Here is a 111679-nt window from a genome sequence, read left to right on the forward strand (position 1 = left end):
ACAGCAGACTCCGGAGAATCCGCCGCCGCATTCCGCATCAAGCGCCCACACTTATCGACTGTTAGTTTTTAAAGATCGGTCCGCCAAACCCGCCGCGCCTGAACCACCTGAACCACCTGAACCACCACTACCCGGCACCGCTTCGTTTGCGTCGCTGCGTCTGCAGCAGAGAAACGAGATTATGGAGAGCTTCCGTCGGATCGTCAACAGGTTTTTATCACTCGCTTAACCTGCCCACGCCGCTGAAGCCCACGCCATCAAAGGCTTCCCGCTTCTCCGCACCCCGGCGTCCGGAGCGCGAAAGAGCGGAATTCTAGTCGCCGACATCGGGACTTGCAAGCGATATTTTGACAAGCGTATTAACGGTGCTTGAAAACCGGTTTGCGCTTCTCCACGAACGCGGCCATGCCCTCTTTCTGGTCTTCGGTGGCGAAGAGCGAATGGAACAGGCGGCGCTCGAAATGCACGCCCTCCGCGAGCGTCGTTTCAAAGGCTCGGTTGACTGACTCCTTGACCATCAGCACCGCCGGCAGCGGGAATTCCGCAATGGTGGCGGCCGCGCCGACCGCTTCGTCAAGCAGCGATGCCGCCGGGATCACGCGCGAAACCAGTCCGGCGCGCTCCGCTTCGGCGGCATCCATGAAACGGGCGGTCAAACAGAGGTCCATCGCCTTCGCTTTTGACACCGCCCGCGGCAAGCGCTGCGTGCCGCCCGCGCCCGGCATGATCCCGAGCTTGATTTCCGGTTGACCGAACTTCGCCGTGTCGGCGGCGAAAATGATGTCGCACATCATCGCCAGTTCGCAGCCGCCGCCGAGCGCGAAGCCCGCCACCGCGGCAATGATCGGCTTACGGATCGAGCGAACCGTTTCCCAATTGCGCGTGATGTAGTCGCCCTTGTAGACATCCATATAGGAGTACGACGCCATCATCCCGATGTCCGCACCGGCCGCGAACGCTTTCTCGCTGCCCGTCACGACGATTGCGCCAATCGACTCGTCGCCGTCGAACTCGCGCAACGCTGCGCCTAGTTCGTCCATCAGCGCGTCGTTCAGTGCATTCAGAGCCTTCGGACGGTTGAGCGTAATCAGTCCGACCCGTCCCCGCGTCTCAACCAGAATGTTTTCGTAAGCCATGCCGCCTCCATAAGGGTTAATCGCACGCGAAAAACGCTTCGCGCATCGTCTGTGGTGATGCTACCATTCCCCAACCAACCGGTCGGTCAATTATTCGACAGGTATTTCCCCAACGTACAGCCGAGCCTCTTTGCCATGACACATCCGCTATTCACCAAGCACGAAGACACGCTGCACAAAGCGCTCGCCGCGCTCGAAACGCGGGGCTACTGGAGCCCGTTCGTCGAGATGCCCAGTCCGAAAGTGTACGGGGAAACAGCCAACGCGGACGGCGAAGCCGCGTTCAAGGCGCTTCTAGACAAAACGTTCGACCTGGACCAACCGTCGACGGGAGAGACCGTCGGCGCAGAGGTTTCGCCGTTCGGCTTCCAGCTCGGCGTGCGTTACCCGAAAGCCGACCCGAGCGCGCTCATCGCCGCATCTGCCGCGGCGCAACGCGATTGGCGCGCCGCCGGCTCGCAGGCATGGATCGGCGTGAGCCTCGAAATCCTCGCGCGCCTGAATCGCGCCAGCTTCGAGCTCGGCTACAGCGTGATGCACACGACCGGTCAGGCGTTCATGATGGCCTTCCAGGCAGGGGGCCCACACGCGCAGGATCGCGCGCTCGAAGCGGTCGCGTATGCCTGGGATCAGCTGCGCCGTATTCCCGCCGACGCGCACTGGGAAAAGCCGCAAGGCAAAAACCCGCCGCTCGCGATGCACAAGCGCTACACCGTCGTGCCGCGCGGCATCGGCCTCGTGCTCGGCTGCTGCACATTCCCGACGTGGAACGGCTATCCGGGCCTGTTCGCCGATCTGGCCACCGGCAACACGGTGATCGTCAAGCCGCATCCGGGCGCGATCCTGCCGCTCGCGCTGACCGTGCGCATCGCGCGTGACGTGTTGCGCGAAGCGGGCTTCGATCCGAACGTCGTCACGCTGCTGGCCACCGCCCCGAACGACGGCGCCCTCGTCCAGCAACTGGCCCAGCGCCCCGAGATCAAACTGATCGACTTCACGGGCAGCACCCAGAACGGCACCTGGCTCGAGCGCAACGCGCACCACGCGCAGGTCTACACCGAAAAAGCTGGCGTCAATCAGATCGTCATTGACTCGGTCGACGACATCAAGGCGGCCGCGCGCAACATCGCGTTCTCGCTGGCGCTCTACTCAGGCCAGATGTGCACCGCGCCGCAAAATATCTACGTACCGCGAGACGGCATTCGCACCGCGGAAGGCACGCTCAGCTTTGACGATGTCTCCCAGGCGCTTGCCGGCGCGGTGCAAAAGCTCGTCGCCGATCCGGCCCGCGCCGTCGAACTGCTCGGCGCGATCCAGAACGAAGGCGTCGTGCAGCGCATCGACGAAGCCGCCGGGCTCGGCCGCGTTCTCGTCGCGAGCCAGACGCTCGACCATCCGTCCTTTCCGGGCGCTCGCGTGCGCACACCGCTCGTATTGCAACTCGACGCCTCGACCGACCGCGCCCAGTTCACGAGAGAATGGTTCGGGCCGATCTCGTTCGTCATCGCGACGGACTCGACCGCGCAGTCACTCGACCTCGCTGGCGACATTGCTGCCGAGCACGGCGCGCTAACGCTGGCGGTCTACAGCACGGACGACGCCGTGCTCGACGCCGCGCACGAAGCGTCGATCCGCGGCGGCGTCGCACTGTCGATCAACCTGACCGGTGGCGTGTTCGTCAACCAGTCCGCGGCTTTTTCGGACTTTCACGGCACCGGCGCCAACCCGGCCGCGAATGCCGCGCTTGCCGATGCCGCTTTCGTCGCCAACCGCTTCCGTGTCGTTCAAAGCCGCGTTCATGTTGAACCGAAAGCGGCGCCCGCGGTAGCTGGCTGAACGGCATAAGAAGGCTTCAGCACAACGCACGACTTCGTCCTATGCCGTTCGGCGGATGGACCGAGTCGTGCGCTCTGACTAACATCAGACATCGGATCGGCATCACGCGCCGACGCTAGTCGAGCGACCGTGCCCATCGGCCAAAGAGAGTTTGAGGAGACACCCCATGTCATATGAAGCGATCCGGCTGGACATCGACTCATCGAGCCACGTCGCCATCATCACGCTGAACCGCCCGGACAAGCTCAACAGCTTCACGCGCGCGATGCATCAGGAACTCGGCGCGGCACTCGACCAGGTCGAAAAGTCCGGCGCCCGTGCGCTCGTGCTCACCGGCGCGGGACGCGGCTTCTGCGCCGGCCAGGATCTCGCCGACCTCGATTTCACGCCCGGCGCGATGACCGACCTCGGCGCCGTGATCGATGAATACTTCAATCCGTTGATCCGCCGTCTGCAAGCGCTACCGTTTCCGGTGATCGCCGCGGTCAACGGCACGGCCGCCGGCGCGGGCGCCAATCTCGCGTTGGCCTGCGACCTGGTGCTCGCAGCTCGCTCCGCGAGTTTCATCCAAGCGTTCGTGAAGATCGGCCTCGTGCCGGATTCGGGCGGGACGTGGTTCCTGCCGCAACGCGTTGGCATGGCACGCGCGCTCGGCCTCGCGATCACCGGCGACAAGCTCAGCGCCGACACAGCCGAAAGCTGGGGCTTGATCTGGCAAGCGCTCGACGACGCCGAACTGGCTCCGGCCGCGGCAAAACTCGCTGCCCAGCTTGCCCAGCAACCGACGCGCGCGATCGCCGCGATCAAGCAGGCGATGCGTGCCGGCACGACGCAAACGCTCGACCAGCAGCTCGATCTCGAGCGTGATCTGCAGCGCCAACTAGGCGCCTCGCACGATTACGCAGAAGGCGTGCAGGCATTTATCGAAAAGCGCGCGCCGCGCTTCGAGGGGCGTTGAGATGTCCACGCAAACCACCCGCCCCGACCAGATGACTGCCGACGAACTCGCCCGCGCGACAGCTGCCGCGATGTACGAAAGCGACGCCTGCAGTCGCGCGCTCGGGCTCGAGATTCTCGAAGTGCGCCCCGGCTATGCGCGGCTGCGCATGGCGGTGCGCGACGACTTCCTGAACGGCCATCAGATCTGCCACGGCGGCCTGATCTTCACGCTCGCCGATTCGACCTTCGCGTTCGCCTGCAACACCTACAACATCAATACGGTTGCCGCCGGCTGCTCGATCGAATACCTCCGGCCGGTCTACGGCGGCGACGTGCTGAGCGCCGAAGCGGTCGAGCAGACATCGAGCGGGCGCACTGGCATCTACGATATTCGCGTCACGAATCGCGCCGGCGAGACCGTCGCGATGTTTCGCGGCAAGTCGGCGCAAATCAAGGGCAACCTGATTCCCGCCGGCGACTAACATTGAGCGGCGGCAAGCCAGAGCCGCCCTCGCGGACAACTGTCTGCGCGGCTCTCTGACGCCAACGCGTTACATATCAGACTCAGATACTGAGGCAGCAAGGAGACATTCGATGAGCACCGCTCTTCCGCTCGATCCGATCGAGACCGCCAGCCGCGACGAGCTCGCCGCGCTCCAACTCGAACGGCTCAAATGGTCACTCACCCATGCGTATGAAAATTCGCCGGTGTACCGGCGCAAGTTCGACGAAGCCGGTGTTCATCCGGGCGATGTCAAGTCGCTCGCGGACCTCGCGCGCTTTCCGTTCACGACGAAGAAGGATTTGCGCGACAACTATCCGTTCGGCATGTTCGCGGTGCCGCAGGAGCAGATTTCGCGAATCCATGCATCGTCTGGGACGACCGGCAAGCCGACCGTCGTCGGCTATACGGCGCGCGACATCGACACGTGGGCGAATCTCGTCGCCCGTTCGATACGCGCCGCCGGCGCGAAGCGCGGCGACAAGGTGCACGTGAGCTACGGCTACGGCCTCTTCACGGGCGGCCTCGGCGCGCATTACGGCGCCGAACGCGCGGGGCTCACCGTGATTCCGTTCGGCGGTGGTCAGACCGAAAAGCAGGTGCAGCTGATCCAGGACTTCCGGCCGGACATCATCATGGTGACACCGAGCTACATGCTGTCGATCGCCGACGAACTCGAGCGCCAGGGTATCGACCCGGTTAGCTGCTCATTGCGCATCGGCATCTTCGGCGCTGAGCCGTGGACCAACGAAATGCGCGAGGCGATCGAAAAACGCATGGGCATCGACGCGGTCGACATCTACGGTCTCTCCGAAGTGATGGGGCCGGGCGTCGCCTCGGAGTGCGTCGAGACCAAAGACGGCCCGACGATCTGGGAAGACCATTTCTATCCCGAGATCATCGACCCCGAAACGGGCGAGGTGCTGCCCGATGGCGAACTCGGCGAACTCGTGTTCACGTCGCTGACGAAAGAAGCGCTGCCGATCATCCGCTACCGCACGCGCGATCTCACGCGCCTGCTGCCGGGCAGCGCCCGCACGATGCGGCGTATGGAAAAAATCACGGGCCGCTCGGACGACATGATGATCGTCCGTGGCGTCAATGTGTTTCCGACGCAGATCGAAGAGTTGCTGCTCAAGCAGCACGCGCTCGCGCCGCACTATCAGATCGTACTGACGAAGGAAGGGCCGCTCGACGTGTTGACGCTGAACGTCGAACCGTGCCCCGAAAGCGCGCCGGATACTTCCGCGCTAACCACCGCGAAAAACGCGCTGGCGTACGACATCAAGGCGCTGATTGGCGTAAGCGCAGTGGTTAACGTGCTGGCCGTGAATGGAATCGAACGCTCGGTGGGCAAGGCACGGCGGGTGGTCGACAAGCGCAGATCGGGGCTCTAAGTCAGGCAACCGGCAACGACGCGCAGCGTAAGAGCCCAACAAAAAACGGCGTCACGCACGGATCCTGATCCGAACGTGACGCCGATTTCCACGACTTCTATTGACGGCTTCGCGGCAGCCTCCAACCCGCCTCCCGAAAACCGCCGTAACTCAAACGGCAGTCACGCTTCCGCCTGCGCCCCACCGCCTCACGAATTCGGCAGCAGCAACCACATCCGGCCACCCTGCTTCATCTTGCCAGCCAGATCACCGGCATCGTCGCCGAGGCCCCAGAAGTAGTCGGCGCGCACGCCGCCTTTGATCGCGGTGCCCGTGTCCTGCGCGAACACGAGGCGGTTCATCGGCGAGTTCGTCAGCGGCCGTGTGGTCTGCAGGAACACCGGCGTGCCGAGCGGAATCGCGCTCGGGTCGACCGCAATCGAGCGCTCCGGCGTCAGCGGCACGCCGAGCGCGCCGATCGGGCCGTCCGCGCCGCCGCTCGGCATACTTTCGGCCGACGGCATCTCGCGAAAAAACACGAAGCGCGGATTGGTGTCGAGCAATCCATCGACGCGCGTCGGATTCGCGCGTGCCCATGCCTTGATGCCCTGCATCGTCGCCTGCGCGGGTGTGATCTCGCCATGATCGAGCAGCCAGCGCCCGATCGACTTGTACGGCTGATCGTTGGTACCGCCAAAGCCGACGCGCATCACACTGCCGTCTTCCATCACGATGCGCCCGGAGCCCTGCACCTGCAAAAAGAATGCTTCGATCGGGTCGTCGACCCACACGAGTTCGTTGCCGCTGAGCGCGCCCGAGCGTTCGAGCTGGGCGCGCGCCGGCAACGGCGCCCCCGCGCGATAGCCGGCGGGCCAGCGGTACAGCGCGGTCTGATATACCCCATGCCGCGTGCGCGAGCCCCGCAGCAGGGGCTCGTAGTAACCGGTGACCAGACCGTCGAGCGTGCCGTCGCTATTCGCGAGCTGGAACGGCGTGAAGTAGGCTTCGAAGAAGGCGCGCGCACCGGTGACGTCGAGATCGTCGATTTGCGCGGCGGCCGCGCATGCACGCGACCAGTTCGGCTGACGCGCGAGCCTCGTGCAGTTTTGCCGCAACGCGGCCGTCGCGCCGATCAGCGAGTCGTCCTGCCAGCCCGGCACCTGCTGCCACGCAACCGCGGTCAAGCGCGACGACGCGATCTGGCCGGGGATGATCGCCGCGCCGCTCGGCGGCGAAGGCCGGAGCGCGCCGCCGCCGCCGCAGGAGGCAAGCAACACCGCAACCGACAATGCACCGACCCACGCGCCGGCTCGGCGGACAAAACGCATACAATGTTCGTTCTTGATGGAAACCGCCATGTCTGATTTGTTCGACGAATACCCGATGCTCATCTTCGCGCTGGAATCGCTGCTCGCGCTGTTCCTGCTCGTCTTTATCGTTGTGTGGACGTCGTCTGGCAAGAAAAAAGCGCGACGTGCCAAGCCGGCGGAACGGTCCCAACAGCAAAAGCCGCAGTGACCCCGGCCGGCGGGTTGCATACAGAACCGCGCAACCCCTCGTGCATCAAGCGCTCGTCTGAGCGCTCATCCAACCACCCACTCAACTGCCCGCTGCGCCGCGCGCCGATACGAACTCATTAAAGACCGCGCAACACCGCGCCGGTTCAATGCAACGTTCGCGGCATGCGCAACACGAACTCCGGCACCGGCGCCTCGAAGCGCTCACCATCCTCCGCCACGCAGAAGTAATCGCCGCGCATCGTGCCGACCGGCGTCGCGATCACTGCCCAACTCGTGTATTCGAAATGCTCGCCCGGCTTGAGCAGCGGCTGATGACCGACCACGCCCAGGCCTTTGACTTCCTGGACGGTGTTTTCGCTGTCGGTGATGATCCAGTGACGCGCGATCAACTGTGCGGGCACCTGGCCGGTGTTACGGATGGTCAGCGTGTAGGCAAAGGCGTACTGGCGACGCTCCGGGTCCGATTCTTCGGGCAGGTAGTGCACCTGCGCCGAGACGCTGAATTCGTACTGGCTCATCCTGATTCCGATCTGATCAAACGGGCTGTGAAAAATCGTGGAAGGCCCGAACGCCAATGGTCTGCGGGTGCAGCGGCGATGCGGCGCTCATGGAATGGCATTCTGCTTGATGCGCGGCATGGCCGCAACCGGATACGCCTTTCGGCCAGCTGTGTCTAAGACGTTGGGACACGGCTGCTTTGCCGCGCCCAGTCTCCATGTCGTTTTTGCGCCGGCACTTTGCGAAGTTTCATCGCGCGATTCCGCCACGCCAACCGCGGCCAGCGCCCCGGTCTGCACGCGCAAAACCGGTAAAATGGCGCTTTCCCGCTTGCATCGGCCCCCTGTCATGACGCAATTTCGCATCGCCCCCAGCATTCTCTCCGCCGACTTCGCCCGCCTGGGCGAAGAAGTCCGCAACGTCGCCGCCGCCGGCGCCGACTGGATCCACTTCGACGTGATGGACAACCACTACGTGCCGAACCTGACCATCGGCCCGCTCGTATGCGAAGCGATCCGCCCGCACGTGGACGTGCCAATCGACGTGCACCTGATGGTGCGCCCCGTCGACCGCATCGTGCCGGACTTCGCGAAAGCCGGCGCGAACCTGATCAGCTTTCACCCGGAAGCGTCGGATCACATCGACCGCACGCTGTCGCTGATCCGCGACCACGGCTGCAAGGCCGGCCTCGTGTTCAATCCGGCGACGTCGCTGAACTATCTCGATCATGTGATGGACAAGGTCGACCTCGTGCTGATCATGTCGGTGAACCCGGGCTTCGGCGGCCAGTCGTTCATCCCCGAGGCGCTCAACAAGCTGCGCGAAGCGCGCAAACGCATCGACGCGTACACCGAGCGCACCGGCCGCGACATCCACCTCGAAGTGGACGGCGGCGTGAAGGTCGACAACATCGCGGAAATCGCGGCGGCCGGCGCGGACACGTTCGTGGCCGGCTCGGCGATCTTTGGCCAGCCCGATCACAAGGTCGTGATCGACAAGATGCGCGCCGCCCTCGCGACCGTCCAGCGTTAAAAACCAGCGCCTCATGACCACTCCGTATCCCGCCCCGACGTTTACCGGCCCGCGCCTCGAAGCCGCGATCATCGACCTCGACGGCACGATGATCGACACGGCCGACGACTTCACCGCCGGCCTGAACGGTATGCTCGCTCAGCTCGACGCGGAGGAAACGACGCGCGAGGAAGTGGTCGGCTACGTCGGCAAGGGTTCGGAGCATCTGATCCGCAGCGTGCTTGCGCCGCGCTTCGAAGCCGAGCACGCGCAAGAGCGCTTCGACGAAGCGCTCGCGATCTACCAGGCCGAGTACGCGAAGATCAACGGCGTGCACACGCGGCTTTATCCAGACGTCGAGGCCGGTCTGCGCGCGCTGCGCGACGCGGGCCTGAAGCTCGCCTGCGTGACCAACAAGCCGCACCGCTTCGCGCTCGAATTGCTGCAGCAGTACCGGCTTGCACCGTATTTCAGCGTCGTGCTCGGCGGCGACAGTCTCGCGAAAAAGAAACCAGACCCGCTTCCGATGCTGACCGCCGCCGCGCAGCTCGGCGTCGAGCCGAGCGCCACGGTGGCGATCGGCGACTCGGAAAACGACGCGCTGGCGGGCCGCGCGGCCGGCATGGCGACGCTGACCGTGCCCTACGGGTACAACCACGGCCAAGCTATACAAACGATAAAATCCGATGGTATAGTTGCCTCGCTGCTCGACGCCGCCAGGGCGATCGCAGCGCATCAATCCACGACTTAACAGTCCTTCATCCTCATGTTTCTGAATAAAAAACGGAGTCTGATTAGCATCGACCGGGGAGCCTGGCCCTGGCGTCGCTGGTCGCGCTAACCTCGCCTGAGGTACGCTGAAGCTCGACTTCGGCAACCGTTTTTTACTTCGCTGCGCTCACGCGCTTTTTCCATCGATCTGTTTTTGCGCAGCTGCATCGGCTGATTGAGCCTGCGCGTACCCGCAAGGTACCGTTGCTCACCCGCACCGCTCGCACGCGCCGATGGAAGACCCGCGCCGGTCGGTATCATTGTGTCGAGAACGTCGACCCACGCCCCGACCGAAGGCGCTTAGCCCCGCTTTGCCCGACGCTTGCTGCCGCCGGACCACCGTACAGGATCGGAACATGACCGAACTCGAATTCCAGTCCCTCGCCAACGAGGGTTTCAACCGCATCCCGCTGATCGCCGAAGCGCTCGCCGACCTCGAGACGCCGCTGTCGCTGTACCTGAAGCTCGCGCAGACCGAGCGCAACGGCGCGAACTCGTTCCTGCTGGAGTCGGTGGTCGGCGGCGAACGCTTCGGACGTTATTCGTTCATCGGCCTGCCGGCGCGGACTCTCATGCGCACGCGCAACGGCGTGTCGGAAGTGGTCCGCGACGGCAAGGTCGTCGAGACGCACGACGGCGATCCGCTCGCGTTCATCCAGCAATTCCAGGCGCGCTTCAAGGTCGCGCAACGCCCGGGGCTGCCGCGCTTCACGGGCGGTCTCGCCGGCTATTTCGGCTATGACGCCGTGCGCTATATCGAGAAGAAGCTCGCGCACAGCGCGCCGAAAGACGACCTCAATCTGCCCGACATCCAGCTGCTGCTGACCGAGGAAGTCGCCGTCATCGACAACCTCGCCGGCAAGCTCTATCTGGTGGTCTACGCCGACCCGACCCAGGCTGAGGCCTACACGAAAGCGAAGCACCGTCTGCGCGAACTGCGCCAGCGGCTGCGCGTCACCGTCGAGCCGCCCGTCGTGTCGGCCAGCGTACGCACCGAGATCTACCGCGAGTTCGCGAAAGACGATTACCTGGCGGCCGTGCGCAAGGCGAAGGAATACGTCGCCGCCGGCGAACTGATGCAGGTGCAGGTCGGCCAGCGCCTGATCAAGCCGTACCGCGACAACCCGCTGTCGCTGTATCGCGCGCTGCGCTCGCTGAATCCGTCGCCGTACATGTACTACTACAACTTCGGCGACTTCCACGTGGTCGGCGCGTCGCCGGAGATTCTGGTGCGCCAGGAAAAGCGCGGCGAGGACCGTATCGTCACGATCCGCCCGCTGGCCGGCACCCGTCCGCGCGGCAACACGCCCGAGCGCGATGCCGCGCTCGCTACCGAGCTGCTGAACGATCCGAAGGAAATCGCCGAGCATGTGATGCTGATCGACCTCGCGCGCAACGACGTCGGCCGCATTGCGCAGATCGGCTCGGTGGTCGTGACCGACAAGATGGCGATCGAGAAGTACTCGCACGTGCAGCACATCGTCAGCTCGGTCGAAGGCAAGCTCAAGAACGACATGACCAATTTCGACGTGCTGCGCGCCACCTTCCCGGCCGGCACGCTGTCGGGCGCGCCGAAGGTCCGCGCGATGGAACTGATCGACGAGCTCGAGCCAGTCAAGCGCGGCCTGTACGGCGGGGCGGTCGGCTATCTGTCGTTCACCGGCGAGATGGATCTGGCCATCACGATCCGCACCGGCGTGATCGCCAACGGCAATCTATATGTGCAGGCGGCCGCGGGCGTGGTCGCCGATTCGGTGCCCGAATCCGAATGGCAGGAGACCGAGAACAAGGCACGCGCGGTAATGCGCGCCGCCGAGCAGGTCCAGGACGGCCTCGATAGCGACTTCTGACCGGAGACACACCATGCTGCTCATGATCGACAACTACGACTCGTTCACCTACAACCTGGTGCAGTACTTCGGCGAACTCGGCGAAGACGTGCGCACCTACCGCAACGACGAAATCACGCTCGATGAAATCGCCAGGCTGAACCCCGAGCGCATCTGCCTGTCGCCGGGCCCGAGCAATCCGCAACACGCGGGCATCACGCTCGACGTGCTGCGCGAATTCGCCGGCAAGACGCCGATTCTCGGCGTGTGCCTCGGCCATCAGGCGATCGGCGAGGCGTTCGGCGGCCGCGTCGTGCGCGCGCAGACCATCATGCACGGCAAGGTCAGCACGATCGAAACCGACTGCAAGGGCGTATTCGAAGACCTGCCGAAGCACTTTACGGTAACGCGCTACCACTCGCTCGCGATCGAACGCGAATCGCTGCCCGACTGCCTCGAAGTATCGGCATGGACTGAAGACGGCGAAATCATGGGCGTGCGCCACAAGGAACTGGCCGTGGAAGGCGTGCAGTTCCACCCGGAATCGATCCTGTCCGAACACGGCCACGCGCTGCTCGAAAACTTCGTCAAGCAGTCGAAGCTCGCCGTCGCCGGCAAGGCCTCGCATCACGCGGCGCCGCGCAATGCCTGACACAAGGAGAGACGAGATCATGTCCATTACGCCCCAGGAAGCCTTGCAGCGGACCATCGAGCACCGCGAGATTTTTCACGACGAAATGCTGCACCTGATGCGCCTCATCATGCGCGGCGAACTCTCGCCCGTGATGTCGGCGGCGATCATCACCGGCCTGCGCGTCAAAAAAGAGACCATCGGCGAAATCACCGCGGCCGCCACGGTGATGCGTGAATTTGCGCGGCACGTCGACGTGCAGGACAACTCGAACTTCGTCGATATCGTCGGTACCGGCGGCGACGGCGCGCACACGTTCAACATTTCCACCGCGACGATGTTCGTGTCGGCCGCGGCGGGCGCGAAGGTCGCAAAGCACGGCAATCGCGGCGTATCGAGCAAGTCGGGCAGCGCGGACGTGCTCGAAGCGCTCGGCGTCAACATCGATCTGCAGCCGGAGCAGGTCGCGGCATCGATTGCGGAAACGGGCATGGGCTTCATGTTCGCGCCGAACCATCATCCGGCGATGAAAAACGTCGCGCCGGTACGCCGGGAACTCGGCATCCGCACGATCTTCAATATCCTCGGGCCGCTCACCAATCCGGCCGGCGCGCCGAATCAGCTGATGGGCGTGTTTCACCCCGACCTCGTCGGCATTCAGGTGCGCGTGATGCAGCGCCTCGGCGCCAAACACGTGCTCGTCGTGTACGGGATGGACGGCATGGACGAAGTGTCGCTCGGCGGCGCCACGCTGGTCGGCGAGTTGCGCGACGGCGAGATCCGCGAGTACGAGATCCATCCGGAAGACTTCGGCATGCAGATGGTGTCGAACCGCACGCTCAAAGTCGCCGACGCGGGCGAGTCGAAGGTCATGCTGCTCGACGCGCTCAGCAACAAGCCCGGCGTCGCGCGGGAAATCGTCACGCTGAACGCCGGCGCGGCACTCTATTCGGCGAACGTCGCGGCCACGATCGCGGACGGCATCGAGCTCGCGCGCGAAGCGATCGCGAGCGGCAAGGCACGCGCGAAGGTCGACGAACTGGTGCGCTTCACCCAGCAATTCAAGCAGTAATCACGTAGCGAGACATTTATGAGCGACATCCTCGACCGCATTATCGCGGTCAAACGCGAAGAAGTCCGGGCGGCCGAGCAAAGCGTGCCGCTCGAAGAACTGCGGCTCGAAGCGTCGTCGCGCGATCTCCGCGACTTCGTCGGCGCATTGCGCGCCAAGCACACGGCGGGTCTCGCCGCGGTGATCTCCGAAGTGAAGAAGGCGAGCCCGTCGAAGGGCGTGCTGCGCGAGCACTTCGTGCCGGGCGACATCGCGCGTTCGTACGAGAAGCACGGCGCGGCGTGTCTGTCCGTGCTGACCGACGTGCAGTTCTTCCAGGGCAGCGTCGCCTATCTGCAGCAAGCGCGCGCCGCGTGCCAGTTGCCGGTGATACGCAAGGACTTCATCGTCGATCCGTATCAGGTGGTCGAAGCACGCGCGATGGGGGCCGACGCGATCCTGCTGATCGCCGCCGCGCTCGAAACCGCCGAGATGCAGGACCTCGAAGCGCTCGCGCATTCGCTGGGGCTCGCGGTGCTCGTCGAAGTGCACGACAGCGATGAACTCAAGGAAGCGCTGACGCTGAAGACGCCACTGATCGGCATCAACAACCGCAATCTGCGCACCTTCGAAACCTCGCTCGACACGACGCTCGGCATGCTCGACGCGATTCCCGACGATCGCATCGTCGTGACCGAATCGGGCATCCTGTCGCGCGACGACGTCGAGCGCATGCGCGCGCGGAACGTGCATACCTTCCTCGTCGGCGAAGCGTTCATGCGCGCGGACGAGCCGGGCGTGGAACTCGCGCGGATGTTTTTCTGAGCGTCGTATCGACGTATCGGCGTATCGGGCGCAGAGAAATCCACGCAACAAGGACACCCAGCATGGGCATGGAACGCGAAATCAAGCTGGCGCTGCCGGCTTCGCAGGTGCAGGCGGCGACGCAGTGGTTCGCCGCGCGCGCCGGCAAGAACGGACGCGCGATCAAGCTCGTGAACATTTACTTCGATACGCCGCAGTTGACGCTGGCGTCGTCAAAGAGCGCGCTGCGTCTACGGCAGACCCCGGACGGCTGGCTGCAGACCTTCAAGACGGTCGGCACGGCGACGAACGGCTTGCATAGCCGGCACGAATGGGAATTGCCGGTCGCGGGCGCGAAGCTCGAAATCGAATCGTTGCTGAGCGCTTGCGACGAACCCGCCGCCGCGGATGCACTGAAACAGGCCGCGCCTGCGCTGATCGAGCTGTTCCACACCAATTTCACGCGCACGCTATGGCTGCTCGACTCCGACGGCGCTCAGATCGAGGCGGCGATCGATCAGGGCGACGTGCTTGCCGAAGTCGACGATGAAGCGCGCCGCGCGCCGATCTCGGAGATCGAGCTCGAACTGAAATCGGGCGACGAAGCGGCGCTTCACACGCTCGCCGCCGAACTCGGCAAACGGATTGCCGGCCTCGCGCCGGATGACATCAGCAAGGCGCAGCGCGGGTATCGGTTGCGCGCCAGGTGAGCGCGTTGCCCGAAACCCGCGGCACCTCATGCGCTCGCTTGCCGCAACTTGAGCTAGTCCGCGTTTGCTGCGACACTTCCCCGCCATGACCTCCGCTTCCCGCACCCGCTCCAGTTTGCCGCAGGCATCGCTGTTCGACGATGTCGCCCCCGCCGCAGCCTCCGCCGACCCCAGCGCCGCCCCGCCCACGCTTGAAGCACAATTCGCCGCGCTACCCGCGGCCTGGCGCACGCATCTGAAGCCCTTCATCGACAGCGACACCTACGCGCCGCTGTGCCGCTTCGTCGACGGTGAGCGTGCCGCCGGCAAAACGATCTATCCGGCCGACGTGTTCCGCGCGCTCCGCCTGACGAGCCCCGACGAAGTGAAAGTCGTAATCCTCGGCCAGGATCCGTACCACGGCGAAGACCGCGGCACGCCGCAGGCGCACGGTCTCGCGTTTTCGGTCGCGCCGCACGTGCGGCCGCCACCGTCGCTGCGCAACATCTTCAAGGAAATCGCCGCGAGTCTCGGTCACCAGACGCCGCAGCACGGTTGCCTCGACAGCTGGGCCAAACAGGGCGTGCTGCTGCTGAACACGGTGCTGACCGTCGAGCGCGACAGCGCCGCGAGCCACGCGAAACGCGGCTGGGAGAAATGTACCGACACGCTGATCCACGAACTCGCGACGCGGCATCAGAACCTCGTCTTCATGCTGTGGGGCGCGCATGCGCAGGCGAAGCGCGCGCTACTCGGCGGCAAGTCGCACTATGTGCTGGAGGCGCCGCATCCGTCGCCGCTGTCCGCGCATCGCGGCTTTCTCGGTTGCGGGCATTTCGCGAAGGCGAACGAGTATCTGTTGCAGCACGGCCGGGAGCCGATCGACTGGCGTCTACCGGACGACGCGCAAATGCTTGCGTGAGAGCGTCGTCGTCAGAAGATTGCGATACACAACGAAAACGCCACGGAGGATGAACCCATCCGTGGCGTTATTCTTTTCACCGCTCGCGCCGCATCGAAGCTGCGCAATGCGGCAGGACAAACCCGCTTAGACCGCGGCGATCGCTTCGCGTGCCGAGCTCAGCGCGGCGTTCGCGGCGTCCGGGCCCAGGTTCAGGCCTTCGGCGTAGATGAAGTTCACGTCGGTCATGCCGAGGAAGCCGAGGAAGCTCTTCAGATACGGCGTCTGGCTATCGTTCGGCGTGCCGAGATACTTGCCGCCGCGCGCCGACACGACGTGGACCTTCTTGCCCGTCACGAGGCCTTCCGGGCCGTTCGCGGTGTAACGGAACGTGATGCCCGCACGTGCGATGAAGTCGAAGTACGTCTTCAGTTGCGACGAGATGCCGAAGTTGTACATCGGCGCACCGATCACGATGACGTCGGCGGCTTGCAGTTCGGCGATCAGCGCTTCGCTGCGTGCGGCGATCGCGGCCTGTTCCGGGGTGCGCTGGTCGGCCGGCGTGAAGAACGCGCCGAGCACGGCGTCGTCGAGGTGCGGCAGCGGTTCGGCTTGCAGGTTACGGACGACGACTTGCGCGCCCGGATTCGACTGTTGCAGCTTTTCCGTCAGCTCGTTGACGAGAAGCGTCGAGTTCGCGCCTTGCGAACGGGCTGCCGAGTTGATTTGCAGGATCGTGGTCATGGTTGACTCCAGTAGGGGCGCGCAGTGTTGCGCGAGTGAAGTCATTGTGTTTTTTTACCGGCCGGCGAAAAAGCCGTCCGGCGGCGAAGGATTGTTGCATGGATAGAACAATCAACCGTCCTCCTCCACCGATTGACGACGGGACAGGCGACGATCGGTGGACCGCCCGGTGCGGCCCACCACCACGCCGATCACTTCGTCAGCCAGCGCTCAAGGGCTTTGCGCGCGGCGGGACGGTGATCGCTGACCGTGAGCTTGTAGCGGGCCACTTCGGGGCCGTCGAGCTTCACCTGCGTGACGCGCAGCTCGTCGCGACGGAACGCGTGCACCTCGACCTTCGCACCCGGCTGATAGCGCGTCAGCAGAGCATCGATATTCCCGCCGGTCACGCGCAGACCATCGATCGCGATCAGCACGTCGCCAGCGGAGAGGCCCGCCTTCTGCGCGGCGCTGCCCTCGTGCACGGTCGCGAGCGCGCAATCCGCGCCGCCGCGTAGCCGCACGCCGAGCGACGGCTTGCCGTTTTTGTCGACGTCCGGCGCGAGCGCCACGCCGAAAGGCGCGAGCAGCGCGTCGAGCGGCAGATCGCGCGTGCCGCGCACGCCCTCGGCGAACAGTTCGGCCAGTTGCGCGCCGCTCGCTTCCGCGAAAATCGCCTCGATCTCGCTTTCGTCGACACCGACCGGCTTGCCTCGATAAAAGTCACGGCCGAAGCGCGTCCACAGCAGACGCATCACGTCGTCGAGCGATTTCTGGTTGCCGGTCTGCGCGCGGATCGTCAGGTCGAAGGCGAGCGCGATCAGCGAGCCCTTCGTGTAATAGCTGACGATCGCGTTCGGCGCGTTCTCGTCCTGCCGGTAGTACTTGACCCACGCATCGAACGAGCTTTCGGCGACGCTCTGCTTGAGGCGCCCGCTGCCGCGCTGCACCCCGCCGATCACCTTGCCGAGCAGGCCGAAATAGTCGTCCTGCAAGATCACCCCGCTGCGTACGAGAATCAGGTCGTCGTAATACGACGTGAAGCCCTCGAACAGCCACAGCATCGACGTGTAGTTTTCGACGCCGAGGTCATACGGCGCGAACACGGCCGGCTTGATCCGCTTCACATTCCACGTGTGGAAATACTCGTGGCTACACAGACCGAGATAGGTCCGGTAGCCCTCGCTCATCGGCTCGCGGCCCTGCACCGGCAGATCGGTGCGATTGCAGATCAGCGCGGTCGACGCGCGATGCTCGAGCCCGCCGTAACCGTCGGTGACAGCCTGCGTCATGAACACGTAGCGCTCGACCGGCGCCTTCTTCGACTTCGGTTCGAACATCGCGATCTGCGCTTCGCAGATGCGCTTCAGGTCCTTGCACAGACGCTCCATGTCGAGCCCGATCACGCGACCGCCGATCACGACGTCGTGCGGCACGCCGTGCGCCTTGAACGTCGCGAGCGCGAATTCCCCGAGCGTCACAGGATGGTCGATCAGTTCGTCGTAGTTCTGCGCGCGGTATTCGCCGAAGCCGTAGCGCTTCGTGCCGCGCGCTTCCGGCAGCGCGGTCGCGACGCGCCAGCCGCGATACGCGGCGCCCTGCGGCTTCTGGATATCGACCACGCACTGCGCGTCCTCATGGCCGAGCGGCGACAGGAACACGCTGGTGCCGTTGAAAAAGCCGATCGTGTCGTCCAGATGCGCGGCGCGCACCGACAGGTCCCATGCGTACACCTCGTAGCGCAGCGTCAAGGCTCCCTTGACCGGCGCGGCCTGCCACGTGTGCTTGTCGATCTTCTCGACGCGCACCTTGCGGCCCGCGTCGTTCACCGCGCGCAGCGTGACGATGTTGCGCGCGAACTCGCGCACCATGTAGCTGCCCGGAATCCACACCGGCAGCATGAAACGCTGGCCGGCCGGATCGGGATCGGCGACGGTCACGGTGACTTCGAACAGGTGGGCGGCGGGGTTACCCGGAACGATGGTGTAGCGGATCGGCTTCATCGGCGGCGCTTGGGAGTGTCAGGAGAGTGAGGCGGGAAGTTCGGGGCTCGATGCGAAAGGAGGCGCTGCGTGCGCCTCCTTTCGTTTGAACTTTGCATCTGTTGCGCCCGCGGCGGGCGTGGCGCTGCGCGCTGTTCAGTGCACGGCCGACAGTTCCTTGTCGAGCCGATCTGCCGGCACCGCGCCGGGCAGGCGGCGACCGTCGGCGAGAAACACCGTCGGCGTGCCTTCGACGTTCATCGAACGGCCGAGCGCGAGGTTCTTGTCGATCGCGGCGGTGTCGCAGGTGGCGGCGGCGGTCGGCGCCTGACGGTCCTGCATCCACGATTCCCACGCCTTCGCGCGATCGGCCGAGCACCAGATCGACTTCGACTTGGCCGTCGAATCGGGCGACAGCACCGGGTACAGGAACGTGTAGACCGTCACGTTGTCGATCGACAGCAGCGTTTTTTCGAGCTGCTTGCAGTACGGGCAGTTCGGATCGGAGAACACCGCGATCTTGCGCGCGCCGTTGCCGCGCACGACCTTCACCGCGTTGCCGAACGGCAGGCTCGCGAAGTCGATGCGGTTGGTTTCCGACAGGCGTGCCTCGGTCAGATTCTTGCGCGTCTTCGAGTCGACCATATCGCCGAGCATCAGGTAGTCGCCGCTCGCATCGCTGTAGACGATCTGCGTGCCGAGATTCACTTCGTACAGGCCCGCGATCGGCGTCTTCGACACGCTTTTGATCGTCACGTCGGAAAGACGGGTTTGCAAGGTGGCCTTGAGCTTGTCGGTGGTCTGGTCGGCCTGCGCCGAGCAGCCGAGCATAGCGGCACCGATCGCGAGCGCGGCGGCGGCGATGCGGAAGGTCTTTTTCATGCTGGAGTCCTGGAGTCAGTCGCGCACCTGCGCGTTTTTTACGTTCCGGCCGCGAGTTTCGGCCGCCTATCTGTTCAATCAGGCTCGATCAGGTTCGATCGGGGGTCGATAAGGGGCGGATCGCAGCGCTTCGATCCGGTCATGATACCTGTCCCGGGCGCCGGTGACCGGCCATCGGCTATCCGCCCGACGCCTCGTTGCGGTTTACCCCAGCGCGGCCGACACGAGCCAGCGCTTGATGAATGGCTGCGCGCCGACGAACGCCATGCCGGTATTGCGCACGGCGCGCGCGAGCGGACCGGGCACCGAGAACAGTTTCTGCAGACCGTCGGTGGCGATCATCAGCGCGCGAATGTCTTCGCGGCGCGCGCGTTCGTAGCGACGCAGCAGCACCATGTCGCCGAGATCGCGGAACGACTCCTTGCCGCCGATCGTGCTCGCGAGCGCGGCGACGTCGCGCAAGCCGAGGTTCATGCCCTGTCCTGCCAACGGATGGATCAGATGTGCGGCATCGCCGACCAGCGCGACCCGCGGGGCGACGAGCCGGTCCACGGTCTGCAACGCGAGCGGGAAGCCCTGCGCGGGCGTCACGCAGTCGAGCGCACCGAACTGTTCACCGCTCAGGTGCTCGACTTCGGCGGCGAGCCGCTCGGGATCGAGCGCGAGCAACTGCTCGGCGTGTTCGGTGCGCGCCGACCAGACCAGCGACACGTGGCCGTCCGGCATCGGCAGCAACGCGATGATCTCGCCGTCGCGGAACCACTGATACGCGGTTTCGCCGTGCGGCTTCGCAGCCTTGAAATTGGCGACCACACCGATCTGTCTGTAGTCGCGGCGCACCATCTTGGAGCCGATCTGCGCGCGCACCCACGAGTGCGCGCCGTCCGCGCCGACTACGAGATCCGCTTCGAGCACGCTGCCGTTCGCGAGGCCGACGCTCGCGTTGTCGACGGAGAAATCGAGCGCCTGCGCGCGCGCGTCGAACCACGTGAGATTCGGCTGGAAGCGCAGCGCGGCATCGAGCGCGCGCTCGATCACCGACGACTCGACGATCCACGCAAGCTGCGGTACCGATGCCTGAAACGCCGAGAAATGCAGCTCGGCGTGCGCGTCGCCGTAGACGCGCATATCGTAGACGGGACCGAGCCGTGTGTGATCGAGCGCCTGCCAGACCCGCAGCCGCTCGAGCAAGGCCTGCGAACTCGACGACAACGCATAGACGCGCGAGTCGAAGACAGCACCGGCGGGCAGCGCCGCGCAAGGCTGCGCGAGCAGTGCGACGCGCAGTCCGGCTTGCGTGAGCGCGAGCGCCGCGGTCTTGCCGACGAGCCCGCCGCCGATCACGGCGGCATCAAAGGTCTGGTGGTGTGCGTTCATGCGCGCATTATAGCCGCGGGGGTTGCGGGGGACGGATCGACGGGCGCGGCCGTTGGGCGCTGTGCGCGGGGCCTCGCGGGCTCGTGCCGGACATGGTGTCTGGGGTCAGAGCCTGAGGTTGTCGGCGGGACTGTGCGAGTCTGATGCCGACCGCTCGCGCAACCCGCACTTCATGCGTTGGCGGCCACGCGCATTTGAGTCCCGGGCCGGTGGCCGCGCGGCCTCGATGCGTCGTGTTAATGCGTCGCGGCGCTTGCCGCGAGCGCCGCGTTCGCCTCGCGCATGCGCAAGAAGTCGCGATTGGACGAGAGGTTGCGCCACGCGGCCGCTTCGAGCTCCGCCTTGCGATCGCGCTGATCGCTGCGTACCGCGCAGTCGGGGAACACGCGGTCGAACACGCGCCATAGCGAGTCGTAGTCGTTCTTATCGGCGAACCGCGCGATGTCGGCGTGATCTTCGTGCGACAGGTGGGTCGTCAAACAATCGATGGTCTGCCGGTCCGTGGTGGCCTGCGCTTCGTCGAAATTCGGCGCGACCCATGTCGCGACCGAGCCCACCACGACCGCGGCGACCACGCCGATCCCAACCCATCTGATGATTCCCACGCTGCTCCCCCGGAAATTGAGCTCTGCGGGCTCTGAACTGACGATTCTACAGTGGCTTCGCGCCAATGCGCCGGCGGGTCCGCGCGGGCGAACGGGTTACAATTGCGCTTTCCGTGAAAACTCGCACTCAATCGTCGAGCCAACGCCCCGATTCGGTGTCTTGTCCGCTCCGCTGAGCCTGCCGCGCCCCACCTTGCGCGAAGGCTTTCCGAATCCGCGCGCAGCGTCGAGCGCATCACGCAACCTACTGATTCACTGAAGGATTTCCATGAGCCTCAAATGCGGCATCGTCGGCCTGCCCAACGTCGGCAAGTCCACCCTGTTCAACGCGCTGACCAAGGCGGGAATCGCCGCCGAAAACTATCCGTTCTGCACGATCGAGCCGAACGTCGGCATCGTCGAGGTGCCGGACGCGCGGCTGAAGGCGCTCGCCGAAATCGTCAAGCCGGAGCGCATCCTGCCGGCCGTGGTCGAGTTCGTCGACATCGCCGGTCTGGTGGCCGGCGCGAGCAAGGGCGAAGGCCTCGGCAACCAGTTCCTCGCGAACATCCGCGAAACCGACGCGATCACGCACGTCGTACGCTGCTTCGAAGACGACAACGTGATTCACGTCGCGAACAAGATCGATCCGTTGTCGGACATCGAGGTGATCAACACCGAGCTCGCGCTTGCCGACCTCGCCACCGTCGAGAAGGCGCTCGCGCGCTATTCCAAGGCGGCCAAGTCGGGTAACGACAAGGAAGCCGCGAAGAACGCGGCGGTGCTGGAGAAGGTCCGCGCGCAGCTCGACCAGGCGAAGCCGGTCCGCGCGCTCGATCTGACCGATGAAGAAAAGGCTACCCTCAAGCCGTTCTGCCTGATCACCGCCAAGCCCACGATGTACGTCGCCAACGTGAAGGAAAACGGCTTCGAGAACAACCCGCACCTCGACGCGATCACGAAGTTCGCGGCTGCTGAAGGCGCGCCGGTCGTGGCCGTGTGCGCGGCGGTCGAAGCGGAAATCGCCGACCTCGACGAAGCCGACATGGAAGTCTTCCTCGCCGACATGGGCATGCATGAGCCGGGCTTGAACCGCGTGATCCGCGCGGGCTTCAAGCTGCTCGGCCTGCAGACCTACTTCACGGCCGGCGTGAAGGAAGTGCGCGCGTGGACGATCCACGTCGGCGACACGGCGCCGAAGGCGGCCGGCGCGATCCACACCGACTTCGAGCGCGGCTTCATTCGCGCGCAGACGATCAGCTTCGACGACTACATCACCTACAAGGGTGAACAAGGCGCGAAGGAAGCCGGCAAGATGCGCGCGGAAGGCAAGGAGTACGTCGTGCATGATGGCGACGTGATGAACTTTTTGTTCAACGTCTAAAGCCGACTACTGCTTCCAACAGAGCACGAGTGCGTTGAATGGAAGGCCAACTACCCGGATTTCAAATAGGTAGCCTTCTGAATGAGATTCGCCGCGGCTTTCTATTGTTCGCGCAGTCCTAGCAATGCAGAGGGAAGCCTCGAGGTAATCAATCACCTGAGGGGTAAGGTAATAATGGTGTCAAAAGTACAGTAACCCATTCAGACCGGTTGGCTCGTTGAAGCGATTGTCCGGACAGTGAGGCTTTCATGTCGCATACCGTTTTTATCCAGCGCGTAGTGCTGCGCAACTACAAGAGCATCGGTCACTGTGACGTCCGCTTGCAGCCCCTGACATATCTTGTCGGGCAGAACGGTGCTGGCAAAAGCAATTTTTTAGATGCCTTGCACTTCGTTCGCGATGCTTTGGCAGGTTCCTTGGACAACGCGATTAATGAACGAGGTGGGTTGAATGAAGTGCGGCGACGTTCGAGTGGACATCCAACGCATTTCGGCATCCGGATCGAGTTTCGACTCAAGGATGGTCGCTACGGATGGTATGCCTTCGACATCGGTGCCATGGCCAGCGGAGGCTATGAAGTACAACACGAAAAATGTGTGATCGATGGCATCGGCAAGGGACCTTTCTTCCGCATAGAGAAAGGCCGCTTACTCGACAGTAGCGAAACTGCCTTTCCTGCCATTACCGCTGACCGGTTGGCTCTCGTGGCGGCATCAGGCTTCACGGCATTCAGGCCCGTGTTCGATGCATTAACTGCGATGGGGTTTTATAACCTAAACCCCAAATTGATGCGTGAGCTTCAAAAGCCGCAGGATGGCCGTTTGCTTAAGCCCGTGGGCGAAAATATCGCTAGCGTCATCGGTCATCTCGAGCGCGTGGCACCGGATCGCGTGGAGGCCATCAAAGAATACCTCCAGTCAGTCGTGCCCATGGTGCATGGCGTGGAGCGCAAGGCCATCGGTCCAATGGAGACGCTCGAGTTTCGACAGGATATGGCAGGAGCCAAGTATCCGTGGAAATTTCTGGCTCAGAACATGTCCGACGGCACCTTGCGTGCGCTCGGTGTGTTGACAGCGCTACTCCAAACCAATGTTGATTACGCGCCCACTTTGATCGGCATTGAAGAGCCGGAAACGGCGCTGCACCCGGCAGCGAGCGCGGCCTTAAGAGAGGTTTTAGTTCAGTCGGCCAAGCACACACAAGTGCTTGTGACTAGCCATAGCCCTGATCTGCTAGATGACCGTGGTATCGACGTAGACGCCATCCTAGCCGTCGTCTCTGAGGGAGGGGAAACACAGATTGCTCCGTTGGACCAAGCTTCCCGTCAAGTGTTGCGTGATCATCTGTTTTCCGCCGGAGAACTATTACGAATGAACCAGTTGGCGCCTGACCGCCAAATCATCAAGCAGCAAAGCGAAGTCCAGTTCGATTTGTTCAGCGAGGTGCGGTCGTGATTCCCATCGCGTCGATTGTGGAGGGTGATGGGGAAGTCTCGGCATTGCCGATACTCTTGCGAAGGATGGCTGCCCAATGGTCTCCTGACACGGTGATAAACCCTCTACAGCCTATTCGGGTACGGCGAGACAAGTTTTTGAACAAAGAAGAGGAATTCCGCAGGCAATTGCTCCTGGCGGCTGCCAAGACTGGCGAGGATGGATGGATCTTGATCGTACTAGATGCGGATGACGATTGCCCGGCAAGACTCGGACAGAAGATATTCGAGCGTGCACGACAATACGTGCCACATCGGCGGTTATCGGTTGTCCTGGCGAATCGAGAGTTCGAGGCTTGGTTCATTGCGGCGGCGCCGTCCCTTGACGGAGCGCGTGGCTTTTCTATTGCACCCTCTGAATTACTAGATGCAGAGACTCCGCGTAATGCCAAAGGATGGATGAGAGAGCATATGCAAAGTGGCACGTACAGCGAAATACTCGATCAACCTGCATTCACCGCAAGGATGGATCTGCAACAAGCATTGGACAACAGCCGCTCGTTTCGCAAGTTGCACAGGGAATGGCAGACCCATGTCTCTCAGCGTCCTTGAACCGAAAATTCAAACCGAAACACACCTTGGCTTGGCGCTCAATATCGTCCCCTTGAGCCTCCAACGCTGTCCGGTCACCTCGAATTTTCGCCTCCCGTTTATTTCTTTCCCCTGACAGCCAATGCTAAATTTCGGCTTCCGGCGCGCCGCCACCCTTGGTCCGCGCCGCCCGGCATCCGCCGCCGGAATGTCATCGAACACAACTAGAATCGCGCGATTCGCGTCCGCGCCCCTTCCGAACCGGAGACAAATCGATGAATTACAAGCCGCTGTTCCGTTCACTTTCCGTCGCCGCTGTATTGAGCATCGGCGTCAGCCAGGCGGCTCACGCCGCGACCGAAATTCAGTTCTGGCACGCCATGGAAGCCGCACTGGGTGAACGTCTGAACGACATCGCGAACGACTTCAACAAATCGCAAAACGACTACAAGATCGTGCCCGTGTTCAAGGGCACCTACGACCAGACCCTCGCCGCCGGCATCGCCGCCTATCGCAGCGGCAATGCGCCGGCCATCCTGCAGGTCTACGAGGTCGGCACCGCGACGATGATGCAGGCGAAGAAAGCCATCGTCCCGGTCACGCAGGTATTCAAGGACGCGGGCCTGCCGCTCGATCAGAAAGCCTTCGTGCCGACCATCGCGAGCTATTACAGCGACTCGAAAACCGGCGAACTGATCTCGATGCCGTTCAACAGCTCGACGCCGGTGCTGTACTACAACAAGGATGCGTTCAAGAAGGCTGGCCTCGATCCCAACCAGCCGCCGAAGACCTGGGCCGAGTTGCACGCCGATGCGCAGAAGCTGAAGGCCTCAGGCATGTCGTGCGGCTACTCGTCGGGCTGGCAAAGCTGGATTCAGCTCGAGAACTACAGCGCGTGGCATGCGGCGCCGTTCGCGTCGCGTAACAACGGCTTCGACGGCATGGACGCGCAGCTCGAATTCAACAAGCCGCTGCAGGTCGCGCACATCCAGTTCCTGCAGAACATGGCGAAGGACGGCACGTTCACTTACGTCGGCCGCAAGGACGAACCGGTGTCGAAGTTCTATAGCGGCGACTGCGGCATCGTCACGAACTCGTCAGGCTCGCTCGCGACGATCAAGAAATACGCGAAGTTCAACTTCGGCACCGGCATGATGCCGTACGACGACAGCGTGAAGGGCGCGCCGCAGAACGCGATCATCGGCGGGGCGAGCCTGTGGGTGCTGTCGGGCAAGGACCCGGCCGTCTACAAGGGCGTCGCGAAGTTCCTCGCCTATCTGGCCACGGCGCCAGTCGCCGCGAAGTGGCATCAGGACACCGGCTATCTGCCGATCACGACCGCCGCGTATGACCTGACGCGCCAGCAGGGCTTCTACGACAAGAACCCCGGCAGCGACACCGCGATCCGCCAGATGCTGAACAAGCCGCCGCTGCCGTTCACGAAGGGCCTGCGTCTGGGCAACATGCCGCAGATCCGCACCGTGATCGACGAAGAACTCGAGCAGGTGTGGGCGGACAGGAAGACGCCGCAACAGGCGCTCGACTCGTCCGTCGCGCGCGGCGACGACCTGCTGCGCCGCTTCGAAAAGGCCGGTAACTAAGCATCGCCTGCAGGCAGGGTTCCGGCGCTCCCGCGCGGGAACCCGTCGTTGCAGCACACTCTGGACATCCCGATGGAAAAGCGCTCCTACTTCGGCACCAGCGCGCTGCCCTACCTGCTCGTCGCGCCGCAGCTGCTCATCACGCTCGTGTTCTTCCTCTGGCCGGCGGGCGTCGCGCTCTGGCAATCGACGCAAACCCAAGACGCGTTCGGTACGTCGAGCGAGTTCGTCGGACTCGCGAACTTCAAACAGCTGTTCGCCGACCCGCTGTATCTGGCGTCGTTCAACACGACGATCGTGTTCTGCACGCTCGTCACCGTGTCGGGCCTCGTGGTCTCGCTGCTGCTCGCGGTCTGCGCGGACCGCGTGACGCGCGGCGCGAAGGCCTATCAAACGCTGCTGATCTGGCCGTACGCGGTCGCGCCCGCGATCGCCGCGGTGCTGTGGTCGTTCCTGTTCAACCCGAGCATCGGCCTCGTCACGTATGCGCTCGCGAAACACGGCATCGTGTGGAATCACGCGCTGAACCCCGGTCAGGCGATGTTCCTCGTCGTGCTCGCGTCAGTCTGGCAGCAGATCAGCTATAACTTCCTGTTCTTCTATGCGGGCCTGCAGGCGATTCCGCGCTCGCTGATCGAAGCGGCCGCGATCGACGGCGCCGGTCCGGTGCGCCGCTTCTTCGGCATCGCCCTGCCGCTGCTGTCGCCGACCACGTTCTTTCTGCTGGTGATCAACATCACCTACGCGTTCTTCGACACCTTTCCCGTGATCGACGCGGCGACCGGCGGCGGCCCAGGCCAGGCCACCCGCACGCTGATCTACAAGATTTTCGCCGAAGGCTTCCAGGGGCTCGACATCGGCAGTTCGGGCGCGCAGTCGGTCGTCCTGATGATCATCGTCGTGGCACTGACCGTCGTGCAATTCCGCTTCATCGAACGCAGGGTTCAATACTCATGATCGAGAACCGACGCGGTTTCGACCTGTTCTGTCACGCGGTGCTGATCATCGGCGTCGCGCTGGTGGTGTTTCCGGTGTACGTCGCGTTCTGCGCGGCGACGATGAGCGAGCACGAGGTGTTCACGGTGCCGCTGTCGCTCGTGCCGAGCACGCATCTGTTCGAGAACATCGTCACGATCTGGACGCAGGGCACCGGCAACGCCGCGGCGCCGTTCAATCGCATGCTGTTCAACAGCCTCGTGATGGCGCTCGTCATCGCGATCGGCAAGATCGCCGTGTCGATGATCTCCGCGTACGCGATCGTCTACTTCCGCTTTCCGTTTCGCACGCTTGCGTTCTGGCTGATCTTCATCACGCTGATGCTGCCGGTCGAAGTGCGGATTTTCCCGACCGTGCAGGTGGTGTCGTCGATGCATCTGAGCAATACGTACACCGGTTTGACGCTGCCTCTGATCGCGTCGGCGACCGCGACGTTCCTGTTCCGCCAGTTCTTCAAGACGCTGCCGGACGAGCTGATGGAAGCCGCGCGCATCGACGGCGCGGGCGCGCTGCGCTTCTTCTGGGACGTCGTGCTGCCGCTGTCGCGGACCACGATGGCGGCGCTCTTCGTGATCACGTTCATCTACGGCTGGAACCAGTATCTGTGGCCGATCCTGATCACCAGCCAGCAGTCGCTGATCACCGCGGTGATCGGCATCAAGGGAATGATCGCCTCGGGCGATACCGCGACCGAATGGCATCTGGTGATGACGGCCACGCTGCTCGCGATGCTGCCGCCGCTCGCCGTCGTGCTGACGATGCAGCGCTGGTTCGTGCGCGGCCTCGTGGATTCGGAAAAATGATCCGGTATGGCGGACAGCGACAAGCACTCAAAAACAAAAGGCTAGAACGGCATGGCTGCACTGACTCTGCAAAGCGTTAAGAAAACCTACGACGGCAAACAGTTCGTGTTGCACGGCATCGACGTCGACGTCGCCGACGGCGAATTCGTCGTCATGGTCGGCCCGTCCGGCTGCGGCAAATCGACCTTGCTGCGGATGGTCGCCGGGCTCGAGCGCATCTCCGACGGCAGCATTTCGATCGCCGGCAAGGTCGTCAACGAGCTGGAGCCGAAGGATCGCAACATCGCGATGGTGTTCCAGAACTACGCGCTCTATCCGCATATGAGCGTGGCCGAGAACATGGGTTACGCGCTGAAGATCGCGGGCGTCGATCGTGCGCAGATCGCGAAACGCGTCGAAGCCGCCGCGCAGATTCTCGAGCTCGGCGCGCTGCTGCAGCGCAAGCCGCGCGAGTTGTCGGGCGGACAGCGGCAGCGCGTCGCGATGGGCCGCGCGATCGTGCGCGAGCCGGCGGTGTTTCTGTTCGACGAGCCGCTGTCGAATCTCGACGCGCGTCTGCGCGTGCAAATGCGCCTCGAAATCCAGCGTCTGCATGCGCGCCTCAAGACCACGAGCCTGTACGTCACGCACGATCAGATCGAAGCGATGACCCTGGCGCAGCGCGTGATCGTGATGAACCAGGGCCACGCCGAGCAGATCGGCGCGCCGACCGAAGTCTACGAGCGGCCGGCCACGCTGTTCGTCGCGAGTTTCATCGGCTCGCCGGGGATGAACCTGCTCGAAGGCCGTGTCGCGGACGACGGCTCGACCTTCGACGTCGCCGGCAACGGCCCGAAGCTGCCGCTCGCGGGCGTGCCGTCGATCGGCCGCGAAGTCGCGACAGGCCGCGAGTGGACGCTCGGCATTCGCCCCGAGCATCTGAGCCCGGGCACGGCCAACGCACCGTTCGCGACACTGAGCGTCGATTCTTGCGAAATTCTCGGCGCGGACAATCTCGCGCACGGCCGCTGGGGCAAGCACGATGTGACCGCGCGGCTGCCTCACGCGCATCGTCCCGCGGCCGGCGAGGCGCTGCAGGTCGTGCTGCCCGCGCAGCATCTGCACTTCTTCGATCCGGCGACTGGACGGCGCGCGAACTGAGACGCCCGCGGAGCGCCGCGACGGCGGCCCGCCGCCGGAGCCCCCCTGCCGCCCGGCCCTCGCCGCGAAGTACAATGCCACCTGAACCACATGCCGCGCGCGGCAGCGTCGTCGAATCCGACGCCGCGCCGGCCGGCGCCGGGTGTTCCGCCCGGCCCTCACACCGATTACCCATTCACCCCCGACTGCCCGCCCGCACGCGGCCGGCGTCGTCAACGTCCACTGCAAGCAAATGGCCCAATACGTTTTCACCATGAACCGGGTCGGCAAAATCGTGCCGCCCAAGCGCCAGATCCTGAAAGACATTTCGCTATCGTTCTTCCCCGGTGCGAAGATCGGCCTGCTCGGCCTGAACGGCTCGGGCAAGTCGACCCTGATCCGCATCATGGCCGGTGTGGACACGGAGATCGAAGGCGAAGCGACACCGATGCCGAACCTGAACATCGGCTATCTGCCGCAGGAGCCGCAACTCGATCCGCAGAAAACCGTGCGTGAAGCGGTCGAGGAAGGACTCGGCGACGTGTTCAACGCGCAGAAGAAGCTCGACGAAGTCTACGCGGCCTACGCGGAGCCGGACGCCGACTTCGACGCACTGGCCGCCGAGCAGGCGAAGTACGAAGCGATCCTCGCAACGACCGACGGCAGCGCCGAGCAGCAGATCGAAATCGCCGCCGACGCACTGCGCCTGCCGGCATGGGACGCGAAGATCGAGCATCTGTCGGGGGGCGAAAAGCGCCGCGTCGCGCTGTGCAAGCTGCTGCTGCAAAAGCCCGACATGCTGCTGCTCGACGAGCCGACCAACCACCTCGACGCGGAATCGGTCGAATGGCTCGAGCAGTTCCTGACGCGCTTCCCGGGCACCGTGGTCGCCGTCACGCACGATCGCTACTTCCTCGACAACGCCGCCGAGTGGATTCTCGAACTCGACCGCGGTCACGGCATTCCGTGGAAGGGCAACTACAGCAGCTGGCTCGATCAGAAGGAAGAGCGTCTGAAGCAGGAAGAAGCGTCGGAGTCCGCGCGCCAGAAGGCGATCAAGAAGGAACTCGAGTGGGTGCGCCAGAACCCGAAGGGCCGCCAGGCGAAGTCGAAGGCGCGTATCGCGCGCTTCGAGGAACTGAACAGCCAGGACTACCAGAAGCGCAACGAAACGCAGGAAATCTTCATTCCGGTCGGCGACCGCCTCGGCAATGAAGTGATCGAGTTCAAGAACGTCAGCAAGTCGTACGGCGACCGGCTGCTGCTCGATAACGTCAGCTTCAAGATCCCGGCCGGCGCGATCGTCGGCATCATCGGTCCGAACGGCGCCGGCAAATCGACGCTGTTCCGTATGCTGACCGGCCGCGAGCAACCCGATTCGGGCGAAATCGTGCAGGGTCCGACCGTCAAGCTCGCGTACGTGGACCAGAGCCGCGAAGCGCTCGCAGGCACCAAGACCGTGTTCGAGGAAATCTCCGGCGGCGCGGACGTGCTGACGGTCGGCAAGTACGAAACGCCGTCGCGCGCGTATATCGGCCGCTTCAATTTCAAGGGCGGCGACCAGCAGAAGATCGTCGGCAATCTGTCCGGCGGCGAGCGCGGTCGTCTGCATCTGGCGAAGACGCTGATCGCGGGCGGCAACGTACTGCTGCTCGACGAACCGTCGAACGACCTCGACGTCGAAACGCTGCGCGCGCTCGAAGACGCGCTGCTCGAATTCGCGGGCTCGGTGCTCGTGATTTCGCACGATCGCTGGTTCCTCGATCGCATCGCGACGCATATCCTCGCGTTCGAAGGCGACTCGCAAGTCACGTTCTTCGACGGCAACTACCAGGAATACGAAGCGGACAAGCGCGCGCGTCTCGGCGAGGAAGGCGCGCGGCCGAAGCGCCTGCGCTACAAGCCGATCTCGCGTTAGGAAGCGGGCGGACGACGGCCCGTCCGGCGCGATGCCGGACGGGCCGCGGGGCATGCGCGTTGCTAACCATCGCTAGATGGAGGCGCGCGTGAAAGTCTCGCGCACGCGACAGACGGTCAACACAGCGCCGCGCGACGCGGCGACGAGGAGACAGGCATGGCGATGTCGAAGGGCAGGCGCTGGATCGTCATCGTGGGGGCAACGCTTTTGGCGTTGGTTCTGATCGCGATCGGCGCGATGCGATTCGCGCAACAGGAAGTCAAGAATCGCGTCAGCGCGGCGCTCGGGCCGCTCGGCAGCGCCGACAGTATCGACGTCGGCCTCACCTCGGTACGCCTCACCCACGTCGTGCTAAAAGCGCCGCCTGGCTGGCCAGCGGGTGAACCGCTACGCGCCGACGAAATCACGATCACCCCCGACGTGCGCGATCTGATCGCGCGGCGCATGCATATCCGCGAGGTCGTCGTGCGCGGCTTCGACATGGCCGTGTTACGCACGAAGGACGGCTCGCTGAATCTGCTGCCGAACCTGCGCGAATCGCTGAACCGCGGCGATCAGCCGGGCAACGCCGGCACGGCGCCGCCGATCCCGCGCGAAAAGCTGGTCGACCATGTCCGCTTCGAACACGGCAACTTCCATTTCTACGACATGACTGTCGGGCCGCCGCCGTTCAAGGTCACGGTCAGCGACGCGAACGCGAGCGTCGACCATCTGCATCTGCCGGCGCTTACCGAACCGACCCATGTCAGCGTTCGCGGCTCGATGAAGGGGCCGGCGCATACGGGCACCGTGACGTTCGACGGCTGGATCAAAATCGCCAGCCGCGATTCGCAGACGACGAGCACGCTGCACGGCGTCGATATTGCGATGCTCGATCAGTATCTGCTGAAGAAGGCCGGCACGCGCGCACAGGTGACGGGCGGCACCGTCGATCTGACGATCGAATCGACGGTGCGGAACTATCATCTCCATGCGCCCGGCACGATGACAGTCCACAATCTGCAGCTCGCCGAATCCGACAATCCGCTCGAGACGTTCATGTCGATTCCGACCCGCGCCGCCGTCGCGGCGCTGAAGACGCATAACGGCAATATCACGCTGCATTTCGTGCTCGACGGCGATCTGCGCGATCCGAAGTTCTCGGTGCGCGAAGGGATCCTCACGCGCATCGGCGCCGGGTTTGCGCAGGCGCTCGGGGTCAGCGTCGAGGGCGTCGCGAAGGGTGCGGGCGAGACCGTCAAGGGTCTCGGCAATGCGCTGAAGAATCTGCTGGGGCAGTAGCGGCGGCGGTCAGCTCAAACCGGCAAGCCCAACTCGCGCAGCTCGGCTTCCGTTTGCGCGGCGCTCGTGTGATGCACGCCGTGCCAGCCGAGCGCCGTCGCGGCTTCGGCGTTCTTCGCGTTGTCGTCGATGAAGACGAGTTCGGCCGGCTCGACACCGGGCATTTGCAGTTCGATGCGCCGGCGCATCTCCGCGAAGATCGCCGGGTCGGGCTTCACGAGTTTCACGCGCCCCGACACGACGACGTCGCGAAACCGCCGCAGCACCGGATAGTGCTCCCACGCGTACGGAAACGTCTCGGCCGACCAGTTGGTCAGCCCGAAGAGCGGCACCTCGGCCGCTTCGAGCTTTTCCATCAGCGCGATGCCGTCGTCGAGCACCCCCGCCACCATCTGGTGCCAGCGCTCATAGAACGCGCGGATCAGCGGTTCGTGATCGGGAAACCGCGCGATCAGCTCGTCGGTGGCTTCGACGATCGGCTGACCGCCATCCTGGCGGATCACCCAGTCCATCGAGCAGACGTGCGTGAGGAACCAGCGGCGCTCGACTTCGTCGGGAATCAGCTCGCGGTACAGGTACTCGGGACTCCAGTCGATCAGCACACCGCCGAAATCGAACACCACTGCCTTGATCGCCATGCACCACGCTCCTTTGGAAGGTCGTCGCTATGCTCAGATGGGTTGCGTGCGCAGTTCCAGCCACGCTTTCGCGTCGCCCGATACATGCGGCGCGAGGCGCACGCGCACCGTCTCGTGATACGCGTTGAGCCACGCGCGCTCGTCGTCGCGCAGCAACGACCACTCGATGCAGCGCGCGTCGATCGGGCACAGCGTCAGCGTTTCGAACTTCAGGAAGTCGCCGAATTCGGTTTTTTCCGCCGCCACGTTCAGCACGAGGTTTTCGATTCGCACGCCCCACTTGCCCGGCCGATACAGACCCGGCTCGTTCGACGTGATCATGCCCTCCTCCATCGCGGTCCACGGCTCGGCCGGTGCGTAGTGCGAGATCACCTGCGGGCCTTCGTGCACGTTCAGGAAGTAGCCGACCCCGTGACCGGTGCCGTGGCCATAGTCGGCGCCGGCCTGCCAGATCGGTGCGCGCGCGATCGCGTCGAGCATCGGCGAGCGGATGCCGCGCGGGAATTGCGCGCGTGACAGCGCGATCATGCCTTTCAGCACGACGGTGAAATCGCGGCGCTGTTCGCTGCTCGGCGTGCCGACCGGGACGACGCGTGTGATGTCGGTCGTGCCGCTCAGATACTGGCCGCCCGAATCGATCAGCAGCAGGCCGTTGCCTTCGATCACCGCATGCGACTCCTCGGTCGCGCGATAGTGCGGCATCGCGCCGTTCGCATTGAAGCCCGCGATCGTCGCGAAGCTCAGCGACACGAAACCGGGACGGCGCGCGCGAGCTGCCGTCAGACGCTCGTCGATCGTCAGCTCGGTGATGCGCTCGCGGCCGAGCGCGCTTTCGAACCACGCGAAGAATTCGGCGAGCGCGGCGCCGTCCTGCTCCATCGTCTCACGCACGTGCGCGGCATCGGCGGCGGTCTTGCACGACTTCAGGAAAGTGGACGGATTGACCGCCTCGACCACCTTGACCGACGACGGCACCGCCTGCAGCGAGCCGTACGTGATGCGGCGCGGATCGATCAGCAGCGTGCTGCCGGCTGGCAGCGCGACAAGCGCGTCGGCGGTTTTCGCGTACGGCTCGACGCCGATGCCGTCGCGCGCGAGCACTTCGGCGAGCGCCGTCGACACCTTGCCGTCGGCGATAAATAGCGACACCCGCTCCACGCCGATCAGCGCGTGCGCGACGAACACCGGGTTGTAGCTGACGTCGGCGCCGCGCAGATTCAGCAGCCAGGCGAGGTCGTCGAGCGTCGAGATGAAGTGCCACTGCGCGCCTTTCTCGACCATCGCGCGACGCACCTGCGCAAGCTTGTCCGCCCGTGTGACGCCCGCTTGCGGCGCGGCGTGCTCGAAGACGGCGTCGGCGGGCAGCGCCGGGCGCTGCGCCCAGATCGCGTCGAACAGGTCGAGGTCGGTGCGCAATTGCACGCCGCGCGCGTTCAGTGCGGCGCTCAACGCGCGCGCGGCCGCGACACCCAGCACCGCGCCGTCCACACCGACCGTGCCGCCGCTCGCGACGTTCTGCGCGAGCCATTCGAAATGCGGCGTCGTGAGCTGGCCGCCGGTCATCTTCATCAGCTCGACACCGCTGCCGGCGAGCTGCGCACTCGCCTGCTCCCAGTAGCGGCTGTCGGTCCAGACGCCGGCGAAATCGGCGGTGACGATCAGCGTGCCGGCCGAGCCGGTGAAGCCCGACAGCCACTGGCGGCCTTGCCAGCGCCCTGGCAGATACTCGGACAGATGCGGATCCGCCGACGGCACGAGGTAAGCGGCAATGCCTTCGCGCGCCATCGCGGCGCGCAGGCTCGCGAGGCGCTCGGGAATGGAGGAGGTTTCGGGAAGTCGGGCGTTCATGGAGTTACCTGCAAGGATTCATCGACGGATTGACCGGCGCGTTGATTGACGCGACAAAAGGCCGACCGTCACGGCGACGGCGATGAGCGCGACGGCGGTGCATACCGGCCATTCGAGCATGTCGCCGTCATGGAAGAGACTTGTCACATTGCCGGCCATCCGCGCGACGCTCGTGCCGAGCACACCGGCCAACAGGGCGGCCCACCAGCGGGCGCGGCTCGCGCGGCGCTGCGGATGCAACCACCAGCCCGCGAGGCCGATCACCGCGCCGAGTACGAGAATGCCTGGCCAACCCATCAGGCGTCGACTCCAGACTGGGCGCTCAAACACGGCAAGATCAATTTCGGATTCGTCTCATAGGCGAAAGGAGCCGCCAACGCTAGCATTTTTGCCTCCTCAACTATACAAGTTCAGCACGGCGCTTTCCGCATAGCGGTTGAGTTTAGGGATCGGGGTGTGCTTAGGCAAGTTGTAAGTCTGACGAAAACCCCTCATGCTTCGCCCGTTGCCAGGCTGACGCAGCGCCATGCGCATCGCCCTTATCGAACCCGACGTGCAACACGCCAAACTGGTTGACCGGCTCATTTTCGCCGGCGGCCACGCGTGCCAGCACTTCACCACTAGCGCCACGTTCCTGCAGCGCGCTACCGACGAATTTTTCGACCTGTTGATCACCGAAAGTTGGGCCGGCGACCATTGCGCCGAAGACGTGATCCCGCGCGCGCGCTCCATTCTGCCGGGCCTGCCCATCATGATGCTGCTGAGCGCACCGCGCGAATGCCAGATCGTCGCCGCGCTGCATGCCGGCGCCGACGACTGTCTCAGCAAGCCAGTGCGCGGCCCCGAAATGCTCGCGCGTGTCGAGGCGCTGCAGCGCCGTGCGGGCCTGCGGCGGCCGCCCAACCGTCGACGCGACGTGATCGGCGGCTATACGTTCGACGCGGCGAATTTGGCCGTGACATTCCGCGACCTGACCGTGATCCTGACGCCGAAGGAATTCCGCCTCGCGCTGGTGCTGTTCAACAATCTCGCGCGGCCGGTGTCGCGCGCGCATATTCTCGAAACCGTGTGGGCCCGCCGTCGCGACGTAAAGTCGCGCACCATCGACACCCACGCGTCGCGCGTGCGCAGCAAGTTGCAACTGCGCCCGGAGCTTGGCTACACGCTGACGCCGGTCTATGGTTACGGTTACCAGCTCGACGCGATCCCGCCGGAGAGCCTGACAGGCGCGAACTGACGCATGCGGGATATATGGCGGGCAGAATGTGAGTATCGTGGAAACGCTATAATATATGGCTGAACGATAGCTCCCCCAAATGCAGCTTCTAACGATCGGAATCAACCATCACACTGCGCCTGTCGCCTTGCGCGAACGCGTGGCGTTTCCGCTCGAACAGATAAAGCCCGCTCTGGATACGTTCAAAGGCATCTGGCTGGGCCACATGGCCCCCAACGCGCCCGAGGCGGCAATTCTGTCCACCTGCAACCGCACTGAACTCTACTGCGCGACCGACGACCTCGCCGCGCGCGAAGCCTCGGTGCAGTGGCTGTCGAAGTACCACAACCTCCCGATCGATCAACTCGCGCCGCACGTCTATGCGCTGCCGCAGTCCGAAGCCGTGCGCCATGCGTTCCGCGTCGCGTCGGGGCTCGATTCGATGGTGCTCGGCGAAACGCAGATCGTCGGACAAATGAAGGACGCGGTGCGCACCGCCTCCGAAGCCGGCGCCCTCGGCACCTACCTGAATCAGCTATTCCAGCGCACCTTCGCCGTCGCGAAGGAAGTGCGCAGCACCACCGAGATCGGCGCGCAGTCGGTGTCGATGGCCGCCGCCGCGGTACGCCTCGCCCAACGCATTTTCGACAAGATCGCGAACCAGCGCGTGCTGTTCATCGGTGCTGGCGAAATGATCGAGCTTTGCGCGACGCACTTCGCGGCGCAGCATCCGCGGGAACTCGTCGTCGCGAACCGAACCGCCGAGCGCGGCATGCGGCTCGCCGAGCGCTTCAACGGCCGCGCCATTCCGCTCTCCGAGCTCCCCGCGCGGATGCACGAATTCGACATCATCGTGTCGTGCACGGCGTCCACGTTGCCGATCATCGGTCTTGGCGCGGTCGAGCGCGCGGTCAAGGCGCGTCGTCACCGGCCGATTTTCATGGTCGACCTCGCGGTGCCGCGTGACATCGAACCCGAAGCCGGCCAGCTCGAAGACGTGTTCCTGTACACCGTCGACGACCTCGGTGCGATCGTCCGCGAAGGCAATGCGTCGCGCCAGGCCGCGGTCGCGCAGGCCGAAGCGATCATCGAAACGCGCGTACAGACCTTCATGCAGTGGCTTGATGCGCGCAGCATCGTGCCGGTGATCCGCCACATGCACACACAGGCCGACACGCTGCGCCGCGCAGAGGTCGAACGCGCGCAGAAAATGCTCGCGCGCGGCGACGATCCGGCCGCAGTCCTCGAGGCACTGTCGCAATCGCTCACCAACAAGCTGATCCATGGTCCTACGCACGCGCTGAATCGCGCGAGCAGCGACAACCGCGACAAGCTGATCGAGCTGATGAGCGGCTTCTACAAACACCCCGGCTCTACCGAGCGTTAGCGGCGCAGTGCTCGCCGCACCCCCGCGCGCCACCGCCGTGGCTCGCAAAGTGCTTCCGCCCCGGGCATTCGCCCGTTCCCCTGGCCGCATCCATTCCGGAGTCCGCTCCGCTACCCGCCCGATGAAAACGAGCATGCAACGCAAGCTCGACCAGCTGACCACCCGGCTGGCCGAACTGAACGACCTGTTGAGCCGCGAGGACATCACCGCCAACCTCGACCAGTACCGCAAGCTGACGCGCGAACACGCGGAGCTCGGCCCGGTCGTCGAGCATTATGGGCTGTGGCGCCAGGCGCAGAACGACGCCGCCACCGCGCAGGAACTGCTCGCCGACGCGTCGATGCGCGATTTCGCCGAAGAGGAAATCCGCGCAGCACGCGATCGTATGGAGACGCTCGGCGTCGAACTGCAGAAAATGCTGCTGCCGAAAGACCCGAACGACGAGCGCAACATTTTCCTCGAAATCCGCGCGGGCACCGGCGGCGACGAATCCGCACTGTTCGCGGGCGATCTGCTGCGCATGTATCTGCGCTATGCCGAGCGCAACCGCTGGCAGGTCGAGATGATGTCGGCGAGCGAATCGGACCTCGGTGGCTATCGCGAAGTGATCGTGCGAATTGCCGGCGATGCCGCGTATTCGAAGCTGAAGTTCGAGTCGGGCGGGCATCGCGTGCAGCGCGTGCCGGCCACCGAAACGCAGGGCCGCATCCATACCTCGGCGTGCACGGTCGCGGTGATGCCGGAAGCGGACGAGATCGGCGAAGTCGAGATCAATCCGGCCGATCTGCGTATCGACACGTTCCGCGCGTCGGGCGCGGGCGGCCAGCACATCAACAAGACCGACTCGGCGGTGCGCGTCACGCACTTGCCGACGGGCATCGTCGTCGAATGTCAGGACGACCGCTCGCAGCACAAGAACAAGGATCGCGCGCTGAAGGTGCTCGCCGCGCGCATCAAGGACAAGCAGGCGCACGAGCAGCAGGCGAAGGAAGCGGCGACGCGCAAGAACCTGATCGGCTCGGGCGACCGTTCGGAGCGCATCCGCACGTACAACTTCCCGCAGGGGCGCCTCACCGATCACCGCATCAACCTGACGCTGTATCGCCTCGACGCGATCATGGACGGCGATCTCGAAGAACTGATCGCGGCGCTCGTCAGCGAGCATCAGGCCGAACTGCTGGCTTCGCTCGGCGACGCCGACTAACGCCCCGACAATGACCGACGCCTGCCCGGCTCCGCTCGACCCCACCGCTCTGCCCCCCACGGCCGAGGCGCTATTGCGCGCATCGCCGCTGCCGCCGCTCGAAGCGCGGATTCTGCTCACGCATGTGCTCGGTTGGCGGCGCACGCAGCTGATCACGCGCGGCGAGGAGCCGCTCGAACGCGCAAGCGTCGAGCGTTATCGCACGTTCGAGGCGCGGCGCATGGCCGGCGAGCCGGTCGCGCAGCTCGTCGGTGCGCGCGAGTTCTTCGGGCTCGAATTCGAAGTGACGCCGCACGTGCTGATTCCGCGTCCTGAGACCGAGCTGCTGGTGGAGACCGTGCTCGCGGCGATCGAACCTCGGCCGCGCCCACGTGTGCTCGATCTCGGCACCGGGACCGGCGCAATCGCGGTGGCAATCGCGTCGATGCGGCCCGACGCGCAGGTCTGGGCGCTCGACCGCTCGGCCGACGCGCTCGCCGTCGCCGCGCGCAACGGCGCGCGCCTGCTCGACGTGAATCGCCCGGGGGGCGCCGTCGTTTTCCTGCCCAGCGACTGGTACGGCTCGCTCGACGCCGCGTTGCGCTTCGATGCGATCGTCAGCAATCCACCGTATATCGCGAGCGGCGACCCGCATCTGCGTGAGGGCGATCTGCGCTTCGAGCCGCGCGGCGCGCTCACCGACGAGGCCGACGGCCTCAGCGCGATCCGCGCGATCGTTGCCGGCGCCCCCGAGCGTCTCGCTGCCGACGGCACGCTTTGGATCGAACATGGCTACGACCAGGCCGAAGCCGTGCGCGCATTGTTGAGCGAACGCGGTTTCGCCGAGGTCCGCTCGGCGCGCGATCTCGCCGGCATCGAGCGGATCAGCGGCGGCGTGCTGCGCGCCGCTGCGGCCTGAGCGCGGTCGCCGAGGCTAAAACCCCAGGCGCGACGTGGCTGCGGCCGCCCGTAGCGAAATCCGCTATCATTTCAGCCTATTCCCATCCTTTATCGGAACCGCAAGGTCAGTCATGGATACGCAACAACGCATCAAGCAAATCGTCGACGGCAACAACGTCGTTCTCTTCATGAAGGGCACGGCCCAGTTCCCGATGTGCGGTTTTTCCGGCCGCGCCATCCAGATCCTGAAGGCGTGCGGTGCCGGTGAAATCAAGACCGTCAACGTGCTCGAAGACGACGAAATCCGTCAGGGCATCAAGGTGTTCTCGAACTGGCCGACCATTCCGCAGCTGTACGTGAAGGGCGAATTCATCGGCGGCTCGGACATCATGATGGAGATGTACGAATCGGGCGAACTGCAGCAGCTGTTCGCCGCGGCCTGAGCGTTCTACGCTTCGTTCGCTTCATCAGGCGCCGCAAGCCATGCAGCAAGCACGCACCGCGGTGCCTCGCCGGCTGATCGTCGCGATCACCGGCGCCACCGGCGCCATCTACGGCATCCGGCTGCTCGAGACGCTGCGGCGGCTCGGCGGCGTCGAGAGCCACCTGCTGATTTCGAGCGCCGGTTGGCTCAACATCCAGCATGAACTCGAGTTGGGCAAGGAAGACGTGCATCCGCTCGCGGATGTCGTCCATTCGGTGCGCGATGTCGGCGCGAGCATCGCGTCCGGCTCGTTCGCGACCGACGGCATGATCGTCGCGCCCTGCTCGATGAAAACACTCGCGAGCATCGCGCACGGTTTCGCCGACAACCTGATCACCCGCGCCGCCGACGTCACACTGAAGGAGCGTCGCCGTCTCGTGCTGCTGGTGCGCGAAACGCCGTTCAATCTCGCGCATCTGCGCAACATGACGGCCGTCACCGAAATGGGCGGAGTGATCTTCCCGCCGCTGCCCGCGTTCTATAACCGGCCTGCTTCGATCGACGAGATGGTCGACCACACTGTCGCACGCGTGCTCGATCTGTTTGCGCTGGGGCCGGCGTTGTCGCCGGCGTGGGAAGGATTGCGGGGCGCGCAGGATTAACCGCGACAACGCGGATTAACAACGGCCGCGACGCAATCAATTCCCGCCGAACCCATTTATCAAGCCGGCGTGCGGACCTATATTGGTAGCAACCCAATTTCTCCGTGCCGTGCTTACACGGCCGCGTTGCTGTCATGAACCGCTTACCTTCGCTTTTCCTGTCTCACGGCGCACCCACGTTGCCGATCGATCCGTCGATGCCGTCCGCCGAGTTCGGCGCGCTCGGCACGCAATTGCCGCGTCCCGAGGCAATCCTGATGTTGTCGGCGCACTGGGGCACCGCACAGCCACTCGCGAGCATCGCGACGGCGCCTGAAACCATCCACGATTTTTATGGTTTTCCGCGCCAGCTCTATGAAATCCAATATCCGGCGCCGGGCGCGCCCGACATCGCACGTAGCGCCGCCGCGCTGCTCGGCGCGAGCGGCATCGTCGCGGACGTGCAGCCGCACGGACTCGACCACGGCGCATGGGTGCCGATGCTGCTGATGTTTCCGCGAGCGGACGTGCCAATCGCGCAACTGTCGATCCAACCGCACAAGGACGCCGCGCATCATTTCCGCGTCGGCCGCGCGCTGCGCGCGCTAAAAGACGAAGGCGTGATGGTGATCGGCTCCGGCCAGATCACCCATAACCTGCGCGCCGCCGATTTCTCCGCGCGCCCGGAAGACGCCGATCCGCGTGTGGCCGAATTCACCGACTGGTTCGAGGACAAGCTCGTCGCGCGCGATATCGACGCGCTGCTCGACTATCGCCGCCAGGCGCCGCACGCGGTGTTGATGCATCCGACCGACGAGCATCTGTTGCCGGTATTCGCCGCGCTCGGTGCCGCCGACGACGACTATTCGCTCGCGATCCAGTCGCTCGGCACCTACCAACGCTCGCTCGCGATGACGAACTACGTGTTCGGGACCGCCTGATCCGGCGCGGGGGTCGCGCACAAAGGTCAACAAAAAGCCCGCCTGATCATCGATCGGGCGGGCTTTTTATCGGCCCCGAAAGACCCGCGTCGAGCGGATCTTCGGTTTCGACCGGCGCTCAATGCGCGCCGATACCTTCGAGCACTTCGTCGTGCACGAGCCGCTCGTCCAGATACTCCGAACGATAGCCGCTGTTCACGCCCCAGAAGTAGAACACCAACGAGAAGGCGATCACGACGAGCATGTCCCAGCCGTACGGCAGAATGCCGAAGCCGCCAAACTCCTTGCTGCCGATCAGCGACAGGATCGCCATGATCGGCAGATACGCGACCAGCCACCAGGCAGCCTTCAGGTCACGGCCCCAGCCCTCGAAGCCCGACTTCGCCTGGAAGTAGAAATACACCGGCAGCGCGACGACCATCAGCAGAATGATTTCGCCGGTCAGCGGCCACCTCGCCCAGTACAGGATCAGCGACGCGCAGACGAACGCGAACGGCGCGATCACCTTCATGCCGGCGATGTGCAGCGGGCGCTCGAGATCGGTTGCCGCGCGGCGCAATGCCATCAGGCTGATCGGGCCGGTCAGGTACGAGATCACGGTCGCGACCGAAATCACCGCCGCGAGCGAACTCCAGCCGCGGAAGAAGAACAGGAAGATGAACGAGACGAGCAGGTTGAACCACATCGCGTTGCGCGGAACGCCATAGAACGGGTGCACGTTACCGAACATCTTCGGCATCGTGTTGTTGCGCTCCATCGCGTAGATCATGCGCGAGGTGGTTGCCATGTAGGTCGTACCGGTGCCGCTCGGGCTCACGAACGCGTCGACGTACAGCAGGATCGCCAGCCAGTTCAGGTTCAGCGCAATCGCCAGTTCCGCGAACGGCGAAGCAAAGCTGAAGTGGCTCCAGCCCTTCATCACGTCGGCCGGATTCACGGCGCCGATGTATGCGATCTGCAGCAACACGTAGATCACGAGCGCGAGCAGGATCGAGCCGATCACCGCGAACGGCACGCTCCTGGCCGGATTTCGCGCTTCACCGGCCAGGTTGATCGGGCTCTGGAAACCGTTGAATGCGAACACGATGCCGCTCGTCGCGACCGCGGTCAGCACCGCCGACCAGCCGTACGGCGCGAACGTGGTCGTCTGACCAAAGTTCTCGATGTGGACGCCTGTCATCATCAGACCGACGATCGTTGCGCCCGGGATCAGGAACTTGAAGATCGTGATCGCCGAGTTGGCGCGCGCGAACAGCTTGACGCCCCAGTAGTTGAGCAGGAAATAGATGATGACGAGCCCGGCGGACAACAGCAGGCCGTTGGTCGACAACGACCCGTCGACGAACAGCGCATGCGCCCATGGATAGGGCCAGGTACTCATATATTGGATCGATGCTTCGGCCTCGATCGGGATCACCGACACGATCGCGATCCAGTTGGCCCACGCGCTGATGAAACCGACCAGCGCGCCGTGCGAGTAGCGCGCATAGCGCACCATTCCGCCAGATTCCGGAAACATCGCGCCAAGTTCCGCGTAGGTCAGCGCAATCGCGAGAATCACGACCGCACCGATGATCCATGCGCAAATCGCAGCCGGACCGGCAATTTTTGCAGCCTTCCACGCGCCGAACAGCCAACCCGAACCGATGATCGAGCCCAGACCGGTCAGCATCAGCGCGAAAGGCCCGATGTTCCGTTGTATAGAACTTTTCAAGTCTTCTCCAAAATCAGAACCATGTCGGCACCGCGTGACATCGCTTGTGGCGGTGGGGACGGGGTGACGCGCATGTAAGCGCGTCCAGATGCGGAATAGGTGCAACCGACGCGCGGCGCGTAGTTTAACGGTTGCACCGTGTTACTGCAGCGAAACCGCAGCCGAACCAAGGGTTCCTCCCTAGCAAAAAGTTGTCCTCCTGCGCAAGCTTTGTAAGAAAATTTCGGATCAGTCCGGCAAAGTTTCGTCTAGGCTGTTGACCTTCGTCCGAATTCGCCGTATAACGTTCGGGCAGGATTTCAAGTGGCGAGTGAAGTGGTTCTTTCGTAGTTCGCCCATCAACGGTACTCCGGTTGGTCCCATTACCCCCTTCCTTGATTTTCATGCACCCCGGGCTACGGCCTTATTCACCATCTTTAGGAAAAAGTAATATGGAAACCGGTACCGTCAAGTGGTTCAACGACGCTAAGGGCTTTGGCTTCATCACTCCGGACGGCGGCGGTGAAGATCTGTTCGCGCATTTCTCGGAAATTCGCACTGAAGGCTTCAAGACGCTGCAAGAAAACCAGAAGGTCACGTTTGAAGTGAAGACGGGCCCGAAGGGCAAGCAAGCGGCTAACATCAAGCCGGTGTAAGCTCCGCGCTTCCTTCCGGACGCAAAAAAACCCCGCCTCGGCGGGGTTTTTTATTATCGGCGGCCAATCTGAATGCGCCGATTAACTTCGCATGACTTCGCAATTGGCGGCGGATTATTTGCTGATTATCCGGGATTATCCGAATACCCGCCGCGCATGAATACCGAGGCCAGTCGCCACGCTCGCGAGACGATCGCCGAACACCGCTTGCGCGTCTGGAAACGCCGCGGCCAACGCGCCCGACAGAAACGCGAGGCCGGTCGACCCGCCGGTGAAATAGATCGCGTCGACATCGCGCGGCGCGACGCCCGCCGCCTGCACCGTATCGCGCGCGGCCTGCACGATGCGTCGCGTTTCTTCCTCGCCTGCTTTGACGAGCTGCGCTTCGTCGAACGCGAGACGCAGATCCTCTTCCACCTGCTCGAGATCGATCACGGTTTCGCCGCCCGCCGCCACGCCGATCTTCGCCTCTTCCGCGTGGGCGGCGAGCGCGTGCCCAAAACGCTGCTCGACCACGCGCATCAGCCGGTCGTGGTGCTTCGTCTCCGTGAAAAGGTGCCGCATCAGCGCGAGTTCGCTGACGCGCTTCGGCGTGTAGACGGTGTTGATCAGGTGCCAGGTCGCGAGATCGAAATAAATCCGGTTCGGGATTTCGCGCCCTTGCGGATCGAGCGACTGGTAGCCGAGTTCGCGCAGTATCGTGGCGAGTTCGACGCGGCGGTCGAAGTCCGTACCCGCGACGTGCACGCCGTGATGCGCGAGCACATCGTCCTTGCGCTCGACGCGCTTCATCCGTTCCGGCCCCACTCGCACGAGCGAAAAGTCCGACGTGCCGCCGCCGATGTCCGCCACAAGCACGAGCCCCTCGGCGCTCAGGTGCGATTCGTAGTCGAACGCAGCTGCGATCGGTTCATACTGAAAGTGGATGTCGCGCAAGCCGGCCGTGCGCGCAGCGGCTTCGAGCTGTTGCTGCGCCATCTGGTCGGCGCGCGGGTCGTCGTCGACGAAGAACACCGGGCGGCCCAGCACCGCGCGGTCGATCGCGCGGCCGGCGCTCGCCTCGGCCGCGCGCTTCAGGTGAGTCAGGAACGTCGCGATCACGTCGGTGTACTTGATCGCACTGCCGTCGCCGAGATCGGTCGTATTCTCGGCGAGCGGCGAGCCGAGAATGCTTTTCATCGAGCGCATCAGCCGGCCGTCGAAACCGTCGATGTAAGCAGCGAGCGCCGCGCGCCCGAATTCGCTGGTGTGTTCGTCGGTATTGAAGAAGACCGCGGTGGGTAGCGTCGTGTACGCGCCTTCGACCGGCGCCAGCTTCAGCTGCGGGCCGATCGGAACCGCGACGGCCGAATTGGAAGTACCGAAGTCAATCGCGCAATAGTTCATGGCAGGAATGGCCGCTCACGGCTGGCGCGCAAAGAAAGGGGAGCGGCTTTGTATCACGAAAACTCCGGCAGCATCAACTGAAGCTGCCGGGACGGCCGCAAGATCGTTTGAAATCATGGCGCGGAATGGATCTTGCTGCGCCCGACCGGATATGCCGCCCCATTTCGCCATCGAGGAGACTTCGCGTCATGAGCGGGCCGCCCACCGCCGCCGTCGATGAACGTCACGCCACGCTGATCGAAACCGATCTGCCGTCGCGACTGGACCGCCTGCCCTGGGGCCGCTTTCATACGCTAATCGTAGTCGCGCTCGGCGTGACGTGGCTGCTCGACGGGCTCGAGGTGACGCTTGCCGGCGCCGTCGCGAGCGCGCTGAAAACGAGCCCGGCGCTGCGCTTTTCGAATGCCGACGTCGGCCTCGCAGGCAGCGCGTACATTGCCGGCGCGGTGCTCGGCGCGCTCGGCTTCGGCTGGCTGACCGACCGTCTCGGCCGCCGCAAGCTGTTTTTCATCACGCTGACGCTGTATCTGGCCGCGACCGCGGCGACTGCGCTGTCGTGGAATCTGATGAGCTTCATGCTGTTCCGCTTCCTGACCGGCGCGGGTATCGGCGGCGAATACACGGCGATCAACTCGACGATCCAGGAATTCACGCCGGCACGCGTGCGCGGCTGGACCGACCTCGGCATCAACGGCACGTTCTGGGTGGGCGCGGGGCTCGGCGCCGCAGGCTCGCTGGTGCTGCTCGATCCGCACCTGCTGCCTTCCGACTGGGGCTGGCGCGCGTGTTTTTTCATCGGCGCGGTGCTCGCGCTGGCGATCCTGCCGATGCGCATCTGGATACCCGAAAGCCCGCGCTGGCTACTCACGCACGGCGACGAGCGCGACGCCCGCAGGATCGTCGAGGGCATCGAGACGCGTTTTCGCAACGCCGGTCACACGCTCGTCGACGACGCACTCACGCGGCTGCGCCTGCGCGCGCGCGACCATACGCCGTTGCGCGAGGTGTTCCACACGCTGTTCAACGTGCACCGGCGCCGCGCGCTGGTCGGTCTCACGTTGATGACCGCGCAGGCATTCTTCTACAACGCGATCTTTTTCACCTACGCGCTCGTCCTCACCGACTTCTATCACGTGCCGGGCGACGACATCGGCTGGTATCTGCTGCCTTTCGCGCTCGGCAATTTCCTGGGGCCGCTCGTGCTCGGGCGGCTGTTCGACGTGATCGGCCGACGCAAGATGATCGCCGCGACCTACGCGATGTCGGCGATCCTGCTGACGCTGTCCGGCTATCTGTTCGAGCAGCAACTGCTGAGCGTCGTCACGCAGACGGTCGCCTGGATGGTCATTTTCTTCTTTGCGTCGGCGGCCGCGAGTTCCGCGTATCTGACCGTGAGCGAATCGTTTCCGCTCGAAATCCGCGCGCTCGCGATCGCGGTTTTCTATGCGTTCGGCACCGCGCTCGGCGGCATCATCGGGCCGGCGTTTTTCGGTCGGCTGATCGATACGCATCAGCGCAGCGAGGTGTTTTCGGGCTATCTGGTCGGCTCGGCGTTGATGCTCGCGGCGGCGCTCGTCGCGGCGATCTGGGGTGTCGACGCGGAGCGCAAGTCGCTCGAACATGTGGCCGCGCCGCTGTCCAGCGTGATGGATGGTGAGAACGGCATGGACGGCGCTGCATGAAAAACGCGCGGACCGTGCCGCGCGTGCCTGACCGCTTAGTTGCTCATCGACTGCTTTCTTCGCTTTACCCGAAATCGCGCCGCAAGCGCGGCGAATCCGTCCCTCAGAACGCCTTCTTCCAGGCGCCGGCGTACACGATCTCCGCGAGCGCCGCGCGTTGACGCGGCGCCTTCTCGCGTTCGCGCAGGACCGGGTCCAGTTTGTCGACGTCGCCGTAATGGCCGAGCGAGATCATCGCGATCGGCTCGACGTCCTTTGGTAGTTCGAAGGCGGTACGGAACGCGTTCACGTCGAAGCCGCTCATCTGGTGCGCGGCGAGGCCGAGCGCGTGCGCCTGCAGCACCAGCGACATCGCCGCCGCGCCGGCGTCGTAGAACGCGCAGCGGTTTACGTCGCCCTTGTTGGTCATGGTGTGCGCGGTCACCGCGATCAGCACCGGCGCGAGCGCATTCCAGCCCTGGTTGAACGGCACCAGCGTGGCGAAAGCCTTCTTGAACGCGACTTCGTCGACGCTGCGATCGAATACCACAAAACGCCAGGGCTGCGCGTTATATGAAGACGGCGCCCAGCGCGCCGCTTCGAGCACGGCTCGCAACTGATCGCGACTCACCTGCTCGCTCGAATACGCGCGAGGGCTCCAGCGGCCTGCAATCAGCTCGTGAATGGCAACTTCGGTTGAGGCGGGTTTGGTGGCCATGCGCTTCTCTCGGTAGAAATTCATGATCGTCGGGCGGCTGCCCGAGGCCACATAGCATAACGGGCTTTCGGTGCGCGCTCCAAGTTGCGGCGCGGCGCTATGCGTGCTGGCTGAGAAAACGCGCACGGCCCCGTTATGGGGCCGTGCGTCGTTGCTTCGCTGACGGTGAATCCGCGGGGCTCGCGAGGGCGCCTCAGACTGCCTGCGGCGTCGGCACCTTGGCCGGGCGGTTGATGCGCAGCACGATCACCGCGGCGATCAGACACAAGCCGCCGGAAATCATCGATGCGACCGTGTAGGTGCCAAGACTCGCGCGCAGCATGCCCGCGCCGAGCGCCGCGAACGCCGCGCCGAGCTGGTGGCCCGCGACCACCCAGCCGAACACGATCGGCGCCGATTCCTTGCCGTAGACGTCGGTCGCAAGACGCACGGTCGGCGGCACGGTGGCGATCCAGTCGAGACCGTAGAACACCGCGAACAGCGGCAGTCCGAAAAAGTCGATGCCGAACGCGTGCGGCAGATACATCAGCGACAGCCCCCGCAGCCCGTAATACCAGAACAGCAGCACGCGGCTATTGAAGCGGTCCGACAGCCAGCCCGACATCGTCGTGCCGAACAGGTCGAACACGCCCATCGCCGCGAGCAACGACGCGCCCTGCACTTCGGTCATCCCGTAGTCGCCGCACATCGCGATCAGATGGGTGCCGACATAGCCATTGGTGCTCGCGCCGCAAATGAAGAAGCTGAAGAACAGCAGCCAGAAGTCGCGCGTTTTGCTCGCCGACGCGAGCGTGCCGAATGCGATCGCGAGCGGATTCTGCCTGGTGACGGTCGTCGTGATGGGCGCGTCATGCGGTTCGCCGTACGGGCGCAGCTGCATGCTGGCCGGATGCTCGGGCAGCAGGAACGCGACGAGCGGAATCACGACGCCCGCCGCGAGCGCGACGACCCACACGACCTGACGCCAGCCGTAATGCTCGGCGATGGCCGCGAGCAGCGGCAGAAACACCAGCTGGCCGGTCGCCGAGCTGGCGGTCAGGATACCCATCACGAGACCGCGGCGCGTCGTGAACCAGCGCGTCACGACCGTCGCCGACAGCGACAGCGCCGCTACCCCCGTCGAGCCGCCGACCATCACGCCCCAGATCAGCACCATTTGCCACGGATGCGTCATCAGCGACGACAGCGCGACACCCGCGGCCATCGTGCCGAGCGCGCTCAGCAGCGTGGGGCGCACACCGAAGCGCTGCATCGCGGCGGCCGCGAAAGGCCCCATCAACCCGTACAGCGCGATGTTCACCGAGATCGCGAGCGAAATCGTCGCGCGGCTCCAGCCGAATTGGTGCTCGAGCGGCACCATCATCACGCTCGGTGTCGCTCGCGTACCCGCAGCCGCGAGCAACACCAGGAACACCACGGCGACGGTCAACCAGCCGTAGTGGAAACGCCCGCCTATCAGTCGCGCAGCCCAGTTCATCGGTTCTCCCATCGACGCGGCCCGGGTGGCGGCGTCGTTCGTATTATTACGGCCTCGGTGAATGACTTGTGACAGATCGGTCACAATAGTGTTGCGATCTTAGTTACTGGTCGGTAACATGTCAAGGCGTCAATCTCATTCGGGTGACTTGCCATGTCCGACAGCGAAACCCCCAAGCCCGCCCCTACTCGTGCGCGGCGCGCGCGCGGCGCACAGACCGCCGGGCCGCAGGCGCAGCTGCATCTGCTGCGCGCGGCCAGCGAGTTGTTCTATCGCGAGGGCGTGCGCACGGTCGGCGTCGATGCGGTGGTCGAGCGCGCGGGCGTGAACAAGATGAGTCTGTACCGGCAGTTTTCGTCGAAGGACGAGCTCGTGATGGCGTATCTGGAGCAGAAGGACGAGCAGTTCTTCCGCTACGTCGAGAAGAGCTTCGCGAAGCATCCGGGCGAGCCGGCGAAGCAGCTTCAGCAGTACTTCGACGACCTCGCGGTGCGCGCCTCGGTCGACGATTACCGCGGCTGCCCGTTCGTGAACGTGTCGGTGGAGTTTTCGGATACCGCGCATCCGGCGCGGCAGTTCGTGTTCCGCAACAAGCAGCGCTTGATGGCGCGCCTCGTCGAACTGTCGACGGCGGCCGGCGCCGGCGATCCGCAAGCGCTGGCCGATGGGCTCGGTCTGCTGATCGAGGGCGTGTACGCGGCGAGCCAGACTTACGGGCCGGGCCGCGGGCCGATCCTCGCCGCGCCGAAAGTCGCCGCGCAGTTGATAGCGGCCGCTTGCGCGGAGAAGCCGGTTCGCTGAGCCAGTCCGTCAGCCGGGTCCTTTAGAATTGCGCGTTTTCCCGTCACGTCCGCCCGCCATGCCGTTGCCCGCCGAATCCCACGATGCCGTTATCACCGCGACCCGTCATTGGCTGACGGAGGCCGTGATCGGCCTGAACCTGTGTCCGTTCGCGAAGGCCGTGCATGTGAAGGGGCAGATTCGCTATGCGGTCAGCGAAGCGGACACGCTCGAAGCGGTGCTGACCGACCTGGAAGCCGAGCTGCAGACCCTCGTCGCCGCCGACCCCGCCGCCATCGACACGACGTTGCTGATCCTGCCGCGCGCGTTCGAGGACTTTCCCGGCTTCAACGACTGCCTGTTCTTCGCCGACCGGCTCGTCCAGCAGCTACGGCTCGAAGGCGTCATCCAGATCGCGAGCTTTCATCCGCATTACCAGTTCGAAGGCAGCGAGCCCGACGATATCGAAAACTACACGAACCGGGCGCCCTATCCGATCCTGCATCTGCTGCGCGAGGACAGCATCGAGCGGGCCGTGCAGGCCTTTCCCGACGCGGAAGAGATCTACGAGCGCAATCAGGAAACGCTGCGGCGAATTGGCCTCGCGGGCTGGGATGCGTTGATGAAGCGCTAAATGAAGCGCCAGGCCGCGCCTCAGGCCGGCACGAAAAATCGCTCCTTCAGCGCATCGAGCCCGAGCGCGTCCAGCACTTCGCCGAGCCGCTCAGCGGGCCGGCGCCGCGGCAGGTCCTTGTACTGCGCGATGATCAACTCGTTTTTCATCGAGTGTTCCCAGCCGACCAGCTCGGTCACGCTGACCTGATAGCCATGCGCTTCGAGCTGCAGGCAGCGCAGCACGTTCGTGATCTGGCTGCCGAATTCGCGCGTGTGCAACGGATGCCGCCAGATTTCCGTCAGCGCGTTCTTCAGATCCTTGCCCTTGTTCTGCCGCAGCACGCCGGCCACCTCGGCCTGGCAGCACGGCACGACGACGATGTACTTCGCGTGCTTTTCGAGCGCGAAACGGAGCGCGTCGTCGGTGGCGGTATTGCACGCATGCAGCGCGGTCACGATGTCGATTTCGGCGGGCAGCCGCGTCGACGTGATCGACTCCGCCACCGACAGATTCAGAAACGACATCCCCTTGAAGCCGAGCCGCGCCGCCAGCTCTTCGGACTTCGTCACCAGCTCTTCGCGCGTTTCAATGCCGTAAATGTGCGAAGCCCCACCAGCGACATCCTGAAACTCCTTGAAAAACAGGTCGTACAGGATAAAACCGAGGTATGACTTGCCCGCGCCGTGATCGACGAGCGTCAGTGCCCCCTGCTGGTCCTTCAGGTCCTTGAGTAGCGGCTCGATGAACTGGAACAGATGGTAGACCTGCTTCAGCTTGCGACGGCTGTCCTGATTCATCTTGCCGTCGCGCGTGAGGATGTGGAGCTCTTTGAGCAGTTCGACGGACTGGTTGGGACGGATTTCGTGGGTTTTGCCGGACATGTATGGGCCGCCATCAATTGCAGTGCGAACGTGCGACAGATGACGGAAAAAGAGAAAAGTTGCTGCCAGTTTACCCAAAGTGCGGCAATCCCAGCGAGTACGCCGTCCGGATCACGCGAGACAGGCGGTCCACTGGGAACACTTCCTGCTCGCAGGGCGCTGCGCGGAAGTGTCTCGATAATGGCCGAAAACAGCTTGAGCGCCGGCTGTGCCTGCGGGTGCAAGTCGCGTCGCCGAAAACAGGAAGCTGTCCGGCCGTGCAACCGGACACGCGAACCGGATGCATGTGGGAAGAGCGGTCCCGCAACAAGGGGCGAACGTTACGTAACCAGCAGCGGCCGGCTTTGCAACGGGTCGCGCGCTCGGATGATCACAGAAGAGGCGGCAATGGATACGGTACCCAACGGAAATGTCGAACAGAAGTTTCAGGAAATGATGGCGAAGCTCACCGCCGCGCCGGCATGGTCGGAGAAACAGCAACTCGAACTGGAAATGGCGCGCGACATCTCCACGGAAATGCTGCGGCTCGCCGAGGTCATGCGTGACGGCAACGTCGACCTCGAGACCTGCCTGACGATGCTCAAGTACGCCAAGGTGCTCGACTTCGTGATGACGACGCTCGCGTCGCGACGCGACATCAAGCCGCAGACGTTGCGGGTGATCTTCAAGCTCGCCGGGCTGAAGGTCGATGAGGCGTATCCGGGTTAGCGCGTCGGCATCCTGGTTAGATTGGCCTGGTATCGCGTTTCTCGTGTCACCACAAGACTGCTGCAACACGCCCGCACGCGGGCGGCTGGATGCCGCTCGCGACGCGGGCTTCCACACTCCCCTTCCACGGGTGTCTCAAGCGTGCCGCGCCTCGACGGGCGGCGTTCCCTCATGAAATAGCGTCTTCAGCTGCTCGCGCAGCTCCGGCGAATCCGCGTGCTTGTGAACGCTGACGGCATGCTGGACCGCGGCTTCGAGCAGTTCGCCGTCGCTGTCGGCGGATAGCGCGACAGTGCAGTTCGTTTCGCTCGGAAACTCGCGACAGTCGATATATTTGCGGGTCATGGCAATCTCCTTGAACCAGACGATCGACTCTTCCACCGATTCAACAGGTGATTCGCGTCGGCTGCCGGCGCGCGGCAGTGAGGCGCGCCGCAGCGGCTGCGACGCAAGCGACGTGATTGGGGATTGACGCGAGGAACGACCCGAACGGCGTCCGATGGAAGATGTTTGAAAAGTATAGGTCGCGTGCGGCGCGGGCCAAGCGGTGAACGCGATGCGCAACGGCCGGGAGAAAGACTGAATCCAGTATTTTCCGGTCTGGGGCGATCGAGCCCGGTCGCCTGGCCGAATAGCCGCCTGTTTGCCAGTACCGGGCACAGTTCGACAGAGTTTGTCGGCGTTTGCCGCGCGCCGCGCGCGGTGTGACAATAGCGCCCTTCGCGCCGCATATCCGTTCGGACACCGCGGCGCACCGCCTTTTCTCCCCGTTGATCCGCTGAACCGCATGTCAATCTCGCTCGATTCTGCCCGCGTCGCCGTGATCGGCGGCGGCCCCGCCGGCCTGATGGCCGCCGAGACGCTTGCCGGGCGCGGCGTGCAAGTCCACGTATATGACGCGATGCCGTCGGTCGGCCGCAAATTCCTGATGGCGGGCAAAGGCGGCATGAACATCACGCATTCGGAAACCCTCGCGCCGTTTCTCGACCGCTACGGCTCGCGCCGCGAGCGCATCGCGCCGTTACTCGACGCGTTCGGTCCCGACGCGCTGCGCGCATGGTTGCGCGAGTTGGGCGTCGAGACGTTCGTCGGCAGTTCGGGGCGCGTATTTCCGTCCGACATGAAGGCCGCACCGATGCTGCGCGCGTGGCTGCATCGGCTGCGCGAAGCGGGTGTGCAGTTTCATATGCGTCACAAGTGGAGCGGCTGGGCGTCAACATCCGAAGACGGTGCCGCCCACGCGTTGCGCTTCGACACGCCCAACGGTGAGCAGACGATCAACTGCGACGCGGTCGTGTTCGCGCTCGGCGGCGCCAGTTGGCCGCGTCTCGGCTCCGACGCCGCGTGGGTGCCGCTGATGACGTCGCGCGACGTGCCGGTGACGCCGCTGCGTCCCGCGAACTGCGGCTTCGACGCGGACTGGAGCCCGTATCTGCGCGAGCGTTTCGCGGGTCAGCCGATCAAGACGGTCGCGATTTCCGTCACCGGTGTAGACGGAAAAGTCCACAATCGACAAGGTGAAATACTTTTGACCGAAACGGGCCTCGAAGGGAGCCTGATTTACGCGTTGTCGGCGCCGATCCGCGAGCGGATTCTCGCCGGCGGCGAGGTCACGATCGCGCTGGATCTCGCGCCAGGCTTGCCGCTCGAGCGAGTCGTGGAGGAAGTGACGCGGCCGCGCGGCTCACGCTCGATCGCGAGTCATCTGCACGGGCGAATCGGAATCGGCGGGGTCAAGCTGGCGTTGTTGCACGAGATTCTGTCGAAAGAAGCCTTCGCCGATGCGCGCGGCCTCGCCCACGCGATCAAGGCGCTGCCGATGCGACTGCTGCGCGCGCGACCGATCGAGGAAGCGATCAGTACGGCGGGCGGAATCCCGTTCGAGGCGTTGGACGCGCATCTGATGATCGACCGGATGCCCGGCGCATTCTGCGCGGGCGAAATGCTCGATTGGGAGGCGCCGACCGGTGGTTATCTGCTGACCGCCTGCTTTGCCAGCGGGCTGGTCGCTGGCCGGGGCGCGTGCGCGTATCTGGAAGCGCACGGCACGTCGGCGTGACGCGCGCAGTCGCCGTCACCGCGCCTTGAGCCGCCACAACGACGTGACCTCGGCCGCTCGCGCAACATACAACGGATCGTTCTGATCGCTGGCCTTCGGATGCCGTGGACGAATGTCCTCGCGCCCCACGACACTGAGCCCCGCGTGCTCGATCGCCGCGAGCAGCCACTCGCGCGTACGCAGCCCAAGGTGCTCGGCGAAATCCGAAATGATCAGCCAGCCCTCGCCGCCCGGCGTCAGATGATCGGCGAGGCCGTTCAGGAAACCGACCAGCATGCGGCTGTCCGGATCGTAGACCGCGTATTCGAGCGGCGACGCGGGCCGCGCCGGCACCCACGGCGGATTGCAGACGACAAGCGGTGCCCGACCGTCCGGAAACAGATCGGCCTGCACAATCTCGACCTGCTCGGCGTAACCAAGACGCGCGAGATTTTCACGAGCACACGCAAGCGCGCGCGCATCCTGGTCCGTCGCGACGATCTTGCGCACGCCGCGTTTGGCCAGCAGCGCGGCCAGCACGCCAGTGCCGGTGCCGATATCGAACGCGAGGTCCAGCGACGGCAGCGGCGTGCGCGCGACCAGATCGACGTACTCGCCGCGCACCGGTGAGAACACACCGTAGTGCGGATGGATGCGCTCGCCGAGCGCCGTAATCTCGACGCCCTTCTTGCGCCATTCGTGCGCGCCGATCAAACCGAGCAACTCGCGCAACGACACGACCGACGCGTCGCCGCTCGCCGGTCCATAAGCTTCGATGCAGGCCTGCCGCACGTCGGGCGCGCGACGCAGCGGAATGGCGTAGTCGGCATCGAGCGGAATCAGGATCATGCCGAGCGTGCGCGCGCGCTGCGACTGCGCCTGCCGATGCTGGTTGAACGCGTCGAGCGGTGTGGCTCCCTGCTTGCGCGGCTTGCGTTCGAGCCGGCGCGTGACGGCCTGCAGCAGTTGGCGCGCGTTCTGGAAGTCGCCGCGCCACAGCAGCGCGGTGCCTTCGCAGGCGAGGCGGTAGGCCGAATCGGCGGTGGTGCGGTCGTCGGCGACGACGACGCGCTTCGGCGGCGGCACGGCCGCTTCGGAACGCCAGCGTGCGGTGCACGGGCCGTCGGCTTCTGGCCAGGTGAGAGTTGCGGGGCTGGTCATGGTGCAATGGAGTCGATGTGACGTCGCCGGCGGCATGGACCGCGACAGCGGACCGGACGTCCGGCGGCTGCCCGCCATCCCGGGCGACGCCCGAATAGTACCGTACCGCCGCCGTGCGGATTCGCGGCGCGGCATGAATTGGTGACGGTGATGAGGTGAGTCTAGACGCACCGAAAGTAGACAATAATGTCTACAATCGACAAGGTGAAAGAGATATCGTGGTTTTTGAGCCATCGCGCGGCTCACCTCACGCTGCCTTCGCACGTTTTGACGTGCGTGAAACCCTCGTCGCAAACAAGCCGGGCCAAGGCTTCGGTGATCGGCATCAGCAACGATCCGGGCAATTTCCACCGAAAAAGAAAAACCCCGCCAAAGCGTGTGCTTCGACGGGGTTTTCTAGCATTTCCAGTTACTGCTGATAAAGCAATCTGGTGCCGGCTGCAGGACTCGAACCCGCCACCTCATGATTACAAGTCAAGCGCTCTACCTGATGAGCTAAGCCGGCATGAGGCCGTGATTCTACTTCATTTCACGATCTTAAGGCGAGCCCTTCCGCCGCCTTTCGAGCCATCGTCGTCGGGCTGCGGTTTGTCGTCGGCGTCGGCGGCCTCGGCAGGGTCGGCGGGGGCGGTTTCGACGGCGCGCGGAGCCGCCGGCGTGTCAGCTTCGTCCGCGGCATCCGCGCCCGAATCCTGAGCCTCGCCGCCCGCCGATTCGACCGGGAACGCCATACCCTGGCCGTTCTCGCGCGCGTAGATCGCAAGAATATTGGCGACCGGCACTTCGATCTTGTGGGACTTGCCGGAGAAGCGCGCGTTGAACTCGATCCACTCGTTGCCCATCTGCAGCTGGCTGGTCGCCTCGAAGCTGATGTTCAACACGATCTCGTTGTCGCGCACGAACTGACGTGGCACGCGCGTCTGATTGTCGACGCGGACCGCGATATGCGGTGTGTAGCCGTTATCCGTGCACCACTCGTAGAGCGCGCGCAACAGATAAGGTTTCGTGGAAATCTCTTGCATCAACAGTCCTCTTGCGGGCGCGGGCGCGCATCGAAGCGATGCGACGTCCGCGCTCCAAAGCCAAACTCAACGACGCATCACCTTTTCCGACGGCGTCAGCGCTTCGATATAAGCCGGGCGGCTGAAAATGCGCTCGGCGTACTTCATCAGCGGCGCGGCGTTCTTCGACAGCTCGATACCGTAGTGGTCAAGGCGCCAAAGCAGCGGTGCGATCGCGACGTCGAGCATCGAGAACTCTTCGCCGAGCATGTACTTGTTCTTCAGGAAGATCGGCGCGAGCTGCGTCAGGCGATCGCGGATCGCGAGGCGCGCCTTCTCGTGATTCTTCTCCGCCGCCTTGCCCTTCTCGTTTTCGAGCGTGCCGACGTGGACGAACAGCTCTTTCTCGAAGTTGAGCAGGAACAGGCGGGCACGCGCGCGCTGGACCGGATCGGCCGGCATCAGCTGCGGGTGCGGGAAGCGCTCGTCGATGTACTCGTTGATGATGTTCGATTCGTACAGAATCAGGTCCCGTTCGACGAGAATCGGCACCTGACCATACGGATTCATCACGGCGATGTCTTCCGGCTTGTTGAACAGGTCGACGTCGCGGATCTCGAAGTCCATGCCCTTTTCGAACAACACCAGCCGGCAACGCTGGGAGAACGGGCAAGTAGTGCCGGAATACAGAACCATCATGTTTACGTTTCCTCAAAAAGCTGAAGGGCCAGCGCGCGGAAAAACCGTTCAGCAGGTTTTTCCTGGCGCCGGCCCCACGCCATGTAGCGGCGTGATTATTTGATATGTTTCCAGTACGCGGCGTTCAGTCGCCAGGCGAAAAAGCTCAGGATACCGAGGAACAACAGCACCCACACGCCAAGTTGCTTGCGGGTTTGCTGCGTCGGTTCGGACATCCATGACAGGTACGACACGAGGTCGGCCACAGCAGAATCATAATCTACCGGCGACATCGTCCCCGGAGTCAGTTGCTGGAAGCCGAGGAATTTGTGTACTTTTTCGCCGGTTTTTTCGTCGGTTTCGTCGCCGAATTTCGCCGCACGCTGCCCCTGAAGCTGCCACAGGACGTGAGGCATGCTCACGTTTTGGTACACCAGATTGTTCCAGCCGGTCGGCCGCGTATCGTCGCGGTAAAAACTCCGCAGATACGTGTAAAGCCAGTCCGTGCCGCGCGCCCGCGCCTCCACCGACAGATCCGGCGGCGTCGCCCCAAACCACGCTTTCGCGTCCTCCGGGCGCATCGCCACGGTCATCGTGTTGCCCACCTTGTCGGTGGTGAACAGCAGGTTCGCCTGGATTTCGTTCGGCGTGATGCCGAGATCGGTCAGGCGGTTGTAGCGCATCAGGTTCGCGCTGTGGCAATTCAGGCAGTAGTTTACAAACAATTGCGCGCCGCGCTGCAAAGAAGCGAAATTGTTCGTGTTGTCCGGCGCGCGATCGAGCGGGAAATTCTCGTCCGCGTGAACCGGAGCGGCCAGCAGCACAAGCATGGTCGCGCCGACCAGCGCGCACATCGAAAGCAGTTTTTTCATCTTCATGTTCTCCTGGCTCGCGATTAGTGAGGCTTGAACCGCACCCGCTCGGGCGGCTGCTTGAACTTGCCAAGCCGGGTCCAGAAGGGCATGCCGAGGAAAAACGCGAAGTAGATCAGCGCACAGATCTGGGCGATCAGCGTCGCGGCCGGCGATGGCGGCCGCGTGCCGAGGAAGCCGAGCGTCAGGAACGCAATCACGAAGATCCCGAAGAAAACCTTGTGGAAGAACGGCCGGTAGCGAATAGACCTGACCGGCGACCGGTCGAGCCACGGCAGGAAGAACAGCGAAATCACCGCGCTGCCCATCACCACGACGCCCCAGAACTTCGATTCGGTGAACACCATCGCGACGATCACCAGCACCGCAAGCACCGGCAGACCGAGCTTCCACTTGCCGCGCGCGCGCACGAGCGCCAGCAACCCGAGTAGCGCGATGACGATCATCAGCACGATCTTGAATGGATCGGTAGTGGCGCGCAGCATCGCATAAAAGGCGGTGAAGTACCACACAGGCGCAATTTCCGGCGGCGTCTGCAGCGGATTCGCGGGGATGAAGTTGTTGGCTTCAAGGAAATACCCACCCATTTCCGGCGCGAAGAAGATGATCGCCGCGAAGATCAGCAGGAAGATCGTTACGCCCATGAAGTCGTGCACCGAGTAGTACGGGTGGAACGGAATGCCGTCGAGCGGCACGCCATCCGGGCCCTTCTTGGCCTTGATCTCAATGCCGTCCGGGTTGTTCGAGCCGACTTCGTGCAGCGCGACGAGGTGCGCGATCACGAGGCCGATCAGCACCAGCGGAATCGCGATCACGTGAAACGCGAAGAAGCGGTTCAGCGTGACGTCGGAGACCACGTAGTCGCCGCGAATCCACAGCGACAGATCCGGACCGATGAACGGAATCGCCGAGAACAGGTTCACGATCACCTGCGCGCCCCAGAACGACATCTGGCCCCACGGCAGCAGGTAGCCGAAGAACGCCTCGGCCATCAGGCTCAGGAAAATCAGGCAGCCGAAAATCCACACGAGTTCGCGCGGCTTGCGGTACGAGCCGTACAGGAGCCCGCGGAACATGTGCAGATACACGACGACGAAAAACATCGACGCACCCGTCGAGTGCATGTAGCGGATCAGCCAGCCCCACGGCACCTCGCGCATGATGTACTCGACCGACGAGAACGCGAGCGTCGCGTCGGGCTTGTAGTTCATCGTCAGGAAAATGCCGGTGACGATCTGGTTGACCAGCACCAGCAACGCAAGCGAACCGAAGAAGTACCAGAAGTTGAAGTTCTTCGGCGCGTAGTACTCGGAAACGTGCTTCTTCCACGTGGCAGTCATCGGGAAGCGCTGGTCGATCCAACCAGCCAGCCCGGTCGTCTCTACTTCGTGTTCGCTCGCCATTACGCTTCTCCTTTTTCGTCCTTCCCGATCACAAGGGCCGTCGCCGACGTGAACATGAAGCGCGGGATGTCGAGGTTCTGCGGAGCGGGTTTGTTCTTGAAGACGCGGCCGGCCATGTCGTAGGTCGAGCCGTGGCACGGGCACAGGAAGCCGCCGGGCCAGTCGTCGGGGAGATTCGGCTGCGGGCCTTCCTGGAAGCGCGGCGTCGGCGTGCAGCCCAGATGCGTGCAAACGGCGACGGCAACCAGCAGATGCTTGTTCTCGGCGCGTGAACGGAATTCGTTGTTGCAGTAGTCCGGCAGCGGCATCGAAAACGGATTCAGCGAGTGGGGGTCCGCTACCTGGCTGTCGGCTTTTTGAACATCGGCGAGCATGCGGTCCGTGCGGTTGATGATCCACACCGGCTTGCCACGCCAGGCGACCGTCATCATGTCGCCGGGCTTCAGACCACTGAGATCGACTTCGACCGGGGCACCTGCGGCCTTGGCCTTTTCGGATGGTGCAAAGGAACTAACAAAGGGTACGACAACGGCAACACCTCCTATGCCGCCTGCTACGGTCGTCGCTACCAGCCAGTTACGGCGGCTGCCATCGACGCGTTCCTCTTCTTTGTCTCGCATCACACGCCCCACTTCTGAGTTGGATTTTTCCTTCACGTCGCTTCTACCGCCGCTAGTTTGCTCGAATGGAGTCGCCATTTACAAGGGCCGATTGCCAAAAACCGTGCGAAGCCCTTGATAACTCAGGGTTTGTCCGTACCGATCGCAAACTTTTTCGCACCTCCTTTTAAGTGCCTTCTGCGGTATTCCTGCCTTGTTCTTCGTTAATACAATTCGCAATTCAAACGGGATTGGGGATATCGATAAACAGATGTTCGATATCGAACGATTCGGACAGATGCTTGCCCACCGCCTGCACGCCGAAGCGCTCGGTCGCGTGGTGGCCAGCTGCCAGAAACGCGACGCCGCTTTCCGCTGCCGTATGCATCACCGACTCCGATACCTCGCCGGTCACGTAGACGTCGACACCCGCGTTGATCGCCGCGTCGAACATGCCTTGCGCGGCGCCCGTGCACCAGCCGACGCGGCGCAGCTCCATATCCGGATCGCCGAACACGAGCGGCGTGCGGCCCAGTGTCTGCGCGATCTCCGCGGTGAGGTGCGACAGCGTGATCGGCATCGGCAGCGTGGCGAGCCAGCCGAGATCGTTGTCGCCGAAACGCGCGTCGCTGATCCAGCCCATCTTCTCGCCGATCTGCGCGTTGTTGCCGAACTCGGGATGATCGTCGAGCGGCAGATGGTAGGCGAACAGGTTCAGGTCGTTGGCGAGCAGCAGCTTCAAACGAGCATGTTTGCGGCCGGTGATCTGCGGTGCCTCGTTGCGCCAGAAGTAGCCGTGATGGACCAGCACGGCGTCCGCGCCCCAGTCGAGCGCGGCCTCCAGGAAGGCCACCGACGCGGTCACGCCGGTCGCGAGTTTGTTGATCCGGCGGCGTCCTTCGACCTGCAATCCGTTCGGGCAATAGTCCTTGAAGCGCGCGGTTTCAAGGAGATTGTTCAAGTACAATTCAAGTTCAATCCGATCCATATAGACCTCTAGTCTTCAGATGCTTAGACGCTTCTGGCTATTATTTGCCCAAGCGGTGACGGTGCTGTTGGCGCTGATGTTCATCATTGCGACCCTCAAACCGCAGTGGCTGCAGCGTCAAGGACAATTCGGCAGACAACTCGCCGAACCGATCGTCGCGCTACGGGAAGTGGCGCCGGGCATCGGCACTGGCCATGCCGAAACGTCCTATGCCGAAGCGGCGCAAAAGGCCATGCCCGCGGTCGTCAACGTGTTCTCCAGCAAGGATGGCTCGCTGCCTCCCGACCCGCGCGCCAAAGACCCGCTGTTCCGCTACTTCTTCGGCGACAGGAACAATCGCAAGCAGCAGGAGCAGCCTGCCTCGAATCTCGGCTCAGGTGTGATAGTGAGTTCGGAAGGTTACATTCTAACGAACCAGCACGTCGTCGACGGCGCCGATCAGATCGAAATCGCGCTCGCCGATGGCCGCACCGCCAGCGCGAAGGTCATCGGCATCGACCCCGAAACCGATCTGGCCGTGCTCAAGGTCAATATGACCAATCTGCCCACCATTACGCTCGGCCGGATGGACCAGACCCGCGTTGGCGACGTCGTGCTCGCGATCGGCAATCCGTTCGGCGTCGGGCAGACCGTAACGATGGGCATCGTCAGCGCGCTCGGCCGCAACCATCTCGGCATCAATACGTTCGAAAACTTCATCCAGACCGACGCCCCGATCAACCCCGGCAACTCGGGCGGTGCGCTCGTCGACGTGAACGGCAACCTGCTCGGCATCAACACCGCCATCTACTCGCGCTCGGGCGGCTCGCTCGGCATCGGCTTCGCGATTCCGGTGTCGACCGCGCGCAGCGTGCTCGAGAGCATCATTACGACCGGCACGGTCACGCGCGGCTGGATCGGCGTCGAACCGCAGGACGTCACGCCGGAAATCGCGGAGTCGTTCGGGCTCGATCAGAAGTCGGGCGCGATTGTCGCGGGCGTGCTGAAAAGCGGCCCGGCCGACCGCGCAGGCATCAAGCCCGGCGACATCCTGACGAGCGTAAACGGCCAGGTGATCACCGATACCACGCGTCTGTTGAACGTGATCGCGCAGATCAAGCCCGGTACGGCGGCGAAAGTGCATCTGGTGCGCAAAGGTCATCAGATCGATCTCGACGTGAAGATCGGCAAACGCCCGCCGCCGCCGAAACAGACGGAAGACGACAACGGCGGCGATCAGCCGGATGACGAAGGCGGTTGAAGCTAATGCCGCGATTCCACGCAATAAAAAAGGGCAGTCCGCAATGAACTGCCCTTTTTCATTTGACACCCGGCACTGACTCGCGACACCTCAACTGGACGGCGGCGGACTCGCATCCTCCACGACCACCGGCTGCTTGCCGACGATCAACCGCGCCGCGACGATGCCAGCTTCGTACAGCAGAATCAGCGGAACCGCGAGGATCAGCTGCGAAAACACGTCCGGCGGCGTTACGACGGCCGACACCACGAACGCGCCGACGATCACATACGGCCGGATCTCCTTCAGCTTCTTCAGCGTCACCACGTTCATCCGCACCAGCAGCACGACGACGATCGGTACCTCGAACGTGACGCCGAACGCGATGAACATCGTCAGCACGAAGCTCAGGTAATTGTTGATATCGGTTGTCATCTCCGCGCCAAGCGGCGCATTGTAGTGCGCCATCACGCGGAAGATGGTCGGAAACACGACGAAGTACGCGAACGCCATGCCGCACAGGAACAGCGTGTAGCTGCTCGCGACGAGCGGCGCGACGAGCTTCTTCTCGTGCTGATAGAGCCCAGGCGCGACGAACGCCCAGATCTGGTACAGCACGACCGGCAGCGCGATCACGAAGGCGACCAGCATCGTCACCTTCATCGGCACGAAGAACGAGCCGGTGACGTCGGTGACGATCATCTTGCCGTCCTTCGGCAGATTCATCATCAGCGGACGGGCGAGCAGTTTGAAGATGTCCGGCGCCCAGTAAACGAGCCCGACGAACACGACGACGACGGCGAGCCCCGCACGGATGATGCGGTCACGCAGTTCGACGAGGTGGGAAATGAAGGTCTCTTCAGTGCCTTCGTTCTGGGATTGCTGGGGGTCGCTCACACCGGCCCTCGGTTGGGGATTGTCGATCTGAACATCAGAAAAACCGCGTCGGACGACGCAGGTTGGCAGGTGTGTGCCGCGCAACGCGCGCGGCGCCCGACTGCACGCGCGTGCGCCGCAGGCTCGCTCGCTTGTACCAGGTGGGCGTGGCGCTCTGCTGGACGCGCCAGGTCTTGCGTTTGGGCGCGGCGGCCGGCGTACTGACGGGCCACGAGGTGGCACCCGCGCTGCCGCTGGCCCCGCTGCCGGCGTCTTCGAGCGCGCCGCCGGCGATGCTCGGCGATACCGACGTACCGCTATTCCATGCCTCGTTCAGTTCATTCTCGTGCTTGCGCACATTGTCCTGAACCGCCGTTTGGACATTGCTCGCAGCCTTCTCGAACTCGGTCTTCATGCGCCGCAATTCGTCGAGCTCGATTTCGCGTGTGACTTCGGCCTTAACGTCGTTGATGTACCGCTGTGCGCGGCCGAACAGCGCGCCGGCCGTGCGAGCGACACGCGGCAGGCGCTCAGGCCCGAGGACGACCAGCGCGACAACGCCGATCAGCGCCATCTTGGTTAGACCGAGGTCCAGCATGAAATGGAATGTCCGTCAGAAACGCGGGAACGGCGCGAAGGCCGCGGCTTAGCGGTAATCGCTCGATTGCTGCGTCTTTTCCTTCGCTTCGACGTCCACCGCGCCGTTGCGCGGCAGCTCGCGCTGCTGCTGTTGCGCGTCGGCCGACGACGAATCGGCTTCCTTCACGCCTTCCTTGAAGCCCTTCACGGCGCCGCCCAGATCGCTGCCGATGTTGCGTAGCTTCTTCGTGCCGAACACGAGCGCGACGATCAACAGAACGATCAACCAATGCCAAATACTCAACGAACCCATGACTACTCTCCTTAACCCCGGCGCCGCATCTTGATGCGGCCAATTTGCATAACCTGAAGCGCGTGCGCTTCGTCTCGATATATCTCTACGTTACCTCAGGCTGCACCGCCTCGCTCGCAATGCGGCCATCTTCGCCTGTCATTGTGGCCACACGATCGCGTCGACGTTATTACACAGCGGTAAAAACAACGACGGCGCTATTGTCCTCGACCAAAACTCGCGGCGGTGCGCACTTGCCACGCAGCGCGCCTGACGCGCGAACCGGCGCTCAGCCCATGCGTTGCCAGGGACGCGGTCCCGCGAGAATGTGCGCGTGCAGGTGATACACCTCCTGACCACCGCCCGGACCGGTATTGATTACCGTGCGAAAGCCCGTTTCGCCGCCGTTATAGGCGACCCCCAATTGTTCGGCCAGTCGCGCGGCCAGGACAAGCATTCTACCAAGCAGAGGCGCGTCGCTTTCCGTGCAGTTCGACAGCGTTGCAATGTGCTTGCGAGGAATCACCAGCACATGCGTTTCGGCCGCCGGACGGATGTCGCGGAAGGCGACGAACTCGTCGTCTTCGTGGACCCTGGTCGACGGGATTTCGCCAGCGGCAATCTTGCAGAAAAGGCAGTTCGGATCGTGACTCATCGTATTCCTGACGCGGTATGACTTGGGCGAGCGAAGCCGCCCGCGCCGAGGTTCGATCCGAAAGCCGGCCCGCCCATACGGACCGGCTAGCGTTCAGACCCAACTGGCCGGATTCGCGAACGACTTGTTATCGTACAGATACAGCCAGCCTTTGATAATACGGTACAACATCCATATGCTGACTGCCCACAGCACCGGAATGCCGATCACGACGAGCAGCAGCAACGCGCCGATCGCGTAACCGACGAGGCCCAGCCAGAACGTGCGGATCTGCCATTCGAAGTGCGCTTCGTACGGCGTGCCGGCCACATCCGACCGTTTGACGTAGTTGATGATGATCGCGACCAGAATGGTGAGCCCGCCGGTCAGCCAGTGGACCGCATACAGCGCGTACAGCACGTGCGTGAGCGTGCGCAGGCTGCGCTCGCGCTCAGGCTCCATCGCGTGGCGGTAGACCGGCGGCGGATAGCTTCCTTGCGGCTGTTCCATGCTTGCGTCCTCCCGGAGGTGCGGTTACCGCTATATTGGCGCCGGCGCGCGCGACTTCAAGCGGAAACGCCAGATTTCCGCTCCGGCTGCTCAGTCGCCGTTTTCCTCGCGCTCGCGGCTCTTGCGCAGCGCCTTTTCCTCGATGCCCGACAGGCCTTCGCGACGCTCGAGTTCGGCGATCACGTCGGCCGGGCTCAGATCGAAATGCGACAGCATCACGAGGCAGTGGAACCACAGGTCCGCAACCTCGCCGACCAGCGCCTTCGGTGCGCCGCCCTGGCGCACGTCCTTCGCGGCCAGCACGACTTCGGTGGCTTCTTCGCCGATCTTTTTCAGCACCGCGTCGTCGCCCTTGTGGAACAGGCGCGATACATACGAGATGTCCGGATCGCCGCCCTTGCGGCTGTCGATCACCGCCGCGAGGCGCAGCAGCGTGTCGAGCGTGGAAGCCGTGGCGGGCGACGGGTTTTGCGTGGATTGCGTCATTTGTAGATGTGTTCGGGGTCTTTCAGCACGGGATCGACGGCCTGCCAGTCGCCATCGTCCACCGAGCCTTCGAATTTCTGGAAAAAGCACGAGTGGCGGCCGGTATGGCACGCGATGCCCGATACCTGCTCGACTTTCAGCAGCACGACGTCTTCGTCGCAATCGAGTCGCACTTCATGCACATGCTGCACGTGGCCCGACTCCTCACCCTTGAACCACAGACGCTGGCGCGAGCGCGAGAAATACACCGCGCGGCCGGTCTCGACGGTCTTCGCGAGGGCCTCGCGGTTCATCCACGCGAACATCAGCACGTCGTTCGTCGACGCTTCCTGCGCAATCACCGGCACGAGGCCGTTCGCATCCCACTTGACCTTGTCGAGCCAGTTCACTGCCGAAGGATTCGTCACGTCACAACCTCACCGAAATGCCCTGATCGGCCATGAAGCGCTTGGCCTCGCCGACCGTGTGTTCGCCATAGTGGAAGATGCTCGCGGCGAGCACCGCGTCCGCGTGACCGCTCTTGATGCCGTCGGCGAGATGCTGCAGATTGCCGACGCCGCCCGAGGCGATCACCGGCACCGGCACCGCGTCCGACACCGCGCGAGTCAGCGCGAGGTCGAAGCCGCTCCTGGTGCCGTCGCGATCCATGCTGGTCAGCAGGATTTCGCCCGCGCCCAACTCGGCCATCTTGCGCGCCCAATCGACCGCATCGAGACCGGTGGCCTTGCGGCCGCCGTGCGTGAACACTTCCCAGCGCGGCGTTTCGCCGTCGGCCGATACGCGCTTCGCGTCGATCGCGACGACGATGCACTGCGAGCCGTATTTGTCGGTCGCGTCCTTCACGAGTTGCGGATTCGCTACCGCCGACGAATTCATGCTGATCTTGTCGGCGCCCGCGTTCAGCAGGCGCCGCACGTCTTCGACCGCGCGCACGCCGCCGCCGACCGTCAGCGGAATGAACACCTGCGAAGCGACCGCCTCGATGATCGGCAGAATCAGGTCGCGCTGATCCGAGGTCGCGGTGATGTCGAGGAACGTCAGTTCGTCGGCGCCCTGCTCGTCGTAACGGCGCGCGATTTCGACCGGGTCGCCCGCGTCGCGCAGTTCGACGAAGTTGACGCCCTTGACCACGCGGCCCGCGGTGACGTCGAGACAGGGGATGATGCGTTTAGCTAGAGCCATGATCGTGCAATTCTGCCAATACCGCTGATGAGGCCGCTCGCTTGCGGGCAAGCGGCACGGTGCCGGCGCGAGCGGTTGCGTCGCGCCGCGAGTGAGGTGCCGGCCGGAAGCTGGCGAGGTTCCGGGCGCTTGATCGTGCGACGCGCGTTACAGGCAAGCCATCGTTCGAACGAGCGCCGCAAGTCGACACGAGCGCAACGCCGGCGGCCCGCACAACCTGCCCAGCACGCGCAGCCGACGCCGTGCTTAAGCGTCGTCCGCTTCGCGCAGCTTGTCCGCGAGCGTCTGCGCGGCCGCGAAGTCGAGGTCGCCCGAATAGATCGCGCGGCCGCAGATTACGCCCTCGATGCCCTCGCCTTCGACTTCGCACAGAGATTCGATGTCCGCGAGGTTCGACAGACCGCCGCTCGCGATCACCGGAATCTTGACCGCGCGCGCAAGGCGCACCGTCGCTTCGATGTTGATGCCTTGCAGCATGCCGTCACGGCCGATGTCGGTGTAGACGATCGACTCGCAGCCGTAGTCCTCGAACTTGCGCGCGAGGTCGGCCACTTCGTGACCGGTCAGCTTGCTCCAGCCGTCGGTGGCGACCTTGCCGTCTTTCGCGTCGAGGCCGACGATGATGTGACCGCCGAACGCGGTGCACGCGTCCTGCAGAAAGCCGGGGTTCTTCACCGCGGCCGTGCCGATGATCACGTACGACAAACCGTCGTCCAGATAGCGCTCGATCGTGTTCAGGTCGCGGATGCCACCGCCCAGCTGAACCGGAATCGCGCCGCCCACTTCATCGATGATCGCCCGGATTGCATCGCCGTTCTTCGGCTTGCCGGCGAACGCGCCATTCAGATCGACGAGATGCAGACGACGCGCGCCGCGGTCGACCCAATGTCGGGCCATTGCCGCCGGTTCCTCGGAGAAAATCGTCGCCTGGTCCATATCGCCCTGTTTGAGGCGTACACACTGACCGTCTTTCAGGTCGATGGCGGGAATCAGCAGCATAGCAATCGGGTGTTATCTGGGAGTGGATTGAAGGTCGGCGGCAGCGGCTGGCGAGTCAGCCCGCCGCAATACCGTCTCGCTAGTTTAGTACAACTCGTTCGGCGCTCCAGTGGGGCGCCGGTCGGATGCGGGACCGCGGCACCGCGCGACGCGCGCGCGGCAACGGGATGAAAAAAGGCTTTCACGGGTTCCAGTGCACGAAGTTGCGATACACGCGCAAACCCGCCTCGGCGCTCTTTTCAGGGTGGAATTGGGTGGCAAAGATGTTATCCCGCGCTACCGCCGAGGTAAAGGGCACGCCGTAGACCGTTTCGCCCGACGTATGCGCCGGGTTGTCCGGGACCACGTAGTAGCTGTGCACGAAGTAGAAGAACGCGTTGTCGGCGACACCGTCCCACAGCGGATGCGGCTGCGCCTGACGCACGCGGTTCCAGCCCATCTGCGGGACCTTGAAGCGCGAGCCGTCGTCCTGCACCTGGCCTTCGAGCTCGAAGCGCACCGTCTTGCCGGGCAACAGACCCAGACCCGGCGTGTCGCCCTCGGCGCTCCAGTCGAACAGCATCTGCTCGCCGACGCACACGCCCATCAGCGGCTTGCTGCGCGACGCCTCGACGACCGCTTCCTGCAAACCGGACGCGCCGAGACTGCGCATGCAGTCGGGCATCGCACCCTGGCCCGGCAGCACCACGCGGTCGGCCGAGCGGATCGCTTCCGGACGATCGACGATCGCCACGTCCGCTTCCGGCGCCGCTTTACGCAGTGCCTGGGCAACCGAGCGCAGGTTGCCCATTCCGTAATCCACAATCGCTATCGAAGTTTTCATTTCAAGTTTGGCCGCTCTGCCCTCGATCCATCGATGCCGCCGCGCGGCGTCAAACGACGTGCCGGCAAATGCGGTCCTGCCCGATGAATCGCTTGAAGGTGAGTGGCCTGAAGACGTTGGAGGCGGTGAAACCCGTGTTAAAGCCTGCTACGGCCGTTACGTTAGAGGCTGCCCTTGGTCGATGGAATCTGTCCGGCCGCGCGCTCGTCGAGTTCGACGGCCATGCGCAGCGCACGCCCGAATGCCTTGAACACCGTTTCGAGCTGATGATGCGCGTTGATGCCACGCAGGTTGTCGATGTGCAGCGTCACGCCGGCATGGTTCACGAAGCCGCGGAAGAATTCGATCGACAGGTCGACGTCGAACGTGCCGATGCGCGCGCGCGTGAACGGCACGTGAAATTCGAGGCCCGGACGGCCGGAAAAATCGATCACGACGCGCGACAGCGCTTCGTCGAGCGGCACGTAGGAATGGCCGTAGCGGCGGATGCCCTTGCGATCGCCGATCGCCTTCGCGACGGCCTGGCCGAGCGTGATGCCGGTGTCTTCGACCGTGTGATGATCGTCGATATGCAGGTCGCCATGCGCTTCGATCTCGAGGTCGAACAACCCGTGGCGGGCGATCTGGTCGAGCATGTGGTCCAGGAATGGCACACCGGTGGCCAGCTTCTGCTGGCCGGTGCCGTCCAGGTTGATCTTCACACGGATCTGCGTTTCGCTGGTGTGGCGAACGACTTCCGCAAGGCGCATGGCAATTCCTCGAATCTGGCTTAAAAGCGCTAGTAATGTGGGATGGACAAACTGGCGGCCTGCTCAGTGCAGCCGTTCAACGCAGCGGCTCAGTGCCGCCGCTCGATGCGGCGGGTTACCGCAACACGAGTTTCAGGCCGGCGACCAACTGGGCGTTCTCGTTCGGCGAACCGACGGTCAAACGCACGCAATTGGCCAGCAATGGATGCATTTTACTCACGTTTTTGATCAGAATCCGCGCCGTTAGCAGGGTTTCGAACAATACCGACGCATCGGGCACCCGCACGAGCAGGAAGTTGCCCGCGCTAGTGAACACTTCGGCGCCCGGCAGCGCGGCCACCGCCTGCGCGAGTTTCTCGCGTTCGTCGCGCAATTGCGCGGCCTGCGCATCGAGCACGCCGATGTGGTCGAGCAGGAAATCAGCGGCGGCCTGCGTCAGCACGTTGGTGTTGTACGGCGGGCGGACCTTGTCGAACTCGGTCAGCCACGCGGGCTTGCCGACCAGGTAACCGAGGCGAATGCCGGCGAGGCCCAGCTTCGACACCGTGCGCATCACGACGACGTTGTCGAACTGGTCGGCGCGCGGCAGCCAGCTCTTCTGCGCGAACGGCTGATACGCCTCGTCGATCACGACGAGGCTCCTGCCCGCCGCGGCGACGATGCGCTCGATTTCGGCGTCATCGAACAGCGTGCCGGTCGGGTTGTTCGGATACGCGAGATAGATGATCGCCGGTTCATGCTCGGCGATCGCCGCGAGCATCGCGTCGGTATCGAGCGTGAAGTCGGCTTTGAGCGGCACGCCGACGAATTCGAGATTCGCCAGCTTCGCCGACATCTGATACATGACGAAGCCCGGCACCGGCGCGAGCACCTTCGCGCCCGGCTTCGCGCACGCGACCGACATGATGCTGATGATTTCATCCGAGCCATTGCCGAGCAGCACGTCGCACCCCGCCGGCACGCCCATCACGTGACGAATGCGCTCGATCAACTGCTCGGGGCGCGGCGCCGGATAACGGTTCAACGCGACGCCGGCCAGACGCTCGCCGAGATGCGCGGCAAGTTCCGGCGGCAGCGGAAACGGGTTTTCCATTGCGTCGAGCTTGATGAAGCCGGTGGCGTCGGGAACCGGATAGCTCGTCATTGCGAGCACGTCGCTGCGGATGATGTCTTGAGGTGTCGTCATAGGTTCGGGGGCCGGGCCCTGCGAAAGACGCCGGGTCGGCGTCGTCGGCATGGGGCGCTCGGGTTGGTCTCTGTCGTCGTTATTGAACGGGGCGGGTGGGCTCGAGCCGTCGCTCGAGCGGGTGGAAGCCGGAAAACATGGAAGCCGGTCGATGCGGCGGCGGTTGCCGCCCTCGCCGCTTCGCCTGCTCCCGCTTACGCCTGCTTGAGTTCCGCCGCGCGCCAGCGCGCTCAGCGCTCCGCCTCAGCCGCGTTCGTTGTTGTTCTGCCGCATCCGGTATTCGGCGCTGCGTGCGTGCGCTTGCAGACCTTCGCCGTATGCCAGTTCCGCGGCAATCTCGCCGAGCGTCTGCGCACCTTCCGCGCTGACCTCGATCAGGCTCGAACGCTTGAAGAAATCATAGACGCCGAGCGGCGACGAAAACCGTGCGGTACGCGACGTCGGCAGCACATGATTCGGGCCCGCGCAGTAGTCGCCGAGGCTCTCGCTCGTGTAACGGCCAAGGAAGATCGCGCCTGCGTGACGGATCTGTTGCGCCCACTGATGCGGCTCCAGCGCCGAAATTTCAAGGTGCTCCGGCGCGATGTCGTTGGCGATCGCGCAGGCCTCGGCCATGTCGCGCACCTTGATCAGCGCGCCGCGGTTTTCGAGCGACGTGCGGATCACTTCGCGGCGCGGCAGGGTGGGCAGCAGTTCGTCGATCGCTTCCTGCACGCGCGCGATGAACGCGTCGTCGGGGCACAGCAGGATCGATTGCGCGAGCTCGTCGTGTTCGGCTTGCGAAAACAGGTCCATCGCGACCCAGCGCGGGTCGGTCGTGCCGTCGCACAACACGAGGATTTCCGACGGCCCGGCGATCATGTCGATGCCGACCGTGCCGAACACGCGACGCTTCGCCGACGCGACGTACGCGTTGCCGGGGCCGCAGATCTTGTCGACCGCGGGCACGGTCGGCGTGCCGTACGCGAGCGCAGCTACCGCCTGCGCGCCGCCGATCGTGAACACGCGATCGACGCCACCCAGCAGAGCCGCCGCGAGCACGAGCGGATTCTTCACGCCTTCCGGCGTCGGCACGACCATCACGATTTCGCGCACGCCGGCCACCCGCGCCGGTATCGCGTTCATCAGCACCGACGACGGATACGCGGCCTTGCCACCCGGCACGTAGATCCCCGCGCGATCGAGCGGCGTGACCTTCTGGCCGAGCACGGTGCCGTCCGCTTCGGTGTACTGCCAGCTATGGCTGCCGCACTCGATCTTCTGCTTCTCGTGATAGCCGCGCACGCGTGCCGCCGCCGCTTCGAGCGACGCGCGCCGCTTCGGCTCGAGACTTTCGAGCGCCGCCTCGAGTTCGGCCATCGGCAGTTCGAGCTCGGCCACGCTTTTCGCATCGACGCGATCGAAGCGATTCGTGTACTCGAGCACCGCCTCGTCGCCGCGCGCCTTCACGTCGTTCAGAATCTGCGCGACCGCGCGCTCGATGGCTTCGTCTTCGCTCGCCTCGAACGCGAGCACCGCATGCAGCGACTTGTGGAAGTCGCGAGCGGTGGAATCGAGTTTGCGAATCTTGGTAGACATACAGGTATCCGTTTCGGTAAGGCGCGCTATCAGTGCAACGTCACATTGCCATCGTCAGTCAGGGCGCCGGGGCGGCGGTTTTCGACGAAGCATTGGCAAACGCGTCGAGAATCGGCCGCAACGCGGCGCGTTTGAGCTTCAGCGCTGCCTGGTTCACGACGAGACGCGACGAAATCTGCATGATCTCCTCCACCTCGACCAGATTGTTCGCGCGCAGCGTATTGCCCGAGCTGACCAGGTCGACGATCGCGTCGGCGAGTCCAACCAGCGGAGCGAGTTCCATCGAACCGTACAGCTTGATCAGATCGACGTGAACGCCCTTGGCGGCAAAATGCTCACGAGCGGTTTCAACATACTTGGTAGCGACCCGCAGACGCGCGCCCTGGCGCACCGCGTTCGCATAATCGAAACCGGCCGCGACCGCGACCGACATGCGGCAACGCGCAATGTCCAGATCCACCGGCTGATACAGGCCGCTGCCGCCATGCTCGAGCAGCACGTCCTTGCCGGCCACGCCGAAGTCGGCCGCGCCGTACTCGACATAGGTCGGCACGTCGGTCGCGCGCACGACGATCACGCGCAGGTTCGGGTCGGTGGTCGGCAGAATCAGCTTGCGCGAGCTCTCCGGATCTTCCGCTACCTCGATGCCGGCCGCCGCGAGCAGCGGCAGCGTTTCCTCGAAGATACGCCCTTTCGACAACGCGAGCGTGAGCGGCGCGCTGACCGCCGGCGACGACGACGTCTGCGGCATCGAACTCATGCCCCGCTCCCGGAAACCCGGCGCACCATCGCGCCGATCGCATTGAGCTTCGCTTCCATGCGGTCGTAGCCGCGATCGAGGTGATAGATGCGGTCGATCAGCGTCTCGCCCTCGGCGCGCAGCGCGGCGATCACAAGACTCGCGGACGCGCGCAGATCGGTGGCCATCACCTTCGCGCCGGACAGTTTTTCGACGCCGGTGACGAGCGCGGTGTTGCCGTCGATCGTGATGCTCGCGCCGAGACGGTTCAGTTCCTGGACGTGCATGAAACGGTTTTCGAAGATCGTCTCCACGACTTGCGACGTACCGTCCGCGATCGTGTTGAGCGCCATGAACTGCGCCTGCATGTCGGTCGGAAACGCCGGGTATTCGGAGGTGCGGAACGTGACCGCGCTCGGGCGCTTGTCCATGCGCACGCGCATCCAGTCGTCGCCTTCCTCGACCGTGACGCCCGCTTCGCGCAGCTTTTCGGTGACGGCTTCGAGCAGCAGCGGACGCATCTTGCGCAGCATGACGTCGCCGCCGGCCGTTGCGACCGCGCACAGGAAAGTGCCCGCTTCGATGCGGTCCGGAATCACCGTGTGCTTCGCACCGTGCAGCTTGTCGACGCCATGGATCACCAGACGGTCGGTGCCGATGCCTTCGATCTTCGCGCCCATCGCGACGAGCAGACGCGCGAGGTCGACCACTTCCGGTTCGCGCGCGGCGTTCTCGATGACCGTCTCGCCTTCGGCGAGCACCGCCGCCATCAGCAGGTTCTCGGTACCGGTCACGGTGATCATGTCGGTGACGATGCGCGCGCCCTTCAGACGCTTCGCGCGCGCTTCGATGAAGCCGTGCTCGATCGTGATCTCGGCGCCCATCGCCTGCAGACCCTTGATGTGCTGATCGACCGGACGCGCGCCGATCGCGCAGCCGCCCGGCAGCGACACGCGCGCATGACCGAAGCGCGCGACGAGCGGACCGAGCACGAGAATCGACGCGCGCATCGTCTTCACCATTTCGTACGGCGCGACGAGGTTGTCGACCTTCGACGCGTCGAGCGCCACGCGCCCTTCGCCGGCTTCGATACGCACGCCCATCTGGCCGAGCAGCTTGAGCATCGTGCGCACGTCCTGCAGATCGGGCACGTTCTCCAGATGCACCGGATCGGCGCTCAGCAGACCCGCGCACAGGATCGGCAATGCCGCGTTTTTCGCACCCGAGACGACAACTTCACCGGAGAGCGGGTAGCCACCTTCAATGATGAGTTTATCCATGCCTGTCGGTTCCTGATCGGCCCGGTTCGCGTCCGGACCTGCTTTGTCTGTGTTCGGCGCGCCGCTAGCGGTGTCGCGCCCTTCCTGAGTAATTCGCACAAAATTTCCAGATTACGCGTTCTGCCATTCGGCGGGCGTCAGCGTCTTCATGCTGAGCGCGTGGATTTCTTCGCGCATGCGGTCGCCGAGCGCCGCATACACGAGTTGGTGACGCTGGATCAGGCGCTTGCCTTCGAAGTTCGGCGAGACGATCGTCGCAAAGAAATGCTGACCGTCGCCTTCGACTTCGAGATGCTCGCACGCGAGTCCAGCTGCAATGTACTGTTTGACCTGTTCGGGAGTCGGCAACATGAGAGAAGCTCCTCGTCAGTGGCGCAGCTTGTAGCCGGTAGCGAGCATGCGCATCGCCACGGCGGCCAGCACCACGAAGAAACCGGCGACGATCGCGAGGCTCACCAGCGGGTCGATATCCGACACGCCGAAAAAACCATAGCGAAAGCCGTCGATCATGTAGAAAAACGGATTGAGCCGCGATACTTCGCGCCATACGGGCGGCAGCGTATGCGTCGAGTAGAACACGCCCGACAGGAACGTGAGCGGCATGATCAGAAAGTTCTGGAACGCGGCGAGCTGGTCGAACTTCTCGGCCCAAATGCCGGCGATCAGACCCAGCGTGCCGAGAATCGCCGAGCCGAACATCGCGAACACGATGATATAGAGCGGCGCGGTGAAGGCGAGCGGCACGAACCAGATCGTCACGATGAACACGCCGAAGCCGACACACAGCCCGCGCGCCACGGCCGCGAGCACGTAGGCCGCGAACATCTCCTGGTGCGACAGCGGCGGCAGCAGCACAAACACGAGGTTGCCGGTGATCTTCGATTGAATCAGCGACGAAGAACTATTCGCGAACGCGTTCTGCAGCACGCTCATCATCACGAGGCCCGGAATCAGGAAGCTCGTGTATTCGACGCCCGGATAGACTTGCACGTGGCCGCGCAGCGCGTGGCCGAAGATGGTCAGGTAAAGCAGCGCGGTGATGACCGGCGCGAGCACGGTCTGGAACGACACCTTCCAGAAGCGCAGCAGTTCTTTGTAAAACAGCGTGCTAAATCCACTGTACCCGCTCATGCAAGCCCCTCGATCACTTCTGGACCGTTCATCACCTGAACGAATACGTCTTCGAGGTCGGCCTTGCGGACCTCGATTTCTTCGAATGTACAACCGGCCGCGCGGCATTGCGCGAGGATGCGCTCGACGTCGTCGTAGCTCGTCAGGCGCAGCAGATGCTGGCGGCCATTGCCGTTGCCGGCGCCGCCTTCCGCCTCGAGCGGACGCAGCTCGGCGGGCAGCACGCCCTGCGCGAAGCGAACGAACAGTTGCATGCCGGCGAAACGCTGCAGCAGTGTGCTGGTGCGATCGAGCGCAACGACCTCGCCACGGCGCAGCATCGCGATGCGGTCGCACAACGATTCGGCTTCTTCCAGATAGTGCGTGGTCAGCACGATCGTGTGGCCTTCGCGATTCAGGCGCGAGATGAACTTCCACAGCGTCTGGCGCAACTCGACGTCGACACCCGCGGTCGGCTCGTCGAGCACGATCACCGGCGGGCGGTGCACGAGCGCCTGCGCGACCAGCACGCGGCGCTTCATGCCGCCCGACAGCGCGCGCATGTTGGCATCGGCCTTTTCGGTGAGATCGAGATTGGCCATGATCTCGTCGATCCACGCGTCGTTGTTGCGCAGCCCGTAGTAGCCGGACTGGATGCGCAAGGTTTCGCGCACCGTGAAGAACGGATCGAACACGAGTTCCTGCGGCACCACGCCGAGCGCGCGGCGCGCGTTGCGGAAATCGTCGACGACGTCGTGACCGCGCACCGCGATGCTGCCTTCGTCGGCACGCGCGAGACCCGCGAGTATGCTGATGAGCGTCGTCTTGCCCGCGCCGTTCGGACCGAGCAGTCCGAAGAACTCGCCTTCTTCGACCGTGAGGCTGACGCCCTTGAGCGCCTGCAAGTCCTTGTAGCGCTTCTTGACGTTACGAATTTCTATGGCTGACATGACTATGGGCCGCGTGCGTCGCGGCGCCTGAAGTAGCCCCAATGGAGCTTGGGGACGCGCAAATGCTGGAAGAAACGGGAACCGGGGCCGATTAGGGGGCCAGTTCGACGCCCCAAAAAAACGTTTGATTATAGGGCAAAAACTGACACCCCCGGCCTGGCCGGAAGGGAGGGGACGACGCTAGAGGAGCGTCAATGTCGCGCTGACGCAACCATGCTGGAGGCGCCAGAAGAGAGAAGTGTATCGACGCCGTAGGCCTGCGCGAGACTGGCGAGCCCAGCCGGCAGATTGACGATTTCGAACTTGCCGTCGCGCGCCGCCGCGGCCCGCACCCACGCGAGCAGGACGGCGAGCGCCGACGAATCGAATTGCGTGAGCGGCGCGCAATCGACGCCGCCCGCACCCGCCGCGATGCGTTGCAGACCCGCCGCGAGCGCGGCCTTCGCGCTCTCGTGGGTCAGCGTCGTGCCGCTGTCGAAGCGGTTCGCAACCGGGTTCAGCACGTCGCTCACGACTGCTTGCCCGCGGCGAGTTGCTGATTGCGCTGCGTGAGGAACTGGATCAGTCCGTCCACGCCCTTCTGCTGGATCTGCTCGTTGAACTGCTGCTGATACGCCTGGATCAGCCACGCGCCGAGCACGTTGATGTCATACACGCGCCAGCCCTGCGCCGTCTTGTACAGGCGGTAGTCGAGTTCGATCGGCTGGCCGTTGTTCATCACGACCGAGCGCACCACCGTGTCGGTGTCGTCCGGGTTCATGCGGAACGGCTTGTACTGGATCTGCTGGTCGCGCACCTGCGCGAGCGCGCCCGCGTACGTGCGGATCAGCAGCATCTTGAACTGCTCGACCACCTGGTTCTGCTGTTCGGGCGTCGCGGTGCGCCAGTTGCGGCCCATCGCGAGCTGGGTGGTGCGGCGGAAATCGGTGTACGGCAGGATCTTTTCGTTGACGAGCGCCGTGATGCGCTTGATGTCGCCCTGCTGGATCGACTTGTCGCCGCGAATCGCGTCCATCACCTGCTGGGTGACGGTCTTGATCAGCGCGTCGGGCGAGCTGGTGTCGACGGTTTGCGCCGATGCGCCCGCGCTGATGAACGAAAACAACGCGGCAAACAACGGAATCAGGAAGAATTTTTTCATATCGAGCTTTGCCTCAAAAATAATGCAACAGTTTGAACCGACCTTGTCACGCGAGTTCGACGGCAATCCATGCGCAAACTGCGAGAGTCGTATCGATCTGTTACGGCTGCACGTTCAACGCAATCTGAAGGACGGGAAGTTGAAGCGCGTGGGCGGCACCAACTGACCGGCCGGAATTTGCGTTTCCGGGCCGCCTTTCAGGTCGAGAGGCGGTGTTTCGGCGCCCGACGCGGCCTCCGGTGCCGACGCGCCTTGCGGCGTGCCCACGGCCGCGCCGGATGCGGGAGCCGGCTTGGCCGGCGCACCTGCCGCGCCCGTCTCGCCTTCGTCGTACTTCGGCAGCGGCGCCTCCTCGTCGTAGCTCGGCAGTTCCTGCGGACGCCGGCGGTTATCCGACAACAGATACTGCCGGCGCTGCAGATACGCGTTACGCACGAACGAGTATTTGTCGAGCGCCGCGCCTTCCAGCAGGTTGCTCGCTCCGAGCAGGTTCGCGCGCGTGTTGACGATGTTCAGGCCATACAGCGCCCAGCTCAGGCCCGGCGGGTCGACGTAGCTGATCGGGTTCACGTAGTAGTTGCCGAGCGAGCCGATCGCATCGCGCACCGTGCTCGGCCCGAACAGCGGCAGCACCAGATAGGGGCCCGCCGGCACGCCGTAGTGGCCGAGCGTCAGACCGAGGTCGTTGTCGTGCTTCGGGAGCTTCGCGAGCGTCGCGACGTCGAACAGGCCGCCGACGCCGAACAACGTGTTGATCACGATCCGCATGATGTCGGACACGCCGTCGGCGATGCGCAGCTGCAGCAGGTTGTTCGCCGCGATATAGACGTCGCCGATGTTCGAGAAAAAGTTCGTCACGCTGTCGCGAACCGGCTGCGGCGTGACCCAAACGTAGCCCTGCGCAACCGGCTTCAGCGCGTACTGGTCGATCTTGTCGTTGACGGTGAAGATCGTACGGTTCAGCCCTTCGAACGGGTCGCCCTTGGTAGGCGTCTGCACGGTCGTGCAACCGGCGAGCAGCGCAGTCGCCACGGCGACCTTGCCGAACTGTAGGACGCGCGCGCCGCTGCGCGCGGTCTGCAGTGTCGTTTGCATCTAATTCTCCTTGTTGGCCTTACTGGCCGGCAGCGCCGGAGGCCGGCGCGCCCGGCGCCGGTGCAGGGGCGGATGCGGCGGGCTTCGCCGCGCCGGAATCCGCGGCCTTGCTATACAGGAACTGGCCGATCAGGTTTTCCAGCACGATCGCCGATTGCGTCATCGAGATGGTATCGCCGGCCTTCAGCATTTCCGAGTCGCCCCCCGGCTCGAGCCCGATGTACTGCTCGCCGAGCAGACCCGAGGTCAGGATCTTCGCCGAAGTGTCCCTCGGAAACTGGTATTGCTTGTCGATATCGATCGTGACGAGCGCCTGGTAGGTGTTGCTGTCGAAGCCGATCGACGCGACCCGGCCGACCGTCACGCCGGCGCTCTTCACCGGCGCGCGTGGCTTCAGCCCGCCGATGTTGTCGAACTTCAGCTTGACCGGGTAGGTTGCCTGGAACGACAACGAGCTCATATTGCCGGCCTTCAGCGCAAGAAACAGCAACGCCACGAAACCCAGCACCACGAACAGGCCGACCCAGAAGTCGAGAACATTCTTTTTCATCGTCATCCCAAAGTGAATCCGCCGCGCCGCCGCCACCTCCCGCCGTGCGCGGCGCACATGCACCGCCGGCAGCCGGCATGCTGCGCGGTCTTAGCTGAACATTAGTGCGGTCAGCAGGAAATCGAGCCCGAGCACCGCGAGCGACGCGTACACGACCGTGCGGGTCGTCGCGCGCGACACGCCCTCCGGCGTCGGCTTCGCCTCGTAGCCCTGAAACAGCGCGACGAAGGTCACCGCGAGGCCGAACACCACACTCTTGACGACCCCGGCGCCGACATCGCGCCACACGTCGACGCCGCTTTGCATCTGTGACCAGAACGCGCCGGCATCGACGCCGATCAGCAGCACGCCCACCACGTAACCGCCCAGAACGCCGACCGCGCTGAAGATCGCGGCGAGGATCGGCATCGACACGATGCCGGCCCACAGGCGCGGCGCGATCACGACCTTGACCGGATCGACGGCCATCATTTCCATCGCGGTGAGCTGCTCGCCCGCCTTCATCAGGCCGATTTCGGCGGTCAGCGACGTGCCCGCGCGCCCGGCGAACAGCAGCGCGGTCACGACCGGCCCGAGCTCGCGCACGAGCGACAGCGCGACCAGCAACCCGAGCGCCTGCTCGGAGCCATAACGGTTCAGCGTGTAATAGCCCTGCAGCCCGAGCACGAAGCCGACGAACAGCCCCGACACCGCGATGATCACGAGCGAATAATTACCGACGAAGTGGATCTGCTTCGTGACAAGACGCGGGCGGCGCAGCAGCGGGAAAAATTCGAGCACGAGCCGCAGGAAGAAGCGCGTCGCGTAGCCGGCGGTGCCGAGCCCGGTGATGACCGAGCGCCCGATCGTACTGATCATGACTGGCCTCCGCCCATGCCGAAGTCCGCCTCGAGCGGCGTCTGCGCCGGATAGTGGAATCTGAACGGGCCGTCCGGCGCGCCGTCGATGAACTGCCGCACGGTCGGATCGGTCGACGCGCGCAGTTCGTCGGGCGTGCCCTCGGCAAGCGCACCGCCGTTGGACAGGAAGTACACGTAGTCGGCGATCGCGAATGATTCCGGCACGTCGTGCGTGACGAGAATCGACGTGGCGCCGAGCGCCCGGTTCAGCGTGCGGATCAGGTTCGCGGTGATGCCGAGCGAGATCGGGTCGAGACCGGCGAACGGCTCGTCGTACATCATCAGTTCGGGGTCGAGCGCGATTGCGCGCGCGAGCGCCACGCGCCGCGCCATGCCGCCGGAAATCTCGGACGGCAGCAGGTCGCGCGCGCCGCGCAGGCCGACCGCGTTGAGCTTCATCAGCACGAGGTCGCGCAGCAGTTCTTCGGGGAGATCGGTGTGCTCGCGCAGCGAGAAGGCGACGTTTTCGAACACCGACATGTCGGTGAACAGCGCGCCGAACTGGAACAGCATGCCCATCTTGCGGCGCAGCGCGTAAAGGCCTTCGCGCGTCTGCTCGCCGATGTCCTCGCCATGGAACAGCACCTGGCCGCGCTGGGCGCGCACGAGGCCGCCGATCAGCCGCAGCACCGTGGTCTTGCCGCAACCCGAGCCGCCCATGACCGCGACGACCTGACCGCGACGAAAGCGCAGATTCAGATTCGACAGGACGAGCCGGTCGCCGTAACCGAAGTCGACGTCGCGCAGCTCGAGTAAGGTCTCGGGATAGGAAGGCACCAAACTGACGATCCTTTTACAGGGAAGGCCGAATTATAGGGCCATCATGCAAAAGCTGCCGTGAGGTGCCCCGTTCCGTGACTATGCCTGACGATTATTGCGTAAACTTGTGTTGCAGCGCAGACAAGGCGGCGGCCGGGTCGGGCGCTTCCGTCACCGCGCGCACCACGGCCGCGCAGCCGACACCGGTCGCGAGCACGTCCGGCAGCACCTGCAGATCGATCCCGCCGATCGCGACGAGCGGCACCACGCCGTCGAGCAGCCGCACATAGCGTGCGAGGCGCCGCAAACCCTGCGGCGCGGTCGGCATGACCTTGGTCGTGGTCGGGAACACGGCGCCCAATGCAATGTAGCTCGGCCGGAAATGCAGCGCCTTCAGCATCTCGTAGAAGCCGTGAGTGGACAGGCCCAGGCGGATGCCCGCGTCAGCCAGCGCGGACAGATCCGCGGTATGCACGTCTTCCTGGCCGAGGTGCACGCCGTACGCGCCCGCCTCGAGCGCCGCCTGCCAGTGATCGTTGATGAACACCTGCGCGTCGTGCGCGCGGCCGGCCGCCACGCAGCGCGCGATTTCGCGCTTCAGCTCGTCGGCGGGTTCGGCCGACTTGCGGCGCAACTGCACCGTCTTCACGCCGAAGCCGACCACCCGTTCGACCCAGTCCGCGGTCGGCAACACCGGATACAGGCCGAGCCTTGCCGGGCAGCGCGGGAACGCCTTGGCGGGTGCCGCCGGCAGGTCGGTAAGGCGCGGAAAGCGAGCGAGGTCGGCCGGGAAAGCATCGTCGGCGCGGGTCTCGTCGCCATCGCGCCACGCGAGCGCGAGCACCAGCGCGTCGTGCGGATCGAAACCGCAGTCGAGGAACGCGGCAAGCGCGGGAATCCAGTCTTCCGCCAGATGGCCTTCGAGGCCGTACTTCTCGCCGCCCAGATGCAGCGTCGCGTGGTTTTCCGCGGCGACGATCACGCCCGCACCCCGCGTCAGCCAGCGCGCGATTTGCTCGCCGTGCTGCTGTGCGTCGGCGGTCACGATCAGGTCGCCACCGTTCGGTTCGTCGGGTGCGATCAGGCAGATGCGCCACGGCGCGTGCGTCGGCGGCCAGTCGCCGAGACGGGCGCGGATGCGCTCGGCGGCTTCGATGAGTTCGTCGGCCGTCGGCCAGAACAGATCGCGGTCCTTCAGCGTCAACGACTGAGTCATGCGGCACCTCCATCCTGATGCCAGAACGGCATGCCGATCACCGGCGTGCTCGCGTGCGCGCTCTCGCGCTCGGCCATCGGGCCCGCGAGATACGCTTGCCGACCCGCCTCGACGCCCAGCGCGAACGCGCGCGCCATCGCGTCGGGGTGCGTCGCCTGCGACACGGCCGTGTTCAGCAGCACGCCGTCGAAGCCCCACTCCATCACCTGGGCCGCATGCGACGGCACGCCGAGCCCGGCGTCGACGATCAGCGGCACGTCCGGCAGCCGCTCGCGCAACACGCGCAGCCCGTATGGATTGATCACGCCCTTGCCGGTGCCGATCGGCGCGCCCCACGGCATCAGCGCCTCGCAGCCGGCGTCGAGCAGACGGCGGCCGATCACCAGATCTTCGGTGCAGTACGGCAGCACCTTGAAGCCATCCTTGACGAGCCGCGCGGCGGCTTCGATCAGGCCGACCGGGTCGGGCTGCAGTGTGTAGTCGTCGCCGATCAGTTCGAGCTTGATCCACTCGGTCTCGAAGATTTCGCGCGCCATGTGCGCGGTCGTCACCGCTTCACCGACGCTCAGGCAACCCGCCGTGTTCGGCAAGAGCGGCACGCCATGGCGCTTGAGCAGATCGAAGAAGCCGGCTTCGGCGTGGCCCTCGTTCATCTGACGGCGCAGCGCGACCGTCACCATGCCGGGGCGCGCGGCGTCGATCGAATCGGACAGCGATTGCAGCGACGGATAGCGCGATGTGCCGAGCAGCACGCGGCTTGCAAAAGTTTGACCGTATAGCGTCAGCGCGTCGGCGGTCTCGTGAGAAGTCATTTGCATCATCCTGGTTTGCCCTCGCGGCTAGAACCGACCGCGTTGCGGCAATGGGTTTTCGGCGACGGTTGTTGCGTTCGGTAAGCGAGAGGCTGGCGCGGTCGCGCTCAGCCGCCCGCGACCGGTTGCACGACGTCGAGCCGGTCGCCCGTTTGCAACGCGCGCGCCGCATGCTGCGCACGCGCGACGAAATCGCCGTTGAGCGCGACCGCGAACGGCGGACGCGCGCCAAAGGCGGCGAGCGCATCGGCGACAGTCGCGCCCTCGGGCAACGACAACGGCTTCTGATTGATATGAATGTCCATGGTGTTCGAATACGGTTCAATCGATGGCGCAAGCGGCATCGCGCGCGGCACGTTGGCCGCTACGCTCGAGCCGGCTCGCACGCGAAATGCTGCTGGAACAGCTCGCTCCAGCGTGAGTCGCGCCGCCAGCCGGCGAATGCGTCGGCATCACCGACGCGGCCGTCGAGCAGCGCGCTCGCGAAGCGCACGGCTTCGTCGGCGACTTCGGGCGCGATCATGTAGCCGTGCCGGTACAGGCCGTTCACGCGCAGCGTGCGCGCGCCGTCCCACAGCAGCGCGGGACGATGATCGGGCAAGGTCGGCCGGCACTGCGAATTCAGCTCGAGAATGCGCGCCTCGCCGAAGCCCGGGTGCACCGAAAACGCCGCGCTCAGCAACTCGAGCGCCGAACGCACGCTGACGGGCGACATGTCCTCGCCCTCCACCTCGGTCGCGCCGATCACGTAGAGGCCGTTCTGCTTCGGCGCGATATACAGCGGGTAACGCGGATGCAGTAGCCGCACCGGGCGCGTCAGCTGCAGGTGAGGCGCATGCACGCGCGCAACTTCGCCGCGGATGCCGCGCAGCGTCGGCAGCACCGGCTTCGCGCCGAGCCCGCGGCAATCGATGGTGATGCCGGCCTCGGGCAGCGATGCGTCGTCGATCGGCGTGTTCCAGTGCGTGTCGACGCCGCGCTCGGCAAGCCCGGCCGCAAGCGCGGACAACACCTGGCGGTTGTCGAGCTGGCCTTCTCGCGGCAGCAGCCAGCCTTGGCTGAAGCGGCCGGCCAACGCGGGTTCGGCGGCGCCGAGCTGCGCGCCCGCCAACGCGACGAAGCCGCCGTCGAGCAACTCGGCCGGCGCGTTCGCACGCACGCGCCGCTCGAATAGCGGCGCCTCGGTGCGATCCGCGTGATGCCAGACGACGAGCGTGCCGTTGCGCTGGAAAAACACCGGCTCCGGCAGTTCGGCAAGCACGCGCGGCCAGCTTTCGAGCGAACTCGCGCCAAGCCGCGTGATCAGCAGCTCGGCGCTCGCGGCCTCTGCCAGCGGCGCGAGCATCGCGGCGGCGACCCACGCGGCAGCCTGCGAACCGGTGGCATCGCCGCGCTCGTAGAGCGCCACGCGATGCCCGTCGCCAGCGAGGCGCCACGCGACCAGGCGGCCGCACAGGCCGCCGCCGAGCACGGCGAAATCGGGTCGGGCGGGACGGTTCATCGCGCGCGCTCCGTTCGACTGCGGTGGGCAAAACCAAAACGGCACGGCTCGCCCGAGGCGGCGTGACGAAGGGAAAAATGCATGTCTGAAGAATAGGCGGTAATCGAGTCCTTTCCGTACGGCCAAAAACGCACGTACCCAGGACGAAACCGGCGGGTGAAGCCGGCCGGTCACGACGTGCACATGTGAGCTGCGCTCGCCGCCCGGCGGGGAATGGAAGACGGTTGCTTCCGGAAACTTCCCGCGCCGGTATTACCCGGATCGGGTGCAAAGGGTCTCTCTCAGCCTCGCCGCCCCGGCATGAAAGTCATGCCGCCTGTGGGCGAAGCACCCCTGTTTCGTCGCAGGTCATTAGACCATAAAAGGCGCGGCGCCCGCAAACCAGCGCTCCGCAGTCGCCACCCCAATTTTGATCTGGCACCGTCTATCGAGATGCCGGTGCGAAGCGGCCCGGCGCTCTGGCACAATGCCGTGACCGGTGCCGCAAAAACGCGGCGCGCGCGACGCTCGTGGCCGCATGCGTGGCGGCGGCAGCGCAGCGGATGCCGGCCCCGAAAATTAATTTTCGCTTAAGGGCGTCACGCCAGAATCGGGCGCCAGTCCGGACTCGCGTTCATCGAGCGTGATGGCGCGATGCCCGGCCAGGTATCGCAGACCCGCGGCAGCCACGCCCTCGCAAAGGGGCCCGCAGTTCGCGGGATCGCCCGACATGGGTCAACCAGATCGGACCCGTACGCCGGAATGGCACTTCGGGTCAGCACTTCATCAGGACGCTCATGACACCACATACTTCCGCCAGCCCCGCGCTGCCGCCCGACGAAAAGGTCTCCGCGTGGACCCTGATCAAGCCCTACTGGGTTTCCGAGGAACGAGGCATCGCGTGGGGGCTGCTCGTCACGATCATCGTGATGAACCTGCTCGTCGTCTGGATCAACGTGCGCCTGAATAGCTGGAGCAGGGACTTCTACAACGCGCTGCAGGCGAAGAACGTCCACGACTTCCCGCACCTGCTGATGATCTTTACCGGACTCGCGTTCGGTTTCATCATCCTCGCCGTGTATGGACGCTATCTGCGCCAGATGCTCGGCTTCCGCTGGCGCCAGTGGCTGACCACCCGCTACCTGAACGAGTGGCTCGACGACAGCGCGTTCTACCGCATCGAGCGCGACCGCCTCGCCGACAACCCCGACCAGCGGATCAGCGACGACCTGCAGTCGTTCGCGACCACCACGCTGTCGCTGACGCTCGATCTGCTGTCGACCGTCGTCACGCTCGTGTCGTTCATCACGATCCTGTGGTCGCTCGCGGGCGCGTTGAGCATCTCGCTCGGCGGCATGCCGCTGCAGATCCCCGGCTACATGGTGTGGGCCGCCGCGCTGTATGCGGTGGTCGGCTCGCTCATCACGCAGAAGGTCGGCCATCCGCTCGTGTCGATCAACTATCAGGCGCAGAAAGTCGAGGCCGATTTCCGTTTCGGCTTGATCCGGCTGCGTGAGAATGCCGAGCAGATCGCGTTCTACAACGGCATGGAAACCGAGAAGACGAACGCGCGCACGCTGTTCGGCCGCATCCGCGACAACTGGTGGCAGGTGATGAAGTACACGAAGCGCCTGACCTTCGTGCTGAGCTTCTACGGTCAGATCGCGATCATTTTCCCGATCGTCGTCGCCTCGCCGCGCTACTTCGCGGGCGCGTTCACGTTCGGCGTGCTGATGCAGATTTCGAGCGCGTTCGGCACGGTCAGCGATTCGTTCTCGTGGTTCATCAACAGTTATACGAGCCTCGTCGAATGGCGCGCGACCGTGAACCGGTTGCGCGAATTCAAGCGCGTCGTGCATTCGCCGCGTCTGAAGGAATCGGTGTCGCCGGCCACGGAACATGGCGGCATCAATCTGCATTTCGTCGACAGCAACACGCTTACCACCGACAGCCTCCAGCTCGCGCTGCCCAATGGCAACCCACTGTCGCGCATCCGCGATATCGCGATCCGGCCGGGCTCGCGCTGGCTCGTGCGCGGTCCGTCGGGCGCCGGCAAGAGCACGCTGATGCGCGCGCTCGCGGGCCTGTGGCCGTTCGGCGACGGCTCGATCGACGCACCGGTCAACGCGCGCATGATGTTCATCCCGCAGGTCAGCTACATGCCGATCGGCACGCTGAAGGCGGCGCTCGCGTATCCGTCGGCGGCGGACACATATAGCGACGACGAATGTCGCGACGCGCTCATCACCTGCCATCTGTCGGAATACGCGGACCGTCTGCAGGAAGCGGCGCACTGGACTCGCGTGCTGTCGCCGGGTGAGCAGCAGCGCTTCGCCGCCGCGCGCGTGCTGCTGCACAAGCCGGACTACCTGTTCCTCGACGAAGCGACCAGCGCGCTCGACGCGGAAAACGAGTCGCGGCTCTATCGGCTGTTCACCGAGCGGTTGCCGAAGGCTGCGATCGTCAGCGTCGCGCATCGCGAATCGCTCGCAGCGTTCCATGACGAAACGCTCGACGTCGAGCGTTCTGTCGAAGCGGTAGCGGCGTGAGCGACGCGAGCGGCGCTCACGTCAGCGAAGCGCACGGCACCGCCGCTCGCGTCGTGCTGATCACCGGCGCCGGTTCCGGCATCGGCGCGGCGCTCGCACGGCGCCTCGCGGCGCCGCATACGTCGTTGATGCTGCACGCGCGCGGCGCAGACGACGCCTCCCGTCGACGGCTCGTGCAGGTTGCCGCCGACTGCACGGCAAGCGGCGCACGCTGCGCGACCGTGTTCGGCGACCTCGCCGAGCGCGGCGCGGCGGAGCACGTGATCCATCAGACGCTCGCGAGCTTCGGCGCGCTCGATCAACTGGTCGCGAACGCCGGCCATGCGCAGCGCCAAACGCTGGCCGCGCTCGATCCCGACACCTTCGGCGCCGCCTTCGCCGCGATGCCAGCCGCCTTCGCCGCGCTCGTGCGGCGCGCGATGCCCGCGCTCGAAACATCGAAGCGCGGTCGCGTGGTCGCCTTGAGTTCGTTCGTCGCGCATCGCTATCGCGCGGATGCGCCATTCGCCGCGACGGCGGCCGCGAAAGCGGCACTCGAAGCGCTTGCGAAAACGGCGGCCGCGGAGCTCGCGCCGCTCGGCGTGACCGTCAATTGCGTGGCGCCGGGCTACACGCGCAAGGATCGCGGCCCAAGCGCCGACAACGCGGCCGTGTGGGCGCACGCCGCCGAAGCCACGCCGCTCGGTCATGTTGCCGAACCGGACGACGTCGCCGCGCTGATCGCATTCCTGCTGTCCGACGCGGCACGCCATATCACCGGCCAGGTGATTCACATCGATGGCGGCTTGACGCTCGGTTAAGCCTCGCCTGCGCGCCGGCACCTCCGGGCGCAACATCCGGAAAGACACGAGAAGAGTTCGAAAGCATTTGCGGAGCGTGCAAGCTGTTCCGCGCTTTGCAAATGCCTGCGAGCAGCGACGATAGTCGTACGGGCCGCGCCATGCGCCGGCCTTCGTTGATGTCAGTCACGTCTTTCATCGCAACCGCTCTCCGGACTCCTCGCCCATGTCATTCGCTCGCCGTGTTTCACCTTTGCTCCCGTCTTTGCTCCCGCGCATCGCGCTCGCCTGCGGCGCGGCGCTGCTGCTCACGAACGCCGTCGATGCCGCGCAAACGACCGGGCCGAACCAACCCGCCGATATCTGCGCGGCGCTCACGCACATCGTCGATGCGAGCGATTTCCGGCGACTGCCAAACGAGACCGCCGCGCAACTGCCGGGCGTCTCCAATACGGACGATTGCCGCGCCAGCACGCACGCGTACGACTGCCACTGGCGCGCGCACTGGCAAGCCGACGGCGTCATCAACGATCCGCTCGAAGAACTCGGCGCCGACATCGCCGCCTGCTTTCCGCGCGTCGTGCACGACGTCAACACACCCGTGCGCCAGCATTTCGTCGTGACCACCGACGCCCGTCGCGTGAACGTCACCGCGAGCGTGCAAGGTCAGAACGAACTGCGACTGCGCGTGACGCGCTGAGCGCGCGGCCGTCGCTGCTTTTGATGCTCCATCGCATTTCGTGACCGGGATCGGGCGCTGCCTCATGACCTCGTCGCTGACCGTGCGCGCGCCAGCGGCAACCAGGCATTCGCGCCTGTGTCTGGTCGCCTCGCTGATATGCCGGCGCCGTTGCGCCCTCGCCGCCTTCGCCGCGACGCTGACGCTCGCGCTCGACGGCTGCGCCTGGACGCTGATCCAGGCCGCCGACGCCACCGGCTCCGTCATCCAGGCCGGCTACGCGATCGCGTCGAACTACTCGTCGCCGACCTTCGTCAACGGCCGGCCCGCGGATTTGCAGCACGTCTGCATCGAAGTGAACCCGACGGTGTCGGTCGGCGATTTCGTGCCGGCGCTGCAGCTCGCGCTCGAGCGGCGCGGTATTCGTTCGGACGTCTACAATCCGGGCACCTCGCCGGCCGACTGCGAAGCGCGGCTCGTCTACAACGCCGCGATCGACTATGGCCGCCGCTCGTTCAGCGACGAATCGATCCAGTACCTGTCGATCATCGATCTGACGCTGATCCAGAGTGGCCGCATTCTGGTCACCGCGCGCTATCAGACCGGCGGCCTGAACGCCGACCGTTTTTCGTCGGCCTCGGTCAAGCTCGGCGGACTGATCGAGCGGATGGTGGTCGATCGGACCGATTTCCCGCGTCAAGCGCAGCAACAGCAGACCCTGCAAACCTCGCAGGCCTTCCCGTCGCCCCACTGAGTGCTCGCGGCTTTTCTTTCGCTTGCAGCGCCTTACACGGGAAAGGATTGGAAAGCGGTATACGCTTTGCGCGGCCCGTGCGCATCACTAAGATGACCTGAATGAACCAGACCATCCTGATCGTCGATGACGATCCCGTCGTACGCGAGCTCGTCAGCGAATATCTGCACGGCCGCGGCTTCAAGGTCGCCATGCTGGAAAATGGCTTGGCGTTGCAGCGCAGATTGCAGCAGGAGCGTCCCGCGCTCGTCGTGCTCGACATCATGATGCCGGAGCTCGACGGCATCAGCGCGCTGCGCGCCTTGCGTGTCGCCGGCGACGACATTCCCGTGATCCTGCTGACCGCGCGCGCCGATCCGATCGATCGCGTGATCGGCCTCGAACTCGGCGCCGACGACTATCTCGGCAAGCCTTTCGAACCGAGCGAGCTCGTCGCGCGGATTCGCACCGTGCTGCGGCGTCGCGGCTCGATCGCGCCGGGCGCGCCCGAACAGCGCGCGCCCTATCATTTCGGCCGCTTCGAAGTGAACTTCCCCGCGCGCGAACTGCGCCGCGACGGCGAACGCATCACGCTGCGTTCGAGCGAATTCGCGATGCTGAAGGTGTTCGTCACGCATGCGATGACCGTGCTCACGCGTGCGCAGCTGCTCGAAAAACTGCACGGCAATAGCGAAGCGCATCGCAACCGCAGTCTCGACGTTTCGATCTGGCGCTTGCGTCGATTGATCGAAGTGGACCCGTCGGAACCGCGCTACGTGCAGACGGTGTGGGGACGCGGCTACGTGTTCGTGCCGGACGGCGAGATCGGCGCGGCCGAACGCGGGCTTGCGCCGCCGCTCGGTTAGCGGCGCCTGATGGTCGAAGCCGGTTGATGCGGCCACGCGTCGCACGTAACGCGCAGCGCGGTGTCGCGCGCACCGCGCTGACCCGGCTGACGGTCAAAACGTCAGCACACTCAGAAACATCCTCTGCAGCCAGCCCATCGTCGTCGCATCGTTGACCATGCCGAGGCCCGCCTGCTCGATGCGCGCGTTCGCGACCTTGCTCGACGCGACGTAATTGCCTGCTTCGATGTCCTTGGGATTGACGATGCCCGAGAGTCGAAGACGGTCGCGGGTCCCGCTCATCGCGATCACCTTCTCGCCTGACACGACGAGATTGCCGCCCGACACCGTGCCGATCACGGTCACGGCTAGCGTGCCCGTCATGTCGCTGATGTCGCTCAGATTGCCTTGCCCTTTGTAGTCGGTGCTGGCAGAGCCGATGTTGAACAGTTTGGCGAGTCGCGCGGCGGCATTCGTCGATTGATCCGCGGCAGTCGCGGTGATGCTGCTCGTGCGGTTCGCCGACGCGCTGGCGCTGTTGTTGCCGCTATACGATTCCGACAGCCGGATCGTCAGCACGTCGCCGACGTGCTGCGCGCGCGGCGTCTCATACAGCAGCAGCGGCGCGCCGGCCTGATAGATCGCGCCTTGCGTGTTGACGTTCAACGGCGCGGACGCGAGCGGCGGCGCCATCGGCGTTTCGACGATCGACCTGGTCTGCGCGCTCGAACAGGCCGCGAGACAGCTCGCGGCGCCGAGCACGAGGGTGAGACGTAGCGCGGTCATGCTGGCTCCGTGGCGGAAAGGATGAAAGGAGTCGAAGTGAGGCGGCCTATCCGGACACCGCCCGGTTTCGCCGTTGGGATCGCACCGGTAATCAGGGTTGCCTGGCAATCGTCAGCCCGCATCGGCGCCGCTCGCCTGCCATTGCCGCACGAGCGCTTTCATCCACGCATCCGAGCCCTTCAGCAGATACGTGAGCGTGCCGTTGCGGCTGCCGGGCAGAAAGCACAGCGTGATCGAACTCACCGCGTTTTCCCATACGTACATCGGCATCGCGCCCGGCGCCGCCGCGTTGCGCGTCGCGAGACGCGGCGGCCCGTAACGATCCTCGAGCGCGTCGCGCAGATCCTCCGCGGTCAGCTCGTCGATCACGAACGACATCTCGTAGAGACGCAGCGCGCCCTGCCCGTCGATGCGCGCGAAGCGCATCACGTGTTCGAGCGCCGGCGCACCATCGACCACGGCCTGCGACACCGCCCAGCGTTCATCATCGCGATGCCCCCAGCGGCACGCGACGCTCAGGCTATCGTGCGACTTCAGCCGCATGCCGAGCGCTCCGGCCTGCACGTCCGTCTCGCAGATCGGCACGCTGCCGACCGGCGTCGCGCGCACGGTCGAGCCCGCGCGGAATTCGTCGATCGTGATGCCGAGCGCGACGCCGCGAAACGAAAACGGCGCGTCCGGCGAGCGCCGCCGCGTGTCGGTGACGACGCTATTCGATGCCGCGCTGGCCGCCTTCGCACTGCGCGCGACGAGCTGTGCATGCGCGGCGCACGACAGCACGCCGCCGAGCAGCATCAGTGCACCAACCATCCGGGTAAGCGTCATGATTCAATCGATCGCGGAAGCGCACATGTCGAAAGGCGTCGCCGCCGCATGGCCGACGACCGGCAGCACTTTCAGGGTCGCCGCCGTGACCCGGCACGGCAGCGCCGCGGCGCCGCAGCCGCCGAGCGGCAACAGCAGCGCGCCGGCAACGAGCCACGCCACGGCGCGCCGCCGCTGCTCAGTAGTTCTGGATAACGGCACGCGGACCTCGCCGATTCACGCAATCGTGTTGACCAGATGGCCGATGAGCCCCGTCCCCGGCGCAGGCAGTGCAGGCTGCCCGAGCCCGGCGCTCTGCTGCGATTTCGCCGCTGCGCCCGTGGAGTTTGAACTGGCGGACTTCTCCGTGACCGGCTTATTCGCCAGCAAGGAGAAAGGCGTGGAACTGAGCGTATTGTGGATCGTCATGATGGACCTCGCGAAGGCGCGCATTGCGCACCGGTATCGGTTGAACGCCGCGCGCCGTCGTCCGAGGCAGCGGGCCTCGTTCGGCGTGCGGCGCGACTTGCTGCGGAACGCATCATCGCGCCGCGCGGGTGCCGACGATGGGCGAAGCAAAGCACGCTTTCGCGCGGTTGTTACGATCCGTTCCGTGGGCTTGCGAGAGCTTTCGAGTGCTTGCCAACTGTTGTCATCGCGTGCCTGTCGTCGCGCAGAGCCGGATCAGGCAGTGCTAAAGTAAGCGCTGCACTTTCGCTGATCCGCCCCGGCGCGAGCCCGCCAGCACCGAGCGGCGCACAGTAAGCGTTGGTAAGAAAATGCCCGGTCGCGCGTCGGGCGGGCCAGTCTAGAATTTCGCCATGAATCCACAGGTCCTTATCGTCGACGACGATCCGGTCGTACGCGATCTGCTTTGCAAGTTTTTGCAGTCGAACGGCTTCGATGCGTCCGTGCTGCATGACGGCACCCATTTGCAGCGTCGTCTCGAGCGTGAGCGGCCGTCGGTCGTCGTGCTCGACATCATGATGCCGAACACCGACGGCCTGCGCGCGCTCACCGCGTTGCGCGCCGCCGGCGACGACATCCCGGTGATCTTCGTGACCGCGCGCGGCACGGTGGCCGACCGCATCGTCGGCCTGTCGCTCGGCGCGGACGACTATCTGACCAAGCCGTTCGACCCGCGCGAACTGCTCGTGCGGATCCAGACCGTGTTGCGCCGGCGCGGGCCGTCCACCACGAGCGCGCCCGAAGCACGCAAGCGCTATCGCTTCGGTCCATTCGAACTGGACTTCGCCACGCGCTCGCTGACCCGCGACGACGCCAAGCTGCCGCTGCGCGACAGCGAATTCGCGCTGCTGAAGATCTTCGTCAACAATCCGTACAAGGTGCTGTCGCGCGTGCTGATTCACGATCTCGTGCATCGCGACAACCTCGCGTTCCGCGACCGTAGCCTCGACGTACCGATCTGGCGCCTGCGCCGCGTGATCGAGGACGACCCGTCGAACCCGTGCTACGTGCAAACGGTGCGCGGCAGGGGCTACGTGTTCGTGCCCGACGCCAACGGCACACCCTTCGAGGACGGGGCCGCCCCGAGCGCATGAGAAATCCGCTGAACACGCTGTTCGGCAGAATGGCGTTGCTGTCGGCGGCGGTGCTGTTCGCGATTCAGGCGAGCTGGTTCGTGCTGGTGACGATGCAGCCGCCGCGCCACGAAATCGACGGCTTCGCGCGCGGCATTCTGCTCGTGCTGCAGGCGATCAACGGCGAGCCGATCAAGGGCGCCGCGCTCGCGCCGGCGATGCGCGTGCATCTGGTGCCCACCTGGAACATGCCGACCAGCGTGCATCTGCGCGAGCCGCACGAGCATATGGTGGTCGAACTGAGCCGGCACCTGCGTGAGAACCTGCCGGCCGGCACGCAGATCGCCGTCGACGATCTGCGTCCGCCGCAACTGTGGGTGCTGGTCCCGGGCAAGTCGAACTGGGTCGTCGTGCCGGTCGACCTGCCGCCGCCGCCGCGCTTTCTGATCGAATCGGTGTCGATGCTGGTCGCCGGGCTGATTCTGTCGTTGTTCGCGGTGTGGCAGATGCAACGGCCGTTGTCGCGCGTGGCCGATGCGTCGCGCGCATTCGGCTCGGGCGGCCGGCCCCAACCCGTGCCGGTGCAGGGACCGCGCGAGCTGCGTGAGCTGATCGGCTCATTCAACGACATGATGCGGCGCCTGAACGAAGCCGGCGACGACCAGGCGGTGATGCTCGCCGGCGTCGCGCACGATCTGAAGGCGCCGCTCACGCGCCTGAAGCTGCGCGCAAGCGTGCTGGTCGACGAAAACGAGCGCGCGGGCCTGATCCGCGACGTCGATTCCCTGACCAACATCGTCCAGCAGTTCCTCGAATTCGCGGGCCAATCGGCGGACGCCGGACCGCCCGTCGAAGTCGACGAGTTCTTGCGCGAGCAGTTTTCCTCGGGCGATTACGCGGAGGCCGCTGAAACCGCCGAAGCGGCGGACCCCGCCGAAACCCCGCTGTTCGCGCTCGATCTGCGCGCCGGCCCCTCGTTCACGCTGCCGCGCACGCTGCTCGACCGGCTCGTGACGAACCTCGTCGACAACGCGCTCGAACACGGCATGCCGCCGGTGGAAATCTCGACCGCGTGCAGCGACCGTCATTGGACGATCAGCGTGCGCGACCACGGCGCCGGCATTCCCGACGACCGCATTGCCGCGGCGATGAAGCCGTTCGTGCGGCTCGACGCCGCGCGCGGCGGCGAAGGCCATTGCGGGCTCGGTCTCGCGATCGTCGCGCGGCTCGCGCACGATCGCGGTGGACGCTGCCTCGTGCGCAATCACGCGCAGGGGGGGCTCGAAGTGCGGATCGAATTGCCGGTGGAGCCGGCGCTGTCGTAAGGATGCTCGCAGGCAAACGCGGCGCGCACCGGACACTTACCTGCCCTTACCGCATCGACTGTCGCGCGGGGTGCGGCCTTATAGTCACCCCCGGCAACCTCGATGCAGCCCTTCCCGGTCCGCCCGCACCTCTGCGGCGGACTTTTTTTTTGCGCTGTAAGGAAGGCCACCAAAGCGCGCCGGCGAAGCGCGTCAATGCACGAGCCGATTGCGCAGCGCGTCGACCGTCGCCGTGGAAAGACCGAGGCCTTGCGTCAGGTAGCTCGCCATCGTGCCGTAGCTCGCCTGCACCTGATCGAAGCCCGCCTGCAGATAGTTCTCGTCGACGTCGAGCAACGGGGCTCTCGCCGTCGCGATGGCCGCGCCTTCCTGCGCGCGCAGCGTGGTGGTTTGCGCGGCGATCGATGGCGCGAGATAGACGTTGCTGAGCAGGTAGTCCTGCATGATCACGTCGAGCGGAACGTTGGCGATGCTGAGCAGCAGCGCCGCGACCCAGCCCGCGCGATCCTTGCCCGCGTTCGAGTGGAATAGCTGCGCGCCCGTGCCGTCGGCGAGCGCGCCGAGCAGCGCGCCATAGGCGGCTCGCTGCGGGCCGCCCGTCACATACGCGCGCGCCTGTGCCTGCATGAACGCGACGGCGTCGACGGGAGAATCGACCGGGGGCGCGACGAAGTCGTTCGTGCCGAGCACGTTCAGCGTCGAGGACGTCGCGCCGCTCGGCAGCACGTCGGCGGTGCGTGCGATTTCGGCGGGCGTGCGCAGGTCGTAGACCGACACGATACCGAGCTTGTCGACGGTCGCCGTGTCGGTGCCGCTCAGCGTCAGCGCGTTCGCGCGATAGAACACGCCGCGCCGCATCTGTTTGCCGTCGACGGTCAGATAGCCGGCACCCGCGCCGCCGACATCGCGGAAGTTGCTGACCGACACGAGCCGCGGCGTAGCCGGCTGATCGGCTTCGAGACTACCGCCGCAGGCGGACAGCAGCGTGCTGCCGAAACCCGCGGCCAGCATCGCACCGGCCGAGCCCCTCAGAAAGCGTCGCCGCGCCGCCGACGCTTCGCCGGGCATGCCGCGCTCCACGGGCACGGTCGTGCTCGCAAGGGCGCGGAAAGGCGAACGTTTTTTCGCGGTAACGGACATCGGGGGCGACAGGTGTATAGGAGGATTGCGTGGGGCAGCCGGGGCTGCAGACGCAGTTTAACGTTGACCAGGAAGTTTTGCGTTACATCGTAGGGGTTAGTAAGAAAAAAGAGGGACGGTTGGCCCACTGATTTCCGTTCCCTTGCGGTGCCTTATCGGCCGTTACCGCGCGCACGCCCTTTTTGACCCCAACTGGCCTCACGACGCCGCATCCCCGTAGAATACGGACACCCTCCCATCCGGCCCCCGCAGGCACAAGAAACCTGGAGACCACAACAAAACATGTCTTCTCTCCAATGGTTCACCGAGCTGACCCCGCGCGAGCGTCGCACGCTATTCGCCGGTTTCGGCGGATACGCGATCGACGCGTTCGACTTCATGATCTACTCGTTCCTCATTCCGACGCTGATCGCGACGTGGGGCATGAGCAAAAGCGAAGCAGGCATGATCGCCACCAGCTCGCTGATTTCGTCGGCGATCGGCGGCTGGCTCGCCGGCATTCTTGCCGATCGCCACGGCCGCGTCCGTGTATTGCAATGGACGATCGCCACCTTCGCGATCTTCACGTTCCTGTCCGGCTTCACGCAGTCGTTCTGGCAGTTGCTCGCCACGCGTACGCTGCAGGGCATCGGCTTCGGCGGTGAGTGGTCGGTCGTGACGATCATGATGGCCGAGACGATCCGCTCGCCACAGCATCGCGCAAAGGCGGTCGGCACCGTGCAGAGCAGCTGGTCGTTCGGCTGGGCGGCCGCGGCGATCGTCTACTGGGCGGCGTTCGCGCTGCTGCCGGAACAGTACGCGTGGCGCGCGTGCTTCTGGGTTGGCCTGCTGCCCGCCGCATGGATCATCTATATCCGCCGCAACGTCAGCGACCCCGACATCTTTCTCGCGACGCGTCGCGCGCGCGAAAGCGGCATCAACACGTCGCACTTCATGCAGATCTTCTCAGCCGCGCATCTGAAGACAACTGTGCTCGGCAGCGCGCTGTGCACCGGCATGCTCGGCGGCTACTACGCGATCACGACGTGGCTGCCCACCTATCTGAAGACGGAGCGCCATCTGTCGGTGTTCAATACGAGCGGCTATCTGATCGTGCTGATCGTCGGTTCGTTCGCCGGCTATATCGTCGGCGCGATTCTGTGCGACAGGATCGGCCGGCGCGCGTCGTTCGTGCTGTTCGCGGTCGGCTCGTTCGTGCTCGGCATGGTCTACACGATGCTGCCGATCACCGACACGATGATGCTCGCACTCGGCTTCCCGCTCGGCATCGTCGTGCAGGGGATTTTCGCGGGCATCGGCGCGTATCTGTCGGAGCTGTATCCGAACGAGATTCGCGGTTCGGGACAAGGCTTCTGCTACAACCTCGGGCGCGGGCTCGGCTCGTTTTTTCCTATACTCGTCGGCACCTTCGCGCAGACGATGACGCTCGTGAAGGCGATGGGCATCGTCGCGGGCTCGGGGTATCTGCTCGTGATCGTCGCCGCGTTGTGCCTGCCGGAAACGAAGGGCAAGGTGCTCGGGGCGGCCGGCTCCGCTGCTTGAGATCGTCTGAAACCGCAGTTCCCAATCATGAAAACGATCGTACTCGGCGGCGGCGTCATCGGCGTCGCCACTGCGTTTTATCTGTGCCAGCAAGGCTGCGACGTGACGGTGGTCGAGCGCGAACCGGACGTCGCCCTGTCCACGAGTTTCGGCAACGCCGGCGTGATCGCGCCGGGCTACGTGACGCCATGGGCCGCGCCCGGCATGCCGGCGAAAATCCTCAAGTACCTGTTCAAGCCGGCCTCGCCGCTGATCTTCCGGCCGACGCTCGATCCGGCCCAATGGCGCTGGATCGCGCGCTGGCTGCGCGAGTGCGACCTCGACCGCTTTCGCGTGAACAAGCAGCGTATGCAGCGCATCGCGTACTACAGCCGCGCTTGCCTGCACGAATTCCGCGGCCGTCATCCGTTCGACTACGGCCGCAGCCAGGGCTATCTGCAACTGTTTCGCAGCGAGTACGACGTCGAACTCGCGCAGCCGGCGCTCGCGGTGCTGCGCGATGGGGGCATCGTGCATCGGGAAGTCAGCGCCGCGCAGTGCGCGGAGATCGAGCCGGGTCTGCACTGGGCGCGTCAGGCGCCGTTCTCGGGCCTCTATCTGCCCGACGACGAAGCCGGCGACTGCGCGCGCTTCACCCGCGAACTGCGCGCGATCTGTGAACGCAATGGCGTGAGCTTTCGCTTCGACACGCGCGTCACGTCGCTCGATGTCGAGGGAGCGACGGTGCGCGGCGTGCGTATTCAAAGCGAGCGGGGCGCGCAGACGCTGCCGGCCGACGCGGTGGTCGTCGCGCTCGGCGTCGATAGCGCGGCATTGCTCGCGCCGCTCGGTGTGAAGGTGCCGCTCTATCCGGTGAAGGGCTATTCGGCGACGCTGCCTGTGACCGACGAGGAAAAAGCGCCACGGGCGGCACTGATGGACGAATCGCTGAAGACGGCGATCACGCGCTTCGGCAACAACCTGCGCATCGCGGGTACGGCGGAGCTCGGCAATCGCCAGACGACGTTGCGCGAGCAGGCGCTGCAAACGCTGCTCACGGTGCTGCGCGACTGGTTTCCGCACGCGGCCAATCCGACTTCCGCGCACTTCTGGGTCGGCCGCCGGCCGATGACGCCCGATGGCGCGCCGCTGCTCGGCCCGTGCAACATCGACAACTTATGGCTGAACCTCGGGCACGGCTCGACGGGCTGGGCGATGTCGATGGGCTCGGCGCGCGTGGTCGCGGATCTGATCGCGCAGCGCAAACCGGAGATCGATCTCGACGGTCTGACGCTCGCGCGCTATCGCCAATGAGGCGGACATAACGCACCGCGACGAGGCAAAAGAAAACCGGGCTCCCCCTTTCAGGCGAGCCCGGTTTCTTTTTTACTGCATTGCTTTCCCGCTACAGGTGCCCTTCATGGGGCGCCTTGTCGTCTCCACGTCTTCCTGCAAATCGTGGCCGGCGCGCGCGGCCTGGAACTCCAGGCACGCACACCGGCTGAAGACGCTTAACGCGGCAGTTCCGAATGCCCCATCAGGAACGCATCGACCGAACGTGCGCACTGACGGCCTTCGCGAATCGCCCACACCACGAGCGACTGGCCACGGCGCATGTCGCCTGCCGTGAACACCTTGTTCACCGACGTGTAGTACGCCTTGTCGCCCTCGGTCGTGGCGCGCACGTTGCCGCGCGCATCCTTGTCGACGCCGAACGCTTCGAGCACCGGCGACAGCGGCTGCGTGAAGCCCATCGCGAGCAGCACGAAGTCGGCCTTCATTTCGAATTCGGAGTTCGGCACTTCGACCATCTTGCCGTCCTTCCATTCGACGCGCGCGGCGATCAGCTTCTCGACCTTGCCGTTCTTGCCTTCGAGACGCTTGGTCGCGACCGCCCAGTCGCGCTCGCAGCCTTCCTCATGCGACGACGACGTGCGCAGCTTGATCGGCCAGTACGGCCATACGAGCGGCTTGTTCTCTTCTTCCGGCGGCTGCGGCAGCAGTTCGAACTGCGTGACGCTCTTCGCGCCGTGACGGTTCGACGTGCCCACGCAGTCGGAACCGGTATCGCCGCCGCCGATCACGACGACGTGCTTGCCCTTCGCGACGAGCTGGTTCGGCACTTTGTCGCCGGCGTTGACCTTGTTCTGCTGCGGCAGGAATTCCATCGCGTAATACACGCCTTCGAGCTCGCGGCCCGGCACCGGCAGATCGCGCGGCGTTTCGGAACCACCGGCGATCACGACTGCGTCGAACTGTTCGTTCAGTTCGGCCGGCGTGATGGTTTCCTTCGCCGTGTTGCCGATGTGCGCCGGCAGCGAGTCCGGCTTGCCGATGAACACGTTGGTGCGGAACGTCACGCCTTCGCCTTCCATCTGGCGCATGCGGCGGTCGATCTGCCACTTCTCCAGTTTGAAGTCGGGGATGCCATAACGCAGCAGGCCGCCGATCCGGTCGTTCTTCTCGAACACGGTCACGTCATGACCGGCGCGCGCGAGCTGCTGCGCGGCCGCGAGACCCGCGGGGCCCGAGCCGACCACGGCGACCTTCTTGCCGGTCTTGTGCTTCGGCGTTTGCGGCGCGACCCAGCCTTCGGTCCAGGCTTTGTCGATGATCGCGTGCTCGATCGACTTGATGCCGACCGGGTCGTCGTTGATGCCGAGCGTGCACGCAGCTTCGCACGGTGCCGGGCAGATGCGGCCCGTGAACTCGGGGAAGTTGTTGGTCGAATGCAGCACTTCGATCGCATTCTTCCAGTCCTGACGGAACACCAGGTCGTTGAAGTCCGGGATGATGTTGTTGACCGGGCAGCCGCTGTTGCAGAACGGAATGCCGCAGTCCATGCAACGCGCGCCTTGAATCTTCGCTTCGTCGTCGGTCAGTGCCGCGACGAATTCCTTGTAGTGCTTCACACGCGTGAGCGGAGCCTCGTACGTCTCGTGGCGACGTTCGAACTCGAGAAAACCGGTTGCCTTGCCCATGTGGTTCTCTTCTCTATCTGTATCTAGGGGTGATCTGGACCCGCCGCGCGTCGATTGGTCGGAACGCGGCGGGTACGTCTAAATCGTTGACTTCCGTGAAGGCAGCTCAGGCGGCGAGCACTTCGCTGTTCGCCTTCTTCGCGGCGAGTTCGCCGAGCGCGCGCTTGTATTCGGTCGGGAACACCTTCACGAACTGACGGCGTGCCGCGTCCCAGTTTTCGAGCAGCGCCTTCGCGCGCGGAGAGCCCGTGAACTGGAAGTGACGCTCGATGAGCCCCTTGAGCAGCGCTTCGTCGGTCGTGCCGCGATGCCACACGCCCTGATCGACCGTGCGCTCCTGTTCGGCCTGTTGCAGCACCGGTTCGAGCGCGACCATCGACTTGTTGCACTTGCTCGCGAACATGCCGTCCGGATCGAACACGTACGCGATGCCGCCCGACATGCCGGCCGCGAAGTTACGGCCCGTCTCGCCGAGCACGACGACCGTGCCGCCCGTCATGTATTCGCAACCGTGGTCGCCCGTGCCTTCGACGACCGCCGTCGCGCCCGAGTTACGCACGCAGAATCGCTCGCCGGCCACGCCGCGGAAGAAGGCTTCGCCTTCGATCGCGCCGTACATCACCGTGTTGCCGCAGATGATGTTCTCTTCCGACTTGCCGCGGAAATCGTTGGTCGGACGGATGATGATGCGGCCGCCCGACAGGCCCTTGCCCACGTAGTCGTTGCCGTCGCCGACCAGATCCAGCGTGATGCCCTTCGCGAGGAACGCGCCGAAGCTCTGACCCGCGGTGCCCTTCAACTGGATGTGGATCGCGTCGTCCGCGAGTCCTTCGTGGCCGTACTTCTTCGCGATCGTGCCCGACAGCATCGCGCCGACCGTGCGGTTCACGTTGCGCACCGGCTGGATGAACGACACGTGCTCGCCTTTCTCGATCGCGGCCTTCGCCTTCTCGATCAGCGTGTGGTCGAGCGCGCGGTCGAGGCCGTGATCCTGCACGTCGACGTGCTTGCGCGCGACTTCCGCAGGCACTTGCGGCTGGTAGAACACACGCGAGAAGTCGAGGCCTTTCGCCTTCCAGTGCTCGATACCCTTCTTCGTGTCGAGCAGTTCCGCGCGACCGATCAGGTCGTCGAACTTGCGGATACCGAGTTGCGCCATGATTTCGCGCGCCTCTTCCGCAATGAAGAAGAAGAAGTTCACGACGTGTTCCGGCTGGCCCTGGAACTTCGCGCGCAGCACCGGATCTTGCGTCGCGACGCCGACCGGGCACGTGTTCAGATGGCACTTGCGCATCATGATGCAGCCTTCGACGACGAGCGGCGCCGTCGCGAAACCGAACTCGTCAGCGCCGAGCAGCGCGCCGATCACGACGTCGCGGCCGGTCTTCATCTGACCGTCGGCCTGCACGCGGATACGGCCGCGCAGCCGGTTCAGCACCAGCGTCTGCTGCGTTTCGGCGAGACCCAGTTCCCACGGCGTGCCCGCATGCTTGATCGACGACAGCGGCGATGCCCCCGTGCCGCCGTCATGACCGGCGATCACGACGTGGTCGGCCTTCGCCTTCGCGACACCCGCGGCAACCGTACCGACGCCCGACTCCGACACGAGCTTCACCGAGATGCTCGACGACGCGTTCACGTTCTTCAGATCGTGAATCAGCTGCGCCAGATCTTCGATCGAGTAGATGTCGTGGTGCGGCGGCGGCGAAATCAGGCCGACGCCCGGCACCGAGTACCGCAGCTTGCCGATGTAGTCCGACACCTTGTGACCCGGCAGCTGACCGCCTTCGCCCGGCTTCGCGCCCTGCGCCATCTTGATCTGGATCTGGTCGGCCGACGCGAGGTACTCCGCCGTCACGCCGAAGCGGCCCGACGCGACCTGCTTGATGCGCGAGCGCAGCGAATCGCCTTCCTTCAACGGAATGTCGACGACCACTTCGTCGCCGATCACGGACTTCATCGTGTCGCCGTTCTTGATCGGAATGCCGCGCAGTTCGTTGCGGTAACGGTTCGCGTCTTCACCGCCTTCACCGGTGTTCGACTTGCCGCCGATGCGGTTCATCGCGACGGCGAGCGTGGCGTGCGCTTCGGTGCTGATCGAGCCCATCGACATTGCGCCGGTCGCGAAACGCTTGACGATTTCCTTCGCCGGTTCGACTTCGTCGAGCGGGATCGCCTTGGTCGGATCGAACTTGAACTCGAACAGGCCGCGGAAGGTCATGTGGCGCTTGGTCTGATCGTTGATCAGATGCGCGTATTCCTTGTACGTCTGGTACGAGTTGCTGCGCGCCGAGTGCTGCAGCTTGGCGATCGCATCCGGCGTCCACATGTGTTCTTCGCCGCGCACGCGGTATGCGTACTCGCCGCCCGCGTCGAGCATGTTCGCGAGGACCGGGTTGTCGCCGAATGCTTCGCGATGCAGTCGGATCGCTTCTTCCGCGACGTCGAACAGACCAATGCCGCCGACTTTCGACGACGTGCCGTGGAAGTACTTCGACACCAGATCCGCGGCAAGACCGACCGCCTCGAAAATCTGCGCGCCGGTGTACGACATGTAGGTCGAAATACCCATCTTCGACATGACCTTCTGCAGACCCTTGCCGACTGCCTTCGTGAAGTTGTAGACCGCCTTCTCCGCCGACAGGTCGCCCTTCAGGCCGGCCGCGAGCTGGCTCAGCGTTTCCATCGCGAGGTACGGGTGCACGGCTTCCGCGCCATAGCCCGCGAGCAGCGCGAAGTGGTGCGTTTCACGCGCCGAACCGGTTTCGACGACGAGACCCGTGCTCGTGCGCAGACCCTGCTGCACGAGGTGCGTGTGGATCGCGGCCGTAGCGAGCAGCGCCGGAATCGCGACGTTGTCGCGGTCGGTCTTGCGGTCCGACACGATCAGCATGTTGTAGCCGGACTTGACCGCATCGACGGCTTCCGCGCACAGCGACGCAAGGCGTGCCTCGATGCCTTCCTTGCCCCAGGCGACCGGATAGCAGATGTTCAGTTCGTACGAGCTGAACTTGCCGCCCGTGTACTGATCGATCGCGCGGATCTTCGCGATGTCCTTGAAGTCGAGCACCGGCTGCGACACTTCGAGACGCATCGGCGGGTTGATATTGTTCGTGTCGAGGAGGTTCGGCTTCGGGCCGATGAACGACACGAGCGACATCACCATGTTTTCACGGATCGGGTCGATCGGCGGGTTCGTGACCTGCGCGAACAGCTGCTTGAAGTAGTGATAGAGCGTCTTGTTCTTGTTGGACATGACCGCGAGCGGCGAGTCGTTGCCCATCGAGCCGACGGCTTCCTCGCCCGCTTGCGCCATCGGCGCCATCAGGAACTTCAGGTCTTCCTGGGTGTAGCCGAACGCCTGCTGGCGATCCAGCAGCGCAGCAGCTTCGCGGCGTTCCGTCACGACGTCTTCGGCCTTCGCCTCGATCTCGTCGAGCTTGATGCGCACGGCGTCGATCCAGCTCTTGTACGGCTTGGCGTTCGCGAGGTTGTCCTTCAGTTCCTTGTCGTCGATGATGCGGCCGTGCTCCATGTCGATCAGGAACATCTTGCCCGGCTGCAGACGCCACTTCTTGACGATTTTCGACTCGGAAATAGGCAACGTGCCGGCTTCCGACGCCATGATGACGAGGTCGTCGTCGGTGACGATGTAGCGCGCCGGGCGCAGACCGTTACGGTCGAGCGTCGCGCCGATCTGGCGGCCGTCGGTGAACGCGATGGCGGCGGGGCCGTCCCACGGCTCCATCATGGCGGCGTGGTATTCGTAGAACGCGCGGCGATTTTCGTCCATCAGCGTGTGCTGTTCCCAGGCTTCCGGAATCATCATCATCATCGCGTGGACGAGCGGGTAGCCGGCCATCACCAGCAGTTCGAGACAGTTGTCGAACGATGCCGTATCCGATTGGCCCGGATAGATCAGCGGCCACAGCTTCGGCAGATCGTCGCCGAGTACGTGCGAGGCGATCGCGCCGGTACGCGCGTTCAGCCAGTTGACGTTGCCCTTCACCGTGTTGATTTCGCCGTTGTGGGCGATCATGCGGTACGGGTGAGCCAGTTCCCACGCCGGGAACGTGTTGGTCGAGAAGCGCTGGTGCACGAGTGCGAGCGCCGAGATGGTGCGGTCGTCCTGCAGGTCGCGGTAGTACACGCCGACCTGGCCCGCCAGCAGCAGACCCTTGTAGACGACCGTGCGCGCCGACATCGACGGCACGAAGTATTCCTTGCCGTGCTTGAGCTTCAGCGCCTGGATGCGATGGCTCGCGGTCTTGCGGATGATGTACAGCTTCCGCTCGAGCGCGTCGGTCACCATGATGTCCTTGCCGCGGCCGATAAAGATCTGGCGGATCAGCGGCTCGCTCGCCTTCACGGTCGGCGAGATCGGCATGGCGTGGTCGACCGGCACGTCGCGCCAGCCGAGCACGACCTGACCCTCGGCCTTCACCGTGCGCTCGAGCTCCTGTTCGCAGGCGATGCGCGACGCGTGCTCCTTCGGCAGGAAAATCATGCCGACGCCGTATTCGCCAGCCGGCGGCAGCGTCACGCCCTGCCGGGCCATCTCTTCGCGATAGAAGCCGTCCGGAATCTGGATCAGGATGCCCGCGCCGTCGCCCATCAGCGGATCGGCGCCGACGGCGCCCCGGTGATCGAGGTTCTCGAGAATCTTCAGGCCCTGCTGGATGATTTCGTGACTCTTGTGGCCCTTGATATGGGCGACGAAGCCGACGCCGCAGGCATCATGCTCGTTTTGCGGGTCGTACAGACCTTGGGCGGCGGGAACCGGGTGAATCGGTTGCTGGTGATCGTTCATGGGGACACCGTCTGTGAGGAGGCCGGACAGGCCGTTAAACCATTGTGCTTTTGCCGCAGTGCGCTTCGCGACCACGACGGCGCTCTTCTCGCAGCAAGACTGCGCGGGACGAAAAGCGTCGGAAATCGGAATATACGCGACGAATCAAGGAAATAGCAAATAAAACCTAATGATCAGCCCCCGATTATCAAATTGGTGCAGTGCGGTTCTCTTTTATTGGTGCCACATCAACTTGAGGCAAAAGAAAACGGCATCCGACGTGCCGTCTTCATGCAGTCCCTTGATGCAAAACACTTTAATCGGATTTAAAGCGGCTCTATCGGCGCCGCCGGGGTATCGCCCTGCCGCCGCCTCACTGCGTATGCGGCGTCTCGCGCACCTTGCGTGGCCGGCCACGCGGTAGGGGTGACACACGTCGGTTGGCGGCGCGCGCCGCCCATTCGCGGTACGTGTCGCTGCCGAGCACCCAGCCCTTCAACGTGGCTTGCTGGAGCTGGCTTGCCTCGCGCTCGTCGAGCGGCTGCTCGCACAGTTCGCGATAAGCACGCTGTCGCTCGAACGGCGTATTGCCGAGCGACCAGTAAAGGGGGTGATCCGTGATCAGACTGTCGAGGGTGAGGCCGATGTGATGACGGTAGCTCGACCAGCGATAATCCTCGGCCGCGTTGACCAGTTGCAAGCGCACCGGACACATTTCCACGACCCGGCTCGCAAGCAGGAAGTAGCGCTCACCCTCGATCACGGTGGCCCGGTAACGGCCTTCCCACAAGGTGCCGCGACGCGCATAGCGCCGGTTGAAGTGCGCGACATAGCGCCGCCCGACGGCCTGCATCGCCTTGGGCAGGCTCGACTCCTCGGTGGGCGTGACGAGCAGTTGCACGGCGCCCGGCATCAAGGCGTAAGCGTGGATCGAAAGGTGATGGTCCCGGGAGGCCGCCTTCAGACAGTCGATGAAAAGCTCGTAGTCCTGGTCGTCGACGAAGGCGGGCTGCTGGTCGAGCCCGCGCAGGATGACGTGCTGCGGCTGGTCGGGGACATAAAGACGTGCAAGCCGTGCCATGCTGGAGTGTCCAATAGTCGCGTTGGTATATACCCGAAGGTCCGAAGAGCCGCATGGGCGCAAGGTTCGGCGCCATGCGGCCAAGCCAGAAACCACGCGGAGCTTAGGGAGAAAACTCTAACCGCCGCGTATGGTTTGTTTCAAACGTTGTAGTCATAATGAGCGGGCCTTTTTTGGAGGAGCACATATGAAATTAAAACAGGCCGTAACGGGGATGGCAGTGCTAGCCTGCATGAGCACGGCAGCGCACGCACAATCGGCCGGCACCATTTACTTCTCGACGGGCTGGTTCCATCTTGCGCCCCAATCGAGCAGCGACCCACTGACCGTGACCAGCATTGGCGGTAGCCCAACCAACATCACCGAAGCCAACACCGGCGCCTCGCTGAGTTCGGCCGATACCATCGGTTTCACCGCCGGCTACTTCGTCACCGACCATATCGCAACCGAATTCGTCATTGGCGTCCCCCCTACTTTCGATCTGTTCGGCACGGGCAGCTTCGCGCAGTTCGGCAAGCTCGGGCAGGCCAAACAGTGGAGCCCGACGCTGCTGTTCAAGTACTACTTCAACGCGCCGACTGCTTCGTTCCGCCCGTATCTCGGTCTCGGTGTGAGCCGCATCTGGTTCACCGACGAACACATTTCCAACAGCGCATTCGAAGCCAACGTTCTGCATGGTCCGACCAGTGTGTCGACGGATAGTTCGTGGGAACCTGTGTTTAATGCGGGCTTCACGTACGCCTTCAATCAGCATTGGTTCGCCGGCGTGTCGATCTCGTACCTGCCGCTCAGCACGACCGCAAAGCTCACTTCGGCATCGGCCACGCCGGTCGGCACGCTGACCGTGCAATCGCAAACCAAGATCAAGCTGAACCCGATCGTCACTTACGTCAACGTCGGTTACCGTTTCTAACGCTTCGCTAGAGCGGGTAGCTTGAATTAGGGTAGTCGAATTTTCGCGACCTGGGGAACGCCGTCATCGAACCGATCACGGCGTTTGCATTTGGCGTCTCTGTTGCATCGGGATGGCAGCGTCATCCGGCATCAGCGTTTGTAAATTTGACGCGAATTCGGCGCGTCCATGTGCAAAATCCGGCGACGATACGGGCACGCCCCATCCTGTCGCGAGCCGCACGCGTGCAGCGGTGCCGGCAATGCAGCGCTTGGCATCGAAGTTGCGTTTAGATGGCGTTTCCTATGCGACGACGTGATACTGCGTCTGCGCATTGCGTGTCCGCGCGACGATGCGCGGGGCCTTTCAACTCATCGACGGAGCGACCATGACAGCACTTCCAAATACGCGAGACGCCCTCGGCGAATCCTGGACCAGCGCGAGTCGCCGCGCGCGGCGCATCGCTCGCCACAGCCGCCACGCGGCCGAAGATATCGCGGTCGAGTTGCGCACCCTGCTGTCGGAACTCGAATCGACCTTGGCCGACGGCACGCAGGCCGACGCCGTGGCCTTGCGCGGCAGGCTGCGCAAACAGTTGGACGCCGCGCGCGAGCGGCTGAACGACACGCGCGACGCGATGCGCGATCGTGCGGGCGTGGCGATCTCGGACGCCGATCACTACGTGCGTGAAAATCCGTGGCAGACGATTGCGATCGTCGGCGGGCTTGCGCTGGTGGCGGGGGCGCTGTTCGCGTCCCGTTCGCGATGACGCTGGCTTGCGCGGTTTGACGGTGCTGGCAAGGGGGCGCGACGGCCGCTCCGATGCGGCAACGCTGAACGTTACGCCCCTTGCCGCGTCCAGCCGCCAGCGGCTAGTTATCGTCGATCACGAACAGCCGCCGATACTCCTTCAGCGCGTAACGATCGGTCATCCCCGCGATGTAATGCGCGATCAAACGCGGCTGACGCGTCGCATCGGCCGACTGATAGTCCGGCGGCAGCAGCCGCGGGTCGTCGGTGAACGCGTCGAACAGGCCGACCACGACGCGGCGTGCCTTGTTGGCCATGCGCATCACGCGATAGTGACGGTACATGTTTCTGAACAGGAAGCGCTTGAGCGCCGCGGCCTGCGCGGCGATCGCATCACTGTGCGCGACGAGCGGGGGCGCCGCGCGCACGTCGTCGAGTGACGCCGGCGCGTAGCGCGCGAGATTGGCCCGCGTCGTTTCGATCAGATCGACGATCAGCGTATTGATCACGCGCCGCACCGTCTCGTGAATCAGCCGACGCCCCTCGATCTGCGGATAGTCGCCGCGCGCCGCCTCGCAGTGCGTCTGCCAGAGTTCCACTTCGGCGAGCTGCTCGAGCGACAGCAGACCGGAGCGCAGCCCGTCGTCGACGTCGTGATTGTTGTACGCGATTTCGTCGGCGAGGTTGGCGATCTGCGCTTCGAGCGACGGTTGCCGCCCTTCGAGAAAGCGCTCGCCCAATGTCCCGAGCCGGCGCGCGTTGTCGCGTGAGCAGTGCTTGAGAATGCCCTCGCGCGTCTCGAAGCACAGGTTCAACCCATTGAACGCTCCGTAGTGCTCTTCAAGTTCGTCGACGACCGTGAGGCTCTGCAGGTTGTGCTCGAAGCCGCCATGCTCGCGCATGCATTCGTTCAACGCATCCTGGCCGGCATGGCCGAACGGCGTATGGCCGAGATCGTGCGCCAGCGAAATCGCTTCGACGAGATCTTCATTGACGCGCAGATTGCGCGCAACCGAGCGCGCGATCTGCGCAACTTCGAGGCTATGGGTGAGGCGCGTGCGAAACAGGTCGCCCTCGTGGTTGACGAATACCTGAGTCTTGTATTCGAGCCGCCGGAATGCGGTCGAGTGGACGATGCGGTCGCGGTCGCGCTGAAACTCGGTACGCGCGCTCGGCGCGGTTTCCGCATAGCGACGCCCACGCGACTGGCTCGAATGCGCCGCGTACGGCGCGAGATGCGCTTCGAGCGCCTGCTGGGTCGGCGCGGGGACGGCGGGTGTGGCAACCGCGGCAGCGGCATCCGCGGTGCTGACCGTGGCGGCGATGACGCCGTTCCCGGCGCCTGCGCGCGCGCTCGTCGTGTCATGCTGGATATCGTCGCTGCGCCTGTCAGTCACCGGGTCCTCCGAAACATGGGCGGCGCCTCGTGACGCGGGTGCGTGAAGCGTGGCTGCAGGGCCGCGTTGAATCTAGACGGCGGCGGCCAGCGTCGCATGCACGTCGGCGTCGGGCGCGCGGGTGATCAGTGTCTCACCGAAACGCTTCAGCAGAATGAACTTGATCGCGCCGGCTTCCGCCTTCTTGTCGATCTGCATCAGCTCGACGTAACGATCCGCGCCGAGCGCGGGAGCACGCGTGGGCAGATGCGCGGCAAGCACGACGTCGACGAGCCGCTTGCGCGACGCTTCATCGAGATGGCCGAGCCTCACCGACAGATCCGCCGCCATCACCATTCCGCAGCCGACCGCCTCGCCGTGCAGCCACTCGCCATAGCCGAGTCCGGCTTCGATCGCGTGGCCGAACGTGTGACCGAAGTTGAGGATCGCGCGCAGACCACCTTCGCGCTCGTCCTGCGCCACCACCGACGCCTTGATCTCGCACGAGCGTTTGACTGCCTCGGTCAACGCCTCCGGTTCGCAGCGGTTCAAAGCCTCGATATTGGCCTCGATCCAGCTGAAGAATCCGGCGTCGGCGATTGCGCCGGTCTTGATGACCTCGGCGATGCCCGCCGCGAGTTCGCGTTCGGGCAACGTACGCAATGCGCCGATGTCAGCGATCACCGCCCGAGGCTGGTAGAACGCGCCGATCATATTCTTGCCCAGCGGATGATTGATGCCGGTCTTGCCGCCGACCGACGAATCCACCTGCGACAGCAACGTGGTCGGCACCTGGATGAAAGGCACGCCGCGCATGTAGCAGGCGGCGGCAAACCCGGTCATGTCGCCGATCACACCGCCACCGAGCGCGATCAGCGTGGTCTTGCGGTCGGCGCGCGAGCCGAGCAGCGCGTCGAAGATCAGGTTCAGCGTCTGCAGATTCTTGTGTGCTTCGCCGTCCGGCAAAACCACCGTGGACACCTGCTTGTTCAGCGGCGCAAGCGCTGCGCGCAGCTTGTCGCCGTAGAGCGGATCGACGGTGCTATTGGTGACGATCGTGACCGAGTTGCCGGCGATATGCGGCGCGAACAGCGCGGTCTGGCCGATCAGGCCGGCACCGATATGGATGGGGTAGGCGCGCTCGCCCAGTTCGACGTTGACGGTAATCATACGGTCCATTATGACGCAGGATGTTTGGCGACGCCGGCCATCTCGAGCTGCATCAGAACCATGTTGACGAGTCCGTTGACCGAGGGCCGGCCGGTTTCGATCACGAAGTGCGCGCATTCGCGGTACAGCGGGTCGCGCACTTCATAGAGCGCTTCGAGGCGCGCCTTGGGGTCTTCCGTTTGCAGCAGCGGGCGATTCTTGTCGCGCCGCGTGCGCAGCCACAGGTCATGCGGATTGGCGCGCAGATAGATCACGAGGCCACGGCTTTTCAACGCTTCGCGGTTTTCCGGCCGCAGGACTGCACCGCCGCCGGTCGCGAGCACGATATTGTCGCGCCCGGTCAGCTCGGAGATCACGTTCGCTTCGCGATCGCGAAAGCCCGCTTCGCCCTCGAGCTCGAAGATCACGGGAATGCGCGCGCCCGTGCGCGCCTCGATTTCATGGTCGGAATCGAAGAACGGGCGCTCGAGACGGCGCGCAACCGCCCGACCCACAGTGGTTTTTCCTGCCCCCATGAGCCCTACGAAAAAAACATTGGCGTGTGCGTCCCGCGCTTGCAACGGTGTCCTCTGGCTAATCCGGTGTAGTTCGTGCCGCAGCTTACTGGCAAAGCGGCTGCCTTGTCGAGCCTGCGCGCCGCCGGCGGATGGCGGTGCATGCGTGCCCTATATGCCCTAATTTTCCCGCACCACGCGCGGCGTGATGAAAACCGCCAGTTCGCTACGCGTGTCGCGATGAGTCCGATGGCGGAACAATGCGCCCAGAACCGGTATTTTGCCGAGGAGGGGCACCCGCTCGACGTCGTCACGGTCGTCGGTCTCGTAAATTCCGCCGATCGACACCGTACCACCATCCTCGACCTCGACGCGCGTTTGCACGTGCTTGGTGTTGATTGCGGGCCCGGCGTCGGTCTGCTCGCCGACGCTGTCCTTCGCGACGTCGAGATCGAGCACCACGCGGCCATCCGGCATGATCTGCGGCTCGACCTCCAGTTTGAGCGTCGCCCGGCGAAACTGCACGCCCGATACGCCCTGGCCGACCTTCGCCTGATACGGCAGCTCGGTGCCCTGCTCGACGATCGCCTTCATCCGGTCCGCGGTGACGACCCGTGGGCTCGACACGATTTTCCCATGCCCTTCGGACTCGAGCGCCGAGAGTTCGATATTCAGCAGCCGGGTCGCGTGAGCCGCGAACAGCGTGAGGCCAGCGGTCGCGGCATCGAATCCGGAGATCGGTCGGGCCGACAGATCGTACACGGAGCCGTCCGTCCCACCCGTCAGCCCTCTCGACGTACCGTCCGCGCTGGTGCCGGCGAGCGACAGCCGCACCCCGAGATTGCGCGAAAAACCCTGGTCGCCTTCGACGATCTGAGCCTCGATCAGCACCTGGCGAGTCGGCCGGTCGACGGAAGCGATCAGCGCCGCGATCTGCTCGAGCCGCCCCGCGAGATCGGTGACGAACAGCAGGTTGGTGCGCGGATCAGCGGTGACGGCGCCACGTTTGGACAGCACGCGCTGGGTGCCGGAACCGGTCAGCAGGCGACGCACGTCCTCGGCGTGCGCGTAGTGCAGCTCGAACGTGCGGCTCGCGAGCGGCTCGAGGTCCGCGGCGCGCGCGTGGGCTTCGAAGCGCTGACGTTCGCGCGCGGCGAGCTCGGCGGCAGGCGCGACCCAGATTACGTTGCCGTGGCGCTCCATCGCCAGATTGTTGACGTCGAGCAAGGTGTCGAACGCGGTGCGCCACGGCACCTTGTCGAGACGTATCGACACGGCGCCGCGCACTTTGTCGCTGGCAACGATGTTCAGGCCGGTGAACTCGGCGAACGCTTTCAGAACCGCGCCAAGTTGCGCACGCTGAAAGTTCAGCGAGATCGGCTCGTTGCCCGCGGGAAGGCCCGAGTCCGCACTCGCCGATGCGTCGGCGAGGCGCGGCCGCGGCGGCAGCGGGACCGGCGGGCCTTCGAGACCAGGCGGGCCGGCACTGTCGTCGCGAGCCGGGGTGGCGGGTTGTCCTGGCGAAGGCGGCGGCATCGGGCCGTTGGCGACGTCGTCCGGGGAGGCGTCGGGCGCTATCGCGGAACGCGCGGCCGGCTGGAGCGTGTCCGGCTCCTGGGCCGCGCCTGGCGTGGAAACG

112 protein-coding genes, 1 tRNA gene and 1 riboswitch (1 of these 114 cut by a window edge) are annotated in these 111679 nt (G+C 64.5%); of the genes, 48 read left to right on the plus strand and 65 right to left on the minus strand.

Annotated elements, in window-relative coordinates:
• A partial coding sequence (locus tag HDG32_RS36005) for a hypothetical protein (protein ID WP_221307825.1) occupies positions 1–229 on the plus strand: 229 nt, incomplete at its 5' end.
• Between the two features lie 130 nt (positions 230–359).
• On the opposite strand, the gene HDG32_RS21330 is transcribed toward HDG32_RS36005, so the two are convergent.
• A complete protein-coding gene (locus HDG32_RS21330) occupies positions 360–1136 on the minus strand; it encodes an enoyl-CoA hydratase (RefSeq protein ID WP_184036005.1) in 777 nt (258 codons plus the stop codon).
• Between the two features lie 135 nt (positions 1137–1271).
• Between HDG32_RS21330 and paaN the strand changes: the two genes are divergently transcribed.
• From paaN to paaK, 4 genes are all read left to right on the plus strand, one after another.
• Positions 1272–2972, plus strand: coding sequence for a phenylacetic acid degradation protein PaaN (gene paaN, locus HDG32_RS21335; RefSeq protein WP_184070514.1), 1701 nt, complete (start codon positions 1272–1274; stop codon positions 2970–2972).
• 166 nt (positions 2973–3138) lie between these two features.
• The gene (paaG, locus tag HDG32_RS21340; RefSeq protein WP_184070516.1) at positions 3139–3930 is read left to right on the plus strand and encodes a 2-(1,2-epoxy-1,2-dihydrophenyl)acetyl-CoA isomerase PaaG; all 792 of its coding nucleotides are present in this window, start codon (positions 3139–3141) and stop codon (positions 3928–3930) included.
• Position 3931: 1 nt separating this feature from the next.
• Complete coding sequence (gene paaI, locus HDG32_RS21345) at positions 3932–4393, plus strand: hydroxyphenylacetyl-CoA thioesterase PaaI (RefSeq protein ID WP_184070518.1); 462 nt, start codon at positions 3932–3934, stop codon at positions 4391–4393.
• Between the two features lie 112 nt (positions 4394–4505).
• On the plus strand, positions 4506–5810 hold the full coding sequence (paaK, locus tag HDG32_RS21350) for a phenylacetate--CoA ligase PaaK (protein WP_184070520.1): 1305 nt from the start codon (positions 4506–4508) through the stop codon (positions 5808–5810).
• Between the two features lie 188 nt (positions 5811–5998).
• Here paaK and HDG32_RS21355 read toward each other — a convergent pair whose 3' ends face one another.
• Positions 5999–7117, minus strand: a complete 1119-nt coding sequence (locus HDG32_RS21355; protein ID WP_221307826.1) for a murein transglycosylase A — start codon at positions 7115–7117, stop codon at positions 5999–6001.
• Between the two features lie 16 nt (positions 7118–7133).
• Here HDG32_RS21355 and HDG32_RS36010 point away from each other — a divergent pair, with 16 nt between their 5' ends.
• Positions 7134–7307 carry a hypothetical protein gene (locus HDG32_RS36010; RefSeq protein WP_167368587.1) on the plus strand — a complete coding sequence of 58 codons (174 nt, stop codon included), beginning with the start codon at positions 7134–7136 and terminating at the stop codon, positions 7305–7307.
• A 145-nt stretch (positions 7308–7452) separates the two neighbouring features.
• Here the strand turns inward: HDG32_RS36010 and apaG are convergent, their stop codons facing one another.
• Positions 7453–7827, minus strand: a complete 375-nt coding sequence (gene apaG, locus HDG32_RS21360; RefSeq protein ID WP_184009102.1) for a Co2+/Mg2+ efflux protein ApaG — start codon at positions 7825–7827, stop codon at positions 7453–7455.
• A gap of 328 nt (positions 7828–8155) precedes the next feature.
• Here apaG and rpe point away from each other — a divergent pair, with 328 nt between their 5' ends.
• The 8 genes from rpe to HDG32_RS21400 all read left to right on the plus strand — a co-directional run bounded on the left by rpe (position 8156) and on the right by HDG32_RS21400 (position 15515).
• Complete coding sequence (gene rpe, locus HDG32_RS21365) at positions 8156–8839, plus strand: ribulose-phosphate 3-epimerase (RefSeq protein ID WP_260330595.1); 684 nt, start codon at positions 8156–8158, stop codon at positions 8837–8839.
• 13 nt (positions 8840–8852) lie between these two features.
• Positions 8853–9569 (plus strand): phosphoglycolate phosphatase, encoded by a 717-nt coding sequence (locus tag HDG32_RS21370; RefSeq protein ID WP_184052422.1) that lies wholly within the window; start codon positions 8853–8855, stop codon positions 9567–9569.
• A 376-nt stretch (positions 9570–9945) separates the two neighbouring features.
• A complete protein-coding gene (gene trpE, locus HDG32_RS21375; RefSeq protein WP_184070522.1) occupies positions 9946–11439 on the plus strand; it encodes an anthranilate synthase component I in 1494 nt (497 codons plus the stop codon).
• Positions 11440–11452: 13 nt separating this feature from the next.
• Positions 11453–12070 (plus strand): aminodeoxychorismate/anthranilate synthase component II, encoded by a 618-nt coding sequence (locus HDG32_RS21380; RefSeq protein ID WP_184065689.1) that lies wholly within the window; start codon positions 11453–11455, stop codon positions 12068–12070.
• Between the two features lie 19 nt (positions 12071–12089).
• Positions 12090–13121, plus strand: a complete 1032-nt coding sequence (gene trpD, locus HDG32_RS21385; protein ID WP_184070524.1) for an anthranilate phosphoribosyltransferase — start codon at positions 12090–12092, stop codon at positions 13119–13121.
• Between the two features lie 18 nt (positions 13122–13139).
• A complete protein-coding gene (gene trpC / locus HDG32_RS21390; RefSeq protein ID WP_184070526.1) occupies positions 13140–13925 on the plus strand; it encodes an indole-3-glycerol phosphate synthase TrpC in 786 nt (261 codons plus the stop codon).
• Positions 13926–13987: 62 nt separating this feature from the next.
• Positions 13988–14614, plus strand: coding sequence for a CYTH domain-containing protein (locus tag HDG32_RS21395; protein WP_090802018.1), 627 nt, complete (start codon positions 13988–13990; stop codon positions 14612–14614).
• Between the two features lie 85 nt (positions 14615–14699).
• Positions 14700–15515: a uracil-DNA glycosylase gene (locus HDG32_RS21400; protein WP_184070528.1), complete on the plus strand. Its 816-nt coding sequence runs from the start codon at positions 14700–14702 to the stop codon at positions 15513–15515.
• Positions 15516–15641: 126 nt separating this feature from the next.
• Here the strand turns inward: HDG32_RS21400 and HDG32_RS21405 are convergent, their stop codons facing one another.
• The 5 genes from HDG32_RS21405 to HDG32_RS21425 form a co-directional block, all read right to left on the minus strand.
• Positions 15642–16238, minus strand: a complete 597-nt coding sequence (locus tag HDG32_RS21405; protein ID WP_018420121.1) for an FMN-dependent NADH-azoreductase — start codon at positions 16236–16238, stop codon at positions 15642–15644.
• A 191-nt stretch (positions 16239–16429) separates the two neighbouring features.
• A complete protein-coding gene (locus HDG32_RS21410; protein WP_184070530.1) occupies positions 16430–18220 on the minus strand; it encodes a M61 family metallopeptidase in 1791 nt (596 codons plus the stop codon).
• Between the two features lie 135 nt (positions 18221–18355).
• Positions 18356–19081 carry a DsbC family protein gene (locus tag HDG32_RS21415; protein WP_090802025.1) on the minus strand — a complete coding sequence of 242 codons (726 nt, stop codon included), beginning with the start codon at positions 19079–19081 and terminating at the stop codon, positions 18356–18358.
• Positions 19082–19285: 204 nt separating this feature from the next.
• Positions 19286–20458, minus strand: a complete 1173-nt coding sequence (locus HDG32_RS21420; protein WP_184070532.1) for a UbiH/UbiF family hydroxylase — start codon at positions 20456–20458, stop codon at positions 19286–19288.
• 236 nt (positions 20459–20694) lie between these two features.
• A complete protein-coding gene (locus tag HDG32_RS21425) occupies positions 20695–21063 on the minus strand; it encodes a hypothetical protein (protein WP_260336551.1) in 369 nt (122 codons plus the stop codon).
• Positions 21064–21331: 268 nt separating this feature from the next.
• Here HDG32_RS21425 and ychF point away from each other — a divergent pair, with 268 nt between their 5' ends.
• The 9 genes from ychF (at position 21332) to HDG32_RS21470 (ending at position 32167) form a co-directional block, all read left to right on the plus strand.
• Complete coding sequence (ychF, locus tag HDG32_RS21430) at positions 21332–22426, plus strand: redox-regulated ATPase YchF (RefSeq protein ID WP_184009123.1); 1095 nt, start codon at positions 21332–21334, stop codon at positions 22424–22426.
• Between the two features lie 248 nt (positions 22427–22674).
• Positions 22675–23880: an AAA family ATPase gene (locus HDG32_RS21435; RefSeq protein ID WP_184009125.1), complete on the plus strand. Its 1206-nt coding sequence runs from the start codon at positions 22675–22677 to the stop codon at positions 23878–23880.
• A gap of 17 nt (positions 23881–23897) precedes the next feature.
• A complete protein-coding gene (locus HDG32_RS21440) occupies positions 23898–24470 on the plus strand; it encodes a DUF4276 family protein (protein ID WP_311540331.1) in 573 nt (190 codons plus the stop codon).
• A 254-nt stretch (positions 24471–24724) separates the two neighbouring features.
• The gene (gene ugpB / locus HDG32_RS21445; protein WP_184070536.1) at positions 24725–26050 is read left to right on the plus strand and encodes a sn-glycerol-3-phosphate ABC transporter substrate-binding protein UgpB; all 1326 of its coding nucleotides are present in this window, start codon (positions 24725–24727) and stop codon (positions 26048–26050) included.
• Positions 26051–26122: 72 nt separating this feature from the next.
• Positions 26123–27007, plus strand: a complete 885-nt coding sequence (ugpA, locus tag HDG32_RS21450; RefSeq protein WP_184070538.1) for a sn-glycerol-3-phosphate ABC transporter permease UgpA — start codon at positions 26123–26125, stop codon at positions 27005–27007.
• Positions 27004–27849 carry a sn-glycerol-3-phosphate ABC transporter permease UgpE gene (gene ugpE / locus HDG32_RS21455; protein WP_184070540.1) on the plus strand — a complete coding sequence of 282 codons (846 nt, stop codon included), beginning with the start codon at positions 27004–27006 and terminating at the stop codon, positions 27847–27849. Before ugpA ends, ugpE begins: the two co-directional genes overlap by 4 nt.
• 51 nt (positions 27850–27900) lie before the next feature.
• Complete coding sequence (locus HDG32_RS21460) at positions 27901–28989, plus strand: sn-glycerol-3-phosphate import ATP-binding protein UgpC (RefSeq protein ID WP_184070542.1); 1089 nt, start codon at positions 27901–27903, stop codon at positions 28987–28989.
• Positions 28990–29221: 232 nt separating this feature from the next.
• Positions 29222–30886 carry an energy-dependent translational throttle protein EttA gene (ettA, locus tag HDG32_RS21465; protein WP_184052399.1) on the plus strand — a complete coding sequence of 555 codons (1665 nt, stop codon included), beginning with the start codon at positions 29222–29224 and terminating at the stop codon, positions 30884–30886.
• 156 nt (positions 30887–31042) lie between these two features.
• Positions 31043–32167 (plus strand): DUF748 domain-containing protein, encoded by a 1125-nt coding sequence (locus HDG32_RS21470; protein WP_184070545.1) that lies wholly within the window; start codon positions 31043–31045, stop codon positions 32165–32167.
• 14 nt (positions 32168–32181) lie between these two features.
• Here the strand turns inward: HDG32_RS21470 and HDG32_RS21475 are convergent, their stop codons facing one another.
• Genes HDG32_RS21475 through HDG32_RS21485 form a run of 3 tightly spaced genes read right to left on the minus strand, consistent with a single transcriptional unit; the run spans position 32182 to position 34950 of the window.
• Positions 32182–32805, minus strand: a complete 624-nt coding sequence (locus tag HDG32_RS21475) for an HAD family phosphatase (protein WP_184070547.1) — start codon at positions 32803–32805, stop codon at positions 32182–32184.
• Positions 32806–32838: 33 nt separating this feature from the next.
• Positions 32839–34653 (minus strand): aminopeptidase P family protein, encoded by a 1815-nt coding sequence (locus HDG32_RS21480; protein WP_184070549.1) that lies wholly within the window; start codon positions 34651–34653, stop codon positions 32839–32841.
• An 18-nt stretch (positions 34654–34671) separates the two neighbouring features.
• Positions 34672–34950, minus strand: coding sequence for a hypothetical protein (locus tag HDG32_RS21485; RefSeq protein WP_184009140.1), 279 nt, complete (start codon positions 34948–34950; stop codon positions 34672–34674).
• Between the two features lie 229 nt (positions 34951–35179).
• Between HDG32_RS21485 and HDG32_RS21490 the strand changes: the two genes are divergently transcribed.
• From HDG32_RS21490 to HDG32_RS21520, 7 genes are all read left to right on the plus strand, one after another.
• Entirely contained in the window at positions 35180–35890 is a 711-nt protein-coding gene (locus HDG32_RS21490; RefSeq protein ID WP_184070551.1) for a response regulator transcription factor, read from the plus strand.
• Positions 35891–35969: 79 nt separating this feature from the next.
• The gene (gene hemA / locus HDG32_RS21495; protein WP_184070553.1) at positions 35970–37256 is read left to right on the plus strand and encodes a glutamyl-tRNA reductase; all 1287 of its coding nucleotides are present in this window, start codon (positions 35970–35972) and stop codon (positions 37254–37256) included.
• A gap of 121 nt (positions 37257–37377) precedes the next feature.
• Positions 37378–38460: a peptide chain release factor 1 gene (gene prfA / locus HDG32_RS21500; RefSeq protein WP_184070555.1), complete on the plus strand. Its 1083-nt coding sequence runs from the start codon at positions 37378–37380 to the stop codon at positions 38458–38460.
• A gap of 10 nt (positions 38461–38470) precedes the next feature.
• Positions 38471–39358, plus strand: coding sequence for a peptide chain release factor N(5)-glutamine methyltransferase (gene prmC / locus HDG32_RS21505; RefSeq protein WP_184070557.1), 888 nt, complete (start codon positions 38471–38473; stop codon positions 39356–39358).
• 112 nt (positions 39359–39470) lie between these two features.
• On the plus strand, positions 39471–39782 hold the full coding sequence (grxD, locus tag HDG32_RS21510) for a Grx4 family monothiol glutaredoxin (RefSeq protein WP_018420101.1): 312 nt from the start codon (positions 39471–39473) through the stop codon (positions 39780–39782).
• A gap of 40 nt (positions 39783–39822) precedes the next feature.
• Positions 39823–40425, plus strand: coding sequence for a UbiX family flavin prenyltransferase (locus HDG32_RS21515; protein ID WP_184052382.1), 603 nt, complete (start codon positions 39823–39825; stop codon positions 40423–40425).
• Between the two features lie 134 nt (positions 40426–40559).
• Positions 40560–41345, plus strand: coding sequence for a class III extradiol ring-cleavage dioxygenase (locus tag HDG32_RS21520; RefSeq protein WP_184070559.1), 786 nt, complete (start codon positions 40560–40562; stop codon positions 41343–41345).
• Positions 41346–41463: 118 nt separating this feature from the next.
• On the opposite strand, the gene HDG32_RS21525 is transcribed toward HDG32_RS21520, so the two are convergent.
• Positions 41464–43059, minus strand: coding sequence for an APC family permease (locus HDG32_RS21525; protein ID WP_184070561.1), 1596 nt, complete (start codon positions 43057–43059; stop codon positions 41464–41466).
• 431 nt (positions 43060–43490) lie between these two features.
• Between HDG32_RS21525 and HDG32_RS21530 the strand changes: the two genes are divergently transcribed.
• Positions 43491–43694 carry a cold-shock protein gene (locus tag HDG32_RS21530; RefSeq protein ID WP_007180251.1) on the plus strand — a complete coding sequence of 68 codons (204 nt, stop codon included), beginning with the start codon at positions 43491–43493 and terminating at the stop codon, positions 43692–43694.
• Between the two features lie 135 nt (positions 43695–43829).
• Here the strand turns inward: HDG32_RS21530 and HDG32_RS21535 are convergent, their stop codons facing one another.
• Entirely contained in the window at positions 43830–45080 is a 1251-nt protein-coding gene (locus HDG32_RS21535) for an Hsp70 family protein (RefSeq protein WP_184070563.1), read from the minus strand.
• 188 nt (positions 45081–45268) lie between these two features.
• Between HDG32_RS21535 and HDG32_RS21540 the strand changes: the two genes are divergently transcribed.
• Positions 45269–46762 (plus strand): MFS transporter, encoded by a 1494-nt coding sequence (locus tag HDG32_RS21540; RefSeq protein WP_184070565.1) that lies wholly within the window; start codon positions 45269–45271, stop codon positions 46760–46762.
• Between the two features lie 103 nt (positions 46763–46865).
• Here HDG32_RS21540 and HDG32_RS21545 read toward each other — a convergent pair whose 3' ends face one another.
• Both HDG32_RS21545 and HDG32_RS21550 read right to left on the minus strand, forming a co-directional pair.
• The gene (locus HDG32_RS21545) at positions 46866–47459 is read right to left on the minus strand and encodes a nitroreductase family protein (protein ID WP_184070567.1); all 594 of its coding nucleotides are present in this window, start codon (positions 47457–47459) and stop codon (positions 46866–46868) included.
• A 193-nt stretch (positions 47460–47652) separates the two neighbouring features.
• Positions 47653–48936 carry an MFS transporter gene (locus HDG32_RS21550; RefSeq protein WP_184070569.1) on the minus strand — a complete coding sequence of 428 codons (1284 nt, stop codon included), beginning with the start codon at positions 48934–48936 and terminating at the stop codon, positions 47653–47655.
• 153 nt (positions 48937–49089) lie between these two features.
• Here HDG32_RS21550 and HDG32_RS21555 point away from each other — a divergent pair, with 153 nt between their 5' ends.
• Positions 49090–49737: a TetR/AcrR family transcriptional regulator gene (locus tag HDG32_RS21555; protein WP_184070571.1), complete on the plus strand. Its 648-nt coding sequence runs from the start codon at positions 49090–49092 to the stop codon at positions 49735–49737.
• 58 nt (positions 49738–49795) lie between these two features.
• A complete protein-coding gene (locus tag HDG32_RS21560) occupies positions 49796–50350 on the plus strand; it encodes a DUF1415 domain-containing protein (protein ID WP_184070573.1) in 555 nt (184 codons plus the stop codon).
• 20 nt (positions 50351–50370) lie between these two features.
• Here HDG32_RS21560 and HDG32_RS21565 read toward each other — a convergent pair whose 3' ends face one another.
• Positions 50371–51213, minus strand: a complete 843-nt coding sequence (locus HDG32_RS21565; RefSeq protein WP_184070575.1) for an SAM-dependent methyltransferase — start codon at positions 51211–51213, stop codon at positions 50371–50373.
• 387 nt (positions 51214–51600) lie between these two features.
• On the opposite strand from HDG32_RS21565, the gene HDG32_RS21570 reads away from it, so the two are divergent.
• The gene (locus HDG32_RS21570; RefSeq protein ID WP_090802066.1) at positions 51601–51921 is read left to right on the plus strand and encodes a DNA-binding protein; all 321 of its coding nucleotides are present in this window, start codon (positions 51601–51603) and stop codon (positions 51919–51921) included.
• A 135-nt stretch (positions 51922–52056) separates the two neighbouring features.
• Here the strand turns inward: HDG32_RS21570 and HDG32_RS21575 are convergent, their stop codons facing one another.
• Positions 52057–52266 carry a DUF1059 domain-containing protein gene (locus HDG32_RS21575; protein ID WP_090805487.1) on the minus strand — a complete coding sequence of 70 codons (210 nt, stop codon included), beginning with the start codon at positions 52264–52266 and terminating at the stop codon, positions 52057–52059.
• A gap of 442 nt (positions 52267–52708) precedes the next feature.
• Here HDG32_RS21575 and HDG32_RS21580 point away from each other — a divergent pair, with 442 nt between their 5' ends.
• A complete protein-coding gene (locus HDG32_RS21580) occupies positions 52709–53980 on the plus strand; it encodes a TIGR03862 family flavoprotein (protein ID WP_184070577.1) in 1272 nt (423 codons plus the stop codon).
• Between the two features lie 15 nt (positions 53981–53995).
• Here the strand turns inward: HDG32_RS21580 and HDG32_RS21585 are convergent, their stop codons facing one another.
• The 8 genes from HDG32_RS21585 to HDG32_RS21620 form a co-directional block, all read right to left on the minus strand.
• Positions 53996–55120, minus strand: a complete 1125-nt coding sequence (locus HDG32_RS21585) for a class I SAM-dependent methyltransferase (protein ID WP_184070579.1) — start codon at positions 55118–55120, stop codon at positions 53996–53998.
• A gap of 429 nt (positions 55121–55549) precedes the next feature.
• Positions 55550–55625: transfer RNA gene (locus tag HDG32_RS21590), tRNA-Thr, on the minus strand.
• A 19-nt stretch (positions 55626–55644) separates the two neighbouring features.
• On the minus strand, positions 55645–56142 hold the full coding sequence (locus HDG32_RS21595; protein WP_184070581.1) for a ClpXP protease specificity-enhancing factor: 498 nt from the start codon (positions 56140–56142) through the stop codon (positions 55645–55647).
• 66 nt (positions 56143–56208) lie between these two features.
• Positions 56209–56820, minus strand: a complete 612-nt coding sequence (locus tag HDG32_RS21600; protein WP_006052302.1) for a glutathione S-transferase N-terminal domain-containing protein — start codon at positions 56818–56820, stop codon at positions 56209–56211.
• Between the two features lie 95 nt (positions 56821–56915).
• On the minus strand, positions 56916–57671 hold the full coding sequence (locus HDG32_RS21605) for a cytochrome c1 (protein WP_184070583.1): 756 nt from the start codon (positions 57669–57671) through the stop codon (positions 56916–56918).
• Positions 57672–57694: 23 nt separating this feature from the next.
• Positions 57695–59074 carry a cytochrome bc complex cytochrome b subunit gene (locus HDG32_RS21610; protein ID WP_184070585.1) on the minus strand — a complete coding sequence of 460 codons (1380 nt, stop codon included), beginning with the start codon at positions 59072–59074 and terminating at the stop codon, positions 57695–57697.
• The gene (gene petA / locus HDG32_RS21615; RefSeq protein WP_184070702.1) at positions 59074–59694 is read right to left on the minus strand and encodes a ubiquinol-cytochrome c reductase iron-sulfur subunit; all 621 of its coding nucleotides are present in this window, start codon (positions 59692–59694) and stop codon (positions 59074–59076) included. Before petA ends, HDG32_RS21610 begins: the two co-directional genes overlap by 1 nt.
• Positions 59695–59914: 220 nt before the next feature.
• Positions 59915–60661 carry a Nif3-like dinuclear metal center hexameric protein gene (locus HDG32_RS21620; protein WP_090802074.1) on the minus strand — a complete coding sequence of 249 codons (747 nt, stop codon included), beginning with the start codon at positions 60659–60661 and terminating at the stop codon, positions 59915–59917.
• Positions 60662–60680: 19 nt separating this feature from the next.
• Here HDG32_RS21620 and HDG32_RS21625 point away from each other — a divergent pair, with 19 nt between their 5' ends.
• Positions 60681–61901, plus strand: coding sequence for a Do family serine endopeptidase (locus HDG32_RS21625; RefSeq protein WP_184070588.1), 1221 nt, complete (start codon positions 60681–60683; stop codon positions 61899–61901).
• A 90-nt stretch (positions 61902–61991) separates the two neighbouring features.
• Here HDG32_RS21625 and tatC read toward each other — a convergent pair whose 3' ends face one another.
• From tatC to HDG32_RS21765, 28 genes are all read right to left on the minus strand, one after another.
• On the minus strand, positions 61992–62777 hold the full coding sequence (gene tatC / locus HDG32_RS21630) for a twin-arginine translocase subunit TatC (RefSeq protein WP_184065597.1): 786 nt from the start codon (positions 62775–62777) through the stop codon (positions 61992–61994).
• 34 nt (positions 62778–62811) lie between these two features.
• Positions 62812–63354, minus strand: coding sequence for a Sec-independent protein translocase protein TatB (gene tatB, locus HDG32_RS21635; RefSeq protein WP_184070590.1), 543 nt, complete (start codon positions 63352–63354; stop codon positions 62812–62814).
• A 48-nt stretch (positions 63355–63402) separates the two neighbouring features.
• Positions 63403–63648 carry a Sec-independent protein translocase subunit TatA gene (tatA, locus tag HDG32_RS21640; RefSeq protein ID WP_018420076.1) on the minus strand — a complete coding sequence of 82 codons (246 nt, stop codon included), beginning with the start codon at positions 63646–63648 and terminating at the stop codon, positions 63403–63405.
• Between the two features lie 268 nt (positions 63649–63916).
• Entirely contained in the window at positions 63917–64282 is a 366-nt protein-coding gene (locus tag HDG32_RS21645; RefSeq protein WP_184035806.1) for a histidine triad nucleotide-binding protein, read from the minus strand.
• 93 nt (positions 64283–64375) lie between these two features.
• On the minus strand, positions 64376–64771 hold the full coding sequence (locus HDG32_RS21650; RefSeq protein ID WP_184065591.1) for a hypothetical protein: 396 nt from the start codon (positions 64769–64771) through the stop codon (positions 64376–64378).
• Between the two features lie 90 nt (positions 64772–64861).
• Positions 64862–65257, minus strand: coding sequence for a phosphoribosyl-ATP diphosphatase (locus HDG32_RS21655; protein ID WP_184009180.1), 396 nt, complete (start codon positions 65255–65257; stop codon positions 64862–64864).
• Positions 65254–65664: a phosphoribosyl-AMP cyclohydrolase gene (gene hisI, locus HDG32_RS21660; protein ID WP_090802086.1), complete on the minus strand. Its 411-nt coding sequence runs from the start codon at positions 65662–65664 to the stop codon at positions 65254–65256. The genes HDG32_RS21655 and hisI overlap by 4 nt, the downstream gene beginning before the upstream one ends.
• A gap of 1 nt (position 65665) precedes the next feature.
• On the minus strand, positions 65666–66439 hold the full coding sequence (gene hisF, locus HDG32_RS21665; RefSeq protein WP_184070593.1) for an imidazole glycerol phosphate synthase subunit HisF: 774 nt from the start codon (positions 66437–66439) through the stop codon (positions 65666–65668).
• A gap of 246 nt (positions 66440–66685) precedes the next feature.
• A complete protein-coding gene (gene hisA, locus HDG32_RS21670) occupies positions 66686–67438 on the minus strand; it encodes a 1-(5-phosphoribosyl)-5-[(5-phosphoribosylamino)methylideneamino]imidazole-4-carboxamide isomerase (protein WP_184070595.1) in 753 nt (250 codons plus the stop codon).
• Between the two features lie 181 nt (positions 67439–67619).
• Positions 67620–68261, minus strand: a complete 642-nt coding sequence (gene hisH, locus HDG32_RS21675; RefSeq protein ID WP_184070597.1) for an imidazole glycerol phosphate synthase subunit HisH — start codon at positions 68259–68261, stop codon at positions 67620–67622.
• Positions 68262–68422: 161 nt separating this feature from the next.
• Positions 68423–69010, minus strand: coding sequence for an imidazoleglycerol-phosphate dehydratase HisB (gene hisB / locus HDG32_RS21680; protein WP_184070599.1), 588 nt, complete (start codon positions 69008–69010; stop codon positions 68423–68425).
• Positions 69011–69125: 115 nt separating this feature from the next.
• Positions 69126–70196 carry a histidinol-phosphate transaminase gene (hisC, locus tag HDG32_RS21685; RefSeq protein ID WP_184070601.1) on the minus strand — a complete coding sequence of 357 codons (1071 nt, stop codon included), beginning with the start codon at positions 70194–70196 and terminating at the stop codon, positions 69126–69128.
• A 243-nt stretch (positions 70197–70439) separates the two neighbouring features.
• Positions 70440–71774, minus strand: a complete 1335-nt coding sequence (gene hisD / locus HDG32_RS21690; protein ID WP_184070603.1) for a histidinol dehydrogenase — start codon at positions 71772–71774, stop codon at positions 70440–70442.
• A gap of 58 nt (positions 71775–71832) precedes the next feature.
• Positions 71833–72534 carry an ATP phosphoribosyltransferase gene (gene hisG / locus HDG32_RS21695; protein ID WP_184035753.1) on the minus strand — a complete coding sequence of 234 codons (702 nt, stop codon included), beginning with the start codon at positions 72532–72534 and terminating at the stop codon, positions 71833–71835.
• Positions 72531–73793 (minus strand): UDP-N-acetylglucosamine 1-carboxyvinyltransferase, encoded by a 1263-nt coding sequence (gene murA / locus HDG32_RS21700; protein ID WP_184070605.1) that lies wholly within the window; start codon positions 73791–73793, stop codon positions 72531–72533. The genes hisG and murA overlap by 4 nt, the downstream gene beginning before the upstream one ends.
• A 111-nt stretch (positions 73794–73904) precedes the next feature.
• The gene (locus HDG32_RS21705; RefSeq protein ID WP_008918725.1) at positions 73905–74144 is read right to left on the minus strand and encodes a BolA family protein; all 240 of its coding nucleotides are present in this window, start codon (positions 74142–74144) and stop codon (positions 73905–73907) included.
• 15 nt (positions 74145–74159) lie between these two features.
• On the minus strand, positions 74160–74924 hold the full coding sequence (locus HDG32_RS21710; RefSeq protein WP_184070607.1) for an ABC transporter permease: 765 nt from the start codon (positions 74922–74924) through the stop codon (positions 74160–74162).
• On the minus strand, positions 74921–75853 hold the full coding sequence (locus HDG32_RS21715; RefSeq protein WP_184070609.1) for an ABC transporter ATP-binding protein: 933 nt from the start codon (positions 75851–75853) through the stop codon (positions 74921–74923). The genes HDG32_RS21710 and HDG32_RS21715 overlap by 4 nt, the downstream gene beginning before the upstream one ends.
• Positions 75854–76044: 191 nt before the next feature.
• The gene (locus HDG32_RS21720; protein WP_184070611.1) at positions 76045–76365 is read right to left on the minus strand and encodes a lipid asymmetry maintenance protein MlaB; all 321 of its coding nucleotides are present in this window, start codon (positions 76363–76365) and stop codon (positions 76045–76047) included.
• Positions 76362–76994 carry a phospholipid-binding protein MlaC gene (locus HDG32_RS21725; protein ID WP_184070613.1) on the minus strand — a complete coding sequence of 211 codons (633 nt, stop codon included), beginning with the start codon at positions 76992–76994 and terminating at the stop codon, positions 76362–76364. The genes HDG32_RS21720 and HDG32_RS21725 overlap by 4 nt, the downstream gene beginning before the upstream one ends.
• Before the next feature lie 114 nt (positions 76995–77108).
• Entirely contained in the window at positions 77109–78089 is a 981-nt protein-coding gene (locus HDG32_RS21730; RefSeq protein ID WP_184070615.1) for a VacJ family lipoprotein, read from the minus strand.
• Between the two features lie 19 nt (positions 78090–78108).
• Complete coding sequence (gene mlaD / locus HDG32_RS21735; RefSeq protein ID WP_187612918.1) at positions 78109–78639, minus strand: outer membrane lipid asymmetry maintenance protein MlaD; 531 nt, start codon at positions 78637–78639, stop codon at positions 78109–78111.
• 90 nt (positions 78640–78729) lie between these two features.
• Entirely contained in the window at positions 78730–79497 is a 768-nt protein-coding gene (gene mlaE / locus HDG32_RS21740; protein ID WP_018420057.1) for a lipid asymmetry maintenance ABC transporter permease subunit MlaE, read from the minus strand.
• Positions 79494–80318, minus strand: a complete 825-nt coding sequence (locus tag HDG32_RS21745; RefSeq protein ID WP_221307828.1) for an ABC transporter ATP-binding protein — start codon at positions 80316–80318, stop codon at positions 79494–79496. Before HDG32_RS21745 ends, mlaE begins: the two co-directional genes overlap by 4 nt.
• Before the next feature lie 91 nt (positions 80319–80409).
• A complete protein-coding gene (gene thiE / locus HDG32_RS21750; RefSeq protein WP_184070618.1) occupies positions 80410–81513 on the minus strand; it encodes a thiamine phosphate synthase in 1104 nt (367 codons plus the stop codon).
• Positions 81510–82325 carry a thiazole synthase gene (locus tag HDG32_RS21755; RefSeq protein ID WP_184052290.1) on the minus strand — a complete coding sequence of 272 codons (816 nt, stop codon included), beginning with the start codon at positions 82323–82325 and terminating at the stop codon, positions 81510–81512. Before HDG32_RS21755 ends, thiE begins: the two co-directional genes overlap by 4 nt.
• Positions 82326–82432: 107 nt before the next feature.
• Positions 82433–82630 carry a sulfur carrier protein ThiS gene (thiS, locus tag HDG32_RS21760; RefSeq protein WP_026225709.1) on the minus strand — a complete coding sequence of 66 codons (198 nt, stop codon included), beginning with the start codon at positions 82628–82630 and terminating at the stop codon, positions 82433–82435.
• A 59-nt stretch (positions 82631–82689) separates the two neighbouring features.
• The gene (locus HDG32_RS21765; protein ID WP_184070620.1) at positions 82690–83826 is read right to left on the minus strand and encodes an FAD-dependent oxidoreductase; all 1137 of its coding nucleotides are present in this window, start codon (positions 83824–83826) and stop codon (positions 82690–82692) included.
• Positions 83827–84047: 221 nt separating this feature from the next.
• Positions 84048–84171, minus strand: a riboswitch (TPP riboswitch).
• Positions 84172–84602: 431 nt separating this feature from the next.
• Here HDG32_RS21765 and HDG32_RS21770 point away from each other — a divergent pair.
• The 5 genes from HDG32_RS21770 (at position 84603) to HDG32_RS21790 (ending at position 89411) form a co-directional block, all read left to right on the plus strand.
• Positions 84603–86354: an ABC transporter ATP-binding protein/permease gene (locus HDG32_RS21770; protein WP_184070622.1), complete on the plus strand. Its 1752-nt coding sequence runs from the start codon at positions 84603–84605 to the stop codon at positions 86352–86354.
• Positions 86351–87154 carry an SDR family NAD(P)-dependent oxidoreductase gene (locus HDG32_RS21775; protein WP_090802109.1) on the plus strand — a complete coding sequence of 268 codons (804 nt, stop codon included), beginning with the start codon at positions 86351–86353 and terminating at the stop codon, positions 87152–87154. The genes HDG32_RS21770 and HDG32_RS21775 overlap by 4 nt, the downstream gene beginning before the upstream one ends.
• 205 nt (positions 87155–87359) lie before the next feature.
• Positions 87360–87833 (plus strand): hypothetical protein, encoded by a 474-nt coding sequence (locus tag HDG32_RS21780; protein WP_184070624.1) that lies wholly within the window; start codon positions 87360–87362, stop codon positions 87831–87833.
• Between the two features lie 64 nt (positions 87834–87897).
• Positions 87898–88566 (plus strand): hypothetical protein, encoded by a 669-nt coding sequence (locus HDG32_RS21785; protein WP_184070626.1) that lies wholly within the window; start codon positions 87898–87900, stop codon positions 88564–88566.
• Positions 88567–88667: 101 nt separating this feature from the next.
• Positions 88668–89411 (plus strand): response regulator, encoded by a 744-nt coding sequence (locus HDG32_RS21790; protein WP_184070628.1) that lies wholly within the window; start codon positions 88668–88670, stop codon positions 89409–89411.
• A 93-nt stretch (positions 89412–89504) separates the two neighbouring features.
• Here the strand turns inward: HDG32_RS21790 and HDG32_RS21795 are convergent, their stop codons facing one another.
• The 4 genes from HDG32_RS21795 to HDG32_RS21810 all read right to left on the minus strand — a co-directional run bounded on the left by HDG32_RS21795 (position 89505) and on the right by HDG32_RS21810 (position 91409).
• Positions 89505–90176 (minus strand): flagellar basal body L-ring protein FlgH, encoded by a 672-nt coding sequence (locus HDG32_RS21795; protein ID WP_184035706.1) that lies wholly within the window; start codon positions 90174–90176, stop codon positions 89505–89507.
• Between the two features lie 111 nt (positions 90177–90287).
• On the minus strand, positions 90288–91001 hold the full coding sequence (locus HDG32_RS21800) for a hypothetical protein (protein WP_184070630.1): 714 nt from the start codon (positions 90999–91001) through the stop codon (positions 90288–90290).
• A 3-nt stretch (positions 91002–91004) separates the two neighbouring features.
• Positions 91005–91163, minus strand: coding sequence for a DUF6726 family protein (locus HDG32_RS21805; RefSeq protein WP_041734448.1), 159 nt, complete (start codon positions 91161–91163; stop codon positions 91005–91007).
• Positions 91164–91217: 54 nt separating this feature from the next.
• Positions 91218–91409 (minus strand): hypothetical protein, encoded by a 192-nt coding sequence (locus HDG32_RS21810; RefSeq protein ID WP_260336552.1) that lies wholly within the window; start codon positions 91407–91409, stop codon positions 91218–91220.
• Between the two features lie 392 nt (positions 91410–91801).
• Between HDG32_RS21810 and HDG32_RS21815 the strand changes: the two genes are divergently transcribed.
• Positions 91802–92542: a response regulator gene (locus HDG32_RS21815; protein ID WP_184035675.1), complete on the plus strand. Its 741-nt coding sequence runs from the start codon at positions 91802–91804 to the stop codon at positions 92540–92542.
• Entirely contained in the window at positions 92539–93846 is a 1308-nt protein-coding gene (locus HDG32_RS21820) for an ATP-binding protein (protein WP_184070637.1), read from the plus strand. Before HDG32_RS21815 ends, HDG32_RS21820 begins: the two co-directional genes overlap by 4 nt.
• A 192-nt stretch (positions 93847–94038) precedes the next feature.
• On the opposite strand, the gene HDG32_RS21825 is transcribed toward HDG32_RS21820, so the two are convergent.
• Positions 94039–94914 carry a tyrosine-protein phosphatase gene (locus HDG32_RS21825; protein WP_184070638.1) on the minus strand — a complete coding sequence of 292 codons (876 nt, stop codon included), beginning with the start codon at positions 94912–94914 and terminating at the stop codon, positions 94039–94041.
• 354 nt (positions 94915–95268) lie between these two features.
• On the opposite strand from HDG32_RS21825, the gene HDG32_RS21830 reads away from it, so the two are divergent.
• Positions 95269–96528, plus strand: a complete 1260-nt coding sequence (locus tag HDG32_RS21830; RefSeq protein ID WP_184070640.1) for an MFS transporter — start codon at positions 95269–95271, stop codon at positions 96526–96528.
• A 27-nt stretch (positions 96529–96555) separates the two neighbouring features.
• The gene (locus tag HDG32_RS21835; protein WP_184070642.1) at positions 96556–97821 is read left to right on the plus strand and encodes a D-amino acid dehydrogenase; all 1266 of its coding nucleotides are present in this window, start codon (positions 96556–96558) and stop codon (positions 97819–97821) included.
• 197 nt (positions 97822–98018) lie between these two features.
• Here the strand turns inward: HDG32_RS21835 and HDG32_RS21840 are convergent, their stop codons facing one another.
• The 3 genes from HDG32_RS21840 to HDG32_RS21850 all read right to left on the minus strand — a co-directional run bounded on the left by HDG32_RS21840 (position 98019) and on the right by HDG32_RS21850 (position 105358).
• Positions 98019–99488 carry a glutamate synthase subunit beta gene (locus HDG32_RS21840; RefSeq protein WP_184070644.1) on the minus strand — a complete coding sequence of 490 codons (1470 nt, stop codon included), beginning with the start codon at positions 99486–99488 and terminating at the stop codon, positions 98019–98021.
• A 106-nt stretch (positions 99489–99594) separates the two neighbouring features.
• The gene (locus tag HDG32_RS21845) at positions 99595–104298 is read right to left on the minus strand and encodes a glutamate synthase-related protein (RefSeq protein ID WP_184070646.1); all 4704 of its coding nucleotides are present in this window, start codon (positions 104296–104298) and stop codon (positions 99595–99597) included.
• A 352-nt stretch (positions 104299–104650) separates the two neighbouring features.
• Positions 104651–105358 carry a transposase gene (locus HDG32_RS21850; protein ID WP_013090727.1) on the minus strand — a complete coding sequence of 236 codons (708 nt, stop codon included), beginning with the start codon at positions 105356–105358 and terminating at the stop codon, positions 104651–104653.
• Positions 105359–105545: 187 nt separating this feature from the next.
• On the opposite strand from HDG32_RS21850, the gene HDG32_RS21855 reads away from it, so the two are divergent.
• Both HDG32_RS21855 and HDG32_RS21860 read left to right on the plus strand, forming a co-directional pair.
• Complete coding sequence (locus HDG32_RS21855; RefSeq protein WP_184070648.1) at positions 105546–106271, plus strand: OmpW family protein; 726 nt, start codon at positions 105546–105548, stop codon at positions 106269–106271.
• Positions 106272–106638: 367 nt separating this feature from the next.
• Entirely contained in the window at positions 106639–107019 is a 381-nt protein-coding gene (locus tag HDG32_RS21860; RefSeq protein ID WP_184070650.1) for a YqjD family protein, read from the plus strand.
• 103 nt (positions 107020–107122) lie between these two features.
• Here the strand turns inward: HDG32_RS21860 and HDG32_RS21865 are convergent, their stop codons facing one another.
• The 4 genes from HDG32_RS21865 to HDG32_RS21880 all read right to left on the minus strand — a co-directional run.
• A complete protein-coding gene (locus HDG32_RS21865; RefSeq protein WP_311540332.1) occupies positions 107123–108325 on the minus strand; it encodes a deoxyguanosinetriphosphate triphosphohydrolase in 1203 nt (400 codons plus the stop codon).
• 144 nt (positions 108326–108469) lie between these two features.
• On the minus strand, positions 108470–109555 hold the full coding sequence (aroB, locus tag HDG32_RS21870; RefSeq protein WP_184070654.1) for a 3-dehydroquinate synthase: 1086 nt from the start codon (positions 109553–109555) through the stop codon (positions 108470–108472).
• Positions 109555–110106 (minus strand): shikimate kinase, encoded by a 552-nt coding sequence (locus tag HDG32_RS21875; RefSeq protein ID WP_184070656.1) that lies wholly within the window; start codon positions 110104–110106, stop codon positions 109555–109557. Before HDG32_RS21875 ends, aroB begins: the two co-directional genes overlap by 1 nt.
• 114 nt (positions 110107–110220) lie before the next feature.
• Positions 110221–111679: the 3' portion of a type IV pilus secretin PilQ gene (locus tag HDG32_RS21880; RefSeq protein WP_184070658.1), read on the minus strand. It continues 260 nt past the right edge of the window; the window shows 1459 of its 1719 coding nt (coding positions 261–1719); its start codon lies beyond the right edge, outside the window; it ends in the stop codon at positions 110221–110223.

It is taken from the genome of Paraburkholderia sp. CI2 (genome assembly GCF_014201055.1).
Lineage (GTDB): Bacteria > Pseudomonadota > Gammaproteobacteria > Burkholderiales > Burkholderiaceae > Paraburkholderia > Paraburkholderia tuberum.

Bases quoted from the DNA above. Each gene is read 5' to 3' on its own strand.
- HDG32_RS21330 (WP_184036005.1), bottom strand. From the start codon at position 1,136: ATGGCTTACGAAAACATTCTGGTTGAGACGCGGGGACGGGTCGGACTG.
- paaN (WP_184070514.1), top strand. From the start codon at position 1,272: ATGACACATCCGCTATTCACCAAGCACGAAGACACGCTGCACAAAGCG.
- paaG (WP_184070516.1), top strand. From the start codon at position 3,139: ATGTCATATGAAGCGATCCGGCTGGACATCGACTCATCGAGCCACGTC.
- paaI (WP_184070518.1), top strand. From the start codon at position 3,932: ATGTCCACGCAAACCACCCGCCCCGACCAGATGACTGCCGACGAACTC.
- paaK (WP_184070520.1), top strand. From the start codon at position 4,506: ATGAGCACCGCTCTTCCGCTCGATCCGATCGAGACCGCCAGCCGCGAC.
- HDG32_RS21355 (WP_221307826.1), bottom strand. From the start codon at position 7,117: ATGCGTTTTGTCCGCCGAGCCGGCGCGTGGGTCGGTGCATTGTCGGTT.
- HDG32_RS36010 (WP_167368587.1), top strand. From the start codon at position 7,134: ATGGAAACCGCCATGTCTGATTTGTTCGACGAATACCCGATGCTCATC.
- apaG (WP_184009102.1), bottom strand. From the start codon at position 7,827: ATGAGCCAGTACGAATTCAGCGTCTCGGCGCAGGTGCACTACCTGCCC.
- rpe (WP_260330595.1), top strand. From the start codon at position 8,156: ATGACGCAATTTCGCATCGCCCCCAGCATTCTCTCCGCCGACTTCGCC.
- HDG32_RS21370 (WP_184052422.1), top strand. From the start codon at position 8,853: ATGACCACTCCGTATCCCGCCCCGACGTTTACCGGCCCGCGCCTCGAA.
- trpE (WP_184070522.1), top strand. From the start codon at position 9,946: ATGACCGAACTCGAATTCCAGTCCCTCGCCAACGAGGGTTTCAACCGC.
- HDG32_RS21380 (WP_184065689.1), top strand. From the start codon at position 11,453: ATGCTGCTCATGATCGACAACTACGACTCGTTCACCTACAACCTGGTG.
- trpD (WP_184070524.1), top strand. From the start codon at position 12,090: ATGTCCATTACGCCCCAGGAAGCCTTGCAGCGGACCATCGAGCACCGC.
- trpC (WP_184070526.1), top strand. From the start codon at position 13,140: ATGAGCGACATCCTCGACCGCATTATCGCGGTCAAACGCGAAGAAGTC.
- HDG32_RS21395 (WP_090802018.1), top strand. From the start codon at position 13,988: ATGGGCATGGAACGCGAAATCAAGCTGGCGCTGCCGGCTTCGCAGGTG.
- HDG32_RS21400 (WP_184070528.1), top strand. From the start codon at position 14,700: ATGACCTCCGCTTCCCGCACCCGCTCCAGTTTGCCGCAGGCATCGCTG.
- HDG32_RS21405 (WP_018420121.1), bottom strand. From the start codon at position 16,238: ATGACCACGATCCTGCAAATCAACTCGGCAGCCCGTTCGCAAGGCGCG.
- HDG32_RS21410 (WP_184070530.1), bottom strand. From the start codon at position 18,220: ATGAAGCCGATCCGCTACACCATCGTTCCGGGTAACCCCGCCGCCCAC.
- HDG32_RS21415 (WP_090802025.1), bottom strand. From the start codon at position 19,081: ATGAAAAAGACCTTCCGCATCGCCGCCGCCGCGCTCGCGATCGGTGCC.
- HDG32_RS21420 (WP_184070532.1), bottom strand. From the start codon at position 20,458: ATGAACGCACACCACCAGACCTTTGATGCCGCCGTGATCGGCGGCGGG.
- ychF (WP_184009123.1), top strand. From the start codon at position 21,332: ATGAGCCTCAAATGCGGCATCGTCGGCCTGCCCAACGTCGGCAAGTCC.
- HDG32_RS21435 (WP_184009125.1), top strand. From the start codon at position 22,675: ATGTCGCATACCGTTTTTATCCAGCGCGTAGTGCTGCGCAACTACAAG.
- ugpB (WP_184070536.1), top strand. From the start codon at position 24,725: ATGAATTACAAGCCGCTGTTCCGTTCACTTTCCGTCGCCGCTGTATTG.
- ugpA (WP_184070538.1), top strand. From the start codon at position 26,123: ATGGAAAAGCGCTCCTACTTCGGCACCAGCGCGCTGCCCTACCTGCTC.
- ugpE (WP_184070540.1), top strand. From the start codon at position 27,004: ATGATCGAGAACCGACGCGGTTTCGACCTGTTCTGTCACGCGGTGCTG.
- HDG32_RS21460 (WP_184070542.1), top strand. From the start codon at position 27,901: ATGGCTGCACTGACTCTGCAAAGCGTTAAGAAAACCTACGACGGCAAA.
- ettA (WP_184052399.1), top strand. From the start codon at position 29,222: ATGGCCCAATACGTTTTCACCATGAACCGGGTCGGCAAAATCGTGCCG.
- HDG32_RS21470 (WP_184070545.1), top strand. From the start codon at position 31,043: ATGGCGATGTCGAAGGGCAGGCGCTGGATCGTCATCGTGGGGGCAACG.
- HDG32_RS21475 (WP_184070547.1), bottom strand. From the start codon at position 32,805: ATGGCGATCAAGGCAGTGGTGTTCGATTTCGGCGGTGTGCTGATCGAC.
- HDG32_RS21480 (WP_184070549.1), bottom strand. From the start codon at position 34,653: ATGAACGCCCGACTTCCCGAAACCTCCTCCATTCCCGAGCGCCTCGCG.
- HDG32_RS21485 (WP_184009140.1), bottom strand. From the start codon at position 34,950: ATGGGTTGGCCAGGCATTCTCGTACTCGGCGCGGTGATCGGCCTCGCG.
- HDG32_RS21490 (WP_184070551.1), top strand. From the start codon at position 35,180: ATGCGCATCGCCCTTATCGAACCCGACGTGCAACACGCCAAACTGGTT.
- hemA (WP_184070553.1), top strand. From the start codon at position 35,970: ATGCAGCTTCTAACGATCGGAATCAACCATCACACTGCGCCTGTCGCC.
- prfA (WP_184070555.1), top strand. From the start codon at position 37,378: ATGAAAACGAGCATGCAACGCAAGCTCGACCAGCTGACCACCCGGCTG.
- prmC (WP_184070557.1), top strand. From the start codon at position 38,471: ATGACCGACGCCTGCCCGGCTCCGCTCGACCCCACCGCTCTGCCCCCC.
- grxD (WP_018420101.1), top strand. From the start codon at position 39,471: ATGGATACGCAACAACGCATCAAGCAAATCGTCGACGGCAACAACGTC.
- HDG32_RS21515 (WP_184052382.1), top strand. From the start codon at position 39,823: ATGCAGCAAGCACGCACCGCGGTGCCTCGCCGGCTGATCGTCGCGATC.
- HDG32_RS21520 (WP_184070559.1), top strand. From the start codon at position 40,560: ATGAACCGCTTACCTTCGCTTTTCCTGTCTCACGGCGCACCCACGTTG.
- HDG32_RS21530 (WP_007180251.1), top strand. From the start codon at position 43,491: ATGGAAACCGGTACCGTCAAGTGGTTCAACGACGCTAAGGGCTTTGGC.
- HDG32_RS21535 (WP_184070563.1), bottom strand. From the start codon at position 45,080: ATGAACTATTGCGCGATTGACTTCGGTACTTCCAATTCGGCCGTCGCG.
- HDG32_RS21540 (WP_184070565.1), top strand. From the start codon at position 45,269: ATGAGCGGGCCGCCCACCGCCGCCGTCGATGAACGTCACGCCACGCTG.
- HDG32_RS21545 (WP_184070567.1), bottom strand. From the start codon at position 47,459: ATGGCCACCAAACCCGCCTCAACCGAAGTTGCCATTCACGAGCTGATT.
- HDG32_RS21550 (WP_184070569.1), bottom strand. From the start codon at position 48,936: ATGAACTGGGCTGCGCGACTGATAGGCGGGCGTTTCCACTACGGCTGG.
- HDG32_RS21555 (WP_184070571.1), top strand. From the start codon at position 49,090: ATGTCCGACAGCGAAACCCCCAAGCCCGCCCCTACTCGTGCGCGGCGC.
- HDG32_RS21560 (WP_184070573.1), top strand. From the start codon at position 49,796: ATGCCGTTGCCCGCCGAATCCCACGATGCCGTTATCACCGCGACCCGT.
- HDG32_RS21565 (WP_184070575.1), bottom strand. From the start codon at position 51,213: ATGTCCGGCAAAACCCACGAAATCCGTCCCAACCAGTCCGTCGAACTG.
- HDG32_RS21570 (WP_090802066.1), top strand. From the start codon at position 51,601: ATGGATACGGTACCCAACGGAAATGTCGAACAGAAGTTTCAGGAAATG.
- HDG32_RS21575 (WP_090805487.1), bottom strand. From the start codon at position 52,266: ATGACCCGCAAATATATCGACTGTCGCGAGTTTCCGAGCGAAACGAAC.
- HDG32_RS21580 (WP_184070577.1), top strand. From the start codon at position 52,709: ATGTCAATCTCGCTCGATTCTGCCCGCGTCGCCGTGATCGGCGGCGGC.
- HDG32_RS21585 (WP_184070579.1), bottom strand. From the start codon at position 55,120: ATGACCAGCCCCGCAACTCTCACCTGGCCAGAAGCCGACGGCCCGTGC.
- HDG32_RS21595 (WP_184070581.1), bottom strand. From the start codon at position 56,142: ATGCAAGAGATTTCCACGAAACCTTATCTGTTGCGCGCGCTCTACGAG.
- HDG32_RS21600 (WP_006052302.1), bottom strand. From the start codon at position 56,820: ATGATGGTTCTGTATTCCGGCACTACTTGCCCGTTCTCCCAGCGTTGC.
- HDG32_RS21605 (WP_184070583.1), bottom strand. From the start codon at position 57,671: ATGAAAAAACTGCTTTCGATGTGCGCGCTGGTCGGCGCGACCATGCTT.
- HDG32_RS21610 (WP_184070585.1), bottom strand. From the start codon at position 59,074: ATGGCGAGCGAACACGAAGTAGAGACGACCGGGCTGGCTGGTTGGATC.
- petA (WP_184070702.1), bottom strand. From the start codon at position 59,694: ATGCGAGACAAAGAAGAGGAACGCGTCGATGGCAGCCGCCGTAACTGG.
- HDG32_RS21620 (WP_090802074.1), bottom strand. From the start codon at position 60,661: ATGGATCGGATTGAACTTGAATTGTACTTGAACAATCTCCTTGAAACC.
- HDG32_RS21625 (WP_184070588.1), top strand. From the start codon at position 60,681: ATGCTTAGACGCTTCTGGCTATTATTTGCCCAAGCGGTGACGGTGCTG.
- tatB (WP_184070590.1), bottom strand. From the start codon at position 63,354: ATGCTGGACCTCGGTCTAACCAAGATGGCGCTGATCGGCGTTGTCGCG.
- tatA (WP_018420076.1), bottom strand. From the start codon at position 63,648: ATGGGTTCGTTGAGTATTTGGCATTGGTTGATCGTTCTGTTGATCGTC.
- HDG32_RS21645 (WP_184035806.1), bottom strand. From the start codon at position 64,282: ATGAGTCACGATCCGAACTGCCTTTTCTGCAAGATTGCCGCTGGCGAA.
- HDG32_RS21650 (WP_184065591.1), bottom strand. From the start codon at position 64,771: ATGGAACAGCCGCAAGGAAGCTATCCGCCGCCGGTCTACCGCCACGCG.
- HDG32_RS21655 (WP_184009180.1), bottom strand. From the start codon at position 65,257: ATGACGCAATCCACGCAAAACCCGTCGCCCGCCACGGCTTCCACGCTC.
- hisF (WP_184070593.1), bottom strand. From the start codon at position 66,439: ATGGCTCTAGCTAAACGCATCATCCCCTGTCTCGACGTCACCGCGGGC.
- hisA (WP_184070595.1), bottom strand. From the start codon at position 67,438: ATGCTGCTGATTCCCGCCATCGACCTGAAAGACGGTCAGTGTGTACGC.
- hisH (WP_184070597.1), bottom strand. From the start codon at position 68,261: ATGAAAACTTCGATAGCGATTGTGGATTACGGAATGGGCAACCTGCGC.
- hisB (WP_184070599.1), bottom strand. From the start codon at position 69,010: ATGCGCCTTGCGGAAGTCGTTCGCCACACCAGCGAAACGCAGATCCGT.
- hisC (WP_184070601.1), bottom strand. From the start codon at position 70,196: ATGACGACACCTCAAGACATCATCCGCAGCGACGTGCTCGCAATGACG.
- hisD (WP_184070603.1), bottom strand. From the start codon at position 71,774: ATGTCTACCAAGATTCGCAAACTCGATTCCACCGCTCGCGACTTCCAC.
- hisG (WP_184035753.1), bottom strand. From the start codon at position 72,534: ATGAGTTCGATGCCGCAGACGTCGTCGTCGCCGGCGGTCAGCGCGCCG.
- murA (WP_184070605.1), bottom strand. From the start codon at position 73,793: ATGGATAAACTCATCATTGAAGGTGGCTACCCGCTCTCCGGTGAAGTT.
- HDG32_RS21705 (WP_008918725.1), bottom strand. From the start codon at position 74,144: ATGTTGCCGACTCCCGAACAGGTCAAACAGTACATTGCAGCTGGACTC.
- HDG32_RS21710 (WP_184070607.1), bottom strand. From the start codon at position 74,924: ATGAGCGGGTACAGTGGATTTAGCACGCTGTTTTACAAAGAACTGCTG.
- HDG32_RS21715 (WP_184070609.1), bottom strand. From the start codon at position 75,853: ATGTCAGCCATAGAAATTCGTAACGTCAAGAAGCGCTACAAGGACTTG.
- HDG32_RS21725 (WP_184070613.1), bottom strand. From the start codon at position 76,994: ATGAAAAAATTCTTCCTGATTCCGTTGTTTGCCGCGTTGTTTTCGTTC.
- HDG32_RS21730 (WP_184070615.1), bottom strand. From the start codon at position 78,089: ATGCAAACGACACTGCAGACCGCGCGCAGCGGCGCGCGCGTCCTACAG.
- mlaD (WP_187612918.1), bottom strand. From the start codon at position 78,639: ATGAAAAAGAATGTTCTCGACTTCTGGGTCGGCCTGTTCGTGGTGCTG.
- mlaE (WP_018420057.1), bottom strand. From the start codon at position 79,497: ATGATCAGTACGATCGGGCGCTCGGTCATCACCGGGCTCGGCACCGCC.
- thiE (WP_184070618.1), bottom strand. From the start codon at position 81,513: ATGACTCAGTCGTTGACGCTGAAGGACCGCGATCTGTTCTGGCCGACG.
- HDG32_RS21755 (WP_184052290.1), bottom strand. From the start codon at position 82,325: ATGACTTCTCACGAGACCGCCGACGCGCTGACGCTATACGGTCAAACT.
- thiS (WP_026225709.1), bottom strand. From the start codon at position 82,630: ATGGACATTCATATCAATCAGAAGCCGTTGTCGTTGCCCGAGGGCGCG.
- HDG32_RS21765 (WP_184070620.1), bottom strand. From the start codon at position 83,826: ATGAACCGTCCCGCCCGACCCGATTTCGCCGTGCTCGGCGGCGGCCTG.
- HDG32_RS21770 (WP_184070622.1), top strand. From the start codon at position 84,603: ATGACACCACATACTTCCGCCAGCCCCGCGCTGCCGCCCGACGAAAAG.
- HDG32_RS21780 (WP_184070624.1), top strand. From the start codon at position 87,360: ATGTCATTCGCTCGCCGTGTTTCACCTTTGCTCCCGTCTTTGCTCCCG.
- HDG32_RS21785 (WP_184070626.1), top strand. From the start codon at position 87,898: ATGACCTCGTCGCTGACCGTGCGCGCGCCAGCGGCAACCAGGCATTCG.
- HDG32_RS21790 (WP_184070628.1), top strand. From the start codon at position 88,668: ATGAACCAGACCATCCTGATCGTCGATGACGATCCCGTCGTACGCGAG.
- HDG32_RS21795 (WP_184035706.1), bottom strand. From the start codon at position 90,176: ATGACCGCGCTACGTCTCACCCTCGTGCTCGGCGCCGCGAGCTGTCTC.
- HDG32_RS21800 (WP_184070630.1), bottom strand. From the start codon at position 91,001: ATGACGCTTACCCGGATGGTTGGTGCACTGATGCTGCTCGGCGGCGTG.
- HDG32_RS21810 (WP_260336552.1), bottom strand. From the start codon at position 91,409: ATGACGATCCACAATACGCTCAGTTCCACGCCTTTCTCCTTGCTGGCG.
- HDG32_RS21815 (WP_184035675.1), top strand. From the start codon at position 91,802: ATGAATCCACAGGTCCTTATCGTCGACGACGATCCGGTCGTACGCGAT.
- HDG32_RS21820 (WP_184070637.1), top strand. From the start codon at position 92,539: ATGAGAAATCCGCTGAACACGCTGTTCGGCAGAATGGCGTTGCTGTCG.
- HDG32_RS21825 (WP_184070638.1), bottom strand. From the start codon at position 94,914: ATGCCCGGCGAAGCGTCGGCGGCGCGGCGACGCTTTCTGAGGGGCTCG.
- HDG32_RS21830 (WP_184070640.1), top strand. From the start codon at position 95,269: ATGTCTTCTCTCCAATGGTTCACCGAGCTGACCCCGCGCGAGCGTCGC.
- HDG32_RS21835 (WP_184070642.1), top strand. From the start codon at position 96,556: ATGAAAACGATCGTACTCGGCGGCGGCGTCATCGGCGTCGCCACTGCG.
- HDG32_RS21840 (WP_184070644.1), bottom strand. From the start codon at position 99,488: ATGGGCAAGGCAACCGGTTTTCTCGAGTTCGAACGTCGCCACGAGACG.
- HDG32_RS21845 (WP_184070646.1), bottom strand. From the start codon at position 104,298: ATGAACGATCACCAGCAACCGATTCACCCGGTTCCCGCCGCCCAAGGT.
- HDG32_RS21850 (WP_013090727.1), bottom strand. From the start codon at position 105,358: ATGGCACGGCTTGCACGTCTTTATGTCCCCGACCAGCCGCAGCACGTC.
- HDG32_RS21855 (WP_184070648.1), top strand. From the start codon at position 105,546: ATGAAATTAAAACAGGCCGTAACGGGGATGGCAGTGCTAGCCTGCATG.
- HDG32_RS21860 (WP_184070650.1), top strand. From the start codon at position 106,639: ATGACAGCACTTCCAAATACGCGAGACGCCCTCGGCGAATCCTGGACC.
- aroB (WP_184070654.1), bottom strand. From the start codon at position 109,555: ATGGACCGTATGATTACCGTCAACGTCGAACTGGGCGAGCGCGCCTAC.